The following is a 115,343-nucleotide window of genomic DNA, read 5'->3' on the forward strand; positions in this document are numbered from 1 at the left end:
TGCGGCCGTCTTTATCGAATTCGTTAAAGGCTTTGGGCACTGATGACTGATTCGGGATGGTGATCATGCGCATCCAACGACCCAGCACGCGCAACTGGTTGACCACATTGAAGGACTGAGAGCCGCCACAGACCTGCATGACCGCTAAGGTTTTGCCTTGGGTCGGGCGCACCGCGCCCAGTGACAGCGGTATCCAGTCAATCTGGCTTTTAAACACGCCGGTCATGGCACCATGGCGTTCGGGCGAGCACCAGACCTGACCTTCAGACCACTGCACCAGGTCGCGTAATTGCTGTACTTTGGGATGCTGCACACTGTCCTCATCCGGAAGCGGCAGGTTCTGAGGATCGAAAATACGCACCTCGGCGCCCATGTCGGTCAATAAACGGGCACATTCCTCAATCACCAAACGGCTGTAGGAACGCTTACGCAAAGAGCCATAGAGCAGCAGGAAGCGTGGCGGCTGCTCGGCATAGTCACGCTGAAAGAGGCTATGGTCGGGGCGTTTAAATTGCTCGCCGTCCAGGTTGGGCAGGCTCAGATCAGTGATGTTCATGTTGTGCTCCCAATGCAGTCAACATAGCCGGCCATAGCGATGAGTCCTGTTGTGCCAGTTCAATTAAGGCGTTCACCCGCTGCTCAATCGTTTGGATGGTAGCGCGGAAGGCGGCGGCCACTTCCGCTTCGGTGCCCTTGTGTTTGGACGGGTCATCCAGGCCCCAGTGCACCTTGAGTGTTCGGCCAAACCAGACCGGGCAGCTCTCGCCCGCGGCTGAATCACAGACGGTGATCACCAGGTCGGGCGCGAAATCCTCAAACTCATCCCAGGACTGGCTGGTCAGGTTCTGAGTGTCATAGCCGGCCTCGGCCAGGTATTTCAGCGATAGCGGATGCACGGCTCCGGCCGGTTGGCTGCCCGCACTGCGTGCTTCGATTAGGCCAGCAGCGCGGCTTCGGGTAATGGCTTCGCACAAAATGCTGCGGCAACGGTTGTGGGTGCAGATATAGAGAATCTTCATCAGCAGCACTCGGCGTTAAGGGTTGGATGGGTGGTGCTGTTACAACACCCTTCAGGCAGACGGGTCAGACAGTCATTGAGGTAGTCGGCATTGTTGGCCTCGGTCACGCTCAACACTTGCAGGGCCCAGTCCGGCAACTCAGGGTTGAGCCGGTAATGGACCCATTTGCCACGGCGCTCATCAGCGACCAGCTCGCACTTGCGCAGTTCAGCCAGGTGTCGCGAGACTTTGGGCTGACGGAGTTCCAGGGCCTCCTGGATATCACAGACACAGAGCTCCCCTGCCCGACTGATCAGCAGCAGCGTTTTCAGGCGAGTGTCATCGGCGAGACATTTGTAAAAGGCTAAGGGTGATTGCATGGTGCGCCTCCTGATATACGAAATAACATATATATGAAATTTCGAATGTCAAATACTTAGTGGGCGATCAGGATGTCACCGGCTGGTGTTTCAGAGCGCCGCCCAGAGCACCGAAATAGTCGCTAAACGCCTGCTTGATGCGCTCCCGCTCAGTGCCCTGCGGATAAAGCCCGGCGCGAGCTTCGGCCGAGTTACGGCTGCCACGCACCAGAAAGCTATTGTGAATGGCCGCATCTTCAACAAAGGCTTCAAAGGCCCGGGCGCAGAGTTCTTCCGGCTGACTGTAATAGAGCTGGCCGCGTTCACGATCGGCCTGGGCGGAAGCCTGGAACAGCGCGCTGGGTTGTTCCCCATCGGCATCCAGCAGCACCGCCTGATAGCAGCCAAACAAGCGTTCATTAAGGGCATGAGGTTGCATCGGCAGACTGTCCAGCCAGGCGCGCGAGCCCATCAGCCTCGATGGCGGATCGATAAAGGCCTTGGCGGCGATGTAATGGTCGAAGGCATGAAACCATTCATGAGCAATGCTGCCCGGCCCCGCGTTCTTGGCCAGCGCAAAAGCGCGACTGGCAGGCATATAGTGCGCCGCTACGCCTAACTGCCCGCCCAGGCCATATTCGAGCGATAAAGTGCCGCGCAGGCCGATCAGCAGTTCATTGCCACCGAGAATAAGCATCAGGTCGCACAGCGCATCGTAAAAGGCGGTCGCGGCACGGTCGCGTTCGTCCGGTTTTACCCAACGACCGAGGCGCACCGAGCGAAAATCGAAGCGGCGGCGAATGTCTGCAAAGCCGACTTTTTGCCCGCCGCGATGATCCGGGCCGCGTCGTTGCCACTGTCGGTTACTCATTCAATCAAGACTCCAGCAGCCGGTTACAAATTCTGACGTCTGTCGGCTGGCAAACTCTAACGCTCCAATTATACTGTATTTATATACAGTATTCGTGTGCAGTTTCATGTCTCTACTGACTACTTTAACCGAACGGGGAGATCTCTGGTCCGGCCAGCACTGGCGGCAAAATCAGATCGACTCCATCAGCACAGGTCTGCCGGAATTAGACGCCATTTTACCCGGCGGTGGCTGGCCCGCTGCCGCCATGACCGAGTTGTTTTACCACACCATAGGCCAAGGCGAATTACGCTTGCTGTTGCCGACACTGGCGCATCTGAGCCAGACCGATGTCCGTTGGCAGGTCTGGTGTAACGCCCCTTTTCGACCGCACGGCTCGGCGTTGGCGCACTGGGGGCTGCGCTTGGATCGTCTGCTGCTGTGCCAGGCTGGCAGTGAAGCCGAACTCAGCTGGACGCTGGAGCAGAGTCTGAGCAGTGGCGGCAGTCAGGCGGTGCTGGCCTGGGTTGAACAACTCGATTCCCGGCGTCTGCGGCGCCTGCAATTGGCGGCTGAAAAAAGCGCAGTACCGCTGTTTTTACTGCGTCCGGCGCGTTTGCAGCAGCAGGCATCGATGGCCGCCTTACGGCTGCTGATCGAACCGCAGCGCGATGAACGCCTGCATTGCCGCGTGCTCAAACGCCGTGGCGGCTGGCCGGGCGCCGATGTGCAGTTGTCGTTGCCTTTGGTTCGGGACCCTACCCTGACGCAGGATAATGACCATGGCTAAAACCACCCAGCCGCTGTGGCTCTATCTGCATTTTCCGCTGTTGGCTCTGGAAGCCCGCTTTGGCGAGGTTGCGCAGAAGCGCCCGGTCTTGCTGACCAGCAGCGATGGCCGCAGCGTCCAGCAATGCAATGCCCTGGCGCGAAGCGAAGGCGTTCAGCCTGGTATGAGCCTGCGCACCGCCTACTGTCTGATTGATCAGGTTGCTCAGGCGACCTATAGCGCGCAACTTGAAGCCAATCAATTGCGGCATCTGGCGGTGCTTTGTTACCAGCACTGTGCGGATATCCGGCTCTGTTCGCCGCTGGGTTTGAGCCTGGAAATCGGCTCCATGCTGCGTTGGCACGGCGGGCTCGAGACCTTCATCGAGGCCCTGGACAGTTCACTGCAGCACAGCGGCCATCGCTATCAATTGTCGCTCGGCCATACACCACTGGCGGCGCGTTTACTGGCGGAAAATCACCAGGATTGGCGGCATATTGATGCCGCCGCTGAGCAACAGCAGTTGGGCCAGCTGTCGATTGATCAGTTGGCGTTACCGCTGGACATGCGCGACCTTCGCGCGCTGGCCGCCATGGGGCTGAAAAATCTTCGGCAACTGCGCCAGGCGCCCCGCGCTGAGCTCGGCTATCGCTTTGGTCAGTCGCTGATCAATCATCTGACGGCCCTGGAGCGGCCGCGTGAACAGGGTGAACCTTTCCAGCTCCCTCCTTGTTACGACGAACGCCTTGAACTGTGGCACGAAGTGGATTCGGCCGAAGCGCTGATATTTCCCATTAAACGCTTACTGCATGGGCTGGCGGCCTATCTGAACGCTCGTCAGTTGAGCACGACCGAGCTTCACTTCAAGCTGGAACATCGTGACGCCCCCAGCACGGCCATGAGCATTCAGCTCAACACCGCCTCACGTGGCGCGGAAAACTGGCCAGTCTTGGTGGCGCTGGCCTTGGAGCGATTGACGTTGCCGGAAGCCGTCCTGGTTATCGGCTTACGCGCTGAGGCACTGACTGAGCGCGGTAATACCGCAGGTGACCTGCTCGGTGACAGCCGCCCTCACACAGACGCCCAGCACCTGCTATCACTACTGCAATCCAAGCTGGGCACAAAGGCTGTTCAGCAGCCCAGCGCCGGTGCCGATTGGCGCCCTAACCTGGCCAGCCGCCCGGCTGCTGTCGGTCAGCAGCCAGACAGGCTTTTTCCACGCGCTCAACCGACGCTGTTATTGGCGACTCCCGAGTCGATCAATCCTGCTGAATATCAGGCTTTGAGCGGTCCGCAACGCATTGCACTGCCAGCCTGGGTACAGCCGGACGGCTTTCAGCGTGACTATTATCGGGCCTGGCACCCGGCCAGCCGTAGTTATCACTGGATCAGCCGCCATAGCAACGGCGGTTGGTATCGTGAAGGCGTCTTTGCATGAGCACTGCTTTTGACTATGCCGAGCTGCATTGCCTCAGCAATCACAGCTTCCTACGTGGTGCTTCGCATCCGGATGAGCTGGTGCTACGCGCAGCCGAACTGGGCTACCGGGCGCTGGCACTGACTGACGAATGCTCGGTTGCCGGCGTGGTCAAAGCCTGGCGGCCGATTAAAGATAAGCGAGTCTCGCTGCAACTGATCATTGGCAGTGAGTTTCGCTTTGATGATCAGCTGGTGGTGCTGTTAGCACCTACTCGGCAAGCCTACGCTCAGCTCTGCCATCTGATCACTCGCGCCCGGCGGCGTTGCGATAAAGGTGACTACCGAGTCAGCCGCGCCGATTTTGCTCAAGGGCTCGATGACTGCCTCTGCCTGTGGCTGCCGTCTGGGCGTTCAGAGGATCTGAATTGTCTACACGGTTTCCGAAATGACTTTCCCGGACGTTGCTGGGTACTGGTCGAAAACCTGCTAGATGAAGGCGCTTTCGAAGGCGCCCGCCGCGCTCTTGCACTCAGTGAGGCGGCCGAGGTGCCAGCTGTCTGTGCCAATGCGGTGTTGATGCATCACCCCGAGCGTAAGGAGCTGCAGGATACTTTGACCGCTATTCGCCATCGCCAGCCACTCGACCAGGTCTGGCCGCAGCTCAAACCCAATGCCGAGAACCATCTGCGTTCCTTTAACAAACTCAGCTCGCTCTACTCACCTGCTCTGCTGGCTGAAACGATGCGCATCGCCGAACGTTGCCATTTTGATTTACGCGAGTTGAGCTACAGCTACCCCAGTGATCTGGTACCGGGGCAATTTACCGCGCCGGAGTATCTGCGCTTACTGGTGCGTCAGGGTGCCAAGCGACGTCATCCAAAAGGCATCAGTGCGGCCTTTGCAGAGCAGCTCGATAAGGAACTGGCGTTGATCCGGGAGAAAGGTTACGAGCACTACTTCCTGACCGTTTATGACATCGTCCGCTTTGCCCGCTCACAAAACATTCTCTGCCAGGGACGCGGCTCAGCCGCTAATTCGGCGGTGTGTTATTGCCTGGGCATCACAGAGGTGGATCCGGTGGCGGGCAAACTGGTGTTCGAGCGCTTTATCTCCAGCGGTCGCAATGAGCCGCCGGATATTGATGTCGACTTCGAGCACGAACGCCGCGAAGAAGTCATCCAGTACCTGTACCGCCGCTATGGCCGCAAACGAGCGGCGCTGGCGGCGACATTGATCACCTATCGACGCAAAAGCGCGGTGCGCGATGTCGGCCGGGCGCTGGGCATCGATCTGGCTCAGTTGGAACGCCGCCTGGCCAACTATGGCTGGCGCTATCGCTCCAAGAACTGGATCGACGAGTTGGTTCAGGACGAAGGCCTTGGGCTTTCGGCTCAGCAAATCAGCGTCTTCAAACGGCTACTGGCCAGTATTCTGGGGTTTCCGCGCCATCTTTCGCAGCATGTCGGCGGCTTTGTGCTGACCGACCAGCGCATTGCCGACTACGTGCCAATCGAGAATGCGGCCATGGCTGAGCGCACGGTGATCCAGTGGGATAAGGACGATCTGGAAGCGGTCGGCCTGATGAAGGTCGATGTGTTGGCGTTGGGCATGCTGACGGCGATCCGTAAGACGCTGGATCTGATCCGCCAACATCAGGGTGAAACCCTGCGTTTGCAGGATATTCCGCAAGACGACGCTGAGGTCTACGCCATGATTCAACGCGCCGATACCATCGGTGTGTTTCAGATCGAATCCCGCGCTCAGATGAGCATGTTGCCGCGACTCAAACCTAAGCAGTTTTATGACCTGGTGGTCCAGGTAGCGATCGTCCGGCCAGGCCCTATCCATGGCGATATGGTGCACCCTTATTTGCGCCGCCGTCTGGGCCAGGAAGCCGTGGATTACCCCAACGATGCTCTTAAGGAAGTGCTCGAGCGCACTCTGGGTGTGCCCATCTTTCAGGAGCAGGTGATCTCTCTGGCGCGGGTGGCGGCCGGTTTTAGCGCAGACGAAGCCAATACCCTGAGATCGTCCATGGCCAGTTGGAAAAAAACTGGTCATATCAGTGAGTTACGCGACAAACTTCAAAACAATATGCGCGCCAATGGTTACGCTGAAGACTTTATCCAGCGCATCAATCGGCAGATCGAAGGCTTTGGCGAGTATGGTTTTCCCGAGTCTCACGCCACCGGCTTCGCGATGATCGCCTACGTCTCTGCCTGGCTGAAACACCACCACCCTGCCGCTTTCTGCTGCGCGCTGCTAAACAGCTTGCCGATGGGGTTTTATTCGGCGTCGCAGTTGGTCCAGGACGTGCGCCGTCACGGTGTTGAGGTTCTTCCGGTCGATATTAACGCCAGCGCCTGGGATTCCACCTTGGAAGCCGGTGAGCAAGGTTGGGCCATTCGCCTGGGGCTGCGCCGGGTGAAGGGGCTGAACGAAACAGCCGCGCGCACGCTGATTGCCTACCGGCCCGGTGACGGTTTTCAGCATTTGCGGCAATTGGAAGGCGTCCCGGCGTTGAGCCGGCGTGATCTGGATGCGCTGGCGGCAGCCGATGCCTTCCGGGGTCTGGCCGAAAACCGTCATCAGGCGCGCTGGGAAAGCGCGGCGCTCAACTTACAGGCGCCGCTGCTGAAGGATGCTTTCGATCAATCGGTAGCATCTGGCTACCAGCTACCCGCGCCCGATGCATTGGATAACCTGGTTGAGGACTATCACAGCCAGGGCCTGACCTTGGGCCAGCATCCGGTGCAGTTACTCCGTGAACGCGGCCAACTGCCCGACAGTGCCCCTGCTGATCAGTTGCTGGTGCTGGCGGAAGCTGAGCAGGCGCGCTTGGAGCGCTTGGCCGAGCAACATGGCCTGCCATTGCCTGAGCGGGTGCGCATACCGGTTCAGGTGTTGGGGCTGGTGACCAATCGGCAGATGCCCAAGACATCAACGCGCATCACCTTTGTCACCCTGGAAGACGATACCGGCAATATCAATGTCATCGTGCGGCTATCGCTGGCGCAGGCGTCGCTGAAGGTGCTGACCACGCGCAGCCTGATTCGCGTCAGCGGTGTGCTGGAAAAAGCCTTCGATAACGATGTCATTCATGTGCTGGCCGACCGGCTGGAAGCGCTGGATGCCGAGCTTGAGCTGAAGGTCCGTTCGCGCGATTACCACTGAGCCATTCCCAATGGAATCAGGCTCACATCAGCGTGTTTCCGGCAATGCATCCACATCCAACAGCCCACTGGCCACCGCCTGCTGACGAACCCATTGGCGCAGCAGCCGGATGCCGGCTTCCTGGCGACGCGACGTCTTAAAGGCGAAATAGAAACGATCGCCGGTGACCAGGCTATGACAGGGTATGCGCACCAGCTCGGGGTCGTCGTCGATGTTGTGCATATAGTCGTTGGTCAATGCCAGACCTTGATGGTGACGCGCGGCTTCCAGCGCCATCAGCATATGGCTGAAATGCTGCACACGGGTGCTGTCCGGCAAGGTCAGATCGGCCTGGGCAAACCAACGGCGCCAGTCTTCGGTATGGATGTCGTAGATGCTGTAGGTTGAAAGCAAGGGATAGCGCAACAACCAGGCGGGATTGATCTGCTGTGGCTCATTGCTGTCAATCAGGCCGGCTTGCTGCCAGTCGGCACACATCGATTGCCAGAATGATCGGCTGGCAATGACGAACATGCGCTCGCAATACAGCAGATCGGCGGTGAAGCCCCGCTGTTCGTTCTGCAGGGTAATAAAACAATCGGCGACCCGATCCGACAATTGCGGCGATTCGTTCATCATTTCCAGGGCCAGATCCAACTGCGGATGCTGCCGTTGCAGCGTGGGAAGCCGGGGAATCAACCAGCGCACGGCAATGGAGCTGTACATGGCAATCCGCACCCGGGTATCTACGCGACCCTGCAATTGCTCGCTGGCACACTCCAACTGAAACAAGGCTGAACTGACCGCCTCCTGATACGCCCGTCCTTCGTTGGTCAAACTGAGGTGACGACCCTGGCGTTGAAACAGCGTCTCGCCAAGATAGGCCTCCAACTGATGAATTTGATGGCTGACCGCACTCTGACTGACGTTCAGCTCAACGGCAGCGCGTGAAAAGCTGTTCAGTCGGGCAACGGCTTCGAACACTGGCAAAGCTTTCAACGGCGGCAATTTCATCGCGCATCCTGTTATCTAAAAAACTAATAGATAAAAGAATAACTCATTTCTCAGTATGACTCCGCCCCTCTAAACTGCCCTCCTCTGGTGCATTTCGGCACCCTTATTGGTAACGGATCAGGAGTCAGTTATGTCGGGTAAGACGGTTCCCAGCGCCATCCTCTTGCTGGTGATCGGCAATGCCCTGGCGCTGTTGTCGGACATCATCATCAAACTTCAGGACGCCGACGCGCCCATTTTCCAGTTTATTCTGGTGCGCACGCTGTGTGTGCTGGTCATTCTGCTGCCGTTGATTCGTCAGGTAGACCGTCAGCAACTGTTAAGAGGTTGGAGAATCCATCTGCTGCGCGCCCATATCAGCATCTTTGGCATCGCCTGCATGGTGGTCGCACTGAAATCCCTGCCCTTGGCCACCGCCAATGCCGTCTTCTATGCCGCGCCTTTGCTGGTCATGCTGTTGGGACTGCTGTTTTTTGGCGAGCGCTTAACGGCGTCCAGTCTGATCGCCGTGGTCAGCGGCTTTATCGGTATCGTGGTCATCCTGCGCCCGGTTAATTTTGATTGGGGCAGCTTGAGCGCTGTAGGTGTGGCTTTTACGCTGGCGCTGGGCGTTTTGCTGGTGCGCAAGCTGCCAGCCGGTCAGTCTACGGTGCATTCGTTGGTGCTGGTGCACATCTTGATGCTGCCGACGCTGGTGCTGCTGGCGCTGATCGAAGGCGCCAGCTGGAAGACTGAGATCTTGCTGTCCGGCTTTGGTTCGGCCTTTTTTATCCTCTGCTACCAGGTAACGGTGCTGAAGGCCTATCGCTGGGTCGCCGCCAATCAGGTGACCAGTGCCGAGTACACCGGTTTGATCTGGGCATTGCTGGGCGGCTGGGTGTTCTTTGGTGAGCAGCCAGATCTATTCTTTATTCTCGGCTCGCTGATGATCATTGTGCCGCTGCTGTGGCTGGGACTGCGTGAACGGCGCCCTCGCCGTCGCGCAAAAAAACAGCTTCAGGCCTCGACAATCCAGTAAGGCAAGCCCGTTTCGGCGAGAAATTCACGCGCGTCAGCTCCGGCGAGCATGGCCAGACTGGCGACCAGACCACTCTGAATACAGCTGGGTGCTGCGACCGTAACCGATCGCGGCGCCTGTTCAATCGGCCAGCCGGTCTTGGGGTTGAGTAAATGGCTGTAACGATGGCCATCTTTGAAAAGAAAACGACGACTGTCGCCGGATGTTGCCAGTCCACCTTTGGACAACTTCAGCAGCATCGATGACTGACCATCGTGGTCCGGCGCTTCAATACCGACACGCCAGGGTGTCTGATCCGCCCGAGGGCCATTGCAGGCCAGATCCCCTCCTAGATTGATCACGATTCCCACCGACGCCCAGCCCGCCGGCAACGCCTGCAGACACTTGCCCAAGGCGCGGTCCGCGGCGTATTCCTTACCTATGCCACCAAAATCGAGTTCCATTCCGGCGGGCAAGGTCAGCCAGCCGCCGGCAATCTTGCCCTGCCTGTCGGCCGGATCGCTTTGCCAATCGACTTTGTGCCAGCCAATCCGTGTCAGCAGAGCCTCGACCGCCTGAGGTTCCGGTAGCCGATCACTGCCATCAAACTTCCACACCTGACGCAACAAGCCCGAGGTCAGATCGAAGCGACCCTCCGACAACTGCCAGGCCTGGTCGGCAAAATTCAGCAAGCGCGCGGTTTCGGCGTCGACGCGCTGAGCTTGATCGGGCTTGGCGTGCAAGGCGGTAAATAGATTGTCTTGGCGATAGCGGCTGTAGCGTTGCTCAATGCGCCACACCTCGTGCGCAGCGATGGTTGCCAGCCTCCGCGCCAGGGTTTGCTGCGCCTTGGGTAACGCAATAAGCACTTCACAGGGGCTGGCCATGGCGTCGAAACGCCCCAGCCAGGCCCCGTCGTGCCATTGCAGACGCAGCTTCTGCGACATCAGAAACGACTTCCGATGGTGAACATCACAGCGGTCATTTCCGGCAGATCGCCGGCATCGGCTGGCGTGCTATCTGAGCTGAAGTCACGTGGCATCTGTCGATAGGCCGCCAATCGGGTGTAGAGCTCGGCGCGCTCGTTGAAGCGATAACCATAGCGCACGCCGAGCGTCCAGGCGTCGAAATCGCCCAGCCGGTAATCGGCCGTCAGTGCGTCTGGATTATCGGCCAGTTGCGCCGAGGTGACGTAAGGCTGATAGGCGTCGATGGCCGATTGCGAATACCAGCGTGCCTGAGGCTCAAGATACTGATGGCCGAAACGCCAGCGGTAGCGCGCATCGACAGTATGAGAGGTCATGCCCCAGTCATCGAACAGGAAGCGGTAGCTGCCATCGACGATGTCGCCACTGTCGAACTGGTATTTGCCCTGCCAGAAAAGAGCCTGTTTTAAGCGGCTGTCCGGGCGTTGCTCATAGCGGTAATCCTGGACGGTGCCTCCGGCGGTATCGAACTCACTGATAATTTTATAGGGGTCGTTCAAGTAACCGTCGTTAAAACTGAGGCTGTAATTGAACTGCATCAGAGCGCGGCGATTGATGATCTGGCTGACGCCCAGTATCACATCGGTGACCTGCTTATCGGCCTCACTGCCGTCACGGCTGGCGGCGAAATCGGCGTTAAAGCTCGGGCTGCCCGGTTCGGCCATGGCGCTCAGCCCAACCGGAACCCCACCTTCGGGCGACAGGGTGTCCATCGACAGATTGGTCGCCAAGGTCACAGTGGTGTTCTTCTGGTTGAAAGTGCGCGACAGGCTGGCGTTGAGACCCCGGGATTCATAGTCGTGTTCGGTGGAGTAATGCACGCCGGTCGAGTAACTCCAGTCCCGCCCCCAGGGCGCGCTCCACTGGATATTACCGGTGTAGCGTGTGTCTCTGAAGGTATCATCGAGTGGTAATTGGCCGGATTCGACGGTGTAACTGCCCCGCCCCGACGGCCGGGTAAAGGTTTGTGGTTGATCGGTCGGCAGCGCGCCATTGGGTGATGCTCCGGTCAGCGTATCCAGCGTTAGTTTGAAACTGAGCTGGGTTTCACTGTCGAAATTACGCGCCGCACCCAAGATTGCTTCGGTGGCCTGAACGCGATCGTCGCTTTCTGAATACTGCATCACGGCCGCATCAAAGTCCCAACGCTCTAGCTCACCGGCCATCGCCTGATTGGGCAAGCCCTGTAAGACCGCACCGCCGATAGCCGCCAAACTGGCACTGAGCGCCACCGTCTGGCGCGACACTGGTTTATTCGTTTTCATGCGCATCTCCTGCGAATCAGTTACAGCCACAACCGCCGCCGCCGAAGCCGCGGCCACCACTGCTGCCTTCTTTACTGAAGTAGACGTGGTCGTCGAGCGACGCCTCAATCGGATCGCTGATTAATTCCATATCCTGCTGCGCCAGCAGGTCGCGCTCCCAGGGTTTGACACCCAGGTTGCCGCAACCGGTCAGTGCGAAAGCCAGAACCGTAAAAAGCGCCAGATAAGTCAGATTTTTCATGCTCATCACTCCGCAAGCAGTTGTTCGATGCTGGCTTCGTAGTCGGCAACGCGGCCGCTGTGAAAACCGGTGTGGGTGGCACGGACCCGACCCTGACGATCGATCAGGTAGCTCGATGGCATGCCGATCAGACCGTAGGCTTCGGGCCATTGCGCCTGGCTATCGAAGGCGATGGTGAAATCGGCCGGTACCGCTTCAAGAAAGGCACGAGCGGCCGCCGTGTCCTGGTCCAGATTGACGCCGACAATCACCAGACCGTCGTCGCCATAGCGTTGTTGCACCTGGTTCATCCAGGGGAAGGATTCGCGGCATGGACCGCACCAGGAGGCCCAGAAGTCGAGCAGTACGACCTGGCCGTGCAAGTTATTCAGCGTTAATTCGCCGCCATCGATGGTCGGCAATGGCTGATCGCTCATCGCCGCCAAAGGGGCAGCATCGGCGTCGGCGAGTTCATCGGCTTGAGCAGCGGACATCCAGACCATCAATAACAGTCCCAGCACGACCGCGTTTAGAGCCGCATTGAGAGAAAAGTTGCGCAGCATGATTGTCATAACACCAACCTTTTTTGTGGATTCGCAGGCCAGCTTGCCCGGCGCAACTTAAGGCAGTCTTAAGCGCTATTTAAGGTGGCCTTAAGGTTGCTCGATAAAGCTGGGCGGATGAAAAACGAGGAGGTCGTTATGAAATCCGCCAAAATCTATTATTACGTTGCTCTGTTGTTGGTTTGCTGTGTTTCCTGGGCACAAGCTGAGGACTTTCTGCCGCCGGACCAGGCCTTTGCCAGCCAGGTTCAGTTTGATGACGAACAATCCCAGCTGCAGGCGCAATGGGAAATTGCTCCGGGTTATTACCTCTATCGCAATAGAGTGCAGCTGAGCGTCAATGGACAAAGCCAGCCGATTAGCTTTGTTACCTCATCGCAGCTTAAAGATGATCCCTATTTCGGCCCCACTGAGGTTTTTCACGATCAGCTCACCATCACCTCGCCGGTACCTGCTGGCACGACCACGCCTTACGAAGTAACGCTGGTTTATCAAGGTTGCGCCGAAGCCGGGCTGTGTTATTCGCCCCAGACCAAGCGTCTGAGCTTTACGCCGACGAACACGCCGGCAGCCGTGTTCGCCACCGAGCTTGCTGCTGCGGACAACAGCGCTGCCATACGACCGGAAAACACGGCTAATGCCTCCGGTTTGGCGCAATGGATGGCCGATGCTAATCGTTTTTGGATGTTGGCAACCTTCTTCGTGCTGGGTCTGGGGCTGACTTTCACGCCCTGTGTATTACCGATGATTCCGATTTTGGCTGGCATCATCGCCGGACAGGGTGAAAACCTCAGCGTTCGCAAAGGCGTCAGCCTGTCGTTGGCCTATGTGCTGGGTATGGCAACGACCTACTCTCTGGCCGGGATTCTGGTGGGTTTCTTTGGCGCCCGCCTGAATCTGCAAAGCGCCTTACAGAACCCGATTGCGTTGTCGATTTTTGCGGCCATCTTTGTGGCGCTGGCCTTGGCCATGTTCGGTTTTTACGAGTTGCAGGCACCGGCCTTTATTCGTAATCGCCTGGGCCAGGTCGATACCGGCGGCGCCAAAGGTGGGCTCGCCCGCTATGGCAGCATTGCCCTGATGGGGCTGATTTCCGCCTTGGTCGTTTCTCCTTGTGTGTCGGCGCCGCTGGCCGGTGCCTTGGTGTATATCAGCACCACCGGTGATGCCTGGCTCGGCGGTGGTGCCCTCTTTATGCTCAGCCTGGGCATGGGTGCGCCCTTGTTACTGGTCGGTGCCGGTGGTGGTCGTTTGTTGCCCAAAGCGGGCATGTGGATGATTGCTGTTAAGCAGTTCTTTGGGGTGGTGTTGCTGGGCATTGCCATCAGCCTGGTGTCGCGTTTTACTCCCGCGGCTTTGAGCTTGGCGCTCTGGGGACTGTTGATCCTGATCTACGCAGCGCAACTGGGCTTAGGCGGTGAACTGAATACCGGCTGGCAGAAGACTCGCCGTGGTATTGCCGCTGCTATGGGACTCTATTCCGGCGCCTTGTTGATCGGCGCCCTCGCCGGCCATGGTGATCCTTTACAGCCTCTGGCGGGTTTGAATAGCTCTCAGGTCACCGCTCAAACCCAGACCGCGAAGGCGGCATTATTTGAGCGCACCGCGGATGTGGCTGCACTCAATCAACAATTGGCCGTGGCTCAGCGCAATGGTCAGGTGGTGGTGCTGGACTTGTACGCCGACTGGTGCACGGCCTGCAAAGACATGGAGAAAAGCGTTTTTGATCACGAAAGCGGCAATTACGATGGTCAGGTGCGTTTCCTGCAGCTCGACATAACCCGCAACAGCCCCGAACAGGTGGCCTTTCTCAATGATCACCACTTGTTTGGTCCGCCCGCTCTGCTTTACTTCAGCGCTGATGGTGAAGAAAACGATGCGTTGCGCACCCTGGGTGAAATTGATTTCCAGCAATGGCGCGCTCAGTTGAATCAGTTAATGTCGAACGGTAGCCAACCTCTGTAATGGACGATGCATGCGCCTACTGCTGATTGAAGACGACGCCGATCTGCGTGATGGCGTCCGCACTGCTTTGAAATCGGAAGGTTATACGCTCGACTGCCTGGCTGATGGACGTCAGGCACTGCATGCGCTGCGTCACGAAGTTTTCGATCTGGTGTTGTTGGACCTGGGTTTACCCGGCCTGGATGGCCTGACGGTGTTAAAGACGCTGCGCTCAGAAAGCCAACAAACGCCGGTGCTGATCCTCACCGCCCGCGATGCGGTAACCGACCGCATTGCCGGCCTCGACAGTGGCGCTGACGATTATCTGGTCAAACCCTTCGATATCACCGAGCTGAAGGCCCGCATCCGCGCGCTGCTGCGACGCAGCGCCGGTCGGGCCGACAGCAGCCTGACCATTGGCGAGCTGCGCATCGAACCACAAAGTCAGACGGTCTACTTACAGGACCGGGCGATCACCCTGACTCGCCGTGAATTCGCGCTGTTGCATGAATTGGCGAATCAGCCCGGTCATGTCTTTACCCGCGACCACCTGCAGCAACTGCTCTACGGCTGGGATGACGATGTTGAAAGCAATGCGCTGGAGGTTCATGTGCACCATCTGCGCAAGAAGCTGTTCCCGGGCCTGATTCGTACCTTGCGCGGTGTCGGTTATGCCCTGGATAAGGACGCCCGCTTGTGATTCCCAATGCCATCCGTACCCGAACCCTCGGTGCTGCGCTGTTGTTGCTGGTTGTAGTCAGTTCGCTGATCGCCTGGAGTAGCTTTAATGATGCAGCCCATGAAGTTGAAGAACTCTACGATGCCCATTTAGCGCAACAGGCGCGATTGCTGGGCAATCTGGTATCGGGGCTGAATCGAACCTCGCTCAGTCAGTTCGAGAAGTTGCGCCTGCTGAGCACCCTGGAGACGCTCAGCGCGCAAGCCGACCCACGTCAGGGACATCCTTACGAGAGCAAGGTGGTGTTTCAGGTCTGGTTGGATCAGCAGTTGATTCTGCGTTCGGTCAATGCCCCGTCGGAACGGCTGACCGATCTCACCGGTGGCTACGGTGAAGAACAGGTTGAAGGCCAGCGCTGGCGCGTTTTTGTATTGCCCGATACCCAGAGTGAAGAACGCATCATCATCGCTGAGAGGCAGGATGTCCGGGGTGAGCTGGTGGAAAACATCGCCTGGCGCAGCCTGATCCCCGAATTGATTGGTCTGCCCCTGCTGGGCCTGTTGCTGTGGTGGGCCATCGGTTATGGACTGAAGCCGCTGGCACAACTGGCTAATCAGATTCGCCAGCGTGACCGTCGTTCACTGGAGCCTTTGTCACAAAACCACCTGCCGGCCGAGCTGGAACTGATTCAGGACGCCATTAATCATCTGCTGCTGCAGTTAAAACAGCGGCTGGAGCGCGAACAGCGGTTTATCGCCGATGCCGCCCACGAACTGCGTACGCCTTTGTCGGTACTTAGTCTGCACACTCAGAATGCGCTGGGCAGTCAGGATGAAACGGATCGGCACAACGCTTTGCAGTCACTGCATACCGGCATAGAACGCACCACGCGCATTGTGTCGCAACTGCTGACACTGGCTCGGCTGGATCCGGATGACCGTCCGCCGAGCCAGCTAATTGATCCTTTAGCGGTCAGTCGCCAGGTGCTGGCCGACCTGGCGCCGCTGGCTTGGCGAGACGGTGTTGAGTTGCGTTTAACCAATGACGACGCAGGCGAACCCTGGCAACTGTCCGTTGAAGCCGGCAGCCTGGAAATACTGCTGCAGAACCTGATCAGCAATGCCATTTCCCATGCAGCAGCGGGACTGCGGATTGAGATTCAGTGGCGTGCACTGGGCAATGGACTCGAATTAAGCGTTCAGGACCATGGCCCTGGGGTGAGTGACGCTGAGAAGCCACAGCTGATGGAGCGTTTCTATCGAACGGGTGGCACGGCCGGTGCTGGCCTGGGGTTATCGATTGTGGCGCGGATTGTTGAGCGGCATCAGGGTGTGGTGCAGCTGGACGATACTCCCGGCGGGGGCTTAATCGTCCGTATTCTCTGGCCACAGCGTCGGGTAGTCGCGCACTAAACGGCCATAGTCGCCATTGTCTTTCAAATGCGCCAGACCGGTATTGAACTGTTCGATAATGGCTTCGCCGGCTGCGGTTTTGGCGGCAATCAGATAATGACGGCTGCGTTGAACCGGTGTTTTGGCCAGATGGAAAGCGTCGGGGTCCAACTCATTCACCTGCGCCTGAACTTCCCACTGCAGATTATTACTGAGCAGAAAATCGACTCTTCCGGCCAATAACATGCGAAAACAGGAGGTGTACTGCGGCGCATCGACGACCTGAATTATCCCTGCCGCTATGCCGTCGCGAATTACAGCAGGCAATCCCCAGCCCTGAGCACGGCACAAAGCCATGCCCCGTAACGACTCCACGGATTGGTACTCCAAGGGTTGAGACGCCCGGCTGATAATGACGGTATCCACGTTCATAAACGGATCGGAAAACAGCATTTCAGTTTCGCGCTGGTCGGTATGAACGTAAGGAAAGGTGGCGGCAAAGTCGCCATTGAGTGTGGCCCGATAACCACGCAGCCAGGGCTGAAACCGAATATCGACGGTCTCACCGGTGGCGGCAAAGGCGGCCTGAACCAGCCGTGAGCTGAGCCCGCCGTCGGGAAGGTTTTGATCGGTAAAGGGCGGATAGTCATTACCGGTTACCAGCCGGACTTCCGCCCGGGCTGTGACCGTAAAGGCCATCACCAGGATGGCCACAAGCGCGGTTTTTAACGTCAAGGTGTTACTCACTGCAGAGCAGAAACTCCAACAAGGCTTTTTGCGCGTGCAGACGATTGCCTGCCTGCTCCCAGACAACCGAACGTGGGTCATCCAGCATATCCAGGCTGACTTCTTCGCCACGGTGGGCTGGCAGACAGTGCAGGAAGATCGCAGCCGGATCGGCTTTATCCATCAAGGCAGGTGATACCTGGAAACCCTCGAAGGCTTTAAAACGCGCTTGTGCTTCTTCTTCCTGGCCCATGCTGGCCCAGACATCGGTAGTGATCAGATGCGCGCCTTCCACCGCTTCGGCCGGATCGCGCAGGATACGCACCCGATCACCGGCTTCGTCGAGCAGCGACTGCATTGGCTCATAACCTTCCGGGCAGGCGACGTTCAGTTGGAAGTCATATTGGCGAGCGGCATTGATATAGGAGTTGCACATGTTGTTGCCATCGCCGATCCAGGTAACTGTCTTACCCTGAATCGGGCCGCGGACTTCATGATAGGCCTGCATATCGGCCAGCAGCTGACAGGGATGGTAGTCATCGGTCAGCGCATTGATGACCGGAACCGAGGAATAGTCAGCAAAGGTGGTGACCTTGTCGTGCTCGAACGTCCGGATCATCACCGCATCGACCATTTGTGACAGCACTCTGGCACTGTCTTCGATCGGCTCACCACGCCCTAATTGAGTGTCTCGTGGCGACAGGAATATAGCGCCGCCGCCGAGTTGAATCATGCCCGCTTCGAAGGAAACCCGGGTTCGGGTCGAGGATTTCTCAAAGACCATGCCCAGCACGCGGTTTTTCAACGGTTCATAGCGCGTTCCGCGCTTGAACATACCTTTCAGTTCGATGGCGCGTTCGACCAGATGCCGAAGCTCGTCCGTGCTCAGGTCGTTTAAGGTAAGAAAATGCCGGACCGACATGCTGTTTTGCCTCTCACTTATCGTTATGGGTCGCGGCCGCTGATGCGGCCCGGAGCGGGAAAACCGTCCATGATACTTAAGCAGCTGAACAGCAGCAATGCACCCTTGCTTCTCTGCGATTCAGTGTTGCCATGGTATCCATTGAAAAGACTCTGCCCATCCCCATCTGCACGAAGACGGAATTGGCGTACAATAAACGCCATGCATTCCACTTCTCATTTCAATATGGACGCAGCAAGATGAGCGACGAGACCCTCAATACCATTAAAGACCAAATCGCCAGCAACCCCGTGCTGCTGTACATGAAAGGCAATCCCAATCAGCCCATGTGCGGCTTTTCTGCGCAAACCGTGCAGGCGGTAATGAACTGCGGTAAGCGTTTCGCTTATGTCGATATTCTGTCTAATCCGGATATCCGCGAAAAACTGAAAGAATACGCCAACTGGCCAACTTTCCCGCAGCTGTGGGTTCAGGGCGAGTTAATTGGCGGCTGTGATATCGTCACTGAAATGGCCGGCAACGGTGAGTTGCAACAGTTGATCAATGAAGCTGTGCCGGAAGACGAAACCAACTGAGCCAACAGGCCCGGTGTTATGCCGGGCCAATCCCCCTTCCCTGCCATGACCCAATTCCCCGACCTCACCGACGACGAACTGCTGCGCTACAGCCGTCATATTCTGCTGCCCCAAGTGGATATTGCCGGTCAGCAGCGACTTCGCAATGCCACTGTTTTGGTGGTGGGTGCTGGCGGTTTGGGCAGTCCTATTTTGCTGTATCTGGCGGCAGCCGGCATCGGTGAGCTGCGCATCGCCGATGGCGACACCGTCGACGAAACCAATTTGCAGCGCCAGATCGTCCATACGTCTGACCGCGTTGGCCAGGCTAAGACACACAGCGCCGCTGAGACCTTGCGCCGCTTAAACCCGCACTGTCGCTTGGTGGAAATTAACCAGTCGCTCGATAAAGACGGCCTGCGTCAGTGGGCGCAAGGTTGTGATCTGGTGGTGATCGGTACCGACAGTTTCGCCAGTCGTTATGACGCCAATGAGGTTTGCATCGAGCTGGGATTACCGTTGGTCAGTGGTGCTGCCCTGGGTATGAGCGGCCAGGCCACGAGCTTCGATGTTCGCCGCGCCGACAGTCCCTGTTTTCGCTGTCTCTATCCGGATGGTAAGGATGGTGAGCTGAGCTGTTCAACCTCGGGCGTACTGGGGCCCTTGGTGGGGTTGATCGGCTCCATTCAAGCCACCGAAGCGCTCAAGCTGTTAGCTGGTTTTGGTGAGCCGCTGGTCGGCCAACTGCTGACTGTTGATGCGCTCGACCTCAGCGTCCAGCGCTTCCAGTTCAAACGCAATCCCGACTGCCCGGCCTGCTCCAACCGCTTGACCTAAAACAACTTCACTGGCGTACTAAAGCCATCCATATCGCCGCTGGGAGCCCCTTCATGAGCACGCAACACAGTGATGGCAGCAGCCTCAGCAACCACTTCATCGTCGCCATGCCGGATATGGCCGATCCCTGGTTCAGCGGCACCGTCTCTTACCTGTTTCAGCACGATGGTGATGGCTGCATGGGCTTGGTCATCAACCGCTTAACGTCAATGAAACTGGGCGATGTGTTCGACTCCCTCGATATCGAATGCGACGACCCGGATTTGTGCGACACCCACGTCTACTCCGGTGGCCCGGTGATGCCCGAACATGGCTTTATCATCCATCACTCCAAGGAAGGTCCCTGGAGCAGTACGGTGAACAACGGCTATATCAGCATCACCACCAGTCCCGATATTCTGGAAGCGATCGCCCGAGGCGGCGGCCCCAGCGATTATCTGGTGTGCCTGGGCTGTTCCGGCTGGTCGCCGGGTCAGTTAGAGGGCGAACTGAAAGGCAACGCCTGGCTGACCGTGCCAGGTGATATGGGGCTGATTTTCGAAGAAGGCATCGAAACCCGCTATGACGCCGCGCTAAAACGGTTGGGCGTCGACAAGATGTTTCTCAGTGACAGCGGCGGCCGCGCTTAACGGCCACCCGCCGCTGGATCATCAAAGCTGTGCCAGACGCATCAGGTCGGCTGAAATTCTGTCGGTCGGCAACTCACTTTTGATCAACACCCGCGTTTTTCCTTCGGCGTCGAAGCCATAAACGGCTGAGCTGTGGGAGACATTGTAGAAGCCGTTCTCATCGGGCTCGCCATAACCGTAAGTCGCGCGCATACGCTTATTCAGATTCTCCAGTTGACGCTGGGTACCGGTCAGGCCGATAAACTGAGGGCCAAAGGCAGAGGTGTAGTCACGCAGGCGTTGGGGCGTATCGCGCTGAGGGTCGACGCTGACGAACAACACCTGATAATCATCCTGCTCATCGGCCTGCAGTCGGTCGATGGCGCGCGACAGACTGGCCAGCGTCCCCGGGCAGATATCCGGGCAATTGGTAAAGCCAAAGAACAGCAAGGTCGGCTGGCCGATGTAATCCGACTCACTGACCGCTTCACCGTCTTCGTTGATCAGATCGAATTCCAGGTCGGGCATGACCCCGGACAAATCCGTGCCCTCCCACTGGATTTTTTCATCGCCACAGGCGCTCAGTAGCCCAAAAGCCGTAACGATCAGTGCGACGGACTTCCACAATGGCTGCATTACATCGTTCTCCTTAAGTGGTTATCAGGCGGTGACTGGTCGACCGGACGCATGCAACAGGCGTCGCAACACAATCAACATAGTCAACACGGCCATCATGCCGGGCGGAATCCAGGTCAGGATGCCACCGAGTAACTGGTCGTTCATCGGGTCGATCGGCCAGGCGCGGCCACAGACATCATAGACATCGAACAGTGGTTCGCGACTGGTCGCTATATAAGCGCCTAACCAGAGTTGGGGAATGGTGACGAACCAGATCAACAGAATGCGTTTGCCAAAGCCCAGGGTGCGCGCTTGCTGCGGATGACGCGGATCGAGAATCAGCCACCAGAACAGCATGCCTTCCAGCCACATGCTCCAGTTCATTGCCAGATAGTACTGCTGATCCAACATGGCGCGGAAATGGATGCCTGGCTCAAGCCAGAAGAAAATCAGCCCGAAGAAGAGCACACCGGCGATCAGCGGATATTGAACGATGGCGTAGGCCCAGCGAACCGGTGCTGATTGCAGCAGATTACCCAGCAAGCGGCGGGAGCGACCTTCCGGGACGCCAGCGGCGAGCACACGCCAGGGATTGGCCAGACACAACAGAATTGGTGCCAGATGGTGCAGCACCAGATGCTGACCCCGATGAATAAAGAACATGAACTGGGCGTAATAATCGAAACGGGTATGCAGAACGGTATAGGCCAGCAGCAATCCCAGCCAGAACAACAGCTGACGTCCAGGATGCTCACCCTGCCCGGCTTTTTTCAGCGCCTGAGCGCCACGCACATAAAGCACGGCCGCGGTGCCAAAGAACACCACGGCCAACCAGGAAAATTCATAGGGAAGTACAAAGTTCAGGACGTCAGTAATCACAGTAACCGTTCCAGCGGGCCGAAGAGGCCACTCTAGCAGGCCCGCTGTTAAAAGATAAAACGTCTTTGCATGAGGCTCAGACGTTATCGCCCAATTTCAGTGCACGCAGACGCAACGCATTACTGATCACCGAGACTGACGATAGACTCATCGCCGCCGCCGCCAACATGGGTGATAACAGCGCACCAACGAAAGGATACAAAACCCCCGCCGCCACCGGCACACCGAGGCTGTTATAGACAAAGGCGAAGAACAGGTTCTGCTTGATGTTACGCAACGTTGAACGGGCCAGCTTACGCGCCCGCACCAGCCCAACCAGGTCGCCCTTGATTAAGGTAATACCGGCGCTTTCGACGGCCACATCGGCGCCCGTGCCCATGGCAATACCGACGTCAGCGGCGGCCAGAGCCGGCGCATCGTTAATGCCATCGCCGGCCATGGCGACTTTACGACCCTGAGCGCGCAGCTCTTCGATCAGTTGTTGTTTGCCTTCTGGCGTGACGCCAGCGCGAATCTCATCAATACCCAGTTCGCGAGCCACAGCCTGAGCGGTGGTTTCATTATCGCCGGTCGCCATCACTAGGTGTACGCCCTGCTTCGCCAGCTGTTGGATGGCGTCGGCGGTGGTTGCTTTGATGGGATCACGAACCGCCACCAGACCCGCCAATTGACCATCAACAGCGACAAACATCACCGTCTTGCCATGCTCACGCAGTGATTCCGCAGTTTGCTGCAACGGCGCCAGATCGACTTCGCGCTGCTTAAACAGCGCCGGATTGCCCAGCCACAGCTCGTGGCCTTCCACGTCACCGACCACACCCTGGCCGGTGATCGATTCAAAACGGGAGACATCAACCGGCTCTACACCTTCGTCCCTGGCGCCAGCCACCAAAGCGTCGGCCAGCGGATGCTCGGAGCCACGTTCCAGACTGGCCACCCAGCGCAATACTTGCTGGCGGTCCTGACCATCGATCAGTTCCACATCGGTCAGTTTGGGGCGGCCTTCAGTCAGGGTGCCGGTTTTATCAACCACCAGGGTGTCGATCGCCGCAAAGCGTTCCAGGGCTTCGGCGTCTTTGATCAGCACGCCGGCCTGAGCGCCACGACCGGTGGCGGTCATGATCGACATGGGTGTCGCCAACCCCAGCGCACAGGGGCAGGCAATGATCAGTACCGAAACGGCAGCCACAATGGCGTAGACAAAACCGGGCTCAGGCCCCACCAGCGACCAGACCACAAAGGCGATCAAGGCGATGGCGACTACGGTCGGTACAAACCAGGCGGCAACACGATCGGCCAGACCTTGAATTGGCGCCCGTGAACGTTGTGCCTTGGCAACCATCTCGACAATTTGCGACAGCACAGTGTCATCACCGACACGCTCAGCCGTCATCACCAGGCTGCCCTGCTTGTTGAAGGTGCCGCCGGTCAGCGCGTCGCCAACGGCTTTTTCCACCGGGACCGACTCACCGCTGATCATCGACTCATCAACCGCCGACTGCCCTTCGGCGACGACGCCATCGACCGGAATGCGATCGCCAGGCCGCACCCGCAGTTTGTCGCCGCTGCGCACCTCATCCAGGGGTACTTCTTCGTCCTGACCATCGGCCTTGATGCGTAGCGCAGTCTTTGGCGCCAGATCCATCAGCGCTTTGATCGCCGAGCCAGTGCGTGCGCGGGCTCGCAACTCCAGCAACTGGCCGAGGAAGATCAAGGCCACGATCACCGCCGAGGCCTCGAAATAGACCGCTACCTGGCCGCCGTGCTGGCGGAAACCAGCCGGAAAGGCGCCCGGTATCAGCGTTGCGATCACGCTGTAACCATAGGCAGCGCCGACACCGAGCATGATCAGTGTCCACATATTGGGACTGCGGTTAATAATCGAATGCCAGCCACGCACAAAGAACGGCTGGGCCGCCCAGAGCACCACGGGCGTGGCCAGTATCAACTCTATCCAAATGGCCAGGCGCTCGCCCAGCCAGTCACGGAATGGCAAACCGGCCATGGAGCCCATGGTCAGAATCAGCAACGGTACGGCCAAGGCAACACTGACCCAAAACCGGCGGGTGAAATCGATCAGTTCAGGATTGGGTCCGGTGTCGGCTGCGCCAGGGTTCATCGGCTCCAGCGCCATACCGCATTTAGGGCAGGTACCCGGTCCTTCCTGCACGATTTCCGGGTCCATCGGACAGGTGTAGAGCGTGCCTTCCGGCATGGGATCCGGCGCCGGCCGATCACCGAGGAAGCTTTCAGGTTCGACTTTAAAACGCTCAGCGCAGCGTTCGGAACAGAAGAAAAAGCGCTCGCCCTGATGGTGTTCAACGCCCGCAGCGCGAGCACGTTCGACGGTCATGCCGCAGACCGGGTCTGCCGCGGTCAGGTAATCTTCCGGGTTCTTCTGAAAACGGTCGCGACAGCCTGGACCGCAAAAACGGTAGGTCGTGCCCTGGTAATCGGCTTCAGGTTTGTCTGCTTCGGGATCGACCGTCATGCCGCAGACCGGGTCGCGGGTCATGACGGAGGAATGGTCGTGATGGCAACTCATGGAAACCTCCTCGATCGGGTTATCAACTGTGATCGAGGCTAAACCTTGACGCAACTGGAAGGTCAAGCGCCAGCGATGGCCTCGCGATAATGACGTCGACACATGGATACATAACGCTCGTTGCCGCCAATCACCACCTGATCGCCCTCGGCAATGGCGCGGCCGTTCTCATCCAGGCGCGCCACCATACTGGCCTTGCGGCCGCAAAAGCAGACGGTTTTCAGTTCGGTGAGTTTGTCGGCGATGGCCAGCAAGCGTTCAGAACCCGAGAACAACTGGCTGCGAAAGTCGGTGCGAATGCCGTAACAGAGCACCGGTACGTCATCGTCATCCGCCAGGATCGCCAACTGATCCACCTGTTCATGGGTCAGAAACTGGGCTTCATCGACCAAAATACAGTCGGCCGGTCCGGCTTTATGGCGGTACCAGTCGAGCAGATCGGTATTGGCATCAAAGCAATCGGCGGGTTGTTCCAGGCCGATGCGCGAATGGATCACGCCCTGGCCATAGCGGTTGTCGATACGGGCGGTCAGTAACAGCGCCTTCATACCGCGTTCGCGGTAGTTGTATTCCGACTGCAGCAAGGAGGTCGATTTACCGGCGTTCATCGCCGAATAGTAAAAATAAAGTTGAGCCATGGGCGGCGTGTCCGCAATGGGTGATTAGGAGCTTGCTGGTTTCAAAGCCGGCAGTGGTTCGCAATAATAGCCGCCACTGTCTGACTCGGGAAAGCCCTACCATGCGCATCATTTCGTTCAATATCAACGGCATACGTGCCCGCTTGCACCAACTCGAAGCCCTGCGTCAGTTGCAGGATCCCGATATTCTCTGTCTGCAAGAGATCAAAGTTCACGACGATATGTATCCGCATACCGATGTCGAACAGGCCAGCGGTTTGAGCTCGGTCACCTGGGGCCAGAAAGGTCACTTCGGCGTGGCGACACTCAGCCGCACCGCCCCGCAAAGCGTCGAGCGCGGTTTTCCCGATGACGAAGACGATGCCCATCGGCGCATGTTGATCAGCCGCCATGCGCTTGCCGACGGCCGCACGCTGACGGTGCTGAACGGCTATTTCCCCCAGGGCGAAAGTATTCACCACGAAACCAAATGGCCGGCCAAGCGACGCTTTTACGCCGACCTATTGGCTTGGTTGGAGAATAACCTTACCCCGGATGATCCGGTGATTATCCTCGGCGACTTCAATATTGCGCCAGTCGATGAAGATTTGGGTATTGGTGAGAAGAATGTCCAACGCTGGCTGCGCGAGGGCAAGTCCGCCTTCCAGCCGGAAGAACGCGCCTGGTTCGAGAAGCTGCGCGCCTGGGGTCTGACCGACAGCTACCGCCATCTTTACCCCGATAATAACGAATGGTTCAGTTGGTTCGACTACCGCTCCAAAGGCTTTGAAGACACCCCGAAACGCGGCCTGCGCATCGATCACCTGCTGGTCAGCGCCCCCCTGGTTCCGTTAATTCGCGGCGCCGGCATCGATTACGACATTCGCGGTATGGAGCGGCCTTCCGACCATGCCCCGGCCTGGCTGGATCTGGATTTGAAACTCGCATAATGTCTACCTCGTAGACATTACCATTCAAGGCGATGCGCTGAATGCAACTGAACACAGAACGCCTGCGGCTCCGACCCAGAAGCCTCGTTGATGCAGAGGATTGTTATCAGCTGGACCAACAGCCCGGCGTTCTGGATTACGTTTCTGGCCCCTGGCACGACCCTGACGCCCATCGTGCCTTTATCCATCAGCGCACGGTCCAGGATTATGGCGAAGGACTGGGCTATTGGGTGGTATCGCTGGCCGGCGAGCCCGATCAGTTTTTAGGTTGGGTATTGCTGATACCCGTCGATGGGATCGGTCCGGAAATTGAAATCGGCTGGCGAATGCTGCCTAGCAGTTGGGGGAAAGGCCTCGCCAGCGAAGCGGCAAGAGCGGTATTGAACCACGCCTTCGACCATCTACGACTTGAGCGCGTGATTGCCGAGATACATCCTGGTAACCAGCGCTCCAAGAGTGTGGCCCGTAAAATTGGCATGATCAGCACCTTGCAGCAGCCAGGCGACTATGAACGTTTTGAAATTGATCAAGTCCAATTCTTCAATCTATAACGTCTACACGGTAGTCATATAAAGCGATCTGTGCCCCTAGAATGCGCTCTCCAGCAGAGTTTCCAGGAAAAGGCTCCCGATGGAGCCTTTCAAATGTCTGAGATTTTAGCCCGCGACGCTGTCGGCAAATTCCTGTAATGCCTCGTTTTCGAACCGGTAGTATTGCTTGACCGTTAACAGGTGCGCACCGATAGCGTTATAGAACTCCCCTGCCTTGGGGTTGTCCGATTCCGCCGTCCAGTCCAGGCGCGAGCAACCTTGCTGCAGCGCAAGCCGGGCCAGATATTTCATCAGGCGCTGCCCCACTTTCTGGCCACGGGCACGGGCGGCGACATACAGATCCTTCATATACATTTGTCCCGACAGACGCATGACCGGATACATAACCGTAAAACTGGCAAAGCCGAGCATCTGGTTACCCTGGTAAGCCGCGACCACCCGAATACCGCTATAGTCAGAAAACATTCGCTGGCGAATATAGTCTTCCAACTGGTCCAGTGAGTAGGTTACCGGCTCTGTTGAGTAGTACTGATACTGCTCCAGCAACAGAGGCGCCAGCTGCGCAGCCTCTGTTGCAGTGACTGGTCGAATATCGAGCGCTTTGCTCATCCATCCATCATCCGTTTGGTTATCTTGTCTTCGCCAGCCGGCCCTTTGAGCAAAGCCGTTATTGGCCTCAGAGCGTTTCGACGCTGAATCCCTGTTCACTCAGGGCGGTGGCGTGTTCTTTATCGGTAACCACCGCTGTGGAAGCTTTCTCAGCGTCAAAATAGCCTTGAGCGACTCTGGCCACATCGGTTGGGGTGACCGACAGCAGCGCCTCACGATAGGCCTTGCGGTACGCATCTGTCCGGCCAAATAAGCGATTCTGGAACGCCTGCTTGGCTTCGCCGGCCGGAGAACCGGGCTTATCCATTGAGCTGACCACACCCAGAATGGCCGATTCCACCTGCTCGGCCGTCGCGCCCGTTTCGCGAACCCAATCGATACTGGCGCGGAAGTCGTTCAGCGTGCCGTCGATACGTGGATCGCGATAGGAGAAGAAACGGAAGGTGCCGGTATTGGAATCGTGGCTGGCACCGCCGCCATAAGCACCGCCCTGCTCACGAATGGTGCGATGCAGATAGTTATCGCGCAGCACGCCCGCCAAAACAGTCAGTGGCGCGGAATCCTCATGTTCCGGCAACACCGTCGGGTATGCCATGGAGCAGAAGTTAACCTGAGTATTTACCGCCCAGGCCAGGCGCTGCTCGGCGGCATTGACCTTGGCGGTCTGATCCGGTGCCGACAATTGCTCAGTACGTTGTGCCAAACCATAGCGTTCGCTCTGCTCTGCCAGACCATCCAGTTCGGCCGGTTCACCCACCAGAACCGCGAGTGCGCGTTGGTCAGAAAGCTTGGCATGCAACTCACTTAAGCCGGCCAGCCATTGGTCAAAGGCAGACTCATCGGCTTTGAACGCTTTCAGCCAGCTCTTCAGACGACGAATGGCCGGCAAGCCGCTCATGTCATAGGTCAGGCCATTAGCGTAGCTATGGAAGCTGCCCGCGGTCTGCATCGCCAAGCCATGGCCTTGACCGGTCACACTCTGCTCGCGGCGAGCGCTCAATTGGGTCAACAAATCGCGAATGCGGGTTTTCTCGTCGAACCTTGGTGAGGTCCAGTGCTGCGTCAGAATCTGCGTCAGTTCATCGAAATGGCGAACCAGAGCGCGGCCGGACAACACCAGATAACCAGCTACTTTATCAACGCTGTCGAGCGGACTGCGTAACTGGCTATAGACACTGACGCTGCCGGTACGGGCGGCCTGCCATTGCTGCATGCCCAGATAGTCTTTATCGCCGGCGCCGACTTCGGTCAGCAAGGCGGTGTATAGCGGCAGCAAGGCGAGTTCGTCTGAGGTCAGTTCTGGCAGCGGCAAATACCACTGCTGGTAACCGAGCCCATTGGTGCCTGCCGCATAACGAGTAATGGCGCCTTCGGAGTGCGGCGCAAGGCGTTTAACGTCCGGTTTGACATCGGCCAGGGTCACCTTGGGTAACTGGCCGGCGTCATCCGCTTCCTCCTGACGCGCTTTCAGCGCCAGCGCCTGGTCGACGATGGCCTGTTGATCGGCTTCGCTCAGGCTCTGCTGAATGCGGTCCAGTTTGGCGCGTTCGTTGTCGAGCTGGTGCTGATGCAGATCGGGGTCGGGACGCAGTGTTAAGCGAACCCGGTGTACGTTATCGAGCAGCAGACGGTGAATCAGGCTGGGAATGTAGTCCGGGTCTTTGGCCAGCTCGCGCAACCGCGCCAAGGCTGGATCGATATCCAGAGAGTCCATTACCGAACCGCCGTGAGTGGCGGCGCCGACCACGCTGAAAATCAGTTGCATGCCGTATGGCATGCCGTCGCCGGTCACTTCACGTTGCGACAATTCCAGCTGATGCAGCATGGCTTCGACGTCTTCGGTGGCAACGCCTTTATTGGCGACCTCGGTCAGCGTATCGACGACCAACTGCTCAAACTCAGCGGCTTTTTCCGGCTCACTGCCCTCCAGACCACAGACAAACATCATCTCGCGGTTAGAGTCTTCCAGGCCGCACATGGGCGATGGATTTGACCCCAGATCGGTATTTTCCAGCGCATGACGCAAGGGTGAGGCGCTGTTGTCGAGCAGGACGTCGCTGAGCAGGTGCGCTTCCAGTTGTGCAAACAAATCGGTTGATTCTCCGAGTAACCAACCATAGACGTGATGCGTCTTAGCACTGAGGTCATCGCCCTCGGCAGCATAGGCGTCTTCGACCCGCAAAATACGGTTGAATCGACGTTCCAGCGGCACCGACAGCTTGTGATCCAGCGCTTTGAAACGATGCAGCGCCTGCTCATGAATGCGTTCCTGGATATCGGCCGCGGGACGATCGCCAAAGGTGAAGAAGCTGGCATTGCTCGGGTGGTAATGCGTCTTGTAGAAGGCTTTGAGCTGGTCATAGCTCAAATCGGTAATCGCTTCGGGGTCACCACCGCTGTTGTAGTGGTAGGTGTTGTACGGAAAGAGGTAATGCTTGATCGCCTGATACAGCTGGCTGACCGGCGAACTCATGGCGCCTTTCATCTCGTTGAAGACGACGCCTTTGTAGATCAGCGGTGTGCTCGGATCGGTCGCTTCGGTGAACTCCAGACGATGGCCTTCCTGGCGGAAGTCCAGTTCGTTGAGGTTGGAAAAGAACACAGCATCCAGATAGACCGACAGCAGGTTCTCGTAATCCTGGCTGTTTTCGCTGGCGAACGGATAAGCGGTCCAGTCGCTGCTGGTCATGGCGTTCATAAAGGTATTCAGCGAGCGCCGCGTCATCATGAAAAACGGATCGCGTACTGGGTATTTTTCACTGCCACAGAGGGCGGTGTGTTCCAGAATATGAGCGACGCCAGTGGAGTCCGTCGGCATGGTGCGCAAGGCCACCATAAAGACGTTTTCCGGGTTATCGCTGGCGATATGGAAATGATCGGCGCCGGTCTGGCTGTGCCGATAGTGTTCCAGCGTGACGTTCAGTGAGTCGATACGACGGCTTTCTATGTGCTCAAAGGAGCGATGCGCGGTGGCGGTCATAAAAGAGTCAAACCTTGAATATTCAGCTACCCATAATGGGGTTCTGCAACGGTAGCGCAAGTCCCGGAAAACGGCATAGAGTGAACCAATTATCGGCAGTCCGCCCTGCTACGCTTTCATGCTCACGCAGATTCCGTAGAATACCGGCCCTTTTCGGGGATGTGAGGTCGAGATGTCTGAATTTATGCAAGGTCAACGCTGGCTGGCGGATGGCGAACCCGAGTTGGGCCTGGGCGTGGTACAAAGCGTTGACGCCCGTACCGTGACGCTGCACTTTCCCTCAGCCGAAGACGAGCGCTGCTACGCCTTGCGTGAACCGCCGCTGACCCGGATTCGCTTTGATGTTGGCGACAGCATCGAAAAACGCGGCCAGGGTGAAGTGGAAGTCGTCGCAGTACACGAGCTGAAGGGTTTGCTGGTCTATGAAACGGCCGATGGCATGGTGCCGGAAAGCGAACTGGCTGACCATATCGACCATGACAACCCGCTGACCCGCCTGTTAACCAGCCAGACCGACCACCCCAACTGGTTTGCCTTTCGTTCTGCATTGAGTAATGGCCATCAGGCGATCTGGAATCAACATCTGAACGGCTTGCTGGGTACTCGATCCAGCCTGTTGCCACACCAATTGTACGTCGCTTATCAGGCGACCCAGCAGACCCGGGTTCGGGCGCTGCTGTCTGACGAAGTGGGCCTGGGTAAAACCATTGAAGCCGGCCTGATTATCAACCGACTGCGTCAACAAGGTCGTGCCTCGCGTGTGCTGATCGCCGTGCCGGACGCCTTGCAGGCGCAATGGCTGGTTGAATTGGTGCGTCGTTTTGCCATCCAACCGGAGTTTTATCAGCACAGCGATCACGACTTTGGCCTCGGCCAGGTGCACCTGGTGCCCCATTCACTGCTAGCCAACGACGAAGAAATGACCTGGGTGACGGCCTCGGATTGGGACATGTTGGTGGTCGACGAAGCCCATCATTTGGATATGACGCCGCCCACTGAGGCTGCGGCCGAATCGTCCTGGCTGACCATTGCTCAGCGCTCCCCTCACCTGCTGTTGCTCACTGCCACGCCGGAACAACTGGGCCAGCAGGCGCACTTTGAGCGGTTGCAATTGCTCGATGCCTCGCGCTTTGCCAGCTTTGAGCAATATCAGGCCGATGAGAGCCACTTTTTAGCCTTGTCGGACCTGGCGTTAGCACTGGACCAAAACAAGATTGATGACGACCTCATCCAACAATTGCAGACGTTGGGCATTGAATGGCATGACGACCGCCAGCGCGCCTTAAATGAAGTGCTTGACCGTCATGGTCCGGGCCGAGTCGTGTACCGCAATACCCGCCGCGGCGTCAGTGGCTTCCACAGCCGTCAGGTGGAAGCCCACCCGGCCGATACTGACGCCCAGCGCCGCGCCTGGCTGGTCGACTGGCTGAAACAGCACCGCGATCAGAAAGTCCTGTTGATTGCCCAGGCGGCCGAGGTGGCGCAGGAGCTGGCTCATAGCTTGTGGCACGAACAGGGCATAGAGGCAACGGCCTTTCATGAAGGGCTGAATCTGATCGAGCGCGACCGGGCTGCGGCTCACTTTGCTTCCAGCGAAGACGGTGCTCAGGTACTGGTGTGTTCAGAAATCGGTGGCGAAGGCCGTAATTTCCAGTTCTGCCATCATCTGGTGTTGTGGGATTTGCCCGATCATCCAGATGTGCTGGAACAGCGCATCGGTCGTTTGGACCGCATCGGCCAAACCGACACCGTCCATATTCACCTGCCCTACCTGATCGGTAGCGATGAAGAGCACCGCTTCGAGTGGTTCCATGAGGTGCTCGACTGCGTCGAACAGCATCAGCCAGCAGCGGGCATGGTCCATGCTCAACACAGCGAAACCTGGCTCGCCGATCCGGACGACCTCATATTGACCGAGCAGATTCGCGACGATCTGGAACGTCTCAATGCCGAGCTGGAGCAAGGCCGCGATGTCATGCTCGAACTCAACTCCTGCCGTCAACCACAGGCAGATCAACTCACCGATGCCATTGCCGAGCTGGAGCAACACAGCGCTCTGGATGTGGTTGAACAGGCCGCCAACTTACTGAATCTGCACTTTGAAACCATCAGTGATGGCATTTTTGAGTTGATTCCGTCCGATAAAATGCTCATCCCCATTATTCCCGGCATTCCCGAAGGCGGCGCCCTGGTCTGTTTCGATCGCGATACCGCCCTGGCCCGTGAAGACGTGCATTTTGTTTCCTGGGAACACCCACTGGTGCTGGGTTTGCTGGATCTGGTCAGTGGTTCCCAGTTGGGTCAGGCCAGTGTTGCTTTGCTGGAAACCAAGCAGGTACCGGCTGGCCAACTGTTACTGGAAACCCAGTGGCGTCTGGCGATTCCTGAGCGCAGCGCACACGCACTGAAACCGCATCTCAACGAAGGTCTGCTGCGCACCTTGACGCTGGAGGGCGGTCAAACGGACTTGTCAAAAACCTTGGGACAGGAAGTCCTGCAGGCTCAGGTGAAAACGTTGCCGGTCAAAACTGTGCGCAAATTGATTCAGTCAGCCAAAGAGCGGATTACGCCGATCTTCGATGTTGCCCAGGGGCATGCTCAAAGCCAATTTGAGCAAACACTAAGCCAGGCAAGAAGCTCTCTGGCGGCGACCAATCAGGCGCGGGTGGAACGTTTGCAGTATCTGTCTGGCGTGAATCCACTGGTCACTGAGCAGGATGTTACCAAAGCCCAGATGCAAGCCGAGCTGCTGGATGCGGCCTGGGACAGCGTGGAACTGCAACCGGCAGGCGTGCGCTTGATTCTGTGCGCACCACCGGGAAGTATTTGAAAACGATTTCTCAACCTGCAACATTTACCGGTATTGGCGCTGGCAGCCAAGTGACATCTGGTTTAGGGTGAAACGGACCTTCGCCCAATAAAACAACAAGAAGAACGCCCATGAAGGAAACCGTACTGATCGAACGCCGGGATGCGGGACTGGTTCAGATTATTCTGAACAAGCCAGAAACTGGCAATGCATATGATGACGAACTGATCTGCACTCTGGTTACGGCCTTGGATGATCTGGCCGATGACGACAGCGTGCGGCTTATCTGGCTCAGCGGCCGTGGTGCACATTTTTGCACCGGACCGGATCGCACCTGGTTAACACGTCGTCAACACGCTGGCCGGGCAGAACACCAGCAGGATGCCGAGCAACTGGCTCGACTGCTGGCAACGCTTTATAACTTCCCCGTTCCTGTGCTGCTCACCGTGCGCGGTGATGTCAACGCTGCCGCTGTGGGTCTGGCCTGCTGCTGTGACCTGGTGTTGGCAACCGAACGCACCGCTTTTTGTATTACCGAATCTTTATTTGGCCAGGTGCCGGCACTGAGCAGTCCCTATCTGATAAAAGCGCTGGGCGAACGCGCGGCCAAATACTATGCACTGACCGGTGAGTCTATTGACGCTTACACCGCAACGCGTCTGGGGCTGGTGCACCGCTTGGTGCCTGCCGAGGAACTGGATTCTGTCGCCGAAGTGTTAGTCAGTGCAATGCTGGCGCGCAGCCTTGAATCGCTGCGCACGACCAAGTCGGTTCTGCATCTGGCAGCGAACGAGGTTTATGACGAGAGTCTGTTGGAAAGCCTGATCGATTGCTCAATTGAGGTTCGTAGTGATCTGACCGTTAACGGCCTGTCGTCGCCTTTGGCACGCGACTAGATCCGTTCCCCTTCCCTATCGAAAGCCTCGAACGGCACCCATTAACGCTCGAGTGCAGCTGCCAGGAAGTCGATCAATTGATTCATGACCTCATCAATAGCGGTATCTTCCCCGATATCGGCCTGAGACATATCCCGCAATACTTCGATGCTCGACATGGTGAAGACACAGGCACCGATAGCGAAATGAATGCGCCAGAATATCTCTCGCGGTGACAGTTCCGGGTGAGCATCACGCAGATAGCTGATAAAACGGTTATAGCTGTCGTTGTAATGGTCTTTCAAAAATCGCCGCAAATGCCCTTGAGCCTGGGTATAGGCAAGGCCAAGCAGGCGCATAAAGACGGATAACTTGTTGGAACTGCTGGATGAGTGCACACCAGTGAGCATGGTGCGAGCCAGGACGCCGAGGACATCATGCAGACTTGGTTGCGGCTTGGTGGCTATCAAAGCAGCCATCTCTTTATCGAGCTTGTTGCAAAACGGCGTCAGGAAACGCGCAAAAACTGCCTGGATCAGGTCCTTTTTCGAACCAAAGTGATAATTGACCGCGGCCAGATTCACCTTGGCTCGCGTGGTGATCATGCGCAATGAAGTTTCGGCGAAGCCTTTTTCAGCAAAGAGCTCTTCGGCTGAATCGAGAATGCGGGTAACAGTGTCGGCTTGGCTCATTGAATGTCGGCCTGATTTCTTGGATGTGTTTAAAACGATCGTTTAAAACAACAATATAACGCAGCACAGACCGGATTGCAGGCCTTTTTTGACGTGTTAAATCAAGGTGTTATGAAAGCGGATTGGCGCCTGTCTTAAAAGCGGCGAGACAGCGTTATCACTGAATGTCAGCGTTCCGTAAGGTGGCATCGCAGAACGAGCGATCTTTGTTGAAAAGCCAGGCAACACCTATATGATGACTGCAGAATAACTAACGGAGGCTAGTCTTATGGCCAACTATCAGAATACCGCCACTCGTTCAGAGTCGGCACTGGCAACGAACAAAGTTTTGCGTAATACCTACGCTTTGCTGTCAATGACCTTGGTCTTCAGTGCCGTCTGCGCCCTCGCCGCTATGGCTGTTGGTCTGCCGCGCGGTGCTTCTCTGCTGATGTCACTGGCTGCAATCGGCATTCTTTGGTTTGCCATCCCACGCAGTGTGAATTCCGGCATGGGCATCGTCTGGACCTTCGTATTCGCGGGCTTGCTGGGTGCTGGCCTGGGGCCGATCCTCAATGCCTACCTGGCCATGTCAAACGGCCCGGCCATCATCGCTCAGGCGTTGGGTGGTACCGCTATCGTGACATTCGGCCTGTCTGCTTATGCCGTCACCACTAAGAAGGACTTCAGCTTCCTGGGTGGTTTCGTCATGGTTGGTTTGATTGTCGTACTGGTTGCCATGCTGGCGAACCTGTTTTTTGCCATCCCGGCGGTCAGTCTGGCGATCTCAGCGGGCGTGGTGCTGTTGATGTCATTGCTGATCCTCTTTGACACCAGCCGGATCGTAAACGGTGGGGAAACCAACTACATCCGCGCGACCGTGTCGCTCTATTTGGATATCTATAACCTCTTTATCCATTTGCTGGCATTGGTTGGCGCTCTGTCCAACGACTGACCAGAGCGATACTGAAAAGGCCGCCTTGTGCGGCCTTTTTTGTGCCTGCTGGGGTATCATGCGCGCATGAAATATCAACTGAACATCTATTCGTCGCCCTGGAACAGCAGCGCTCAGGCTGATGCACTGGCTTTCGCGACAGCGCTGAGTTCAAGCGAACATCAGCTGGTGCGAATTTTCTTCTTTATGGATGGCGTTTATACCGGCCTGAGCAGTCAGGCTCCGGCGAGTGACGAGCCCGATTGGCGCCAGCTTTGGACAACCCTGCAGCAGCGTACTCAGTGCGAGTTGTTGTTGTGTATTGCCGCTTCAGCCAATCGCGGCCTGCTGAACGATAGCGAAGCCCAGCGTCAAGCAAAGCCAGTGACTACCGTTGAAGCTCCCTTCGAACTGGTTGGTTTAGGGCAATGGGCCGCGGGTTTTGGTGACTGCGATCGGGTGGTGAGTTTTCGATGAATACTTTTGAAACACTGATTCTGGTCACCGCACCACCTTATCAGCAGCGACGCAGTGAAGAGATTCTGGAAGCCATCATGAGTCTGGCGCTGTTTGATCGCGACCATGCGGTGATTTTCTGGGATCAGGGGTTGGCCTGGCTGACGCCAGAACAACAGCCGAGCGTGGGTAAATCACTGAGTCGTCAATTGGAGGCTTTACCGCTATACGGTAGCGACGCCCTGTTCTTTTGTCAGCAGCATCGCGCGACGGTACTGGGTGATCAACCGATCGCCGATACCATCGAGCCTATCAGCCTGACGGATATCGCCATGCTGATGCGTCAGTCCCATTACGTGGAGGTGTTCTAATGGCGCTGCTGACCTTGAGCCAAATACCCGACGCCAGGCAGCTGGAGTTATTTAACCTCTGGCTGACGGCGGATGACTGCGTTCTACTCAGCGGTGATGCCCGGCTGATGGTTTGGCAACCCAACCCGATGATTGCCCGGGGTTGCATTCGGCACCAGGACGCCCAATCCATGGCTGGCACAGCGCATCCAGACTGGCTACTGATCAACGATGATGACTGGGTCCAACTGAGCGCTGAGCACTCTCCTTTGGTTCACTGGTAATTAGATAACTCAAGATGACCACCTTCACCACCGATCACCTGGGCTTCCTCAAAGACGCCAACAGTTGGAGCGAAGACTGGAGCCACCAACAGGCTCAGCAACAGGGTCTCAATTTGACCGATGAAGACCTCAACATCATCAAGGCGCTGCGTGACTTCTATTTTCGCTACGACCTGTCTCCGGCTATGCGTCCATTGGTGAAGCATCTGAAAACTGAATTTGGCGCCGAAGTCGGCAATTCCATCTATCTGATGCAGCGCTTCGGCGAGAGTCCGGCACGTATGCTGGCGCTCTTGGCTGGCCTGCCCAAACCGAAGAATTGTCTATGAGTGAAACGCTGACCTTTGCTCAGTTGGTTCGTACCCTGGGGCGTGGCCGCAAAGGCAGCCGCTCGTTAACCCGCGAAGAAGCAAAGTTCGCCATGGAGGAGATCTGGGCAGGTCGGGAAACGCCGGCGCAATTAGGCGCCATGCTGATGCTGATGCGGGTTAAAGAAGAAACGCCGGATGAACTGGCGGGTATGCTGGATGCGGCCCGCTACAACTTGCCGGCCTGGCAAGGCAGGGACATTCGCATTAACTGGCCGGCCTATGCCGGCAAACGTCGTCAGCCGTCCTGGTATGTACTGGCCGCCTGGGCGTTGGCACGGGCGGGATATCCGGTGTTAATGCATGGCGGCGGCGAACATACCGCCGGACGGCAATACGCGCGCCAGGTCTGTGAGGCCTTGGGGATTCCGGTTGCTGACAATTGGCAGCAAGCTCAGCAACTCAGCCTGGACGAGCCATTGGTCTACTGCGCGTTGGAGAGTTTTGCGCCCAAGCTGTCACATATCGTCGATATGAAGGCAGAACTGGGGTTGCGTTCACCCATCAATACGCTGGTACGTCACCTCAACCCGACTGCCGCTGATGTCACTCTTCAAGGCATGTTTCATATGCCCTATCAGGCGATACACCATGAAACCGCTCGCGCTCTGGGAGATACCCGCAACGTAGTTCTCAAAGGCGACAGTGGCGAATTTGAAGTCCGTCCGGATACCGATCAAAGCGTTTTGATGCTAAGCCCACATCAGGCCGAAGAAGTGGCGGTACCTCGAGTACTGGCAAAGCGAGCCGTCCGTCCACCCGAGCCGGATCTGAGCAGTTTAGTCGATACCTGGTCCGGACAGATCAGGCCCGACTATGGTTTGGCCGCCGTCGAAGAAACCATGGCATTGATTCTGATGCTGACGGATGACCTGGACTTGGTTAAAGCTCGCGAACGCGCCCGGGACATCTGGCACGCTCGCTGACTCTGATCACTAAACTGCGTCCCACCCACCATCGGCGGCGATCACCGCACCGTTGATACGGCGTGATTCGTCGCTGGCCAGAAACAATGCCAGATCGGCGATGTCGCTGGCATCCAGAACGGCGGGAATCAAAGCAGCGAATTCCCCGGTTCTGGCGGCACCGACGGCGTCCAGTTTGTCCTGTGGCATGGAATCGGAGATATGGGTCGCTGTGGCTCCCGGCGCAATCAGGTTACAGCGCACCCCGTTTTTGGCATACATCCAGGCGGTGTTCTGACTCAAACCCAGCAATCCATGTTTGGACGCCGTATAAGCAGCACCGGCTGCAGCGCCGTGTTTACTGGCTGTTGAACCGACATTGACGATGCATCCCTGAACTCGCTGCAATTCCGGCATGGCTCGGCGCATGGTGTACATCGGGCCGTAGAGATTCACCCCCAGCACCCGATTCCAGACCTCATCGCCCAGCTCTCCAACACCTTGCATATAGTCCATGATGCCCGCGTTGTTGCAGAGAATATCCAGACGACCAAAGCGATCCAGCGCCGCTTGCACCAGCGCATCGGCTGTTGCCGGATTGGAAATATCACCGGCAACAGTCACCACAGACACGCCGCCGATCTCCATGACCACAGTATCCAATCGATCTGCAGCAATATCACCAATCACCAAGGCCGCACCTTCAGCAGCAAAACGCTGAGCAATGGCTTTGCCCATGCCAGAGCCAGCTCCCGTCACGATCGCCACTTTGTCGTTAAGTCTCATATTGACCTCCTCTTTGCTGTTAGAGGTCAGTATGAGATCACCGGCTTCCCAGCATGCTGATCCGCATCAGTGTTCGCGAGGCTATCTCGCCAAGAAGCTGGCACAGGTTTTGAGATAACAAAGTATCGCCGACACATTTATTGGAGTTGGTGTCCAAAAACGCACTCTTTAGGGGCATCACCACCTGAGCAGTGCGCCAAAACCGTGAAAGAGGAACAGACAATGACCGAGCCTGGAGCTATTGCATTAACTGCCAAGCAACAGCATCTGTTGATGGCGAGTGTGTTTTTTGTCGGAATCTTGTTGCTGCTGGTAGCATCGGCCGTCTTGGGCGCTGCGCTGCTCGGCATGGTTCCGGTAGAGGCGGCCAGCATGGGATTGATGCCACTGATCAGTGGTCTGGCGTCGATTGCAGCGGCGGTTTTTCTGTCGTCTTAAGCGGTATTACGGCCAGCAATCAGGCTGGCCGTTGCTCTTCTTTGTCGATTAATCGACCTTATCCTGCAACACCGTTCCCGCCCAGTTCAGCCGTTCATGCAATGAAACCACTTCACCGACGATCGTTAAAGTCGGCGCTTGAGGTGGGTCCTGTTCAATCATGGCCGGCATGGTGGCCAGCGTTCCAATCCACAGACGCTGTTCCGGCGTTGTCCCCTTTTGTACCAGTGCTACCGGAGTGTCCGGCGAACGACCATGCTGGATCAGCTTGTTACAGATTTTAGGCAGACCGAGCAACCCCATGTAGAAAACCACTGTCTGCTGTGCGGATGCCAGTTCAGTCCAGGGCAGATCCAGGCTGCCGTCTTTAAGATGGCCCGTGACAAAACGTACCGACTGAGCGTAGTCGCGGTGCGTTAATGGAATGCCGGTGTAGCTGGCGCAACCAGAGGCGGCAGTGATGCCCGGCACTACCTGGAACGGAATGCCGTTGGCAGCCAGCAAATCGATCTCTTCGCCGCCTCGCCCGAAGATAAAGGGATCGCCGCCTTTCAAACGCAGCACCCGCTTGCCTTGCTTGGCAAGATCGACCAGTAACTGATTGATGTCCTGCTGGGGTACAGCGTGTTCAGAGCGGCGTTTACCGACGTACAAGCGCTCGGCATCGCGACGTACCAGATCCAGGATCGCTTCGGGCACTAAGCGGTCGTGCAATACCACATCGGCTTGCTGCATCAGCCGAAGCGCTTTAAACGTCAGTAAGTCAGGGTCACCCGGCCCGGCACCGACCAGATAGACCTCGCCCAGTTGCGCTTGGTCCGGCTCATCCAGTTGTCGTTGCAGTTCTTGCTCGGCCTGGGTCAGACGGCCGGCATAGACGTGCTCGGCAACGGTACCGTTGAGGATCTTTTCCCAGAAATAACGACGATCATCGAGGCGCTTAAAACGAGCCTTAACGGCGCTTCGAAACCGCGCCGCCAGCTTGGCGAGCTGGCCATAACTGGCGGGTATGCTGCTCTCCAGCTTGGCCCGAATCGATCGGGCCAGGACCGGCGCCTGGCCACTGGAGGTGATGGCAATGATCAGCGGATCACGATCAACGATGGATGGGAATATGACGTCGCAGAGCTCAGGTGAATCGACAACATTGATCAATACCTTGCGCGCCCTGGCCTGTTCGCTGACGTGACGGTTCAGAGCATCGTCGTCGGTAGCGGCGACCGCCAAGGCCACATCATCAAGATCATCCGGCTGGAAAGGCCGCTCAATGCAGTGGCATTCCGGCCAGGCGCGAATGGCATCGAGGATATCCGGCGCAACGACTTTGAGCTGACAGCCGGCGCGACGCAGCAAGCCGATCTTGCGTAAGGCAATATCGCCACCGCCAATGACCAGAACGGTCTTGTCTTGCAGACGATGAAACAGCGGGAAATAGTGCACGGTCAGCCTCTTTACCAAATCGATAAAAACCCCGGACGAAACCGGGGCTATTTATCAAGCCGTTAAGCGTTCCAAACCGCCCATGTAAGGACGCAGCACCTCAGGTACGGTGACTGAACCATCGGCGTTCTGATAGTTCTCCAACACCGCGACCAGGGTACGACCGACGGCCAGACCCGAGCCGTTCAGCGTGTGCAGCAGCTCCGGCTTGTTGGTTTCCGGGTTACGGTAGCGCCCCTGCATACGACGGGCCTGATAATCGGTCATGTTGGAGCAAGAGGAAATTTCGCGGTAAGTATTCTGCGCCGGCAACCAGACTTCCAGATCGTAAGTCTTGGCGGCACTGAAACCGAGGTCACCACCACAGAGCAGCACCTTACGGTACGGCAGTTCCAGTTTCTGCAGAATGGTTTCGGCGTGGCCTACCAGGGCTTCCAACGCATCCATGGAGGTCTCCGGACGCACCAGATGCACCAGTTCCACCTTTTCAAACTGGTGCTGGCGAATCATACCGCGCACGTCCCGTCCATAGCTGCCCGCCTCACTGCGATAGCACAAGGTATGAGCCGCAAAGCGCAACGGCAAGCTTGCGGCGTCGAGAATTTCGTCCCGCGCCAGGTTGGTCAGCGGAACCTCAGCGGTTGGAATCAGGTAGTAGTCCTGGTCGACGTTGAGTTTGAACAGATCTTCTTCGAACTTGGGCAACTGACCAGTACCAACCAGTGAATCGCGATTGACGATGGTCGGAACATTGGCTTCCAGATAGCCGTGCTCATCGACATGCGTATTGAGCATAAACTGCGCCAGAGCACGATGCAGACGCGCCACCGGACCACTCATCACCGCAAAGCGGCTGCCGGTCAGCTTGGCAGCCTGTTCAAAATCAAGGCCACCGATAGCGGCACCGACGTCGACGTGATCCTTGACCTCAAAATCAAACTGACGAGGCTCACCCCAGCGGCTGACTTCGAGGTTATCGTTTTCATCCTTACCTTCCGGCACGGCTTCGTCCGGCACGTTGGGGATGTTCTGCATAAAGGCATCGAGGTCAGCCTGAACGTCTTTAAGTTCAGCTTCACGGGCGCCCAATTTGGCGGCGATGTCATCCAGTACTTTCTGTACTTCAGCCTTGGCATCGTCAACGCTCATGCCCTGGCCTACCAGCTGACCAATCTGTTTAGAGGCTTTCTTGCGCTCGGCCTGCAGCTGTTCGGTTTCAACCTGCAATCCCTTGCGTCGGGACTCCAGTGACTCAAACGCGGACACATCCAGAGAGAAGCCTTTAACCTTCAAGCGGGCAGCCAGAGGTTCAATGTCCTGTCGCAGGCGTTTGATGTCGAGCATGGAAAGCAGTTCCTGTTTAAGAGAGTCAGTAGAAAAGGGTTAACGAGCCCGAATAGGCCGACGTATTAGAATAACAGCTTGGCAACCCCTAAGCCCAGAGCGGCAGCGGCCAGACAGGCCAATACCGAGACCAAAACATAGAGTGCCGCTGAGACATAATGCTGCTGTTCAATGAGCACCAGACTTTCGATGGCAAAACTTGAGAAGGTGGTAAAGGCGCCGAGCATGCCGACGACAATCAACGAGCGCCCCACTCCGCTGGGATCGGTATGTTTCAGGGCAAAAAACACAAAGGCGATGCCGATAATGAAACTGCCGGTCACATTGGCGACGAGGGTGCCCCAGGGAAAGTGACCGCCATCATGACGATTTACCAGTTGCACGACGCCAAAACGTCCCATAGCGCCAAGCGCGCCGCCGATGGCCACCGCCAGCCAATGTGCCAATCCCAACATCGGTTCAGTCCCCTTTATGTTGTGCGTCGGCGTCCAGCTGGCGCAGAAAAATCAGCTTTTCGGCGATCTTTTTCTCTAATCCACGATCTACCGGTTGGTAAAAACGTTCATCGCCCAATTCGTCTGGCAGATAGCGTTCACCGGCGGCATAGGCATGAGGTTCATCGTGCGCATAGCGATAAGCCGCGCCATAACCCAGATCTTTCATCAAGCCAGTGGGCGCGTTGCGCAGGTGCACTGGCACTTCACGACTGCGATCCGAGCGCACCACCTCCATCATTCGATTAAAGGCGCTGTAGACAGCGTTGCTTTTGGGCGCGCACGCCAGGTAAACGCAGGCATGCGCCAAGGCCAATTCGCCTTCGGGTGTACCCAGACGTTCCTGAACCTGCCAGGCATCCATGGCGATGGTCAGAGCCCGTGGGTCGGCGTTACCGATGTCTTCACTGGCCATACGCACCAGGCGCCGGGCGATATAGAACGGATCGCAGCCGCCATCGATCATGCGACACAGCCAATACAGGGCGCCATCGGGTGATGAACCACGCACGCTCTTGTGCAGTGCCGAAATTTGGTCGTAAAAAGCATCGCCGCCTTTATCAAAGCGCCGTGTCTGGCCCTGAGTCATCTGACCCAGACGTTCGGCGGTCAAACCAAGCGGATCGTCAGCATAGAGGTCGGCAGCCAATTCCAGCAGGTTGTAGAGTCGACGGGCGTCACCATCGGCCAGACGAAACAGCGGCAACTGAGCTTCTTCGGCGATAACTAACTGACCCACCTTGGCATCGGCGGCCTGAGCTTGCTTAAGCAGCAGCGCCATATCGTCGTCTTCGAGCGACTTCAGCGGATAGACGCGCGCCCGCGACAGCAGCGCCGCATTCAGTTCGAAACTGGGGTTTTCCGTGGTTGCACCGACAAAGACGAAGGTACCGTCTTCGACATAGGGCAAGAAGGCATCTTGCTGGGCTTTATTGAAGCGATGGACTTCGTCGACAAACAGCAGAGTTCGCCTGCCCTCTACCGCGGCCTGTTTGGCTCGCTCTGCTGCGGCTTTGATGTCTTTGACGCCCGCCTGAACCGCAGACAAGGGTTCAAACCGACTGGAAGTACTGTGCGCCAGCAAACGAGCCAGGGTTGTTTTACCCACGCCCGGCGGGCCCCAGAAGATCATCGAATGGATTTGGTCGCGCTCTATGGCCTGACGCAGCGGCTGATCCGGACCCAAGACATGCTTCTGGCCGACATAATCGTCCAGTGACGTCGGCCGCAGGCGTTCAGCCAGCGGTTTGAAGGCATCATTGGCGTCGGCGGCGAAAAGATCCATCACATCTGCTCGAAAACGTCCGTGCCAGCGGGCGGCTCAAACTCGAAGGTACCGGCCGGGAAATTCATACCAGTATTTACCTTGTCGAAACGGATTCGGGTGTCCTGCCCCAGGTTATCGGTCAGGCGTAATTGGCTGATCACACCGTCAACAAAGACCAGGGTCAGCTCACTGAACATCGCATCTTTATCGGTGGGATAGAGCTGATAACTGGTCAATTCATCATTGGCCGCTTCGGTCACATTATAGGAAGTCGACAGCGTTGAGCGCGGCTGGGTCAGAATCATGGCTGGCGATTGCCGGACCTGGTCAGCAACGGGTTGGTAGGTTGCTTGCGCCAGGTCCGGATCGTAGACCCAGAGCGTTTCACCATCGGAGATAACACTCTGCTCATAAGGCTCGTTGACCTGCCAAACGAACTTCAACGGCCGGGCAATTTGCATCAGGCCGCTGGAGCGCTCGCCGCGCAACTCACCTTCGGCGTAGGTTTCCTGTTCAAACTCAGCACTCAGGTTTGAAGTGGCTTCCAAACGCTCAATCAAGCGCTCACGCGCCGCTTCATCGGCCAGCGCAGAGACGCTGGCGGTGGCCAACAACAGTGATAACAGAACTTTCATACTGAGACTCCTTAGCCTGCCGGTGGTGGTGGCGCGAGAACTTCGCGGGTGCCGTTATGGCCAGCAGAACTGACAATACCCGCCGCTTCCATCGCATCGACCAAGCGTGCCGCCCGGTTATAGCCGATGCGTAATTTGCGCTGTACCGAGGAAATCGATGCCTTGCGGCTTTGGGTCACAAAGGCAACAGCTTCATCAAATAGGACGTCGGCTTCGGGGTCTTCGCCGCCTTCTTCAAGACTGGGAACACCGGGAAGGTCAGCATCGCCACCGCTGAGGATTTCCTCGATGTAATCCGGAGCGCCACGCTTTTTCCACTCACTGACCACGCGATGCACTTCATCGTCATCGACAAAAGCGCCGTGGACACGTACCGGCAAACCAGTACCGGGCGGCAAATAAAGCATGTCACCATGGCCCAGCAACTGCTCTGCCCCGCCCTGGTCAAGAATGGTTCGGGAGTCGATTTTCGATGACACCTGAAAGGCAATGCGCGTCGGGATGTTGGCTTTGATCAGGCCGGTAATCACATCGACCGACGGACGCTGAGTCGCCAGAATCAAATGGATACCGGCAGCCCGGGCTTTCTGTGCCAGGCGGGCAATCAGCTCTTCCACCTTCTTGCCGACAATCATCATCATGTCGGCAAATTCATCGACCACAACCACAATAAACGGCATGGGTTCGAGTTCCGGCGCCGGTGCATGCGGGTCCAATTGCTGCGATGGGTCATACAGCGGATCACGGATCGGGTCGCCCGCCTTCTGAGCATCGGTCACCTTCTTGTTGAAGCCCGCCAGATTACGCACACCGACAGAGGCCATCAGCTTATAGCGACGCTCCATCTCGGCCACACACCAACGCAGACCATTGGCGGCATCCTTCATATCGGTGATGACCGGCGTCAGCAGATGTGGAATGCCTTCGTAAACCGACAGCTCAAGCATTTTCGGATCGACCAGGATTAGCCGGACTTCTTCCGGTGTGGCTTTAAACAAGATACTGCACAGCATGGCGTTAACACCGACCGATTTACCGGAACCAGTGGTACCGGCAACCAACAGGTGTGGCATCTTGCCGAGGTCGGCACAGACTGGCGTACCGGAGATATCGTCGCCCAACGCCAAGGTCAGCGGTGACTTGGCTTTATCGTAAACCGGCGAGCGCAACACATCGCTAAGCCGGACGATGTCGCGTTTTTCATTGGGAATTTCGATACCGACGGTCGTCTTGCCGGGAATGATTTCCACCACCCGTACGCTGACCAGCGCCATGGAGCGCGCCAGGTCTTTAGCCAGGTTGGCGATCTTGGAGACTTTTACACCGGCGGCCGGCTGGATTTCAAAGCGGGTAATCACCGGGCCCGGCGCTACTTCGGTGACTTCCGCTTCGACGCCGAAATCTTTGAGTTTAATTTCCAGCAACCGCGACATGGCTTCCAGCGCTTCTTCGCTGAAACCGCCAACGCTGTCGTGTTCGCTGGACTGCAACAGACTCAGCTCGGGCAGCGCCGTATTGGCACTGCTGCCTTCAAACAACGGCTGCTGACGCTCTTTTTCGACGCGTTCACTGGGTTTGGTCACCCGCGGTTGCAGCGGCTTGATCTGCGGTGGTTTACGTTTGGCCTGCTTTTGCATCTGCACTTCGAGATTGGCCTTACGTGAGTCAATCACCTGCTGGCGCTGAACGTCTTCTTCGTGGCGGCGTTTACGGGCGTGACGGCGATCGCGCAGGCGATCAAAGAGCCCCAGAAGACGACGGCCAACCGCTTCCATAACAGCCAGCCAGGAAACGTTCATCGCCACGGTCAGCGAAATAAACCAGAGCACTACCAACAGCAAGGTAGCGCCGGTCAGTCCAAGACTGGGGAAAATCAACTCCGACAGATGTCGACCTAACCATCCACCAGCGCTGGCATTGGCGGACGAAGCAATATGCACTGTCGCCAAGGTGCAACTGGTCGCCACAAAAAGCACCCAGCCCAGGCTGCGCACAGCAATCAGCACCGGATTCCAATGCAGACCGGCGCGGCGATCACGAAAAGTTGCCCAGGCACGATAGAAAAAGATGACCGGTAAGCCATAGGCCAAGCCACCGACCAGGCTGAACAGCAAAGAGGAGATCCAGGCGCCGGCGCGCCCTGCCAGGTTGCGGATACCTTCACCGGCACCGGAAAACGCCCAGCCTGGATCGGACGGGTGATAGCTCATCAGCGCTATCAGCAGGTAGACGCCGATAGCGAGTGACAATAACAAACTGCCCTCAAGCAACAGCCGTTGCTTGAGGTCGAGTACGCGGTCGTCGTCCCGCGCGCGTGCGGATTTCTGCGTCACCGATGTTCCTTTGCTAACCGAGACCGGACTTGGCCGATCGCATTCTACCCAAGGACAGACTCGCCACGCATTGGCAAGCACCGTCCACTGCCCCTAAGATACCACAGACACTGGGGCAACTTATTGATACATCAAGCATTTTTATGCCACAAATCGCCTGGCTGGACGCTGAACAGCCGCCTGACTTTCCGCCAACGAACACTGCTCTGAACTCGCCCAATGGCATTCTGGCAGCGGGCGGTGCGCTGCGCCCGGAATGGCTGTTAACCGCTTATCAGCGCGGCATCTTCCCTTGGTTCAATGAAGGTGAGCCCATTCTATGGTGGTCGCCTTCGCCGCGCATGGTTCTGCTGCCCGGTACCATGCAGCCGTCGCGCAGTCTGCGTAAAGCCTTTCGGCGATCGCCCGTTCAACTCGCGGTGAATCGTAACTTTGCGGCGGTCATCCAGGCTTGCCAGGAGCCCCGTGCAGCCCAAGCCGGCACCTGGATCACCGAGGAGATCATCGACGCCTATTGCGAATTGCATCGACTGGGCTGGGCACACAGCATCGAAGTTTACCAAGAGGGCAACCTGGTTGGCGGTCTCTACGGTCTGGGTATTGAAAAGGTCTTCTTTGGCGAAAGCATGTTTTCGCGCCAATCCAATGCCTCTAAATACGCCTTTCTGGCGTTGAGTGATTGGGCTGAACAGGCTCAGCTGCGACTCGTCGATTGTCAGGTCTACAATGATCATCTGGCCAGCCTGGGTGCCGTTGAGATAGACCGGGAGCATTTCGAGCAGGCCCTTCCAGTACAGCGAATTCAGCTCACTATGCCCGGATCAGATCGACTCAATGCCTTGTTAACCGAGCGCTTGGGTCATCCAACTTCTCGTCAGGATTCACCATGAATAATGCGGATGATGATCGAGACAACCAGAGCGATGACCAACAGCAAACCATCAAGCTGTTCCGTACCGGTGAGCACCGCTGCAGCTACCTGCCTGAGCAACAATCCCGAACGCTCTTCCTGGACCCAGAATTAACCTTCAATACAGCGCTCTATGAACAGTTGATGCACCTGGGCTTTCGGCGCTCGGGCCAGCACCTGTATCGGCCCGATTGCGAAAACTGTGGCGCCTGCCTGCCCTCACGAGTCCGGGTCGATGCTTTTGACTGGAAACGACGTTTTCGGCGTATCCTCAAACGTAACAATGATCTGACACTGAGACGCCTGCCTTGCCGCTTCAATGAAGAACATTATCAACTCTATGAGCGCTACCTGAGCGAGCGTCACTACGACGGCGATATGTACCCGCCCACGCGTGACAGCTATCGGGATTTTCTGATCAGCCGACCAGACCTGGGGTTCATTCTCGAGATTCGCCATGGCGAACAATTGCTGGCGGTTGCCTTTACCGACTTACTGCAAACCGGCCTATCAGCAACCTACACCTTTTTCGACTGCGATGAGGACAAACGCAGTCTGGGCACCTTTGCCATTCTCAGCCAGATTCAATTGTGTCGAGAACTGAAGTTACCTTTCCTCTATTTGGGATACTGGGTTCCAGGCTCTGCACAAATGCAATACAAGGCTGACTTCAGACCGCTGGATATTCTCATCAATCGCCAATGGCGCACGTTCAACGATCAACTGATTGAAACCCTAAACCCTATAACTGACTGATTTCGGCCCGATTTTTTTGATCATTGGCGCATTTTCAGGCAGAATGCCCGCCGGTTTGAACTTTCAAAAACGGGGCTGCGCGCCATCCCGCCCTGTTGCGACCCTCAGAGGACTGCAAAGAAATCTATGGCAAAAGAAGACGTCATTGAAATGGAAGGGGAGATTCTCGACACCCTTCCCAACACCATGTTTCGCGTTAAGCTGGAAAACGGCCATGTCATCACGGCTCATATCTCCGGCAAGATGCGCAAGAATTACATCCGCATTCTGACTGGCGATAAGGTCAAGGTGGAGTTGACGCCCTACGATCTGACCAAGGGTCGCATCGTCTATCGCGCCCGCTAAGCGTTCACTGCAATCTCGCATAAAAAAAGCACCTCGAGGGGTGCTTTTTTGTTTTTGGCCACCGTTGAAGGTGGCCAAAAAGCGACGGAGTAAATCAAGCCGTCGCCACTTCTTCCTCTTCCACATCCAAGGCCAACTCGTCATCGCGTACCCGCAATTTGACAGTACCGCCTTTGGTCAATGGACCGAACAGGATCAGGTCGGCTAACGGACGCTTGACCTTGTCTTGAATCAGACGGTTCATCGGACGCGCGCCCATATTCCGGTCGTAGCCTTTCTCAGCCAGCCATTCGCGTGCCTGCTCATCGACATCCAGCATGATGCCTTTGTCATCCAACTGAGCCTGCAGTTCGGTCAGGAACTTGTCGACGATGTTGACGACAACGTCCATCGGCAGGGCACCAAACTGAACAATGCCATCCAGACGGTTACGGAACTCTGGCGTAAAGCTGCGACGCAAGACTTCCATGCCATCGGTACTGTTGTCCTGAGTGGTGAAACCAACGGTGCGCTTGTTGAGCATTTCCGCACCGGCATTACTGGTCATAATCAAAATGACATTGCGGAAGTCTGCTTTGCGACCGTTATTATCGGTCAACGTACCGTGATCCATGACCTGCAACAGCAAGTTAAAGACATCTGGATGCGCCTTCTCAATTTCATCCAGCAACAAGACCGAATGCGGGTGCTTGGTGACACCGTCAGTCAGCAGGCCGCCCTGATCAAAACCAACATAGCCTGGAGGCGCACCGATCAAGCGTGATGCAGTGTGACGCTCCATGTACTCGGACATATCAAAGCGCAGCAATGGAATGCCCAGCGATTCTGACAGCTGCTTGCTGACTTCTGTTTTGCCGACACCCGTTGGGCCGGCAAACAGGAAGGAACCGATCGGCTTATCCGCCGATTTTAAACCGGCTCGTGCCAACTTGATCGCTGAAGCCAATTGCTCGATCGCGTTCTCTTGTCCGAAGACGGTCATCTTCAGGTTACGCTCCAAGCTTTCCAGCACTTCTTTATCGTTGCGGCTGACACTCTTCTCAGGAATGCGGGCGATAGACGCTATGACCTTTTCGACATCGGGCACACCAATTGATTTTTTACGGCGACTGACTGGCAGTAAGCGCTGTGCGGCCCCGGCTTCATCAATGACGTCGATGGCCTTGTCCGGCAGATGGCGGTCAGTGATGTATCGGGCCGATAATTCCGCCGCCGCTTTTAATGCCTTATCGGTGTATTTGAGATGGTGATGCTCCTCAAAGCGCGACTTCAGTCCTTTCAGAATCCGGTAGGTTTCGTCCACCGATGGTTCGGTGACATCGATTTTCTGGAAGCGACGGGTTAAAGCGCTGTCCTTCTCGAAAATGCCACGGAATTCCTGGAAAGTCGTTGACCCCATGCACCGCAACTCGCCAGAACTGAGCATCGGCTTAAGCAGGTTGGAGGCATCCATTACGCCACCCGAGGCTGCGCCGGCACCGATGATGGTGTGAATTTCATCGATAAAGAGAATGGCTTTCTCTTTTTTCTTCAGCTCTGCCAGCAAGGCTTTGAGGCGTTTTTCAAAGTCACCGCGGTATTTGGTGCCCGCCAGCAGCGCGCCCAGGTCTAGCGAAAATACCTGAGCGTTCTGAACGATGTCAGGGACGTCACCATCAACGATACGCTTGGCCAGGCCTTCAGCAATGGCCGTTTTACCGACGCCGGTTTCACCCACCAACAGCGGGTTGTTCTTGCGGCGACGCGAGAGAATTTGAATCACGCGCTCAACTTCATGCTCACGCCCTACCAGAGGATCGATACGGCCGCGACGCGCCTGATCGTTCAGGTTGGCGGCAAAGCTTTCCAGAGCACTGCCCTGAACACCGTCGCCACCGCCCTCTTCCTGCTGATCGCTGAAATCCTCATTGGGCTGAGCATTTTCGCTCTGCACTTTGGAAATGCCGTGAGCAATAAAATTGACCACGTCAATGCGAGAGATGCTTTGCTGTTTAAGGAAGAAAACCGCCTGACTCTCCTGTTCGGAGAAAATTGCCACCAACACATTGGCACCGGTGACTTCTTTCTTGCCAGAAGACTGCACATGGAAGACAGCACGCTGCAGCACGCGCTGGAAGCCCAAGGTCGGTTGGGTTTCACGCTCATCGTCTTCTTTGGGAATCAGTGGCGTGGTTGAGTCAATAAATTCGGTCAGGTCACGACGCAACTGGGAGATATCAGCGGCACAGGCGTTGAGCACCTCAGCGGCGGCATTGTTGTCGAGCAGCGCCAACAGCAAATGCTCGACTGTCATGAATTCGTGGCGCTTGGACCGGGCTTCTTTGAACGCATTATTCAGCGTTAGTTCGAGATCTTTACTTAACATGTCAACAGACCCTCTCGCAGATCATTCGTCATCGACTTCTTCGACCTCACACACCAGGGGGTGCTCATTATCCCTGGAGTACTGGTTGACCATGGCCGCCTTGGTCTCGGCAATGTCCTTAGTATAGACACCGCACACGCCTTTTCCTTGTGTATGCACCGTTAACATAATCTGGGTTGCTTTTTCCCGGGACATATAGAAGAACGCCTCCAGGATATGAATGACAAACTCCATGGGGGTGTAGTCGTCATTCAGCAAGACCACACGATACAGTGGCGGTTGCTTGAGCTCTGGCTTACTGGTTTCAAGCGCAACGCCCTGATCGTCGTCATAGTCCGGATCTTCCGGTCCCAGACGTGTCAAAAGCATCTTTCGGGCCAATACAGGAGTTAGTGAGTCGTTGATGTCTGGATACCTCAACTTCATATCAGACTGCCCGTTATCAGTGAATGCATAGCGGATGAATTTACGATCGGTGACTCCAGGCAGCTTGCCTTTGGTCGTTTTTTGCACGAGTGATGAACTGTGGTCGAACCCTGGATAGAGCCCGGATAACCCCGACCTGAACAGATTACCTAATGTGCGTCCGATCATAAGCTCCTTCAATGGGGGTTGACTTCATTGAATCAACGGCCAACCATTAGCCCGACGCCGAATCGTTTATTTTGTGATCAGCGAGCTCCAAATGAAGGTTTAGGGCCCACTGGATTAGGCTGTACCAGAGATCACAGGGCAAGCGATGATACGCCGCTGAACGTTAGCCAAGCTGTCTTCGGACCGCTCAAAGCCTCTTTCCCGGCTCTAAGCTAACGCATCAGCGACACGACGTCAGCGTCGGAAGTCATTTGGCTACCACAGTGACTTCCAGGCTCAGTCTAACGTGGTTGTAAGGAGTCCGTTATGCCGGTAGGGAAAGTAAAATGGTTCAACAACGCCAAGGGGTTCGGTTTTGTCGTTTGTGACGAACACGAAGAAGACCTCTTCGCCCATTACTCCTCCATCCAGATGGAAGGCTACAAAACGCTTAAAGCAGGTCAGGCCGTCGAGTTTGATACGGTCAAAGCCGAGCGAGGCATTCATGCCGTGAACATTCAAGTTCTGCCAGAGACGGCCGGTACTGAACGTTCAACATCTAACCGGAACGAAGCGAAGGAGCGCTCAACCAGTACCAGCGATCAAACCTAGAAAAATAATCATAAAACTCACCCCACTGCACACGGTTGCAGCACGCCTGATAAGTTCAGGCTAACGCAAAAAGCCCTCCCAGTTACTGGTGAGGGCTTTTTTGTATGTGTCCATCAACAAAAAACCGCGCCGAAGCGCGGTTTGAGGAAAGCTAAATCGATCAGGCGCGCATAGCGTCAACGATGGCGTTCAAGGTCGCGCTGGGGCGCATAACCTTAGCAGCCAGATCACCATCGAAACGATAGTAACCACCAATTTCGACGCTGTTGCCTTGGACATCAGCCAATTCTTTAACGATTGCAGCTTCGTTGTCGGCCATGGCCTTGTAGACAGACTGGAAGCTTGCCTTAAGGTCAGCATCTTCATCCTGACTGGTCAGAGCTTCCGCCCAGTACAGAGCCAGATAGAAGTGTGAACCGCGGTTATCAATACCACCCAGGCGACGTGTCGGTGACTTGTTTTCCACCAGGAACTTGGCCGTTGCGGTATCGAGCGTTTTACCCAGTACGGAGGCTTTCGGCAAACCAGCAACCGACGACAAATGCTCCAGCGAAGCGGCCAGCGCCAGGAACTCACCGAGAGAATCCCAACGCAGGTAGTTCTCGGACAGCAATTGTTCGACGTGCTTGGGGGCAGAACCGCCCGCACCGGTCTCAAACAATCCACCACCATTCATTAGTGGAACGACTGACAGCATTTTCGCTGAGGTGCCCAGTTCCAGAATCGGGAAAAGGTCAGTCAGGTAGTCACGCAGGACGTTACCGGTGACCGAGATGGTGTTTTCGCCTTTCTTGACCCGATCCAGGGTAAAGCGAGTGGCTTCTTCCGGTGACATGATGCGGATATCCAGACCATCGGTGTCGAATTCCGGCAGATAGGCATTCACCTTTTTGATCAGTTCAGCATCGTGGGCGCGCTCTGGGCTGAGCCAGAAGATCGCCGGCCAACCGGTAGCACGGGCACGACTAACCGCCAATTTAACCCAGTCTTTGATCGGTGCGTCTTTGGCCTGACACATACGCCAGATGTCGCCAGCTTCCACCTCATGCGACATCAATACATTGCCATCGGCATCGACAACACGCATCACGCCATCGCTCGGTACTTCGAAGGTTTTGTCGTGTGAGCCGTATTCTTCGGCTTTTTGAGCCATCAGGCCAACATTGGGAACGGTGCCCATAGTGCGCGGATCAAAGGCACCATTTTTCTTACAGAAGTCGATGGTTTCCTGATAGACACCGGCATAGCAGCGGTCCGGGATCATGGCCACGGTATCGTGCAGAGCGTTATCCGGGCCCCACATCTGACCGGAAGAACGGATCATCGCGGGCATCGACGCATCGATGATGACATCGTTCGGCACGTGCAGGTTGGTAATACCTTTATCGGAGTTAACCATGGCCAACTCAGGGCGCTGTTCGAATGTCGCTTTGATGTCCGCTTCGATGGCTGCGCGTTCATCAGCCGGCAGTTCGGCAATTTTGGTCAGCACATCGTTGAAACCGTTTTTAACGTTGACACCCAGTTTTTCAAAGGTCGCTGCGTGTTTTTCGAAGACATCTTTGAAGAAAACGGTCACGGCGTGGCCGAACATGATGGGATCGGACACTTTCATCATGGTGGCTTTCAGGTGCAGCGACAGCAAAACGCCCTCTTCTTTCGCTTCCTGGGCGGCCTTTTCATAGAAAGCGCGCAACTTGGCAACGCTCATACGCGACGAGTCGATCACTTCGCCGCTCAGAATTTTCAGCGATTTCAGAACCTGAACATCACCACCGGATACCAGCTCAATACGAACCTCACCGGCTTTATCCATGGTCACTGACTGTTCACTGCTGAAGAAGTCGCCATCGTCCATATGAGCAACCCGGCTCTTGGATGATGAGGACCACTCACCCATGGAGTGTGGATTCGCACGGGCGTAGGCTTTGACTGACTCCGGTGCACGGCGATCGGAGTTACCTTCGCGCAACACCGGGTTAACCGCACTGCCCTTGACGCGGTCATAACGCGCCTGAATGTCTTTCTCTTCGTCATTCGATGGATTTACCGGATAGTCCGGCAGCGCATAACCTTTGGCCTGCAGCTCTTTAATGGCAGCCGCCAACTGAGGGAAGGAGGCACTGATGTTAGGCAGCTTGATGATATTGGCTTCCGGCGTTTTCGCCAGTTCACCCAGATAAGCCAGGTCGTCGGACTGGCGTTGGTCTTCCGTCAGATAATCCGGAAACTGAGACAGGATGCGACCGGCCAGAGAGATATCACGAACTTCGAATTCAACCCCGGATTGAGCCGCGAATGCCCGGATAATGGGGAGCAAAGAATAGGTCGCCAACGCTGGGGCTTCATCGGTCTCGGTATATACAATGGTGGGATTCTTGGTAGCCATTCTTACTCCTGTAAAGGGTTTTGCTGAGGCGATAGCGCGAAAGTTGTCGGTGAGCCATGCAGATGCCGAATGCTCGCGAAACGTACAACTTCCGGGTGATGATTCAGTAACAAGGCGGCTTCAGTGTAGATACACTGCCGCAGAACACGATGGCTATATTGTGTCCAGCAGCGATCAGAGCCTCGCGTCGGGCGCATAATTTGTGGTTTTTCGTCAAAAATTGCAAGCTAGACCATTGGCCCAAAGCCCGCAAACTCACGTGACCGATCCCTTATGAGCACCGTTGTTCTACTGAACAAACCCTTCCAGGTTCTGTGCCAATTCACCGATACCGAGGGTCGTGAAACCCTGGCCAACCACGTCCCCATTGCCGGCATTTATGCCGCCGGTCGCCTGGACTATGACTCCGAAGGCCTGCTGTTACTGACCGATGACGGGGCTTTGATCCACAGTCTGGCCAATCCCCGCTTCAAGGTACCCAAGGTTTATTACGCTCAGGTTGAGGGACAACCCAGTGAGTCAAATTTGGAAAAGCTGCGCCAGGGAGTCACCTTAAAAGACGGCCTTGCGCGCCCGGCAATGGTCGACTGTGTGGACGAACCGTTCTGGCTGTGGGCCCGCCAACCCCCCATTCGTGAACGCAAAGCGATTCCCACCCAATGGTTACGCATTACCCTGACTGAAGGTCGTAATCGCCAGGTCCGTCGTATGACCGCTGCTATTGGCTTCCCCACCCTGCGCCTGATTCGTTGGTCACTGGGCGGTTTGTCGTTGGATGACCTATTACCCGGGCAATACCGTACCCTGGATATGAAAACCTTAATAGATAACGGTATAAATATTCAAACCAAAAAAAAGCGGCCCCAAGGTGGCGCCGCTTCTCGTGCTCAGAATGCGAAAGGCGTCAAACGATCGGGTTCACGTCCTGATCGTAATCGACCTGCTCATAACCGAAACCGAAAAGTTTAAAGAACTCTTTTTGGTATTCGGCAAAATCAGTCAGTTCATCAACATTGCTGCTGTCAACCTGATTCCAGATCGCTTCGACTTCAGCCTGAACCTCAGGTTCCAGCTCCTTCAGGTCCATACGGATACGACCTTCGTCATCCAGGGTCAGGTCACCGCCACTATAAAGCTGATCGGTCAACAGACCATGAACCTGTTCAATGCAGCCTTCGTTCGTGCCGCGCTCTTTCATTACGCGGATCAGAATCGACAGATACAACGGCATTACTGGAATAGCTGAGCTGCTCTGAGTAACAACCGCCTTCAACACAGACACATGAGCACTGCCGTTCAATTCGGCTTTCAGCTTGTTTTGAATAACGCCGCAAGCACGATCCACATCCTGCTTGGCGCGACCAATGGTAGCGCCGCCATAGATCGGCCAGGTCAGATCTTTGCCAATGTAACTGTAGGCCGTGGTCTGAACGCCTTCGGCCAGAACGCCGGCCGCTGCCAGCTGATCAATCCAGCGTTCCCAGTCTTCACCACCCATCACTTTGATGGTGTTGGCAATCTCTTCGTCCGTCGCCGGATCCAGAGTGAAGTCGGAAACCACCTTGGTGTCAGTGTTTAAGCTTTTACGCGTTACTGGCTCGCCAATGGCTTTCAGCGACGAGGAGTAAGTCACCCCGGTTTCCGGATCCGTGCGGCGCGGTGAGCCGAGGCTGTATACAACCAAGTCGACCTTGCCACCCATCTCATTTTTGATGACGTCGATCACCTGAGCCTTGGCCTCATCAGAAAAGGCATCGGCGTTCAATGATTTGGCGAACACGCCCTCAGCAGCCGCAGCCGCTTCAAATGCTTTGGTGTTGTACCAACCGGCAGAGGCCGGACGCTTCTCTGAAGGTTCTTTTTCAAACATCACACCCAGCGTGTTGGCGCTGTAACCGAAAGCTGCAGAAATACGAGACGCCAGGCCATAACCGTTGGAGCAGCCAATGACCAGAACGTTCTTGGGGCCTGTACCACTTGGCTTATGAGCTTTGACGTAGTCGATCTGTTCCTGAACATGCACCTTGCACCCTTCCGGATGAGCGGTGGTACAGATAAAACCACGAACCTTGGGTTTGATAATCATGCCTAGAGTTCCTTGATATGGTGTATTGCTTAACGGGCCAGACAACACAGACCGGCCGAATGATTCGAACTTTAGCGCCATTTTACTGCCAGGCGTAGCAATCGGCGTCGCCGGGAGCGCAAAAGACTTGTGAGCATCACGAACAGAGCCAGTATCCGATCTTGACCCCTACTGCCAGGGGTTTAAGCTCTGCGCCCCGCGAGGAGAAGCCAATGAATGACAGCGACTATCCCCATCTGACTGCCTCAGTGTTAATCCCAGACCAAAGCAATATATTAATGGTCAACGAAATAGATAACGGTATAAATGTCTGGAATCAACCCGCTGGGCATGTCGAGGTTGGTGAAGACATTCAGGCCGCCGCTGTTCGGGAAACACTGGAGGAAAGTCGCTATCAAGTTCAGCTAACGCACCTACTGGGCATCTACCAGAACGTCCATGCCGCCACGGGTGTGCATTATCTGCGCGCCTGTTTTATCGGTGAAGCCATCGCCCTGGTTGAAAACGCCGAACTTGATGCCGATATACTGCAAGCCGCCTGGCTGCCGCTCGATGAGTTGCTGGCAGGACAATACCCGCTGCGCAGCCCCATCGTGCACCAGTGCTTATTGGATTATCAGGCCGGCCAGCGCTTTCCGCTGAATTGCATACAACCCTTGCTGTCACCTTTCCCGTCCCAGGAGCTTTAATCGTCATGACCAACCCCGCCAACACCAAGGTCATCGTCGGCATGTCCGGCGGTGTCGATTCGTCGGTAACCGCCGCCTTGTTGCTGGAAGCGGGCTATCAGGTCGAAGGCCTGTTTATGAAAAACTGGGACGAAGACGACGGTACCGAATACTGCACTGCCAAAGAAGATCTGGCCGACGCCCAGGCCGTCAGCGACCGACTGGGTATCAAATTGCATAAAGCCAATTTTGCCGCCGAATACTGGGACAATGTCTTCGAGCATTTTCTGGAAGAATACAAGGCCGGCCGGACACCCAACCCCGACATCCTCTGCAACCGGGAAATCAAGTTTAAAGCGTTTCTTGAATATGCCTTGACCCTGGGCGCCGATCGTATTGCCACCGGTCATTATGCGCGCACGCGCACTGGCCCCAATGGTGCAGAGTTGTTGCGCGGTCTGGACAACAATAAAGACCAGTCTTATTTCCTGCATGCCGTCGGCCATGAACAGTTCGAGAAAACCCTGTTTCCGGTCGGCGAACTGGAAAAGCCTGAAGTCCGCCGCATTGCCGAAAAGTACCAACTGGCCACAGCGCGGAAAAAAGACAGCACCGGCATTTGCTTTATCGGTGAACGCCGCTTCAGCGATTTCCTGAAACAATACATCCCGGCTCAGCCGGGTGTGATTGAAACACTTGAAGGTGAGGTCATCGGCGAACATCAGGGCTTGATGTATTACACCATCGGGCAACGTCAGGGCCTGGGCATCGGCGGCACTCGCAATCATGGCGAAGCGCCCTGGTTTGTTGCTGCCAAAGACCTGGAGCGCAATGTGCTGACGGTGGTCCAGGGTACCGATCACCCGGCCCTGTTTACCAACCGGATGACGCTCAGTCATATCCATTGGGTCAGCGGTGTTGCCCCGACTCTGCCGGTTCAGTTGACCTGCAAGCATCGTTATCGCCAGCCCGACCAAAGTTGCACTATCTTAGCCAATGGCGACGGCTACAGCGTTATCTTTGACGAGTCTCAACGTGCCATCACGCCCGGACAATCGGCGGTGTTCTACGACGGCGAAGCCTGTCTGGGTGGCGGTGTTATTGAGCAAACCTGGCTGGCGGATGCTTGAATTCAGCTAACCGACCGTCACTAACCATGCAGTGCAATCGAACGTTAACCGACAGAACTCCCTGTTAAGGAATACGGATGTCGCAGACTGAACATCAGGTAATGGCTTTGGCTGGCGTTTTTCAGGCCTCTATCCTAGTCGAACAACTGGCCCGCAAAGGCCAGATCGACCGTGATGAACTGGCGCGCAGTATCCGTTCGGTATTAAACCTGAACCCGGCCAGTGTGGAAGATATCTATGAGGGTGTTAGCGGCATCCGCATCGGCTTACAGGGCGTTCGGGATGTGTTGTCGCGGCGCGGCGCCGGCATCTCAACAGAAGTGATGCGCTACGCCATGGGCATCCTCCATGCGCAGCGAAAACTATCACGCCGCGACGACCTGATGAACACCCTGGGCAAATCGCTGGAACGCGCTGTCGAACAGTTTCACTATTTTGATGATCCGCTGCACGACTCCGTCATCGGTGCCGCCGCCCACTGTTACCAGGAAAGCGTCAGTAAGCTGAGCTTCCGCATTCGGGTTATGGGTAATCCCAGCTATCTGCAGAATCCGCGCACAGCCGATCAGGTTCGCGCCCTGTTGCTGTTTGGCATTCGCAGCGCTCACCTGTGGCATCAGCAAGGCGGTCGCCGCTGGCATATTCTGTTCAAGCGCAATGCCCTCTACCGTAATGCCCAACAATTGCTGATGCGCAACACCCACTGAGCCTGCCTTGGCGCTGCGGGCTTCAGGCCGCTATAATCGCCAGCCTTTCGACCACCACCGACCGGATCCCGCCTGCTATGGAACTGACCGCCCTTACCGCTATTTCACCCATCGACGGCCGCTATGGCAGCAAGACTGAAGCGCTGCGCCAGCACTTCAGTGAATTTGGCCTGATTCACGCTCGGGTTCGGGTAGAAGTACGGTGGTTGCAACAGTTAGCAGCCCATCCGCAGATCAAAGAGTTACCGGCTTTCAGCAACGCCGCCCAGACCTTTCTCAATCACTTGGTTGATAATTTCTCAGTGGCCGATGCCGAAGCAATTAAAGCTATTGAACGCACCACCAACCACGACGTCAAAGCGGTTGAGTATTTTCTGAAAGACAAGTTGTCTGAATTCGACGAACTGGCTAGCGCCGGCGAATTCGTGCACTTCGCCTGCACCTCTGAAGACATCAATAACCTGTCTCATGCGCTGATGCTCAAAAGCGGCGTTAGCGACGTCCTGGTGCCGACGATGACCGAGGTCGCTGAGCAAATCACCAGGCTTGCTCATCAGCACGCCGACCTGCCCATGCTCAGCCGCACCCACGGACAGACTGCATCGCCTACCACTCTGGGCAAGGAAATGGCTAACGTTGCCTATCGCCTGCAGCGCCAATTGAAAGCACTGGAGCGCATCGAATATCTGGGCAAGATAAATGGCGCTGTCGGTAACTACAACGCTCACCTGGCGACCTATCCAGACATCGACTGGGAAGCCCATGCGCGCAGCTTTATTGAAGGCCTGGGGCTGGACTGGAACCCCTACACCACCCAGATCGAACCGCACGATTACATCGCCGAACTGTTCGATACCATCAGCCGCTTCAACACCATCCTGATCGATTTTGACCGCGATATCTGGAGCTACATCTCGCTGGGTTATTTCAAGCAGAAGACCATCGCTGGCGAAGTCGGCAGCTCAACAATGCCCCACAAGGTCAATCCCATCGACTTCGAGAACTCCGAAGGCAACCTCGGCATCGCCAATGCGGTTCTGGGACACCTGGGCGCCAAACTGCCGATCTCACGCTGGCAGCGCGATCTGACCGATTCCACCGTATTGCGCTCCATGGGCGTCGGCCTGGCGCACAGCCTGATCGCTTATCAAGCCAGCCTTAAAGGCATCAGTAAGCTGGAAGCCAATCCTGAACGACTGGCCGCCGACCTTAACCAGGCCTGGGAAGTCCTGGCCGAGGCCATTCAAACGGTGATGCGTCGCTACGGCATTGCAGAGCCCTATGAGAAGCTCAAAGCCTTTACTCGCGGCAAAGCCATCACCGAAACCATGATGCAGGATTTCGTGGCACAACTGGATTTACCGAAAGAGGCGCAACAGGCCTTGATGGCACTGACCCCGGCGGCTTATGTTGGTAATGCCAGCGAGCAGGCCAAGCGCCTCTGATCCAGGTTCGACAGGCACTCTTGGCCCTACGTTTTATCGCCGCTTCAGGAGCACGATTATGAAAGTCCTGGGAGGCCTGTCGGCCCCATCCTTTCTCAGCCAATACTGGCAAAAAGCCCCTTTACTAGTGCGCTCTGCACTGCCCGACCAAAGTGATTTAATCGATGGTGATGACCTGGCTGGCCTGGCCACCGAGGAGGCGGTCGAATCCCGTCTGGTCACTGCCAACGACTGGCAACTGCGGCACGGTCCGTTTTACGAAGACGACTTTGCCGCCCTGCCCGAACGAGACTGGACGTTGCTGGTGCAAGCTGTCGATCACTGGGTGCCGGATGTTGCCGCCCTGTTCGATCACTTCCGCTTTATTCCCAGTTGGCGACTCGACGACATCATGCTCTCCTACTCTGTCCCCGGCGGCGGTGTTGGACCGCATTTCGATCACTACGATGTCTTCTTGATTCAACTCAGTGGCCAGCGCGAATGGCGCATCGGTCAAAGCTGCAGCGAAGCGGATGACTGCCGGGACGATACCGAACTGAACATTCTGGCGCAGTTCGAAGAGCAGGAACGCTGGGTACTGGAACCGGGTGACATGCTGTATGTGCCGCCCGGAGTTGCGCATTGGGGCACGGCGATCAGCGCAGGCATCACCTGCTCAATCGGATTCAGGGCACCATCCAGAGCGCAGGTCTGGGGCGAGTTTGCGCACTTTATGGCTGAGCAGGACAGTGATTTTGAGCGCTATGCCGATCCGGATCTGCAAGCGCGCAACGATCCACACCGTCTGAGTGAAGCCGATATTGACCGGGTGCAGAGTTTACTGATGCAACTGACGTCGGATCGACAAGCCATAACCGAGTGGTTTGGTCGCTATATGACCGAGCCCAAATACGGCGAGTCCAGTGTTGATGAGCCCGGCTTTACTGAGGACGAAATAAAGCAGCAACTGCAACAACAGCCGCTACTGCGCAACCGTGCAGGCCGATTGGCCTATGTGCCAGGAAAACTATTTATACAGGGGCAGGCCTTCACGACCGATTTGAGTGAAGATCAACTGTTATGGTTGTGCGATCAGAGCGAATTGCGCGCTGCTGATCTACAGCAGAAACTGGCCGAGTTACCGGTGGATTTGCTGACTGAGTTGGTACAAAGGGACGTCTTTTATTTCGCCGACGCTGAAGAGCAATGGCTTTAATAGCGACGAAACCATGACCAGCCTTCGCTGAAGGGCTGCTTTGCGGACGGCTATTCAGTGCAGCGTTGCGCCTTCGGCTTCCATTTCCAATTCTTCGTCTTCATCCAGGCTTTCGATATCCGTCGCTACCTGTACGCCCGCGCTGATCATGGCTCGGGCTACATCCAGACGCTGGTCCTGCAGTCGGTCCTTGGCTTCATCGGAAAAGCGAATGGTCAGTAACGGCTCATCTTCGGAATCGACTTTGCGCAAGGCAATATCGCCGTTTCCCAGTTCAATGATTTCCCAGTACATAGTTGCCTTTTCTATGGGTGCATGGACAACAGCTCAGCTGTGGTCGCCGAGCTCACGAATGCGATCGACCCATTGTTGCAGGTCAGTCATCCAGTTGCGGTAATGATTTGTAGTGTCTTGGTCATCCGACAGCACCAGCTCAATTCTTTCCTGGCTGCTCGATTTTACAGCGCCCTGCCCCACTCTGCCGGCCCAATGTTCGCTGGCCTGATGCAAACGCGTCAACCAGTGTTCCGGCTGGGTTAAGGCATCTTTGATGGTGCGATATTCCCAGGCGTCAGGCCTATGCTCTCCCAGTTGCCGCAACAGTTCATGCAATGGCCGGTCCGGCGTCAACGCCAGGCCATAAGCATCCGCCGCTTCGGCGACAACCGAGCGAACCGCCCGGTGCATAAAGCTCACAGCGGCATCTTCACAGGCTTCAACCAACGCTGGAACACTCGCTGCCTGCGCCTGATCAAGCATCAGGCGCGCCTGGTACAGCAATAGATTAGTCTGAGCGCGACGGTTCATCTGACTCAGTAATTCATACGAAAGCCGAGGTGCAGGGCATTATCGACTTTCACGTTGCTGCTGCCTCGATAGGAGGAAACGTCGTGCCACCCCACCAGAACACGGGCCTGCGGCAACACCTTGTAAGTCAGTCTTGCCTGGATATCCTGAAAGCCATCCAGGCTGTTAAAGGCCAGAATCTGCGGCGAATAATACAGACTGCCCTCAGCACCCAGACCATTCATAAAGTCCGGATTCCAGCGTAGAAAGCCACCTACGGCGATAGCGCCACCGGCATCGACCCGATCTTCAAAGAAATAGCCTTTGAAACCAATGCCGCCGATCAGTTCGCGATTTTGCAAGGTCGCATCCACCGCATTGAAACCGGCACTGAAGGCGAAGGTGCTGTCGCTACTGCTGTAACGTTCGCTGTAGAGCACGCCGGTGGTGATATGAGCAGAAGTTCCGGTACGAACCGCTTCGTGTTCAAGGCGCACAGAGGTGTCGGACAAAGAGAAATCGATGGCACCGCCAGCGTTTGCCGCCAACGGAAGGACGGCGGCAACAAACAAAAGCCACCCGGTTTTGACAGACATGCAGGAACTCCAGAATAAATTTGGCGGAATTGTACTGAATTACCACTGCAGCGGCATCATCCGACAGTCACCTCTGTGAAAGATGACACGCTCGAATGACGCCGCCGTGGCTTCGATTGGAACAATCAGGCGGTTATCAGCCTGCCAGGTCCAGCAACAGCTTGTTGAGGCGCGTTACAAAAGCCGCGGAATCCTTGGGATGCGACCCTTCGGCCAGACGGGCCTGCTCCAGCAGGATATTGGCCAGGTCCGCAAACCGCTCTTCACTGGCTTCGGCTTCCAGACGACGCACCAGTGGGTGCTCCGGGTTCAGCTCGAAAATCGGCTTGGTTTCTGGAACCGGCTGCCCCGCCGCTTCCATGATACGACGCATCTGAGCGCCCATGTCGTTGTCACCAACGACGATACAGGCCGGAGATTCCACCAGACGGTGAGTCATGCGTACCGCTTCAACATCGTCTTCCAGCAGCGTCTGTAAGCGCTCCAGCAACGGTTTGTGCTCATCGTTAGCTTTTTGCTGAGCGGCTTTCTCTTCCTCTGTTTCGACACCAGAAAGGTCCAGTCCGCCACGGGCAACATCGACCAGTTGCTTGCCGTCGAATTCGCGCAGGTAACCCATCAGCCATTCATCAATGCGATCGCTCATCAGCAGCACTTCAATGCCTTTCTTGCGGAAGACTTCAAGGTGTGGGCTGTTCTTGGCGGTTTGATGACTGTCGGCGGCGACATAGTAGATCTTGTCCTGGCCTTCCTGCATCCGCGACACATAGGCGTCGAGCGACTGATCCTGTTTGGCCTCACCGCTATGGGTGGTGGCAAAGCGCAGCAGCTTGGCGATTTTCTCGTTATTCGAGGAATCTTCGGCCGGACCTTCTTTAAGTACCTGACCAAATTCATCCCAAAATGCCTGGTATTTCTCAGCGTCTTTCTTGGCGAGCTTGGTCAGCATATCGAGCACGCGTTTGGTCAGGGCGGCGCGCATCGCATCGATGGCGTCGTTGCTCTGCAGTATCTCGCGGCTGACGTTCAGCGGCAGATCGTTGGAGTCGACAATGCCCTTCACAAAACGCAGGTACATGGGCAAAAACTGCTCGACGTCGTCCATGATAAAGACGCGCTGCACGTACAATTTCAAGCCGCGCACACGCTCGCGGTTCCACAGATCAAAAGGCGCTTTGGCCGGAACATAGAGCAAGCTGGTGTACTCCATCTTGCCTTCGACTTTGTTGTGGCTCCAGGTCAGCGCATCGCCGTAATCGTGGGAGATGTGTTTGTACAGCTCTTGGTATTCTTCGTCCTTGATCTCGCTTTGCGAGCGCGTCCAGAGCGCCGTTGCGCTGTTGACGGTTTCCCATTCAGGCGCTGGTTGTTCGTCTTCGCCGTCGGCTTCTTTAAGCATCTGCACCGGAATGGAGATGTGATCCGAATACTTACGGATCAGGCTGCGCAAGCGCCAGCCATCGGCGAAGTCCGCGCTGTCGGATTTCAGATGCAGTACGATGCGAGTCCCCCGTTGCGGCAGTTCCACATCGGCCAAGGTGAATTCACCATCGCCAGCGCTTTGCCAGTGGACCCCCTCGCCAGCGGGCAGATCCGCGCGGCGGGTAAAGACGTCAACTTTGTCCGCCACAATAAAGGCCGAATAAAAACCGACACCAAACTGACCAATAAGCTGGCTATCTTTGCGTTCGTCACCGGTCAGGTTCTGCAGAAATTCAGCGGTGCCCGACTTGGCGATGGTGCCCAGGTTCGCTACCACATCGTCACGGCTCATACCGATGCCGTTATCCGAGAGGGTCAGCGTCTTGGCGTCAGCGTCAAATTCGATACGGATTTTCAGATCGCTGTCATCGGCCATCAGACTGTCGTCTTTCAGCGCCCGGAAACGCAGCTTATCGGCGGCGTCGGAGGCATTGGAGATCAACTCACGCAGGAAAATTTCCTTGTTCGAGTACAGCGAGTGGATCATCAGTTGCAACAGTTGTTTGACTTCCGTCTGAAAACTGTGAGTTTCTTGATGGGTTTCAGGCATAGAGCACCTCAAATCAATAACTTAGCGGTGGACACAATTTATGGGTCAGCGTTCTCATTTCAAGCGGTGGAGCCTACTTCCCTCACTTTCATGCCTCAGGCAAACTGAACGGCTGCGCCATCCCGGCGCATTACTGCACAAGGAAAACCTGCAATGACTTCATCGGATACATCCCTCAGTCCTGTCCAGGCCGTGCGTAAACGCGAAATCGTCGGCTGGGCGATGTATGACTTCGCTAATTCCAGCTACACCACCGTGGTGGTGTCCTTTATCTATTCGGCTTTTTTTGTTGCCTATATCGTGCCGCCCGAACTGGCGCATTTGAAAAACACCTTTTGGGCGGCCAGTGTCGCCATCTCTACCGGCCTGGCGATTTTACTGGCGCCCATTGTCGGCGTGCTCTGTGATTACAGCGGCCATAAGAAGCGCTATCTGGCCTGGTGCACCTGGGTATCGGTTCTGGCCACCGGCGGGCTGTTCTTTGTTGATCCGGGCAACATCGCTTTGGGCATGGCGTTTCTAATCTGCTCCAACACTGCCTGGATGCTGTCTGAGAGCTTTATTGCCAGCTTTCTGACCGAACTCGCCAACCGCGACAATATGGGGCGGATTTCCGGAATCGGCTGGGGCATCGGTTACATCGGCGGCTTATTAAGCCTGGTGATGATCATCGCCATTGTCACCACCCAGGCCAAAGATAACCTGGCACTCTACGTTGACCAAAACCAACTGGCGATGGTTGCTATCGCACTGTTTTATGCTTTGGGTGCCCTGCCCACCTTCCTGTTCGTCAAAGAAAGAGCCGTTCCAAGACCTGGCTTCGAACACGCCAATTTAGGCGTTTTACTGCGTGCGGCCGGAACCCGCCTGAAAGATATGCGCAGCCTGATCGGTGATTACCCCGTGCTGTTCCGCTTCTTTATTGCCTTTATGGTCTTTATGGCGGGCGTGTCGGTGGTGGTAAAATTTTTCGGTATCTATGCGCAGGAAGAAATCGGCATCACCGGTGCACAATTGCTGATCATCGGTGCCACCTTGCAAATCGCTTCCATGATCGGCGCCATCGCTTTCGGCTTTCTGGAAGACTCTCTGGGTTCAAAAAATACGCTGTTGCTATCGCTGCTGTGGTGGTTATGCGGACTGTTAGGCATCTATCTGCTGGAGCCGCTGCAAAGCCTGACAGGCCTGGGAACCGTGCCGCTTTTTGTGGTGATTTCCTTTATCGCCGGCAGCGCCATGGGCGCTACTCAAAGTGCCAGTCGCGCCGTGGTGGGCCTGCTGGCTCGCCCAGAAGACTCCGCGCTGCTGTTTGGCTTGTGGGGTACCTTTGGTCGTTTTGCCATCATCATCGGCATGACCTTCGGCCCGGTCTCCGACGCTATCGGTCGCCACAATGCCCTGCTGGTAATTATGGCTTACTTTATCGTTGGCGGTCTGCTGTTACGTCGCGTGCCGCTTAGTGAAGCCATCGCTCAAGGCCCAGCCCCTGAGTCAGTACGTTAAGCCGTGCTGTCTTCATTAGCACTTTGAATAGGCTGATTCGGGTCCAATCCACGGGCCCGGATCAACTTCTTTAACGTATTACTGCGAAATTCACGTCGATACAAAACCGCAATAATGACGGCCGTGCCGGCCACAAACCAGAACGGTCCGATAAACCAACCCACCACCGCCAGGCTGAAATAAAAGGCACGCAAGCCCAAATTGAATTGCTTGCCCGCCAAGTCCATCACCTCAGCGGTATGCAGGGCGAAGGTGTTTTTAACACCGTCATCAATGCTCTCGGTCGGCGTCGGCGCAGAGCCGATCATGACCGATAAAAAACCAAACTGACGCATGCTCCAGGTGAAACTGAGGAAGGCGTAGATATAAACGATGATCAGCATCCCTACCTTGGCTTCCCACATGGCCTTGGTGCCGTCCTGAACGAAGGAAATATCATTCAGCAGCGCCATCACCTGCTCCGATGCGGCCAGAACAGTAATCAAACCACCAACGGCAAACAAACAGGCCGACGCAAAAAAAGCAGAGTTACGCTCCAGATTCCCCACCGCCGACATATCAGCGACACGGTTTTCACGGCGCAACAATCGCCGCATCCAGTCGATGCGAAAATGATGCATGATCGAAGACAGGCTGTGGCGGCGCTTGCCTTCAATTGAGGCATAACGCGTATAGGCAATCCAACTCGAGATAAAAAGTATTAAGGCGAGCCAGTCAAAAAACGGCGGCATGGTTGCGTCCTTGTTGCTCCAGGCAGATAGAAGCATTGTAGATGAGACCGACGCCAAGTCAGAGCACCGACGTAAACAGACAGTCGTGAGTGCAACGCAAAAAAAGCCCGATAATAAACATCGGGCTTAGGCATTTGAGGGTAACGCTGCGTCAGACAGTTACCATCAGGCTGGCTGATTCACCAAGTTGCGTGAACGAATCAACCAACATTGCAGCGCGAATCCCGCAACAAATAACACCAGCCAGGCCAGTAACACCAGTTGAATAACCGGTGACGTCGGACCGTCCGCCAAGGGGTGCGACAGCGGTACTCGGGTCAGGGTTTCATTGGTGCCAGGCACCAGCGATAACAAAAAACTGAAGGACAGCCCGAAGGTAGCAAGGTAAGGCCGGCTGCGACCAAGAATATCCAGTCTGGTCGCCAGAACACCTCCGAAGGCGAACAACAGCACCACCACACCAAAAACATGACCTGCGTTAATACCACCGGTGCTGGATACAGCAAAGGAACTGAGCACCGCCAAGCTGGTCCCCAGCAGGTACAACTTGCCAGAGTGCTTTGAGACATCAATAAAGCGATAGCGCACAAAGCCATACAAACCAGCGGCGATGGGCACCAAACTTACTATGGTATGGATCGCTCCGAGGAGCGAAATGGAAAGAGACATGAATAACCTCATCATTCTGTTAAACACTGCACTCAGTGCGATTGAATAGCGCATCAAGGACTCACCTGATAACGCCTTTTCCTCTGATCCCGCTATCGGTCATCAGAAATTACAAATCGAACCTACTAGTTGGTAGGTACAATAAGAAAAAAATTTTTTGAACTCCTCCTGGTCAGTTAGTAACTGACGTCAAACGATCGATAGCCAGCGCGGCCAATTCCGGAAAGACCTGCGGGTCACCAAAGCCACGCGCTGCCACCATGGCGCCATGAATCTCGGCCATAAAAGCCTTTGCTTCGGTTTCAGCAGCACGAGTCAAATTGAACTGACCGGATTGCCGACCTGCTTCCAAAATGCGAGTCAGCCAGGTCGAGAGATCGTGGAAGTGCCCCTGCACTTCAACAGCAACAACGTCTGGAATGGATGGCAGCTCTGCAGCCAGCATGGCACAGACACAAAATGACGAAGTCTGGCCCACAATGCATTCAGACCAATAGTCCACATAGGCTTGGAGTGCGCTCAACGCATCAGGCTGATGCCGTTCTATCAATTCCAAACCTTGCAATGCTTGCTGGCGATAGCGGGAAACCACCACCCGCACTAGCTCTGCCTTGCTGGGGAAATGATGATGAATACTGGCTTTACTGATGTTCACCTGGGTCGCGATATTGGCGTAGCTAAAGCTGTTATAACCTCCAGCCTCCAATAAAGCCTGAGCGTAATTGGCGATTTCGGCCGCTTTGGGTGAAAGGTCAGTGGACATAACTACCCCGTCTCTATATCTGATTGGCCATTAATGATGGCCTCTGTTGAGATGTCAACCTACTAGTTGGTAGAGTGAAAAGCAAGCACTTTGTGACGCTCATGTTGTAATCCCCCACAAAACCACCGCCCATAAAAAAAGGCAGCCCAAGGCTGCCTTTTCGACACGAAGTTCACCGACTTACCAGCCAGTGAGTTCCTTCAGTGCTTCACCGATCTGGGCCAGTGAACGAACGGTTTTCACGCCCGCATCTTCCAGCGCAGCAAACTTCTCGTCTGCAGTACCTTTACCACCGGCAATGATGGCGCCAGCGTGGCCCATGCGCTTGCCCGGAGGTGCGGTAACACCGGCGATGTAAGAGACCACCGGCTTGGAAACGTTGGCTTTGATGTAAGCCGCCGCTTCTTCTTCAGCGGTACCACCGATTTCACCGATCATCACGATGGCTTCGGTTTGCGGATCTTTCTCGAACATCTCCAGGATGTCGATAAAGTTGGAACCCGGAATCGGGTCACCGCCGATGCCGACGCAAGAAGACTGACCGAAACCATGGTCAGTGGTCTGCTTAACGGCTTCATAAGTCAGGGTACCGGAACGAGACACAATGCCGACTTTACCCGGCTTGTGGATGTGACCCGGCATAATGCCGATTTTGCATTCTCCCGGAGTAATCACACCCGGGCAGTTCGGGCCAATCATACGCACGCCTTTACGGTCGACGTATTCTTTGGCCTTCAGCATGTCAAGAGTCGGGATGCCTTCGGTAATACAGACCACCAGCTCAACGCCGCTGTCAGCCGCTTCGATGATGGCGTCCAGACAGAAAGCGGCCGGTACGTAGATCACAGAGGCGGTCGCGCCAGTCGCTTCTACCGCTTCACGAGCGGTGTTGAAAACCGGCAGACCCAGGTGAGTAGTACCGCCTTTGCCCGGAGATACACCGCCGACCATCTGGGTTCCGTACTCAATAGCCTGTTCACTGTGGAAGGTGCCCTGCGAGCCAGTGAAGCCCTGGCAGATAACCTTGGTGTTCTTATCGATCAGTACGCTCATGCGGCACCTCCAGCTGCGCTAACCACTTTCTCGGCAGCATCGGTCAAGGAAGCGGCGGCAATGATATTCAGGCCACTCTCGGCCAATTTCTTAGAGCCCAGTTCGGCGTTGTTGCCTTCCAGACGAACCACGACAGGCACTTTCACACCGACTTCTTCAACGGCGCCGATGATGCCCTCTGCGATCATGTCGCAGCGCACGATGCCACCAAAGATGTTAACCAGTACGGCTTTAACCGAGGTGTCGGACAGGATGATCTTGAACGCTTCTGCAACGCGCTCTTTGGTCGCACCACCGCCAACGTCCAGGAAGTTAGCAGGCTGGCCGCCGTGCAGCTTAACGATGTCCATGGTGCCCATGGCCAGGCCTGCGCCGTTAACCATGCAACCGATGTTGCCATCCAGCGCCACGTAGTTCAGTTCCCAGGCAGCCGCCTGAGCTTCACGCTCGTCTTCCTGAGACGGATCGCGCATATCGGCGATCTGTTTCTGACGGAACAAGGCGTTACCATCGACGTTGATCTTGGCGTCCAGACAGTGCAGGTTGCCTTCGTCGGTGATGACCAGTGGGTTCACTTCGATCAGCGCCAGGTCTTTGTCTTCGAACAGCTTGGCCAGACCCAGGAAGATCTTGGTGAACTGCTTAACCTGCTCGCCTTTCAGGCCGAGCTGGAAAGCGATGTCACGCGCCTGGAACGGCTGAGCACCGACCAGCGGGTCGATCTGCGCGCGGAGGATTTTTTCCGGCGTTTCTTCGGCCACTTTCTCGATCTCTACACCGCCTTCAGTCGAGGCCATAAAGACCACGCGACGGCTGCCACGGTCGAGAACGGCACTCAGGTAGAGTTCCTGAGCGATGTCGGTGCAGGATTCCACCAGAATCTTGCTGACCGGTTGGCCGTTTTCATCCGTCTGGAAAGTCACCAGGTTTTGACCCAGCCACTTCTCAGAAAACTCGCGGATTTCGGCGTCGCTTTTGACCAGCTTCACACCACCGGCCTTACCGCGACCACCGGCGTGAACCTGGGCCTTAACGACCCACATGTCACCGCCGATTTTCTTGGCGGCAGCAACGGCTTCGTCCGGTGTATCACAGGCAAAGCCATCAGATACCGGCAGGCCGTACTCTTTGAACAGCTGCTTGGATTGATATTCGTGTAGGTTCATGGTTCTTTCCGTTTTTGAACGCGAGTGTTCAGGGAGAATTTTTTATTGTGGTCGGTTTCACCCGGGCTGCACTCTGATTAGCGAATAAGAAAACCGGAGGCGAACCTCCGGCTTCTTCATCTATCAACGTTTCTTGCGATTAACTTTGTGGATGGCGATGTTGTCGACCGCCAGCGCTGCTTCATGCACCGCTTCCGAATTGGTCGGGTGCGCGAAGCAGGTCAACTGCAGGTCTTCAGCGCTGGACGCAAATTCCAGAGCAATCACGCCCTGAGCGATCATTTCAGACGCTCCGGCTGCGAAGATGTGCATGCCCAACACCCGGTCAGTCTTGGCATCGGCAATGATCTTCACCTGGCCGTCAGTGGCGTTTTGCGCCATGGCGCGACCGATAGCTGCCATCGGGAAGGCACCGACTTTATATTCAACACCTTCGTTTTTCAGTTCTTCTTCGGTCTTACCCACCCAGGCAATTTCCGGGTGAGTATAGATAACGTTCGGAATGGCGTCGTAGTTCATCTGGGCTTTATGGCCAGCGATGATTTCAGCGACCATCAAGCCTTCTTCAGAACCTTTGTGCGCCAGCATCGGACCGCGTACCACGTCACCGATGGCGTAAACGCCCGGTACGGTAGTGGCGCACTGATCGTCTACCTGAATAAAACCACGCTCATCCAGATCGACACCGCAGCCTTTATCCAGGCAGCCTTCGGTGTAAGGACGACGGCCAACCGCAACGATCAGCTTGTCGAAGGTTTCTTTCTGCTCGCCGTCTGAGGTTTCGAACGTCACTTCAACTTTGTTCTTCTTCACCTCAGAACCGGTTACACGGGCACCCAAACGGATGTCCAGACCTTCTTTCTTGGTGAAGTATTTCAGCGCATCTTTGGCGATGCCCTGGTCAGCGGCTGCCAGGAACTTATCCATGGCTTCGAGAATGACCACTTCAGAGCCCAAACGCTTCCAGACGGAGCCCAGTTCCAGACCGATCACACCGGCGCCGATGACACCCAAACGCTTGGGCACAGCATCAAATTCCAGCGCGCCTTCCGAATCAACAATGATGTTATCCGTCAGCGGAGTGGGCGGAATCTCAACCGGTACCGAACCGGTCGCCAGGATAACGTTCTTGGCTTCAAGAGTTTCGGTTTTGCCGTCGTGCAAAGTCACTTCGACGACCTTGTTCGACTTGAGCATGCCCTTGCCTTCAAAGGCAGTCACACCGTTGCCTTTCAACAAACCGGCAACACCGCCAGTCAGTTGTTTAACGATGCCGGCTTTACGATCGAGCATGCCTTTAACGTCGATCTTCAGTTCCTTCAGGGAAATACCATGAGTATCGAATTCATGCTTGGCCTGATGAAACTTTTCGGACGATTCCAGCAGTGCTTTAGACGGAATGCAGCCAACGTTCAAGCAAGTACCGCCATAGGACGGTTTGTCTTCTTTATCGAGCCACTTCTCGACGATGGCGGTTTTCAAACCCAGCTGACCCGCTTTAATAGCGGCCACATACCCACCCGGGCCAGAACCGATCACTACCACATCAAACTGTTGTGCCATCTGATTTCTACCTTTAACTATGAGTTCCGGGCCGCGCCGGCGACAGCGCCGGCTTCAACCCCAAAATAATGTCGGTCCGCTGTTACAGTTCGAGCAGAATGCGGGCCGGGTCTTCCAGCATGTCTTTGATGGCGACCAGGAACTGTACTGCTTCCTTGCCGTCGATCAATCGGTGATCGTAAGACAGCGCCAGATACATCATCGGCAATACCTTCACTTCACCGTTCACCGCCATCGGACGCTCCTGGATCTTGTGCATACCCAGGATGGCCGTTTGTGGCGGGTTGAGGATAGGTGTGGACAGCAGCGAACCGAACACACCACCGTTGGTGATGGTAAAAGTACCGCCCTGCATGTCTTCCAGGCCCAGCTTGCCTTCCTGAGCACGCTTGCCGAAATCACGGATGGTGCTTTCCATAGTCGCCAGGCTCATCTGATCGGTATCGCGCAGTACCGGCACCACCAGGCCACGCTCACTGGATACCGCCACACCGATGTCGAAGTAGCCGTGGTACACGATATCGTCGCCATCAATAGAGGCATTCACTTCAGGGAAGCGCTTCAGTGCTTCAGACGCAGCCTTGGTGAAGAAGGACATAAAGCCCAGACGCGTACCGTTGTGTGCCTTCTCGAAGGTATCTTTATAGCGAGCCCGCAAATCCATGATCGGCTTCATGTTGACTTCGTTGAAGGTGGTCAACATGGCAGTGCTGTTCTTAGCTTCGAGCAGACGTTCAGCAACACGCTTACGCAGGCGCGTCATCGGCACACGCTTCTCAGTGCGCTGACCAGCCGGAATACCCGCACTGGCGGTCGCAGACTGACCCTGAGGGATCATGCCTGGCGTGCTTTCCGCCGGAGCGTTGCTGGATTTGCTGCTTGAGCCGGCATTTACGACGTCTTCTTTGGTGATACGTCCGCCTTTGCCAGTACCGGTAATGTCGGCAGCGGTCAGGCCTTTTTCATCGGCCAACTTGCGTGCCGCCGGGCTCATGGCCGCATCCGGATCACCACCGCCCTGCTCAGATGAGGATTGAGCTGACTCGGATTTTTCTGCTTTCTCTTCTTTCTTTTCGCTGGCTTTGTCGTCTGACTTGCCTGAGTCGTCACCGCCGTCGCTGCTGCCGGTCGCACCTTCTTCGAAGATGCCGATCACTTCCTGGCTCTCAACGGTTTCATCGACGTCTTTGATGATTTCCTTGATAACACCATCAGCCGGAGCCACGACTTCCAACACGACCTTGTCGGTTTCAATATCAACGATTAACTCATCGCGGGCGCAGGCTTCGCCGGGCTTTTTGTGCCAGGTGGCAATAGTGCCGTCAGCGACGGACTCTGGAAATTGTGGAGCTTTAATATCTGTGGCCATCTGTACGGATCCTTAGTCGTAGAGCGTCGATCACTGAGCAAGCAAAATTGCTTCGTTAAGGAATTTTTCAAGTTGTTCAAGGTGCAGCGACATATAACCGGCCGCCGGTGACGCCGAAGCATCACGACCGGCATACGTCAGGTACAGGTTGGAATTAACCCGCTGCAGTACCTTGCGCATATGGTGCTGACTGGAATACCAAGCGCCCTGGTTCATCGGTTCTTCCTGACACCAGACCACGTCTTTGAGGTTCTTGTAAGCCGACAGTGTCTCGTACAGCCGCTCTTCCGGGAACGGATACAACTGCTCGATACGCACGATGGCGACATTCTTAACCTCTTCGCGCTGGCGTTTTTCGATCAGATCGTAGTAGACCTTGCCGGAACACAGCACGACGCGCTCGACCTGTTTCGGATCGATATCGCTGTTGGTTTCATCAATCACCGTCTGGAAGCTGCCATTGGCCAGCTCTTCCAGGCTGGAGGTCGCATCTTTATGACGCAGCAGGCTCTTCGGTGACATCACTACCAGCGGCTTGCGCAGGTTACGACGCACCTGGCGACGCAACATGTGATAAACCTGCGCTGGCGTAGTCGGCATGCACACCTGGATGTTCTGCTCGGCGCACAGCTGCAGGAAACGCTCCAGACGCGCCGAGGAGTGCTCGGGACCCTGGCCTTCGTAGCCATGCGGCAGCAGCATCACCAGACCACAGAGACGACCCCACTTGTGCTCACCGGAGGTAATGAACTGGTCGATCACCACCTGGGCGCCGTTGGCGAAATCACCAAACTGCGCCTCCCAGATCACCAAGGCATTCGGCGTAGTAGTTGAATAGCCGTACTCAAAGGCAACCACCGCTTCCTCGGACAGGAAGGAGTCATATACTTCAAAGGTTGGCTGGTTCTCTTCCAGATGCGCCAGCGGCGTGTAAGTGCTGCCATCTTTTTGGTTATGCAAAACCGCATGGCGGTGACCGAAGGTGCCACGACCGGAGTCCTGGCCGGTCATCCGCACCGGATGACCTTCTTTGATCAACGTCGCATAGGCCAGCAATTCTGCCATACCCCAGTTCAGCGGCATGGCGCCTTTGGCCATTTTTTCGCGGTCGGAAATCACCTTGCCAACCTGACGCTGCAACGGGAAACCTTCAGGCATCTGGTTAATTTCGTCGGCCAGTGCTTGCAGCTCTTTTAACGGCCAGCTGGTGTCATACTCATCCACCACGGGCTGATTAAGGTAAGGCGTCCAGTCAACGAACAGCGACTTGTTCGGCTCCTTGACCAAAGACTTAACCACGTGCTCGCCTTTATCCAGCAGGTCGCGATATTCGTCAGCCATGGCTTTGACTTTGTCCTGACTGACCACGTTCTGCTCAACCAACTGATTGGCATACAATTCCAGCGTGCTCTTACGGGCACGAATGGCCTGATACATCAGCGGTTGGGTCATCGCCGGTTCATCAGCTTCGTTATGACCACGACGGCGATAGCACACCAGATCAATCACCACATCGCGCTTGAACTGCTGACGGTAATCGACGGCCAGCTGGGTCACGAAGATCACCGCTTCAGGATCGTCGCCGTTTACATGGAAGATCGGCGCCTGAACCATCTTGGCAATATCAGTGCAGTACTCGGTAGAGCGTGCATCGATACGCTTGGAGGTGGTAAAGCCAACCTGGTTATTGATGATGATGTGGATGGTGCCGCCCGTCGTGAAAGCGCGCGTTTGCGACGCCTGGAAGGTCTCCATCACGACGCCTTGACCAGCGAAAGCCGCATCACCATGAATATTGACGGGCACGACTTGGTTACCCTCGTGATCGCCACGACGATCCTGACGAGCGCGCACAGAACCCACGACCACCGGTGAAGCAATTTCCAGATGCGAGGGGTTAAACGCCAAGGCCAGGTGAACTTCACCACCAGAGGTCATCACATTGGATGAGAAACCCTGGTGGTATTTAACGTCACCAGAACCCTGATCCAGGAAGGACTTACCTTCGAATTCCTGGAACAGATCGGCCGGATTTTTACCGAGAATATTGACCAGCATGTTCAGACGGCCGCGGTGGGCCATGCCGATTACCAGTTCTTTGGCACCGTAGGAACCGCTGCGCTGAATCAGTTCATTCATCAGCGGAATCAGCGACTCACCGCCTTCCAGACCGAAACGCTTGGTACCCGGGTATTTGGAGCCGAGGAATTTTTCCAGACCCTCGGCGGCCGTCAGACGCTCAAGAATGCTCTGACGCGCTTCGTCGGAATAATCCGGACGCGAACGCACCGATTCCATGCGCTGCTCAACCCAGCGACGTTCGGCGGTATTCACGATATGGGTAAATTCTGCGCCGATGGAAGAGCAATAGGTTTGCTCCAAAGCGGCAACGATTTCTTTCAGCGGGGCTTCGCTCTTGCCAATGTAGATATTGCCACATTGGAAGACGGTGTCTTCATCGGCCTGGGTCAGGCCGTGGTATTGCATGTCCAGATCGGGGACCGGATCGCGTTCTGTCAGACCAAGCGGATCAAGCTGCGCTTTTTGATGGCCGCGAAAACGATAGGCCGTTACCAGCTGATGAACACGCACCTGTTTGCGCTCGTGTTCGCTGACGATACTCGGCGCCAACGTATCGGAGGCTACCTTGGGAGATTTGGCAAGCAGCAGAAAATGATCTCGGACCGGCGCGTGCGGGGTGTCGGTCGTCACCTGATCATTAATATTGGGAAGCTTGTCGAAGACCGCACGCCACTGTTCGGGAACGGAATTAGGATCAGCCAGATAGGCTTCGTACATCTCGTCAAGGTAGGTTTGGTTGCCGCCCGATAAATGGGACGTCGACCAAAGTTCCTCCATGGTGCCGTTTTGCATTGCTTGAACCCTGTTTGTTCAAAACCGCGGAAGAAATCATGATGCCCGCAGGCACCATCTCGAATTGTGCACTCTCTGTTCAGAAATCCCCAACAACATCACAGGCTGGGGTCGAACAAAACCCCGGGCGGGCCGGGGTTTCTGACCGCGAGAGACGCGGTTGTTCGTGTTTAGGTGGCGTTCGCCAACAGCATAGACCGAATGTGGCCAATTGCCCGCGTCGGATTCAGCCCTTTTGGGCAGACACTGACACAGTTCATGATGCCACGGCAACGGAACACACTGAACGGATCGTCCAGATCGGCCAGGCGTTCAGCCGTGGCGGTATCACGACTGTCCGCCAGGAAACGGTATGCCTGCAGCAAACCGGCTGGGCCAACGAACTTGTCCGGGTTCCACCAGAACGACGGGCAGGAAGTCGAACAGCAGGCGCACAGAATGCACTCATACAGACCATCCAGCTTGTCGCGGTCTTCCGGGCTTTGCAGACGTTCGATCGCCGGCGCCGGCTGATCGTTGATCAGATACGGTTTGATCTTCTCGTACTGCTTGTAGAAAACGCCCATGTCGACGACCAGGTCGCGGATCACCGGCAGACCGGGCAGCGGACGAATAACCAGCTTGTCACGACCGCCTTTCACGTCCGACAGGTGAGTAATGCAACCGAGGCCGTTCTTACCATTGATGTTCAGACCGTCCGAACCGCAAACGCCTTCGCGGCAGGAACGACGGTAAGAGACGGTGGTGTCCTGTTCCTTAACCAGGTTCAGAACGTCGAGGACCATCAGGTCCTTGCCTTCCGGAATTTCAACCTCGTAGTCCTGCATATAGGGCTTCTTGTCGGTTTCCGGATTGTAACGATAGATACTGACTTTCATAGCGTGCTCCGAAAAGGCAACCGTTAGTAGGTGCGGACCTTGGGTTGGAAGGTGCCGACCGTCTTCGGCGAGAAGTTAACCGCGCGCTTGGCGATCGACTTATCAGCCGGCTTGAAGATGGAATGGCACAACCAGTTCTCATCATCACGATCCTGATAGTCTTCACGAGCGTGAGCGCCGCGGCTTTCTGTGCGTTGTTCAGCAGCAACAGCCGTCGCTTCAGCCACTTCCAGCAGGTTCGCCAGCTCCAGTGCCTCGATGCGGGCGGTGTTGAACGCCTTACTCTTATCGTCGAGCTTAATCTTGCCAACGCGCTCGCGAATTTCCGCCAGTTTCTTCAGACCTTCAGCCATGCTCTTGCCTTCGCGGAATACACCGAAGTGCAACTGCATGGTGTTTTGCAGATCTTTCTTCACGGCAGCAACACTTTCGCCTTCGGTGGTATTTTCCAGAGCATTCAGTCGCGTCATGGCACGATCGATGTCTTCGGCGGTCGCCGCATCGGACTCATAACCTTCGCGGATGGTTTTCTCGATCTGCATACCCGCAGCACGACCGAAGACCACCAGGTCGAGCAGCGAGTTGCCGCCCAAACGGTTAGCACCGTGTACTGAGACGCAGGCCGCTTCGCCACAGGCGTACAGACCGTCGATGACTTTATCGTTGCCATCTTCGTCCATCATCAGCGCCTGACCACCGATATTGGTGGGAATACCACCCATCATATAGTGGCAGGTCGGCACCACCGGAATCGGCTCTTTGGCCGGATCGACGTGGGCAAAGGTCTTGGACAATTCAACAATACCCGGCAGACGGCTGTGCAGCAGTTCTTCACCCAGGTGATCGAGTTTCAGATAAACATGGTCGCCCTCTTCGCCGCCACCGCGACCTTCGAGGATCTCCAGTACCATGGAACGGGCAACCACATCGCGGCCGGCCAGGTCTTTGGCGTTGGGGGCGTAACGTTCCATAAAGCGCTCGCCATCTTTGTTGATCAGATAGCCACCTTCACCACGGCAACCCTCAGTCACCAGCGTGCCTGCACCGTAGATACCGGTCGGGTGGAACTGCCACATTTCCATGTCTTGAACATGGAAGCCAGCGCGCAACGCCATGCCGATACCGTCGCCGGTATTGATCAGAGCGTTGGTAGTAGAGGCATAAATACGACCTGCACCGCCGGTGGCCAGGACCGTCGCTTTAGATTGGATATGCACCACATCGCCAGTTTCGATTTCGATGGCGACGACGCCAGTGACCGCGCCTTTAGCGTTGGTAACCAGATCAACCGCATACCATTCATTAAGGAAAGAAGTACCGGCTTTCAGGTTGCCCTGATACAGAGTGTGCAACAGCGCATGACCGGTACGGTCAGCGGCGGCACAGGTACGAGCGGCCTGAGTGGGGTTATCCGGGCCTTTGGACTGGCCGCCAAACGGACGCTGATAGATGCGACCATTTTCGAAGCGAGAGAACGGCAGACCCATATGGTCCAGCTCGAATACCGCTTCCGGCCCCACTGAACACATGTACTCGATCGCGTCTTGGTCACCGATATAGTCGGAGCCTTTGACGGTGTCGTACATATGCCAGCGCCAATCGTCATCAGGATCCGCACTGGCAATGGCGCAGGTAATACCGCCCTGAGCGGATACGGTGTGAGAGCGGGTCGGAAACACCTTGGATACCACGGCGGTATTTAGACCAGACTCGGCCAATTGCAATGCAGCCCGCAGGCCGCTGCCGCCACCGCCGATCACAATGGCGTCGTAACTCATAGTCTTGATATTAGCCATACCTTATACACCCCACACAGCGGATACGCCGGCGACCAGATAGACAAAGGCGGTCACCGCGATCACAAACAACACGATAAAACGAACCCAGGCGTTTTTCAGATAGTCTGTCGCAACGGTCCACATACCCACCCAGATATGACCAACCAGCGCCAGCAAGGTGATCAGAGTGTAGATTTTGACCCAGAACTGAGAGAACAGATTACGCCACTCGGCATAGCCGAGATCAGGATTAGCGATAAAAACGCCCAGGATAAAGAGAGTGTAGGTAGCCAAAAGTACTGCGGAGATCCGCTGAATCATCCAGTCCGCCAGGCCGCTGCGAGACAGGTTCGTGATGCTTCTTACCATACCCAAATCCCCATCAGTACGATGCCAACGACAGCCAGAACCAGAGCAATGCGAGAAGCCCAGGTGCCACCATTCAACGTTTCAGCGTAGCCGGCATCCATAATCAGATGCTTGATGCCTGCAATAAAGTGATACACCACCAAAGAAAGAATGCCCCAGGTGATCAATTTGGCCAGCGGATGTGTCAGGACGGCAGCGACCTGATCAAACCCCTGACGGGATTCCAGGCTCAGACCCAGCGCCCAGACCAGAAAACCAACGGCGAAAAACAGGCCGACACCTGTTACACGGTGGATGATCGACGCGATGGCAGTGACAGGGAATCGTATCGTCCCTAAGTCAAGGTTCTTTGGTCGGTGATTGTTCACGGCAGTTCACTCTTATTGATGTGCAAGCCCTTAGGGGGCGGCTGGAACGGTCAAACCAACTACCAGGCACGGTTAAGGCAATTGGCCCGACCCCGAAATGCGCCGGAATTATAGTGACCGATTCCGACAATTACAAATGGATACAGGTCGGGAACGCAGTGTTTACGGGGGCCTCATAGGGTTCCACTATTGTATTCATCGATTTTCACTTGCCATTGATACTTTTGGTTTAGACCAACTTCGGTCAAATTGACAAACGATCGCAACTCTCTATAGTTGTGCGCGATTTCGCACTCTGCGTCATAACTCTATCAAGATAGATGCAAGACAGCGCTTTTCCTGCTACAAGCGCGACCGTCTGAGGTGCGCCGTTTCACCCCTTTTTGCGTCACCCTTTCCGACGCTTAACCCCGGCTTTACAGAGGAGGCCCTCATGACTGACAAGACTGCAAAGTTGGTCATCGAAGGACGCGACCCGATCGAACTACCCGTGCTGTCTGGCACACTGGGTCCTGATGTTGTGGACGTTCGTTCACTGACCGCAAACGGTCTGTTTACCTACGATCCCGGCTTCGTTTCCACCGCATCCTGCGAATCTGAAATCACCTACATCGATGGCGAACAAGGTGTGCTATTGCACCGCGGTTATCCCATCGACCAATTGGCCAACAAAGCCGATTATCTGGATGTCTGCTATCTGCTGTTGTACGGCAACCTGCCCAGCGCAGCGGAGAAAAAAGAGTTTCAGCATGTCATCAGTCACCACACCATGGTGCACGAGCAGATGCGGCAATTCTTCCAGGGTTTCCGTCGCGACTCGCATCCGATGGCGATCATGGTCGGCGTGGTCGGCGCACTCTCGGCCTTCTATCACGACTCGCTCGACATCACCAACGAGCGTCATCGTGAAGTCGCCGCACACCGGCTGATATCCAAGATGCCAACCCTGGCAGCCATGACCTATAAGTACTCCATCGGTCAGCCATTCGTGTATCCGCGGAACGATCTGTCCTATGGCGGGAACTTCCTGCACATGATGTTCTCCACCCCGGCGCAGGAATATCAGGTCAGCCCTACCCTGGCTCGCGCCATGGATAAAATCTTCACACTGCACGCTGATCACGAACAGAACGCCTCGACCTCGACGGTGCGTCTGGCAGGCTCTTCCGGCGCCAATCCGTTCGCCTGTATCGCTGCCGGCATTGCTGCGCTGTGGGGACCGGCCCACGGCGGTGCCAACGAAGCCGTGCTGACCATGCTCGAAGAAATTGGCGATGAATCGCGCATCGAAGAATTCATCGCTCGCGCCAAGGACAAGGACGATCCGTTCCGTCTGATGGGCTTTGGTCATCGGGTCTACAAAAACTACGACCCGCGCGCCAAGGTGATGAAAGAAACCTGCGACGAAGTGCTGTCTGAGCTCGGTGTCGGCAACGACCCGCTGTTGAAGATTGCTATGCGTCTGGAAAAAATCGCTTTGGAAGACGAGTACTTCGTTGAGAAGAAACTCTACCCCAACGTCGACTTCTATTCCGGCATCATCTTCAAAGCACTGGGCATTCCAACCGATATGTTCACCGTATTGTTTGCCGTTGGCCGTACTCCGGGCTGGATTGCGCACTGGAAAGAAATGATCAGCGGTGCTTACCGCATTGGTCGTCCGCGTCAGTTGTATAAAGGCCATACCCAGCGTGACGTACCGGGCAAGTAACTGTTGCCCCATTAAAAAAACCGGCTTCGGCCGGTTTTTTTATGTCGGTTTTAAAGACAAAAAAGCGAGGCATTTGCCTCGCTTTTTACGACCAAACTATAACGCTTCGTTAAATTACGCTGAGGCTTTCTTCTTGGCAGCGGCCTTAGCTTTAGGTTTCGCTTTGGCCTTTGATTTCGCCTTGGCTTTGGCCTTGGGTTTCGCCTTGGCTGGCGCATCCACCTGCCACTTGCCGTCACGATAAAACGCCTTCCAGCCTGTCGCCTTGCCGCTGTCATCCTCAGTCATGACGTACTGTTCCTGCGTCTTACGACTGTAACGAATGACCGTCGGACGACCGTCACCATCGGCCGCAGGTGCGTCCAGAATATAGTGATATTTCTCGGGCAATTCCGCCTTATGTGGCACCAGCTCCTGTACTTGCGGCGGTCGCGTTTCCCGGTTTTTCGGGAACTGACTGGCGGCTAAAAACAGACCGGACGCGCCGTCGCGCAGCACATAGGTGTCATCCACTTTCTGGCACTGCAGTTCCGGCATTTTAATCGGATCCATCTTCGGTGGCGCCGGCTCACCGCTGCGCAACAGTTTGCGCGTGTTCTTACAGTCTTCGTTGGTGCAACCGAAGTACTTGCCGAAGCGACCGCTCTTCAACTGCATCTCGCTGCCGCACTTATCACACTCCAGCGTCGGGCCATCATAGCCTTTAATCTTGAACTGGCCCTGCTCGACTTTGAACCCAGAGCAGTCAGGGTTATTACCACAGATATGCAGTTTGCGGTGCTCGTCGATCAGGTAAGAATCCATGGCTGTGCCGCAGATGTCGCAGCGTTCTTTATGACGCAGCGCCTGAGCTTCGGCTTCATCATCGTCATCATCGACCGACAGAGCTTCCTCGCCAGGAATCAGATTCAGTGTACCTTTGCAGCGTTCCTTCGGTGGCAGGTTATAGCCGGAACAGCCCAGAAACACGCCGGTGGTGCCGTTACGTACCATCATCGGCCGACCACAACGCGGGCATTCGATATCGGTCAGCGTCGGTTCGTTGGCGCGCATGCCGCCCTCGTCCGACTCAGCCTGTTCCAACTGACGGGTGAAGTCCTTATAAAAGGAGTTCAGCACTTCCTTCCAGGTACGTTCGCCGGTGGCGATCTCATCGAGATATTCTTCTAAGCGCGCGGTGAACTGATACTGCAGCAGATCGCTGAACGATTCGGTCAGCCGATCGGTCACAATGTCACCGATTTTTTCCGCGTAGAAACGCCGGTTCTGCAAGCGTACGTAGCCACGATCCTGAATGGTCGAGATGATCGAGGCGTAGGTCGAAGGACGACCAATACCCTGCTTTTCCAGCTCTTTAACCAGTGACGCTTCGGTATAGCGCGCCGGTGGTTTGGTGAAATGCTGCTTGGGTTCAAGCTGCTGCAGCGACATGGCGTCCTGTACTTTCAGGTCCGGCAGTTCAGTCGCATCGTCACCCTTAGCCGGCTGCGACATGACGCGGGTATAGCCGTCAAAGACAACAACACGGCCACGCGCTTTCAATTCATAATCGCCGGTTTTGATGGTCAGCAGCGTACTCTTGTATTTGGCTGGCACCATCTGACAGGCGACAAAGCGTTGCCAGATCAGCTCATAGAGCCGCTGAGCGTCGCGCTCCATGTCGCTGAGGTCTGCGCTGCGCCGATTGACGTAGGATGGCCGAATCGCTTCGTGCGCTTCCTGAGCGCCTTCCCGGCTACCATAGACCGCTGGCTTCTCCGGCAGATAGTTATCACCGTACTGTTCACCGATAAAATCACGCGCTGAACTCACCGCCTCGGCACTGAGGTTGGTCGAGTCGGTTCGCATATAGGTGATATGACCGGCTTCATAGAGTCGCTGAGCCATGGTCATGGTTTTCTTAACGCTGTATCCCAGGCGCGTACTGGCCGCCTGTTGCAACGTCGAGGTAATAAAGGGCGCTGATGGGCGCGACTGAGTCGGCTTGTCTTCGCGATCAGTAATGGTTAGCGGCAAATCACGCAGGCGTTCAACATGCGCCTGGCTTTGCTCAGCATTAACGGGACGGTATTTTTCGCCCTGGTAGTGGGTGACCTCAAAGCGCACCTGAGCGCCCGCGGGGCTCTCGGTCAAGGCATGAAGATCCCAGAATTCTTCAGGGGTAAAGGCACGAATTTCGCGTTCGCGCTCAACGATCAAGCGCACCGCCACCGACTGCACGCGACCGGCACTGAGACCGCGGGCGACCTTCGCCCACAACAGCGGCGACACCATATAGCCGACAACACGATCGAGAAAACGCCGCGCCTGCTGGGCATTCACTCGGTTCAGATCCAAATCGCCCGGCTGTTCAAAAGCGCCCTGAATGGCTTTCTTGGTGATCTCGTTAAAGACCACTCGGCGGTATTTCTCCGGCGCCTGACCGATGCTCTCCTGCAGGTGCCAGGCAATCGCCTCCCCTTCGCGGTCCAAATCCGTCGCGAGATAGATAGCATCGGCTGACTTGGCCAGACGACGCAGTTCATCGACAACTTTTTCTTTGCCCGGCAGCACTTCGTAATGGGCTTCCCAGTCGTTGTCCGGGTTGATGCCCATGCGCGCAATCAACTGTTCCCTGGCTTTGCGCTGCTTATGGCGTGCCTTTTGTTCCGGTGACATCTTGCGAGTCTCAGCCGCCTGGCGAGCCCGCGCCTTGGCATCCACCGGCTTGGACTGGCCGCTGGTCGGCAGGTCACGAATGTGGCCCACCGAGGACTTAACGATAAATTCGTTGCCCAGATAGCGGTTGATCGTCTTGGCTTTGGCCGGAGACTCGACAATGACCAGTGATTTACCCATGCGTTTAAATTCCGCCTATCGCTTCCTTTTATATACTTAGCTCACGACCTGCTGAAGGCGCAAGAGGCGCAGACGTATATACGCTTGAATCGGCAAGGTCAAGTTTTGGCAGCCATAACGCCTTCGCAAAAAGGCGCAATTAAAGCCCCATAAACACCGCTCTTAGCGCCATATCGCAAGCTTTTGCCGGACGATCCCCGACCTCCAGGTGACAGATCCGATATAACTTTCGCCTTGGACCAAGGCCTTTTATAGTGACTTCAGGCAATCTTAATTGCACTCGACAGTTAGGTGTTTGCCCGCAGCTTCAGAACCGGGTACCACCCGGTTGCCTCAATACTGATTAGACAAAGGAGTCCGCTGGCGTGTCGTTTTTTGCCATTATCGCCATCATTGCACTGATTGCCCTGATGTTCGGTGGTCTCTATATCAGCCGATTGGCGCACCAACGCGAAATTGAAGACAGCGAAATGCGCGAAGCCTTGCGAGTGCGTCGCTCACGCCAGCATAAGGTTGAAGAATTATTCGATACCTTGATGTCTTACGACCGTAACCCCGAACTATTGATGCATCTGCAATCCATGCTGATCGAAGACGCTCAAAGATTGCTGGAGTTGGCGCCTGACGATAAGCACTCACAAGATCGCCTGCAATATTATCAAGACCTGGAACGCACTATTGAGGCGCTGGGTGACAATGCCAACCAGCCATTGACGCCCACCACCGATCGTGAAATTTTGCTGATGAAACGTCACTTCAGTCGCACCGCCAAACTGATCAATCGTCGCATTACCGATGGCGCCTTAACCGAAGGCGAAGCCGATGTGCATCTGGAGCGGCTGCGTCGTCGCACCTTAGAACTGGAGGCGGAAGCCTATAAATTGCAGGCGGTTCAGGCTCGTGAAAATGGCGATCTGGCCATCGCAGCGGCGTACTATAAACACGCCAAAGACATGCTGATTAATTCAGATATTCACTACCAGGATAAGACCGAACAAATCCGCAAACTGTCACGGTTGATTGCTGGGCTTTATACTTCCGAGTTCGACGAGTCGGATAAAAAAGAAGACGCCAAGGCCTTACCCAACGCCAGCCAATCTGCCTCCGATAAAGGTTGAAGCCACGTAAATCGCTCAACCCTCTCCCCGTCCCGTTCGACACTGGATTGAAAGCTTTCCAAGGGACGCACCCATAGATCAAAGTTGCCGTATAAGCACTGATAAACCACCAAAGGCGCTTCCGTTTCACTGTGATGCGACAAGCCGATCACGCGATATTTCGGGCCTTTAAAATGTTGGTAGATGCCGGGTCGAACCACCGTCATTGTGCGCTCCAATTATTGCCATAAAAAAAACCAGCCGATGTTCGTTACATACAGCTGGTTTAGATTAACACTGAACGGAATTATGAACTTAAACAACTGCGTCTGAAGCTGTCATCCAAATCCAGCGGCAACACCAAAGTACTGAATTCCAGAGCATTCGAAGCAGTGCATAGATCGTTGACCGAACTATCAGTTAGGTTAGATGACAAATCATCATCCTCTTCTGGGTATTCAGCATTCAAAACCGGTTTTTCAGCATCGATAAAAGGGACCAGCATGTCGCATTCATCGTACTGGAAGCACTGCTCATTCACCGAAAAATCGTAGTAATCGACTAAATCTTCCACCTGATCCAGATCGTTTTTCAAGCCGACGGAGAGATTTCGCTTGTGCGCTTCATTGGCAATAAAACGGTTATAGGCCAATTGATCGCGAGCGGTAAAATTAAAACCGGGATTGTTCAAATAGCCGTCCATATTGTCCGGCTCGACGCCATCACAGCCCTTGTCTTTCGCCGTATCCAGACGCGCCTTCATAATGCGATGAACATTCGTCGAGCGTATATCGAGCCAGCGCTCGTCTTCCCAACCATCAAGCGTCTTGCCCAGTTCGTTGCCGTTAAATTCGCCTTCATCATCGCGCCAATCTTCGTATGAACCGGCGGAGAAGTAGCAAATCACATTGCGACCAGCGGCTTGCAGGTCAGAGATAGTACTTTCTGACGTATCAAAGAGGTCTACATCGTAGATTTCGACATTATAGGTATCATTTAACGACTCGCCGTCAGGCACCAGCAGTTGCCATTGCCAGGTGACTTCCGGGCTTGGTTTATACCAATCACCACCGGTAATTGGATCAACATCGACCGGCAACGGCATGGTCCGGTTTAGTACCGATGAACCCGAAACCTGACAACCAGCAAGAAAGATAACGACAGAACTGACCAGAAACCCAACTGCTCTCATGGGTACTCTCTCTAATCACCAAGGGAAATGTCGCCGTTAAACGACGACGAAACCGAATTTTAGCTCAGCAAATACAAAGCTAATCGATTATTTGTGCAACGCTTTGTTACACCGGTTTCGTCAAGTCATTGACTTCAAAGCAGAGCGCGCTCTTCTTCTCGCAACGTCAAAACTTCATAGCCGTCCTCGGTGACCGCTATAGTGTGCTCCCACTGCGCCGACAATTTTTTATCGGCAGTCACCACCGTCCAGCCGTCCGGCTTGGTTCTCACCTTGGCCTTACCCTGATTGATCATGGGTTCGATGGTGAAAGTCATGCCCGCTTCCAGCGGTAAGCCGGTCCCGGCACGACCGTAATGCAGTACCTGAGGAGCCTCATGCATCTCAGTGCCAATGCCATGGCCGCAATATTCACGGACCACGCTGTAGCCCTGACGTTCTGCATACTCCTGGATAGCGTGACCAATGTCGCCCAGCGTCGCGCCTGGTCGGATCAACTCTATGCCCTGCCACATGGCTTTATAGGCCTGATCAACCAAGCGCTGCGCTGGCGCTGAAATGACGCCAAGACAATACATTTTGCTGGAGTCGGCAATGTAACCGTTCTTCTCCAGGGTGATGTCGATATTGACGATATCGCCGTCTTTCAGGAACTGAGTTGCCGAGGGCACGCCATGGCAAACAACGCGATTAATCGACGAGTTGAGCACATACGCATACCCATACTGACCTTTACTGGCGGGCCTGGCGTGCAGTTCATCAACGATATAACGCTCTACCCAATCGTTGATTTGCATGGTCGAAACGCCAACCGTGATCTTAGTGTCCAAATAAGCAAAAACCGCTGCCAGTAGACGCCCGGATTCATGCATGCGAGCCAGTTGCTCGGCGTTTTTCAGACTAATGCTGCTCAAGGCTGACCTTCTCCAGATCAACCGCCGCCCGATTCATCTGTTCGCGAATAATCTCACTAAAGGTTAACTGAGGGTTGGCTTCTGCCAGCATGCCGATCTTCAGCCAGAACTCAGCCTGAGCATTAATGGAACGTACCATGGCGGCACTGGCTTTACGCACTTCATCGTGCATTTCATCGCTGATCTTAACGATTCCCATCTTGGCCTCGATATATGATTTATATACATATCATATATCGACCAGCCTATATCAACAAGCCGTACGGGTCATCAGCGCTAATGCCTGGCGGCAGACCAACGTTTTAGCTTCGGGATTTGTCGCGCTGCCAACCAGGCTAACAAGGCGGGAAAGTCCTGCTCTTTCATCTTGGCAATACAGAACTGCTGCATTTGTTCCACGTCGAAGTCCGGCTGGGTAAAGGCACCGCCCTGATAACAATAGTGGCAGTAGAGCGCGCTTTTTTGGCCATTGGCCTCGGTACCCGCCTTGGCAGGATCGCCTTTCATCGGCATACCACAGCTTTGACACTGCTTTTCCATGTTCTCTCCAGGCGGTCTGATTCGTGCCTACTACTTTAGGCAAGCATCACAAAAGCGAACACCTTTATTTGCTGCCCTTTGAAATACTGCTTTTATGCCCAAAGTACTAAGGGTCCTTCGCTTGAAAGGAGTTTTTCATGTTTGTGTTATCCGCTATTTATCTACTGATCGGGTTAGTGCTACTGGGAGGTGGCAGCTGGCTCTTGGTTCTGGGCGGCAGTTGGTACTACGCCCTCGCCGGTCTGGCTTTAATCGCTATTGCCATCACCACCGTCAAACACCGTCGCCTGGCACAATGGCTTTATGCCGCCTTACTGGCAGCAACGGCATTATGGTCCCTGGCCGAATCGGGTTTCTATTGGTGGCCACTGGCAACCCGCCTTGGCCTGCTCTTGTTACTCGCCATTCCGTTACTGTTTCCGTTTCGACCAAGATCGCCCGGCATTGCTGTTTTGCTTCCGGTCTGGGCCCTGGTCAGCCTTGGCCTGCTATCGAGTTTGGCCGTCGATCCGACCCAGACCGAAGGTCAGATCGATTCATCCACGCCACTGGCCAACGCATCTTTGGGTGGTAGTCCTGACGCCAGTTGGCCTGCCTACGGCCGTAATAACTACGGGCAACGCTATTCACCGCTGGAGCAAATCAATGTCGATAATGTCGGCGATCTGGAATTAGCCTGGCAATATCAGACGGGAGACCTCAAGGGGCCGAACGACGTCACCGAAACCACCTATGAAGCAACGCCATTAAAGATCGGCAATAGCCTCTATCTGTGTACACCGCACAACTGGCTCATTGCGCTGAATGCCGACAGCGGTGAAGAACAGTGGGTCTATGACGCCCAGGTGCCGCCGGAAAGTCAGCGTCAGCATCAAACCTGTCGCGGCGTTTCCTTTTTACCGCCCACCAATGGTGATGCTGAAGACCTGAGCGCCCAATCAAGCCCAACCTTGGCGCAAAATCTCGACAGTATGAATTGCGATGCGCAGCTGTTTATGCCGACTTCCGATGCGCGTCTTATCGCGGTTGATCCGGAAACCGGCGCCCGCTGCGCCAACTTCGCCAACGACGGTGTGCTTGATCTGATGCATAACATGCCGTTCCGACAAAATGGCTATTACTACTCCACCTCACCGCCGGTTGTTGCCGATGGCAAAGTCATCGTTGCCGGCTCGGTTAACGACAACTACGACACCCAGTCTCCTTCCGGTGTTATCCGCGCCTACGACGCTAAAAGTGGTGAGTTGGTATGGAACTGGGATCCGGCTCATCCGCAAGACACCGCTCCCATTGCCGAAGGTGAAACCTATTCGACCAGTTCACCGAACAGCTGGTCGGTTGCCAGCGCCGATGAAGAATTGGGTTTGATCTACTTCCCCATGGGCAATCGTACGCCCGATCAGCTGGGCATGTATCGCACCGAAAATGAAGAGCGCTTTGCGTCTTCCGTCGTAGCGCTGAGCCTGCAAAGCGGCCAGGTGGAATGGGTGCAGCAGTTTGTCCATCACGACCTCTGGGATATGGATACTCCGGCCCAGCCGGTACTGTTGGATCTGGAAACCGACAGCGGTCCCCAGCCGGCACTCGTGGTGCCGACCAAACAAGGGGATGTTTATGTGCTGAACCGGGCGACGGGTGAACCGATCATTCCGATCACCGAGCAACCCGCGCCTCAGGGTGCCATTGAAGGCGACTACACCGCGGAAACCCAACCGATTTCGGGTTTAACGTTCCGGCCGCCAACCATGCGCGAGGCCGATATGTGGGGGGCTACGCTGATCGACCAGATGATCTGTCGTATTCAATTCCAGTCGCTGGATTACCGGGGTCAGTACACCGCGCCATCGGAACAAGGCACCATCGTCTATCCAGGTAACTTTGGCGTGTTCAATTGGGGCAGCATTGCAGTTGATCCAGAACAGCAGGTGATGTTCGGCATGCCGCTCTACCTGGCGTTCACCTCTAAACTGGTGCCCAAAGAAGGCCAGGATCTGGGTGATACCAACCAGGGCGAGGCCGGTATCAACGAAAACGCCGGCGCACCTTATGCGGTGGAAATGAAGCCTTTCCTGTCACCGCTGGGCGTCCCTTGCCAGCAACCACCCTGGGGTTATGTTGCCAGTGCCGATTTGACTACCGGTGAGATTATTTATCGCCACAAAAACGGCACCATCTACGACATGACGCCATTGCCGTTGCCGATTGAGATGGGTGTTCCTGGTATTGGTGGCCCGATCATCACCGCTGGCGGCGTATCTTTCCTCGCCGCAACCGTTGATGATTATTTGCGTGCTTACGACTTGAGTACCGGTGAGCAACTGTGGCAAGCACGTCTGCCTGCAGGTGGTCAGGCAACGCCGATGACTTACCTCAACAGCCAGGGTGAACAGATGGTTGTTCTGGTGGCCGGTGGTCATGGTTCTATCGGCACCACCATTGGTGATTATGTCGTGGCTTATAAACTGCCCTAGGCGTCGCCAATCCCTGAATAAAAAACCCGGCCAAGTGCCGGGTTTTTTTCAATCATCTTCAAGTGCGAGCCCGATCTGGATTCAGTTTTTCACCAGTAGGTCCACCGTTTTAGATCGATGCAGTTGCACATCATTGATCAAGGTGACCAGAACAAAACTCAATAACATCAGCAAATACCAGGAACTTAATTTAGATAAAGACACCATTTGCCAGTGGCTCGACTGATTGGGATATATCCAGATGTTGGCGTAGGTCGCCAGATTTTCAGCCAGCCAGATAAACAACGCCACTAAAAACCAGCCTAGCAACAAAGGCATTTGTCGGTGCGTTTTTACTACGTTGAAGTAAATAGTAGTGCGGTAAAACATCACCGCCGTCGCCGCCAACAACAGCCAACGAAGGTCCCACCAATAATGATGTGTGAAAAAATTCAGGTAGATCAAAAGCACCAACAACAGCGTCGCCCACCGTGGAGGATAATAGGAAAAATGGAACTCAAAAATCCGCCAGATACGCGCAATATAACTACCCACCGCGCTATACATAAAACCCGTAAACAGTGGCACATTGCCAAGTTGAAACACAGCTTGTTCAGGGTACACCCAGGAGCCGATAGCATCGGAGGTTTTAAACAACTCCATAACAGTCGCAACCAAATGGAACACCAGTATCACCACCGATTCACGCCAGGTTTCCAGACCACTGACCAAGAGCACGACTTGAGCTGCAATAGCGGCAAGAAAAATAAAGTCATAACGATGCAGGCTTTCCAGCGGATACCAGAAATGGGTAATCAACATAACAGCCAGTAAAAAGCCGCCAAACAAACAGGCATAGGCCTGCTTCAAAGCAAAGATCCAGAATTCAAGCAGCCAACGCATAGCACAATTCCCTGTAAAACGGCCGGCAAGATAATCGATTTTTGTCAAAAAATCTCGGCAACCATCTCTAGCATCGGCTGCTCGCGAAACACACCCTGCTCAATGGGCTTAAAACCAGCCTCGGCATAGAGCCCGCCATCGAGATACAGGGTTCGCAAATACAGTTCGCGTACACCGACTTCTTTGGCGCGCTGCCTCGCCTGGTCCACCAACTGCACTGCCAGTCCTTGACCTCGGTACTCAGGAAGCACATAGACACCATCCAACCAAAATCTTGCGTCGTCATCCTCGGAGGTTGCATGGGTTTTAACTTCAGCGATGCCGATAAGGTTATCGCCATCCAATAGCAACACCATAAAAGGCGTTGGCTCTGGTTCTGTGCAGGCAAGCACCTTGGTCAAAACTTTTTGGTAACCCTTAGGATCTTGATCGATAACCCATTGGTTAAAAATCCATTCGGCAACCTGGGAGGCGTATTCTGGGCGCTTAGATAACAGGGTCCATTGATACATGCTGGTTTTACTACCTGGGTTCAGACGAAGGATTGGCGGCATTCATCAACACATCGATTAGCCATAAAACATGACGTTCTAAGTAGTCGATATCCGCCAGATATAGTTCCAGGTGACCGGCGCCAATATCGGCGTCGAATTTCTTATCGCCGACGATGGCTTGCTCACGCATAAAGGTAACCAACGCCTGCAAGCGCAGGATCATCAACTCGACTAAGTGCGCTCGCTGATCAAAGGCCAGACCATAGGCGTCGAGAAAACGGCGTGCCCGCTCAAGTGGTTTTTCGAGTTCGGGAAGGGAATGATTCGATAACGACTTTAGCGGCGCCCAGCAATACACCGCATAGGCTATATCCCACAGTCGAGGGCCAGGATGGGCAGTATCAAAGTCAAACACCCCAACCACCCGATCGCACTTCAGGACGACGTTATAAGGCGCATAGTCACCGTGGCAAATCACCTCTGCCGGCTGTTGTGGTGGCAGCATCCATTGGTCGTTAGCGATAGCCGAGTGCCGCAAAAAACTGACGCTAGAATCGTGCAATTGGCGTAACAATTGGGCGGCTGACGTTAATGCAGTTTCGGTAGCTACCGGCCCGGTCTCAACGTCATCGTAGGTGTCGCCCGCTAATAACGACAGTCGCTCATAAGAGTCATCTATGGCTATGACTTGAGGACTGCCGACAAAGCCAGACTGTTGTAAGTGATTCAACAACAGGTGGACAGCTCGATACCCTGCACCTAAAGGACGCACAATACTGGAATCTTCTATTCGAATACCGCTGCGCAACGTTGGTTCCACTCATCACTAAACCAGATCATCATTTAGAACTGTTGTGTTCAATGCAAGTCGAGTGGCCAGGAATAACGCGCAAAAAAAAAAACGCCGACAAATTGTCAGCGTTTTCATTTCCAAGTCAGCGATCAGACCCGCTCGATCACGGTACTGATACCCTGCCCCAGACCGATACACATGGTCGCAAGACCGAACTGGCCACTGTTCTGCTCCATAACGTTCAGCAAGGTGCCGGTAATGCGCGCACCGGAACAACCGAACGGATGACCCAGAGCGATGGCGCCGCCGTGCAGGTTGACCTTGTCGTCCATCTTATCGAGCAGTTTCAGATCCTTCAGCACCGGCAAGGCCTGGGCGGCGAAGGCTTCGTTCAGTTCGACGTAGTCGATGTCGTCGATGCTCATACCCAATTTCTTGAGCAGCTTTTTGCTTGCCGGTACCGGGCCGTAACCCATGATCGACGGATCGACACCGGCCAGTGCCATGCCGCGAACCACTGCGCGCGGTTTCAAACCCAAAGCTTTGGCGCGGCCATAGCTCATCACCAGCATAGCGGAAGCACCATCGGTGATCTGGCTGGAAGTACCGGCGGTTACTGTACCGGCTTTCGGATCGAAGGCCGGACGCAGCTGGCTCAGGCCTTCCACCGTGGTTTCCGGACGAATGGTTTCGTCGTGGATCATACGGTAGGGGTTGCCGTCGGCATCGTGCCCCTGGCGAGCGATGATTTCGTTATCGAAGTTGCCGGCCTGCGTCGCCTGGTGGGCGCGCATGTGCGAGCGGTAGCCAAATTCGTCCTGAGCTTCACGGCTGATGCCGTGCATCTTGGACAGCAGTTCTGCAGTCAGGCCCATCATGCCGGACGCCTTGGCGGCCTTCTGCGACAGCATGGGGTTCGGATCGACACCGTGCATCATGTCGACGTGGCCCATATGTTCAACGCCGCCGATGACAAATATGTCGCCGTTGCCGGACTGGATATTGGCGGTGGCGATGTGCAGCGCGCTCATTGAGGAACCACACAAACGGCTGACGGTCTGCGCCGTCACGGTGTGCGGAATATCGGTCAGCAACTGCATCATGCGGGCGATGTTCCAGCCCTGTTCTTTGGTCTGGTTCACGCAGCCCCAGATGATGTCGTCAATCTCGGCCGGGTCCAGCGCTTCGTTGCGCGCCAGCAGACCATTGACCAGATCGGCGCTGAGGTTTTCGGCGCGGGTGAAGCGGTAGCTGCCACCCTTGCTGCGGCCCATGGGGGTACGGCCGAAATCGATGATGACGGCGTCGTTATCGCGAATACTCATAGTGACTGTTCTCCCGTCTTAACCGTGAAACGTCTGGCCGTTTTTGGCCATGTCGCGCAGTTTGGCTGTCGGCTCGTACAGCTTGCCGAGGTCGGCATAGCGGTCGCACAGCGCTACGAATTCGGCGACACCGGTGTCGTCGATGTACTTGAGCGCACCACCACGGAACGGCGGGAAGCCGATGCCGTAGATCAGGCCCATATCGGCCTCGGCGGCGGTGTCGACGATGCCGTCTTCCAGGCAGCGAACGGTTTCCAGACACATCGGAATCATCAGGCGATTGATGATGTCTTCTTCGCTCAGCTCCTGCTGTTGCTCGCGCACACTGGCAACCAGTTCGTGCGCGGTTTCATCGGAGACTTTTTTCGGTTTGCCTTTCTTGTCGGTTTCATAACGATAGAAGCCATGGCTGTTTTTCTGGCCATAACGCTTCTCGTCGTACATCACCTGAATGGCGGATTTGAAATCTTGCTTCATGCGATCAGGGAAACCTTCGGCCATCACTTCCTGGGCGTGCACGCCGGTGTCGATACCGACCACGTCCATCAGGTAAGCCGGGCCCATCGGCCAGCCGAATTTTTCCATGATCTTGTCGACTTGCTCGAAGTCGGCGCCGTCGCGCATCAGCATGGCGAAGCCACCGAAATACGGGAACAGGATGCGGTTAACCAGGAAGCCCGGGCAGTCGTTGACGACGATCGGCGTCTTGCCCATCTTCTGCGCGTAGGAGACGACGGTGGCGACGGTTTCATCGCTAGTCTTTTCACCGCGAATCACTTCCACCAGCGGCATCCGATGCACCGGGTTAAAGAAGTGCATGCCGCAGAATTGTTCCGGCTTCTTCAGCGCCGTGGCCAGTTCAGTGATGGAAATGGTTGAGGTGTTCGAGGCCAGTACCGCATCATCACGCAACTGACCTTCGGCTTCGGCCAGCACGGCCTTCTTCACCTTGGTGTTTTCCACCACGGCTTCGACGACCACGTCGACGTTGCCGAAGTCACCGTAAGACAGCGTTGGGCGAATGCGGTTCAGCACATCGGCCATGCCACGCGCATCCAAACGGCCGCGATCGACCAGTTTGGAGAGCAGTTTTGCAGCTTCGTCGAGGCCGAGTTGAATGCCTTCCTCGGCGATGTCTTTCATCAAAATCGGCGTGCCTTTATAGGCGCTTTGGTAGGCGATGCCGCCGCCCATGATACCGGCGCCCAGCACAGCAGCCTGCTTAACGTCTTTAGCGACTTTGACGTGGCCCTTGGCGATCTTCTTGATCTTCTGATCGTTGAGGAACAGGCCGATCAGGTTTTCTGCGGTCAAGGTCTTGGCCATCTTGGCGAAGCCCTTGGCTTCAATCGCCAGTGCTTTATCACGCTCAAAACCGGCGTGTTTCTGGATGGTTTTTACCGCTTCAACCGGCGCCGGGTAATTGCGGCCGGCTTGACCGGCGACATAACCTTTGGCGGTTTCGAACACCATCATGCTTTCGATGTTGTTCAGCTGCAGCTTGCCTTTCTTCTGCTCGCGGCGGGCTTGGTAATCGACTTCGCCGGAGACCAGGCGACCCAGCAGACTCAGAGCGGTATCGCGCAGTTCATCCGGTTCGGCGATGGCATCGACCGCACCGATTTTAAAAGCATCATCCGGGCGGTTTTCTTTGCCCGAGGCAATCCACTCGATGGCGTTGTCAGCGCCGACCAGGCGCGACAGGCGCACGGTGCCGCCGAAGCCCGGGTAGATGCCCAGTTTGATTTCCGGCAGGCCGACCTTGGCTTTGGTCGACATCACCCGGTAGTCGGCCGACAACGCCATTTCGAAACCACCGCCGAGCGCCAGGCCGTTGATGGATACAACGGTCGGGAACGGCAGGTCTTCGAAGGCGCTGAACAGTTCGTTGACGGTCAGGATATCGGCGATGACGCCGTCCTCGTCCTTGGCGAACCAGGTGAGAAATTCGGTAATGTCGGCGCCGACGATAAAGCTGTCTTTGGCGCTGGAAACCAGCAGGCCTTTAACGTCGCTGGCAGCCAGCGCCTGAGTGGCTTCACCCAGTTCGTTCAAGGTGGCCTGGTTGAACTTGTTGACGGACTCGTCCTGCAGGTCGAACACCATCTCGGCCAGGCCGTTATCCAGTGCTTCGACGCGAATGCCCTTACCCTGATAGATCATCGATGCTCTCCGTTTGTATCGCTGTCCAGGTTGTCGTCGGGCCTGATTGGCCGCTTGTGAAGGCATGGATGGTGCCTGCTAGGCGGCTGAACAAGCCTGTTTGAACGGCCTTTACAGCGTCCGGTTATGTCTGAATCAAACACCAGTTTCAAACGATTGTTTGATTGTGGCGCCTACCATAGCCCCTGGCCGTTATAAGTCAACCAGGACTGCGCCTGGCACTGTCCGATTATGTCCATTACTAGGAAAGTATAGAGGCCAATCGCTGCAACGTTTCCCGAACTGCGGGTAATTGGTCAATGCCACTTTCATCCCAACTGACGCCGACACCGTCGGCCTGGGCGTCCACCACACTGTATTGCTGCGGCAAATCATTCAAAAAACCAACCAAGGCGCTCATCTGTGCATCGGTTGCGCGCTTGTCGTCCGCCCAGATCCAGCCATCGGGCAGGAAGGCGCTGGAGACACCCGTGGTGCGCAAGACCGTAAAGGATGGTGCCTGTGCCTTGGGGAAGGCATGCAATAAACGATAGAGGGTGCGCAGTTCATGTTTTTCGCCGACGCGACCTTCAACGCTGGTATCCGGTACTTTCAGGCTGTACAGCTTCATGCCCTGGCTCAACGCTGCGCTGCGCAATTGGCTGAGACGCCGATCGTGCGCACTGGGCTTGAGCCACATAAAAGCACCCGCGACGGTTAAAATGGCGAAGATAATAAAGAGATTGGCAAACATCAGTTTCTCCCGATAAGCGGTTGCATTCAGGCGCGCTCTTCCAATTCAGCCCAGCGTTCAAAGCAGACTTCCAGATCTTGCTGAGCCACATTTAACTGATCTAAAACCGCCTGGGTTTCAGTGTGATCACCCTGATAAAAGTCAGCAGCACCGACCTTGGCTTCCAATTTGGCAATCTGCTGTTCCAGGGTTTCGATCTGGCCCGGGAGCGCATCGTATTCGCGCTGCTCTTTATAGCTGAGCTTTTTAGCGGCCGGTTTCTTGGCTGCCGGTGCACGGTTTGCCGTTACACCACTTTGCCCGGGTGCCGACTTAGCCGAAGCCTTTTCCGTTCCGGCATCGGGCCAGCGGCCGCCTTGTGCCAGCCAGTCTTCATAACCACCGGCGTACTGACGAATCACACCCGCGCCTTCGAACGCCCAGGTGCGGGTCGCCAGTTGGTCGATAAAGTAACGATCGTGGCTGACCAGCAATAAAGTGCCGTCGAAATCTCCCAGCCGATCAATCAGCAGTTCGAGCGTTTCGATATCCAGATCGTTGGTCGGCTCATCGAGCACCAGAAAGTTGGCGGGCTGACTGAACAGTCTCGCCAGCAGCAGACGGTTGGTTTCACCGCCGGACAACTGCCGTACCTGCATGCGTGCCCGATCCGGGGTGAACAAAAAGTCTTCCAGATAGCTGATTACGTGACGCTTGCGGCCGCCCAGTTCGAGAAAATCGCGACCTTCAGCGACGGCATCAACCACGCGCAATTCCGGGTCGAGCCGGGCGCGGGCCTGATCAAAGTACGCCACTTCCAGCCGCGTGCCCTGCTCGACCGTGCCGTCAGTCGGCTCAAGATCCCCGAGGATTAATTGGATCAAGGTACTTTTGCCGATGCCGTTGGGGCCTAACAAAGCAATGCGATCGCCGCGCTGCACCAGAGCGGTAAAATCCTGCACCAGAGTTTTATCGTCGTAACCGAAGCTGGCGTGTTCCAGGCTGACCACCTGCTTACCGGAACGACTGGCGGCTTCGATCTCGAAATCACTTTGACCAACACGATCACGACGCGCTTTCACATCCTGACGTAACGCCTTAAGCGCCCGGACACGACCTTCATTACGGGTCCGACGTGCCTGGATGCCCTGACGAATCCAGGCTTCCTCTTCGGCCAGTTTGCGATCCTGGGACGCCCGATGCTTCGCCTCTTCGGCCAGTTGCGCATCCTTGGCATCCAGATAAGCACCGTAGGGCGCGGGAAAATCGCTCAGCTTGCCGCGATCGAGTTCAACAATGCGCGTCGCCACCTTATCGATAAAACGCCGGTCGTGGGACACGAACACCAGAGTGCCGGCGTAGTCGAGCAGGAAATCTTCCAGCCATTCCACCATGGCGATGTCCAGGTGGTTGGTCGGCTCGTCGAGGATCAGAATGCCGGGGCGGCTGATCAAGGCACGCGCTAACAAGACTCGGCGACGCCAGCCACCGGATAAGGTTTTAAAAGCCACGCTGCCGTCGAGCCGTAACCGACTCAGAATGGCGTCGAGTGTCGATTGCACCTGCCAGCCTTCCTGGCGCTCAATCTCATGCTGCAGTCGATCCAGGCGCGCCAGATCCGGTGCTTCTTTGGTGCTTTCCTGATCATAATCGCGCAGCACCTGCCCCAGATTACCCAATCCTTCGAGGACAACTTCACGCACCGGTCGATCATCGCCCGTGGGCAAATCCTGTTGCAGGTGCGCCAGGGTGGTGCCTTGTCGGCGACGAATTTCACCCTCATCGACCGTACGCCCCCCCAACAGCAGGCTCAGCAACGTCGATTTACCGGCACCGTTTTTGCCTACCAGACAAAGCCGGTCGCCGGCCTCCAGCGTCAGGTTGGCTTGGTCCAGCAAAGGGGCCGCGCCCAGAGAGAAACTGACGCGATCTAATACAACCAGGCTCATCTTGAGTCCTTACATGAATTCATCATTGAGATTATCGGAAAAGCCCGTATGAAGCGGCTCAGCCTTACTTTTGGCACTGTTGAGCCCAACCGGCTTCCCCTACTGTCTGCGATAATTTTCCCAGAGGTGATTTTCCGTGGCAAAAAAACTCCCTACAGGTCCCCTTATCGCCGTTGTTCTAGTCGTGCTGACTTTGCTCTGGCTATTAACCGGATCAAATGATGACGCCGTCGACGAACCGACATCCACAACCGACACTCAGCTGAGCCTGATTCCCGAGGTGCAGGTGCGCACTCTGGAAGCTCAAGGTGTGCGTCGCAGCCTAACCATCAACGGTGTCACCGAACCCGATCGCAGCGTCGCCATCGCCAGTGAAACCAGCGGCCGTGTACTCGAGCTGCTGAAAAGCGCCGGCGACCAGGTGGGCGACGGTGAACTGATCGCCCGCATTGATCCGCGCGATCTGAACGCCCAGTTGCGCACCGCTCGTGCCAATCTCGAACAGGCGCGTCTTGAATACGAAGGTGCGCAGCGTCTGGGCAACCAGGGTCTGCAAAACCGCTCGCAACTGGCTGCTGCCGAGGCGCAATTCCAAAGCGCTCAGGCACAACAGGAAGCACTCGAGCTGGCGTTGCGTGATACTCAGATTCGCGCGCCCTTCTCCGGTGTTCTGGAAAGTCTCGACATCGAAGTGGGTACCTTTGTCTCGCCCGGCCAAATCGTCGCGCAAGTGTACGACTACGACCCCATGCGTGTCGTGGGCGAAGTACCGGAAACCGATGTCAATTTCCTAAGCGCAGGTCAAAGTGCCACCGTTTCTCTGGTTACTGGTGAAGAATTGACCGGTGAACTGACCTTCGTGGGTACCGTGGCTAATCCTGCCACCCGTACTTTTAAAGTGGAAATTGCGGTTCCGTCCAGCCCTAAAAATCTGTCCGGCGCTACCGCCAAGGCGTCCATCATGCTCAATGAACAACAGGGTCACTATGTCAGTCCTGCGCTGTTGAACATCAATGACTCTGGCGATATGGGCTTGAAAACGGTCAACAGCAATAACCGGGTTGAATTCTCCCCTGTCACCATTGTGCGCTCCGACACCGGCGGTGTCTGGGTAACGGGGCTGCCGCGTGAAGCGACGCTGATCGTTGTTGGTCAGGGCTTTGTTAACGCCGGCGATGAAGTCAAGCCGATCGCTGTCAGTGGTAATAACCTGGCAGCCGGACAGTAACGGGAGAGCTTCATGATCGGTTTTATTCAAGCGGCACTCAGCCGCGTTCGGACGGTAATGTTGTTTTTCGGGTTACTGGTCATTAGCGGCATCGTCGCGCTGATCAATATCCCGAAAGAAGCCGACCCGGACATCACCATTCCTTACGTCTATGTCGGTACCGGCATTGATGGCATTTCGCCGGAAGACGCCGACCGCCTGTTGGTGAATCCGTTGCAGAAAGAACTCGAAGGCATTGAAGGCCTGAAAGAGCTGGTCAGTACCGCCAGTGAAGGTCGTGCCTCGTTCCAGCTGGAATTCGATATCGATGCTGATATCGATGAAGCGCTGGATGAAGTTCGTGAAGCCGTGGACCGCGCCAAGGGCGAACTGCCGGCCGATGCCGACGAACCCTCGGTTATGGAGATTAACCTCTCCCAGTTTCCGGTATTGAACGTATCGCTGTCGGGTCACGTTGATGATCGCGTGCTGTTCCATATCGCCGAAGATTTGCAGACCAATCTGGAATCGATCCAGGGCGTGCTGGAAACTCCGATTCAGGGTATTCGCGATGAAGTGGCTGAGATCATTATCGATCCGGCCAAGATGGCCAGCTATAACATCTCGCAAAGCCAGTTGGTGCAGTTGGTTTCCAACAACAACCAGTTGGTAACAGCAGGCAGCATGGATACTGGCGCGGGTCGTTTCTCCATCAAGATTCCGGGTCTGATCGAGACCGAAGACGACATCCTTGATCTGCCGGTCAAGGTGGATGGCGACACCGTGGTCCGTTTTCGCGACATAGCCGTTGGTCAGCGGACCTACAAAGACCCCGACTCGCTGTCGCGTGTGAACGGTCAACCAGCGGTAACACTGGAGATCGTCAAGCGTTCCGGCGCCAACATCATCGAAACCATTCAACAGGTGAAAGCCAAGGTCGAAGAAATTCGTCCGGAGTGGCCTGACGCGGTGGAAGTGACCTACACCCAGGACAACTCGGTGATGATCGAGCAGCAGTTGGATGACCTGTTCAACTCGGTTCTGCTGGCCACTTTGCTGGTGTTTATCGTTATTGTTTCAGCCTTGGGTGTGCGTTCGGCGTTCCTTGTCGGCCTGGCGATTCCGGCTTCCTTCCTGACCAGTATTCTGGTGCTGTCGATGCTCGATATTTCATTGAACATCGTGGTGCTGTTCTCGCTGATTCTCTGTGTCGGTATGTTGGTCGACGGTGCCATTGTGGTTACCGAATACGCTGATCGGCGCATGTCTGAAGGTGCCCACCGCAAGAGCGCTTACCGCGAAGCGGCCACCCGTATGGCCTGGCCGATTGCCGCCTCCACTGCCACGACTCTGGCGGTGTTTATGCCGCTGCTGTTCTGGCCGGGTATCGCCGGTGAGTTTATGGGCTTCCTGCCCAAAACCGTCATCATCACGCTCTGTGCCTCTCTGGTTATGGCACTGATTGCCGTACCGGCTTTCGGTACGATGTTTGGCAAAGCAGCGCGCGTCTCGGAAGAGAAAAAGCACGGTATGGATGCCATTGACCATGGCGATCTGAGCGAAGTTCGCGGCGGCCTGGGCGTTTATATCCGTTTGCTCAGTGTGTTGCTGAAGCGTCCGCTGATGGCACTGGGCCTGGTGTTCGGCGTGATCGTACTGATCATCGTGATGTTCTCTGTCCGTTCGACCAACGTCGAGTTTTTCCCGGCCGTTGATTCGGAGTTCGGCGGCATTGTGATCAAGGCACGTGGCAACCTGTCGCTGCAGGAACGCGATGTGCTGGTCAAGCAGGTGGAATCCCGCGTTCTGGGTATGGATTCGGTTAAGACCATCACCACCACGGTTTCCGCGGTTCCCGGTCGTACCGACTCTGAAGACACCATCGGTTCTTTGATGATGGAGTTTGTCGACTGGCAATACCGGCCTGATTCGGACACGGTATTGCGTAACGCCGTTGAACGCGCCTCGGGTATTCCTGGCCTGAAGGTGGAATCCCAGGTACCACAGATGGGTCCGACCACCGGTGTCGATATCCAGATGCAGTTCTTCGGCCCAACGCGCGAAACGCTCTATGCCACGGTCGATGCCATGGTGCAACGACTGACGCGCGACGAGCGCATTGAATCGGTCAACGACAACCGTCCGCTGGATGGCCTGGAGTGGCTGATTGATGTCGATCGCGAAGCCGCCAGCCGTTTCAACGTCAGCCTGAATGCCATTGGTTCTGCAGTACGCATGATCACCGATGGCGTTCAGCTGGGCTCTTATCGGCCTAACGATGCGGACGAAGAAGTCGACATCCTGATTCGCTACCCGTTCAACGGTCGCGACCTGGAACAGATCGATGAACTGACGGTGACTTCCAACGGTGACCAGGTTCCGATCAGCAACTTCATCACCCGTACAGCCCAGAACAAAGAGGGCGATGTCTACCGCACCGACGGCCGTATGACCGTCAACGTGGATATCAACCTGGCCGAAGGTGAACGTGTTGACCTGATGATTCAGGAGATCCAGCAAGCACTGACGCAGGCCCGCGCTGAAGGCGACCTGCCGTCGGGTGTTGATTTCCGCTTCACTGGCGACCAGGAAGAACAGGCTGAAACCATGGCCTTCCTCGGCGGTGCATTCCTGATCGCCCTCTTTGTCATGGTCATTATCCTGGTTACCCAGTTCAATTCCTTCTACCAGACCTTCCTGATCATGCTGGCGATCCTACTGTCCACGGTCGGGGTGATGGTCGGTATTATTCTGACCGGCGCGAGTTTTGTGGTGGTCATGAGCGGGGTTGGCATCATCGCCCTGGCGGGGATTGTGGTGAACAACAACATCGTTTTGATCGACACCTACAACGTCATCCGCAAACAGGGCGTACCGGCCATGGATGCGGCGCTGATCACCTGTGCCCAGCGTCTGCGCCCGGTGATTCTGACCACCGTCACGACTATTCTGGGTCTGTTGCCGATGGTGTATCAGTTGACCATCAACTTCTTCGAGCGCTCTGTCACCGTTGGCGCGCCGTCGTCTCAATGGTGGACGGCTCTGGCTACCACCATCGCCGGCGGCCTGCTGTTTGCCAGCCTGCTGACGCTGGTGTTCACACCCTGCATGTTGATCCTGGGCGAACGCGTCCAGGCCTTCATTGCTCGCAAACGCGGTCACACAGCCGAAGTCTGAGCTGACCCGCTGACCCGCCCTGTAAAGGGGCGGGTCTTTTCTTTTCAGTGCCCAATAAAGCAGCTAGTCTGACAATCTCTTTCTAACGCCCATCGAACATCTGCGTTACAGCGCAACGGTCGGGTTATTGTTTGTTGTGAGGCTTGTGGACATGAACGCACCGCTGCTGCGAATGCTGACTGTCTTCTGTCTGGCCGGCACCCTGCCCGTCCTGGCGGATGACGCATCGCTGTCGGAAGACTATAACCAGGCGTTACAAAGCCTGAATCAGAACGATTTGGACTTTGCCGACCTCAATCGCTGGAAACATCTGCCGCTCTACCCGCACCTGGTCACTCACTGGGCCATGCGTCATCCCGACGCTATCGATACCGACTGGTTCGCCAACCAACTGTTAAAGCCTGAATGGCAGGCCGCCGGCTGGGAGTTCCGTCAAACCTGGCTGGAAGAGCTGGCGCAGCGCGAACAATGGTATCGCTACGTTCTGTTTGACCAGGCCTGGGCCGGCGCTGGTCATCCCTGCCGACGCTTCCAGGCACAGCAAGCGCTGGGTGAGCCGCTGGTCGATGAACAATTGCGCCAACTGTGGTTAACCGCCGAGTCACTGCCCGATTATTGCAATCCCTTTCTGGAACGGCTTAAGCAGGCGGATGACTACAACGAACTGGTCTGGCAACGCCAGTTGCTGGCCTTTGAAGCCCGCAACAGTGCCATGTTGCGTTATCTGAATGATCAATATGACGAGCCACAATGGCGTCAACGCGGACAACGGCTACGCGCTATCTACCTCAGTCCGGCCGGCCTGTTCAATCAGCCCTACAACCCGGACGAGGCATGGCAACGTGACCTGGCGTTAGCCGCTATCGATCGGCTGGCGTTTCGCGCACCACAGATAGCATCCAACTTCTGGGTCGACCTGATCAAACGGACGCCCGACTTTAGCCAGGCCGACATTCAAGCGACCTCCGGCTATCTGGGCATTGCCATGGCCAAGCTGGCGCTGCCACAGGCCGACTATTGGCTGGGTATTGCCGACCCCAAACGCGGTAACGAAGAAATCCAGCACTGGCGCCTGCAGGTCGCCCTGGCGGACAACAATTGGATGCAGATCGCCAGCCTTTATCGGGCGCTGGATGAGTCACTCCAGGACAGCAGCCAATGGCGTTACTGGTCAGCCATCGCCGAACAACATCTGGATATGGGTGATACCTCCGAGCAGCAGTTAGCGAGCCTGGCCCAGGAACGCTCCTACTATGGTTTTCTGGCCGCTGCAGCGCTCGATCAGCCGGCCGAACTGAACCTCGATGAATACCCTCCGATCAAGACCCGTCGGCCTATCGCCGAACGTCCCAACTTGCAGCGCGCCCTGGCACTCTATGAGGCGGGCGACATTGTGCGCGCTCAGATCGAATGGAATCTGGCGCTGGATGCCTTCACGCCCGAACAAATGATGGAAGCCGCCCAGTTAGCGCAGAGTCGGAATTGGTACCATAAGGCATCCCAGACGGCGGGTATGAGTGGTCGTTATGGCGAATTAACGCTGCGCTACCCGACTCCCTTTGCCGATCTGGTTGGCGAGTTGACCGAAACAGCAGCCGTGCCGAGACACTGGTTATATGGTGTTATGCGCCAGGAAAGTCACTTTATGACTCAGGCACGATCGCCGGTGGGTGCGCGTGGGCTTATGCAGTTAATGCCTTATACCGCGCGCAGTATGGCGATCAAATCCGGATTGAATTATCACGGTGAGGACGACCTGAACGATCCGACGCTGAATATCACCCTGGGTCGTAATTACCTGGATCAGATGCAGCGCCGCTTTGGTCATCCGGTCTACGCGACGGCGGCTTACAATGCCGGCCCCACCAAAGTTACCAGTTGGTTGGACCGTTACCCGGCGGACCTGCGCGTCTGGATTGAATCCATTCCCTTCGATGAAACCCGCAACTACGTCAAATCAGTGCTGACCTACGCCCAGATCTACGCCATGCGCGACGGCCAGAACTGGACGCTCGCCAGTTGGCTCGACCAACCCAACCTGGCGTCGCTGGGTGATGATTCCTGAGCCGCTGAACTAGCTGACGGATTCGAGCTGCGCGCTATCACCCAGGCGCAGTTCACTGACGCCACGGGCAACCGCATTCATACCGAAGATGGTTTTGCCGTTAAAGCGGCTGTGGGTTTTTAACGCCGCCGCCACCTCTCGTTGATAGATGCCAGAATCCGGGTCCACCGCTGGAATGCTGCAACGTTCGCAGGGTTTGAGTAATTGCAGATGACCAGCGGCCAGCGTTAAACGTCCCAACTCCAGCTCCTGATCCATCGGCAAACCGTCCACCACTATGTTGGGACGAAAGCGACGCACGTCGAGCTGGACCCCCGCCCGTTCGTTAAGTCCATCCAGAGAACTCTGATTGCACAGCAACAGTGGATAGCCATCTGCAAAGCCAACGCGTTCGTGCTCCAGAGCAGCCGGGTCCGGTACGCGCCGTTGCGAATCTGTGCCGACATACACCAAGCGCACCGTCTTACCCACTTTGTCGCTGAACCAGGCCGACAGCTCGGCTGAGACTTCCCAGCCATCCAGCTCATCTTTCCAGACCGTTACCCGTATCGGCGCATTGCTGGCGACGCTCCTGGTGAGATCGCGATAATCGCCATCGGGCGCGCTGATGCGATAACCATCGCCCTGCACCTGCACACCAAAATTGGCCAGCTGTGGCATATCGCGCTGACTGACAAAACGGTTCTTGGCGTTGATCAGCATCCAGCGGCGATCGTCCACTGGACCGGCTGCATCGAATGGCAGCCGATCAACTGCAATACCGGCAAGTGATTTGATGGGGTAATGGAACAGAGCGGTAATCTGAGCGGTAAACGACATGACAGCAGGGTCCGCAAGGGGAAGAGGGCCGCTCATTCCAGCAAAGGCGAGCGGCTTATGCAAGCAACCTCAGGCTTCGCCTTCCACCCGTCTGCGCACCAGATCGGCCAGCTGTTCGGGCTGGAACTTGGAGAGAAAAGCATCGCAGCCGACCTTCTTGGTCATCGCCAGGTTGAAATCACCGGACAGCGACGTATGCAGTGCAACGAACAGGTTTTTCAAACGCCCATCGGCGCGCACTTCAGCCGTCAGTCGATAGCCATCCATTCGCGGCATTTCCGCATCGGTGACCAGCATCAGCACCCGCTCTTCCAGCGGGCCGTCAGTCTCTTCTGCCAGCCGACGCAGCAGTTCCAAACCCTGAGCGCCATCGGTGGCCTGATGCACCTTGAGCCCCATGGATTCAAAAGTCACCCGCGCCTGAGTTAGGGCGGTATGCGAATCATCAACCATAACAATTTCACGACCGCGAATGCGTTCCACCACCTCATCCGCCAGATAACCTTCACTGAGTAAAGCGTTCATCGGCACGATTTCCGACAAGACCTTCTCTACATCAATGATTTCGACAATCTGCTCTTCGTGATGGGTTATGGCCGTCAAATAGTGGGTATGGCCCGCGCCCGACGGCGGTGGCAACACCTCTTCCCAGTTCAGGTTAATAATACGATCCACTCCACCGACCAGGAACGCCTGAACAGTCGAGTTGTATTCGGTCACGATAATGGTGGAATTTTCATCGTGTTTGATAGGACTTAAGCCAATGGCCATGCTCAGGTCGATAACCGGTACCGAACGGCCACGCAGATAGACCACACCAATCACCGCCGGATTGCGCTGCGGCATCATGGTCAGTTTGGGCAGCCCCAATACCTCTTGAACTTTAAAGACGTTAATCGCATAGATTTGTCGTCCTTTGAGCCGGAACATCAGGATTTCCAGTCGATTCTGACCGACCAGATTGGTACGGCTATCGACATTTTTCAGCACACTCGACATCAGCTACTCCGGCTACTTCGACTCTTCCAACGATCCCGGCAAGCGCAGTCGCCCACCCACTCCGTCGTTATCGGCAAAGTTTAGTCGAGATTGAAGGAATATGCGCTAGTTCACATAAAGACAGTGTTAGTTCACACAAACGCAGGTCGTCGCATCCAGATTAACCACCGAGCCGGGACGCGACAGCGGCAACCAGTCATCCACCAGACTGTTGGATTGAGCGCAGGTCAGCCCACTGCTGTAAGCACCCAGATAGCGAATCTGTCCGTCGGTGCCGGTCAATACGATCAGAGGGCCTGGCGAGGCTGGCGGCGTACCATCCATTGACCCCGCCAGCGCCTGATTGATAAAGGGCGTTCCCAATTGCACCGGGTGGTAGCCCAGCTCACTCCCGGTTTCGCTCAGCGATGAAGCATGGCCGGACGCCATAAAACGGCACAAACAGCCCGGCGGCATCCAATGAATCATGGCTGGATGCGTCAGCTCGCTGCGGGTATCGATCCAGTCCTGCCATTGATCGCTCCAGGCCGACACATCTGAAACACTGCGACCCAACCAATCCAGGTGACTTTGTCGGAACCAAAGACCTGCAGCCAGAGCAAGCAACAAGGGCAACAGCCACCACACTAAGCCGCGATATCGAATCACAATGAACCTTTTGCTAAGGGAGAATCAGGCATGATTGGCACGGAGGTAACGACGCACCTCGTCCAGCGTAAAAGGCCAGCCAAGATCGTCACTTGCGCCATCGCAGAGCAGAACCGGAATACGTATGGCGTATCGGTCCATCAATGCATCACTCTCGACAATATCAACCACCTGCCATTGCAGCGGTTCGGACAGCGCCAACTCTTGCAGCAAAGCCTGCGCCTGCTCACAGAGATGACAACCGAGGGTACTGTAGAGAATGAGATTCGGGGTCGTTGAGGAGGAAGCCACGGGCCGTTCCTATTGGAAAAACGGCCCTATTGTAGAAATCTGCCAGCGCTTTACCAGCGCTCGCTATCAGGCGTCTTTTTTATCGGTTGATGGGTCAGCAAAGAGCGAATCCAGGAAGCTGCTCAAGCGGCCATCGTTACGCGGATGGTTGACCAATGAGTCGACTAGACCCCGCTCCGAGTTCAGTTTATCCACCCAACGCTGCTGGGCATCGACCAGTTCACGAGCGTATTCGCGCAACGGATCCAGACCGCGCGGCAAGCTCTGAGCCTCACCACCAGCCTGTTGATAGGCAGATACAGCCTTGGTTTGAACCGAACGCATGCTCAGATCCAGAGACGCCAAACTGGTGCCACTGATACTCAGCGCCTGAGCCTGCTCGAAGGCCACACCCAGGTCGCCGTCGTAAAATTCGTCAGCCAGCTCACCCACTTCTTTCAGCAAAGCGGTCAGATCGGATCGTTCTTGATCGTTCAGATCACCTTCGATGCTCAAATCGAACTGACCCGATTCCACCTTGCCCCAGCTCACCGACGACCAGCCATCACCGGAAGACTTTTCCGCCGAAGCTTCGTTACGACGATCCACACGGATGGTGACCTTATCGCCTTCAGCAGTAGTGACATCCAGAGCAAAGGTGCGCTGTTCGTACTGATAAATACCGATATTGCGATTGCCCTGGCGTGACACCTGCTTGGAATCGTCAGCACTCACCGAGGCGTCGATATCACGATTGGCCAGAACGTCTTCAAGCCGGCCGTAAGCGTCATCGATTTTACCTTTGAGCGCATCATCCAGCTTGCCCATCGACTCAAGCACATCACGCGCTTCACCAAACCCCTGCTTGATGCCTTTTTCCGCGGCGGCCCAAAGCTTCTCCATCTCAGCTTCGGAGGCGCCATTAGCCTGGGCCTGAGACAGACGGCCGCGCATAAAGCTCCACAGATTATCGACCAGTTCTTCGACATTAAAATTGCTCGCCGCCGATTGCGACGCGCCAGCTTGTTCGGTTTTTGCAGGTGCGTTGACCGAACCCGCCCCAGCGGACTGAGCAGCCTGGCCCGAACCGGGGCGCTGGTAACCAGCGATGGATGGCGTTAACGCGGACAAATTGGACAGCATGTTATTCATAGGGCGTCCCCTTCCGGCGCAAACCGGTACTTATCGAATAGGCGGTGCATTCAATCTACTAGCGGCGGTATAGCGCACAACTTGAGTGATGTTTTGTAAAGGCCGGGATTATCAAAAAACAATCATCAATAGCGTTGGATTGTTGATTAATACGTCGTATGATCGCCGTGCTTCAGGTACCACTCGACTGACAGAGGCCCGTCATGGCGAGACTCGATTCGCTGATCATCTTCACCACCGTCGTTAAAGCCAATAATTTTACCAACGCGGCTCATCAACTGGGTCTGACGCCTTCGGCTGTCAGCAAGCAGATCAGCCTGCTGGAAGATCGCCTTGGCGTGCGCTTGCTCAACCGCACCACCCGCTCGGTCAGCCCGACCGAAGCCGGCCAGCTGTTCTTTAACCGCTGCAGTCGCATCCTCGAAGACCTCGAGGAAGCCGAGCATATGGTCAAAGACCTGGAAACCTCGCCGCGAGGCACGCTGCGCATCACCGCCACGCCGACCTTCGGCCGCTCCATGCTGATGAAGATATTCTCCAAGTTTTTAGAGCAATATCCGGACGTGAATTTCGACCTGATCCTGGCCGATAAAGGCCTCGACCTGGTGCGCGAAGGCATCGACCTGGCGATTCATCTGGGTTCGCTGCAGGACAGTCGTCTGGTCGCCCGACCGGTTGCCAAGCAAAAGGTCATCCTGACCGCAACCAAAGATTACCTCGACAAGCATGGCATGCCACAGCAACTGGCCGATCTGTACGATCACCATATGCTGATGGCGTCCGGTATCGATTTCGCCGAGCCACGTTGGATCAAACGTTTTCTGAAAGAAGCCGGTCTGCAGAATAAAGACCGCCGCTTCACGGTCAACGATCTGGACACCCTGGCCGAGGCCACCACCAATCATATGGGCATCACGGCGCTGCCGTACTATATGGTGCGCGAAGAACTGACCAGTGGACGCATGTTGCATGTGCTACCGGACATCACCTTCCCCAGCCGAACCATCCATGTGGTTTATCCGGAAAACCGCTATCTGTCCGCCAAGAGCCGGGCCTTTGTCGATTTTATGGCGGCCTATTTCGAAGAACACGATCTCGATAAAGCGGGCTAAAAATCGGACTGCCAGAAACAAAAAAGCGGCCAATTGGCCGCTTTTTTAATGGCTGAATTACTCAGCGCAGAAAACGATTCAACCCAGCATCATTGAACATCCGCTCAATGGCAGCATCGAATGTCTCAGTCAGCATGGTTTCGTTTTCCGCTTCATCCGGATAGCGGAAAAACTCGGCAGAACGCTGTGAACGGAAACTGTTGGAGTAGCTGGAGTTGGCTTTGACGATTTCCACCGATACTTCCGCAGCCACCTTGGCTTCTTTACGTGCTGCGTCGATATCGACCAGTTCGTAACTCAGCTCTTCCAGCGTCACGGTCCACTCAAAATCGGCATTCATTTCTACCGCTTCAAAACCGGCCACTTCCAAAGCGCCGATCACCTGATCGCGCAGTTGTTTGGTCAAATCACCAGAGGCGGTAATAGCAGAACTGTTTTCATAAACCCCGCCGCGCTGACCAATAACGGTGCTGCTGCGACCATCTTCAATATCCACCCAGAAGGTACGGCCGTTACCGGCCGGCAAACTGTCCGGTGAAACAACGGGTTCGAAGGCAATTTGCTGGGGTGACAGCTGGGCGCAACCGGCCAGCACCGTTGCCACCAATGAAAGCATCAGTACCGGCTTAAACACAGATTTCATAGCGTTCTCCTTGTGTTAACAAAAAGTCTGAATAAACAGACTCGTTAAGTGCGTTGCAAGTTTTCAGTTTTAAGCCGCCTTAACGGAACGGCTCTGGTCGCGCAAAAACTGCCAGTGTGAATCGGTCGAGCGACTGGCATCAAAACGGTAACCATCCAGATCGAACCCCTTGAGGTCTTCCACCCGGCGGATATCGTTCTCCAGCATATAGCGCACCATCAGACCGCGAGCTTTTTTGGCAAAGAAAGAAATCATCTTGTACTGACCATTTTTCCAGTCACGGAATTCCGGCACGATCACTGGTACCGGTAACCGCTTCGGCTGGATCGCCTTAAAGTATTCGTTCGACGCCAGATTGACCAGTGCTTGTGTCTCATTGCTGCGGATATCCGCCGCCAGTGTATCGGTCAACTGATTCCCCCACCATTGATAGAGGTTTGTGCCGCGTTCGGTCGGCAGACGCGTGCCCATTTCCAGGCGGTACGGCAGGATGCGGTCCAGCGGCCGCAACACACCATATAAACCCGACAAGATACGCAGCCGGTCCTGAACTTTGCCAAACGCCTTCTTGCTGAGCGTCGCAGCATCAAGACCGGTATAGACGTCGCCCTGAAAGGCCAAAAGCGCCTGTTTGCTGCGCTGCGAATCGAATGGCCACTGCCACTGACTGAAGCGTTCGACGTTCAAATTGGCCAGCTTCTCACTCAGCGACATCAGTTCGCGCAGATCGCTGACGCTGTATGTGCGCAGCACATCGACCAGCTCCGCGGCCTCGTCGGCAAAACGAAACTCGGTGCTTTGGTCGGTGATCGCCGGGCTTTCGAAATCCAGCGTTTTGGCCGGTGAAATCACCGCCATCAAGGGAGCTGTTGCCAAGTCTTCCTCCTGTCTCTAGGGTACGACTCACACCTTTATTGTGGGCCGAAAAAATGCAGATTCTGAGAACCTATGTGCCGGACTCTTTTCAGAATTACAACCATCTGGTCTATTGCGAACAGCAACGCCAGGCGGCAGCGGTTGATCCTTATGACGCCGAGCACCTGATACAGCTGGCCCGGCAACAGGATTTATCTATCAGCGCCATCTGGATTACTCATGAACATGGCGACCACATTCGGCACGTCAATGAACTGAAAGCCGCCACCGGTGCCCGCGTCTTTGCACCGGCCGGCTGCATCGGCAAGCTGGCGGCTGATATCTGGCTTGAAGACAACGACAAGCTAAGCGTCGGTGACGGCCAGGCAAGCTTCTGGTTCACGCCTGGCCATACCCCGGCGCATGGCGTCTTTTACATCGACCAGGACGAACCGGCGCTGATCTGCGGCGACACTCTGTTCAATGCCGGCGTCGGCAACACCCGTTCAGGCAGCACCGATGTGTTGTTTGACAGCATCGAACGGCTGCGTCGCGATACGGCCAGGCAGGCACGCATTTACCCAGGTCACGATTACCTGCCCAATAACCTTGCCTTTGCGTTAAGCATCCAGCCAGACCTGACCGCGGCACTCGATCTCAAAACCGAGGCCGACGCCCAGACGCCCGACACCCGCACCGTCACGACGTTCGAGCAGGAACTGAGCTTCAATCTGTTTTTGCGTCTGGACGACCCTGAACTGGCCGACGCGCTGGCCGAACGGGATTATCCGACCAGCAGTGCACTTGAGCGCTTCCGCGCCTTGCGCAGCTTACGCGACCAGTGGTGATCAGGGACACGGATAGGGATAACGACGGTGCACCGCCTCAATGTCGGCCAGCACCGCTGAGCTGAGCACCAGCTCGTGACTGTCGATATTGCTCTTAAGCTGCGCCATAGTGGTCGCGCCGATGATATTTGAGGTCAAGAATGGCCGGTCATTGATGTAAGACAGCGCCATCTGCGCCGGGTCCAGACCATGGTCGCGCGCCACCTGGACATACTCATCCACGGCAGCCTTGCCATTTTCCGTGCTGTAACGCTGGAATCGATCGAACAAGGTAAGACGCGCGCCTTCTGGCTTGGCGCCACCGGCGTATTTACCGCTCAGAGTGCCCATCGCCAGCGGCGAATAAGCCAGTAAACCGACGTCTTCACGGTAAGCCATTTCCGCCAGACCCACTTCAAAGCTGCGGTTAAGCAGGTTGTAAGGGTTCTGAATGGAGTCGATACGCGCCAGCCCTTCTTCACGCGACAGACGCAGATACTCCGATACGCCCCAGGCCGTTTCGTTAGATACACCAATGCGACGCACCTTGCCCTCGCGAACCAGTTCATCGCAGGCACGCAGAGTCTCTTCAATGGTAACGACATCTTCTTCGTCGACAACGCTGTAGCCCAGCTTACCGAAGGTATTAGTGCTGCGATCCGGCCAATGCAACTGGTACAGATCGATATAATCCGTCTGTAAGCGCTTCAGGCTGGCTTCGGCGGCCTGTTTGATCTGCTCACGCGACAGCCGCGGACCACCGCGAACATCCTTACGGTCACTGCGCCCAAACACCTTGGTCGCCAGTATCACTTCCTCACGCCGACCGGTTTTTGCAAACCAGCTACCGATATACTCTTCAGTGCGACCGTAGGTTTCCGGGCGCGGTGGCACAGGGTACATCTCAGCGGCGTCAAAGAAATTGATGTTACGCTCACGGGCGTAATTCATCTGCTCGTGGGCGTCTGCTTCGCTGTTTTGCTCACCCCAGGTCATAGTACCCAGGCAAATTCGGGAAACTTCGAGGTCGGATCGACCCAAACGACGATATTCCATCAATTCAAACCCTGCCAACTTGAATGCGAACCTCTATAATACGGGCAGATTCTACTTAATTCGACGGGGCACTATGTCACGCAGCAAGAAGAGCCGGTCCTTAAAAGGCACACTCAACGTCAAAACCGGTTCCAAGAAAGACTTCATCGGTCAGGGCGAGAAAGGTCAGATTCCTTCTCATAATCGCCTGGCCAAACACAAAAAGCGGCAGAAGTCGGCTTACCAGAAATACCTGGAAGCCAACAATCTGAATGACAGCACCGCAGGCACCCAGTCCAAGCCGGCGTTGCCGCGCTATCGCCAGATTGAAACTGAAGAAGCACCGATTGAGGCCGATAGCGAAGAGACCAATAAAGGCTTTGATGAATTGAGTGGCGATGAGCTGCTCGATCGTTTCGATAGGTCCTGAAGATGCGTTTGCTTTGCTCACTGTTATTAGTCGCCCTGCCCGCTTTAGCAGCGGCGGAAGATTTTGGTCAGGCGCTGTGGGGCGCCAGCATCGATGACGTGCGTCAGGCGGAAACCCGCACTAACCGCACGCCCTTTGGCGAAACCGGCTATCTGATTTATGAAGCCAGTTTGCCAGACATCCATGTCACCCGTCTGGTGTACCAGTTCACCGGCGGACAGCTGTCACAAGGACGCTTCCTGTTTAAACCGGCACCGGATGCGCCCATCCAATCCTGGATCGACCAGTTCGAACAGGTACGACACCTGATCAGCCGTCAATACGGCGAGCCAGGCAGCGAAGAGGTGTTGACACCGACCGCTGGCAACGCCCCGGAACAAATGGATTGGGCAACGGCGCTGAGCGAAGACCGACTGATTCTTAAAACCCGCTGGCAAACAGAGCGAACCGAACTGATCCAACAACTGGCCTGGGCGGGCGATCGGCCCTATCACCAGGTGATCTATCGTCCGCTGACCCCGGTCAGTCCTGCCGACGGTCTGTTTTGACCGCAGCCGTCAGCCACCAGGCGATGCCACGCCTGACCAGTGTCGATCAGATCCGTGGTATCGCCCTGGTGCTGATGGCGCTGTTTCACTTCAGTTACGATCTTAGCCTCTATGGCTATCTGTCCTTCGATTCCAAAGCGCCGTTCTGGGCCATTTTCCGCGGCATCATCGTCGTGCTGTTCTTTGCCACGGTTGGCATCAGCCTGGTGCTGGCCAACCGTGACGGCATGCGCTGGCCGGCTTTCTGGAAACGCGAGGCGAAAATCGTCGCTGGCGCGGCTGCAATCAGCCTGGCGACCTGGCTGGCTTATCCTCACGCCTGGGTCTGGTTCGGCGTGTTGCATTTTATTGCTGTTGCCAGTTTGTTGGCCGTGCCAGTTATTTTTTATCCGCGCCTTGCCCTG

General features: G+C 55.8%; 109 protein-coding genes (2 of these 109 running past the window's edge). 43 read left to right on the top strand and 66 right to left on the bottom strand.

What is annotated here, in order from left to right; all coding sequences use genetic code 11:
- The 4 genes from arsH to ACXAE6_RS14700 all read right to left on the bottom strand — a co-directional run.
- Positions 1–556, bottom strand: partial view of an arsenical resistance protein ArsH gene (gene arsH / locus ACXAE6_RS14685; RefSeq protein ID WP_475149920.1) — the 5' portion only. 170 nt of this gene lie to the left of the window's left edge; only the first 556 of its 726 coding nucleotides appear in the window; its start codon is at positions 554–556; the stop codon falls past the left edge of the window.
- Positions 543–1,019 (bottom strand): arsenate reductase ArsC, encoded by a 477-nt coding sequence (locus ACXAE6_RS14690; protein WP_475149924.1) that lies wholly within the window; start codon positions 1,017–1,019, stop codon positions 543–545. The genes arsH and ACXAE6_RS14690 overlap by 14 nt, the downstream gene beginning before the upstream one ends.
- Positions 1,019–1,378, bottom strand: a complete 360-nt coding sequence (locus ACXAE6_RS14695; protein ID WP_475149928.1) for a metalloregulator ArsR/SmtB family transcription factor — start codon at positions 1,376–1,378, stop codon at positions 1,019–1,021. The genes ACXAE6_RS14690 and ACXAE6_RS14695 overlap by 1 nt, the downstream gene beginning before the upstream one ends.
- Before the next feature lie 67 nt (positions 1,379–1,445).
- Positions 1,446–2,228, bottom strand: coding sequence for a CLCA_X family protein (locus ACXAE6_RS14700; protein WP_475149931.1), 783 nt, complete (start codon positions 2,226–2,228; stop codon positions 1,446–1,448).
- Positions 2,229–2,334: 106 nt separating this feature from the next.
- Between ACXAE6_RS14700 and imuA the strand changes: the two genes are divergently transcribed.
- From imuA to ACXAE6_RS14715, 3 genes are read left to right on the top strand one after another with little or no spacing between them, the layout of a single operon-like run.
- Positions 2,335–2,997: a translesion DNA synthesis-associated protein ImuA gene (imuA, locus tag ACXAE6_RS14705; RefSeq protein ID WP_475149933.1), complete on the top strand. Its 663-nt coding sequence runs from the start codon at positions 2,335–2,337 to the stop codon at positions 2,995–2,997.
- Complete coding sequence (locus ACXAE6_RS14710) at positions 2,990–4,414, top strand: Y-family DNA polymerase (RefSeq protein ID WP_475149938.1); 1,425 nt, start codon at positions 2,990–2,992, stop codon at positions 4,412–4,414. Before imuA ends, ACXAE6_RS14710 begins: the two co-directional genes overlap by 8 nt.
- On the top strand, positions 4,411–7,569 hold the full coding sequence (locus ACXAE6_RS14715) for an error-prone DNA polymerase (protein ID WP_475149940.1): 3,159 nt from the start codon (positions 4,411–4,413) through the stop codon (positions 7,567–7,569). The genes ACXAE6_RS14710 and ACXAE6_RS14715 overlap by 4 nt, the downstream gene beginning before the upstream one ends.
- A 27-nt stretch (positions 7,570–7,596) precedes the next feature.
- On the opposite strand, the gene ACXAE6_RS14720 is transcribed toward ACXAE6_RS14715, so the two are convergent.
- The gene (locus ACXAE6_RS14720; RefSeq protein WP_475149945.1) at positions 7,597–8,562 is read right to left on the bottom strand and encodes a LysR family transcriptional regulator; all 966 of its coding nucleotides are present in this window, start codon (positions 8,560–8,562) and stop codon (positions 7,597–7,599) included.
- 130 nt (positions 8,563–8,692) lie between these two features.
- Here ACXAE6_RS14720 and ACXAE6_RS14725 point away from each other — a divergent pair, with 130 nt between their 5' ends.
- A complete protein-coding gene (locus ACXAE6_RS14725; protein ID WP_475149949.1) occupies positions 8,693–9,580 on the top strand; it encodes a DMT family transporter in 888 nt (295 codons plus the stop codon).
- Here the strand turns inward: ACXAE6_RS14725 and ACXAE6_RS14730 are convergent.
- From ACXAE6_RS14730 to ACXAE6_RS14745, 4 genes are read right to left on the bottom strand one after another with little or no spacing between them, the layout of a single operon-like run.
- Positions 9,559–10,506: an FAD:protein FMN transferase gene (locus ACXAE6_RS14730; protein WP_475149956.1), complete on the bottom strand. Its 948-nt coding sequence runs from the start codon at positions 10,504–10,506 to the stop codon at positions 9,559–9,561. The two genes, ACXAE6_RS14725 and ACXAE6_RS14730, sit on opposite strands and share 22 nt — an antisense overlap.
- Positions 10,506–11,810: a DUF3570 domain-containing protein gene (locus ACXAE6_RS14735; protein ID WP_475149963.1), complete on the bottom strand. Its 1,305-nt coding sequence runs from the start codon at positions 11,808–11,810 to the stop codon at positions 10,506–10,508. Before ACXAE6_RS14735 ends, ACXAE6_RS14730 begins: the two co-directional genes overlap by 1 nt.
- A 16-nt stretch (positions 11,811–11,826) precedes the next feature.
- The gene (locus ACXAE6_RS14740; RefSeq protein WP_475149967.1) at positions 11,827–12,051 is read right to left on the bottom strand and encodes a DUF4266 domain-containing protein; all 225 of its coding nucleotides are present in this window, start codon (positions 12,049–12,051) and stop codon (positions 11,827–11,829) included.
- 5 nt (positions 12,052–12,056) lie between these two features.
- Entirely contained in the window at positions 12,057–12,602 is a 546-nt protein-coding gene (locus ACXAE6_RS14745) for a TlpA family protein disulfide reductase (protein ID WP_475149969.1), read from the bottom strand.
- A 129-nt stretch (positions 12,603–12,731) separates the two neighbouring features.
- Here ACXAE6_RS14745 and dsbD point away from each other — a divergent pair, with 129 nt between their 5' ends.
- From dsbD to ACXAE6_RS14760, 3 genes are read left to right on the top strand one after another with little or no spacing between them, the layout of a single operon-like run.
- Positions 12,732–14,558 carry a protein-disulfide reductase DsbD gene (dsbD, locus tag ACXAE6_RS14750; protein WP_475149973.1) on the top strand — a complete coding sequence of 609 codons (1,827 nt, stop codon included), beginning with the start codon at positions 12,732–12,734 and terminating at the stop codon, positions 14,556–14,558.
- 10 nt (positions 14,559–14,568) lie between these two features.
- The gene (locus ACXAE6_RS14755) at positions 14,569–15,237 is read left to right on the top strand and encodes a response regulator (protein WP_475149976.1); all 669 of its coding nucleotides are present in this window, start codon (positions 14,569–14,571) and stop codon (positions 15,235–15,237) included.
- Positions 15,234–16,628, top strand: a complete 1,395-nt coding sequence (locus ACXAE6_RS14760) for an ATP-binding protein (protein WP_475149980.1) — start codon at positions 15,234–15,236, stop codon at positions 16,626–16,628. Before ACXAE6_RS14755 ends, ACXAE6_RS14760 begins: the two co-directional genes overlap by 4 nt.
- On the opposite strand, the gene ACXAE6_RS14765 is transcribed toward ACXAE6_RS14760, so the two are convergent.
- A complete protein-coding gene (locus ACXAE6_RS14765; protein ID WP_475149983.1) occupies positions 16,581–17,354 on the bottom strand; it encodes a substrate-binding periplasmic protein in 774 nt (257 codons plus the stop codon). The genes ACXAE6_RS14760 and ACXAE6_RS14765 overlap by 48 nt on opposite strands.
- Positions 17,347–18,255, bottom strand: a complete 909-nt coding sequence (argF, locus tag ACXAE6_RS14770) for an ornithine carbamoyltransferase (RefSeq protein WP_392801077.1) — start codon at positions 18,253–18,255, stop codon at positions 17,347–17,349. The genes ACXAE6_RS14765 and argF overlap by 8 nt, the downstream gene beginning before the upstream one ends.
- A gap of 239 nt (positions 18,256–18,494) precedes the next feature.
- Here argF and grxD point away from each other — a divergent pair, with 239 nt between their 5' ends.
- The 3 genes from grxD to ACXAE6_RS14785 are packed head-to-tail and all read left to right on the top strand — an operon-like array spanning position 18,495 to position 20,275.
- Entirely contained in the window at positions 18,495–18,830 is a 336-nt protein-coding gene (gene grxD, locus ACXAE6_RS14775) for a Grx4 family monothiol glutaredoxin (protein ID WP_392801074.1), read from the top strand.
- Between the two features lie 18 nt (positions 18,831–18,848).
- Positions 18,849–19,646, top strand: coding sequence for a HesA/MoeB/ThiF family protein (locus ACXAE6_RS14780; RefSeq protein ID WP_475149994.1), 798 nt, complete (start codon positions 18,849–18,851; stop codon positions 19,644–19,646).
- A 53-nt stretch (positions 19,647–19,699) separates the two neighbouring features.
- Positions 19,700–20,275, top strand: coding sequence for a YqgE/AlgH family protein (locus tag ACXAE6_RS14785; protein ID WP_475149999.1), 576 nt, complete (start codon positions 19,700–19,702; stop codon positions 20,273–20,275).
- Between the two features lie 21 nt (positions 20,276–20,296).
- Here the strand turns inward: ACXAE6_RS14785 and ACXAE6_RS14790 are convergent, their stop codons facing one another.
- The 4 genes from ACXAE6_RS14790 to ACXAE6_RS14805 form a co-directional block, all read right to left on the bottom strand.
- Positions 20,297–20,890 (bottom strand): SCO family protein, encoded by a 594-nt coding sequence (locus tag ACXAE6_RS14790; RefSeq protein WP_475150005.1) that lies wholly within the window; start codon positions 20,888–20,890, stop codon positions 20,297–20,299.
- A 24-nt stretch (positions 20,891–20,914) separates the two neighbouring features.
- Complete coding sequence (locus tag ACXAE6_RS14795; protein WP_475150009.1) at positions 20,915–21,751, bottom strand: cytochrome c oxidase assembly protein; 837 nt, start codon at positions 21,749–21,751, stop codon at positions 20,915–20,917.
- A 76-nt stretch (positions 21,752–21,827) separates the two neighbouring features.
- Positions 21,828–24,296 carry a heavy metal translocating P-type ATPase gene (locus ACXAE6_RS14800; RefSeq protein ID WP_475150014.1) on the bottom strand — a complete coding sequence of 823 codons (2,469 nt, stop codon included), beginning with the start codon at positions 24,294–24,296 and terminating at the stop codon, positions 21,828–21,830.
- A gap of 62 nt (positions 24,297–24,358) precedes the next feature.
- Positions 24,359–24,934, bottom strand: a complete 576-nt coding sequence (locus ACXAE6_RS14805) for a thymidine kinase (RefSeq protein WP_475150017.1) — start codon at positions 24,932–24,934, stop codon at positions 24,359–24,361.
- A gap of 101 nt (positions 24,935–25,035) precedes the next feature.
- Between ACXAE6_RS14805 and xthA the strand changes: the two genes are divergently transcribed.
- The gene (gene xthA, locus ACXAE6_RS14810; protein ID WP_475150020.1) at positions 25,036–25,863 is read left to right on the top strand and encodes an exodeoxyribonuclease III; all 828 of its coding nucleotides are present in this window, start codon (positions 25,036–25,038) and stop codon (positions 25,861–25,863) included.
- Between the two features lie 41 nt (positions 25,864–25,904).
- Positions 25,905–26,414 (top strand): GNAT family N-acetyltransferase, encoded by a 510-nt coding sequence (locus ACXAE6_RS14815; RefSeq protein ID WP_475150024.1) that lies wholly within the window; start codon positions 25,905–25,907, stop codon positions 26,412–26,414.
- Between the two features lie 105 nt (positions 26,415–26,519).
- On the opposite strand, the gene ACXAE6_RS14820 is transcribed toward ACXAE6_RS14815, so the two are convergent.
- Both ACXAE6_RS14820 and ACXAE6_RS14825 read right to left on the bottom strand, forming a co-directional pair.
- Positions 26,520–27,023 carry a GNAT family N-acetyltransferase gene (locus ACXAE6_RS14820; protein ID WP_475150028.1) on the bottom strand — a complete coding sequence of 168 codons (504 nt, stop codon included), beginning with the start codon at positions 27,021–27,023 and terminating at the stop codon, positions 26,520–26,522.
- Positions 27,024–27,090: 67 nt separating this feature from the next.
- Positions 27,091–30,003 carry an insulinase family protein gene (locus tag ACXAE6_RS14825; RefSeq protein WP_475150033.1) on the bottom strand — a complete coding sequence of 971 codons (2,913 nt, stop codon included), beginning with the start codon at positions 30,001–30,003 and terminating at the stop codon, positions 27,091–27,093.
- Between the two features lie 172 nt (positions 30,004–30,175).
- Here ACXAE6_RS14825 and ACXAE6_RS14830 point away from each other — a divergent pair, with 172 nt between their 5' ends.
- Positions 30,176–32,833, top strand: a complete 2,658-nt coding sequence (locus ACXAE6_RS14830; RefSeq protein WP_475150037.1) for a helicase-related protein — start codon at positions 30,176–30,178, stop codon at positions 32,831–32,833.
- A gap of 110 nt (positions 32,834–32,943) precedes the next feature.
- Positions 32,944–33,708 carry an enoyl-CoA hydratase-related protein gene (locus ACXAE6_RS14835; protein WP_475150039.1) on the top strand — a complete coding sequence of 255 codons (765 nt, stop codon included), beginning with the start codon at positions 32,944–32,946 and terminating at the stop codon, positions 33,706–33,708.
- A gap of 41 nt (positions 33,709–33,749) precedes the next feature.
- Here the strand turns inward: ACXAE6_RS14835 and ACXAE6_RS14840 are convergent, their stop codons facing one another.
- Positions 33,750–34,379 (bottom strand): TetR/AcrR family transcriptional regulator, encoded by a 630-nt coding sequence (locus tag ACXAE6_RS14840; RefSeq protein WP_475150042.1) that lies wholly within the window; start codon positions 34,377–34,379, stop codon positions 33,750–33,752.
- 268 nt (positions 34,380–34,647) lie between these two features.
- Here ACXAE6_RS14840 and ACXAE6_RS14845 point away from each other — a divergent pair, with 268 nt between their 5' ends.
- From ACXAE6_RS14845 to ACXAE6_RS14870, 6 genes are all read left to right on the top strand, one after another.
- On the top strand, positions 34,648–35,313 hold the full coding sequence (locus tag ACXAE6_RS14845) for a Bax inhibitor-1/YccA family protein (RefSeq protein ID WP_475150045.1): 666 nt from the start codon (positions 34,648–34,650) through the stop codon (positions 35,311–35,313).
- 66 nt (positions 35,314–35,379) lie between these two features.
- Entirely contained in the window at positions 35,380–35,769 is a 390-nt protein-coding gene (gene tusD, locus ACXAE6_RS14850) for a sulfurtransferase complex subunit TusD (protein WP_475150048.1), read from the top strand.
- Positions 35,766–36,119 (top strand): DsrE family protein, encoded by a 354-nt coding sequence (locus ACXAE6_RS14855; protein ID WP_475150051.1) that lies wholly within the window; start codon positions 35,766–35,768, stop codon positions 36,117–36,119. Before tusD ends, ACXAE6_RS14855 begins: the two co-directional genes overlap by 4 nt.
- A complete protein-coding gene (locus tag ACXAE6_RS14860; protein ID WP_475150053.1) occupies positions 36,119–36,382 on the top strand; it encodes a hypothetical protein in 264 nt (87 codons plus the stop codon). Before ACXAE6_RS14855 ends, ACXAE6_RS14860 begins: the two co-directional genes overlap by 1 nt.
- Positions 36,383–36,396: 14 nt before the next feature.
- Positions 36,397–36,711 (top strand): TusE/DsrC/DsvC family sulfur relay protein, encoded by a 315-nt coding sequence (locus tag ACXAE6_RS14865; RefSeq protein WP_475150055.1) that lies wholly within the window; start codon positions 36,397–36,399, stop codon positions 36,709–36,711.
- Complete coding sequence (locus tag ACXAE6_RS14870; RefSeq protein ID WP_475150061.1) at positions 36,708–37,676, top strand: glycosyl transferase family protein; 969 nt, start codon at positions 36,708–36,710, stop codon at positions 37,674–37,676. The genes ACXAE6_RS14865 and ACXAE6_RS14870 overlap by 4 nt, the downstream gene beginning before the upstream one ends.
- A gap of 9 nt (positions 37,677–37,685) precedes the next feature.
- Here the strand turns inward: ACXAE6_RS14870 and ACXAE6_RS14875 are convergent, their stop codons facing one another.
- On the bottom strand, positions 37,686–38,441 hold the full coding sequence (locus tag ACXAE6_RS14875) for an SDR family oxidoreductase (protein ID WP_475150064.1): 756 nt from the start codon (positions 38,439–38,441) through the stop codon (positions 37,686–37,688).
- Positions 38,442–38,663: 222 nt separating this feature from the next.
- Between ACXAE6_RS14875 and ACXAE6_RS14880 the strand changes: the two genes are divergently transcribed.
- Positions 38,664–38,879, top strand: coding sequence for a hypothetical protein (locus ACXAE6_RS14880; protein WP_392801013.1), 216 nt, complete (start codon positions 38,664–38,666; stop codon positions 38,877–38,879).
- Positions 38,880–38,927: 48 nt separating this feature from the next.
- Here the strand turns inward: ACXAE6_RS14880 and cysG are convergent, their stop codons facing one another.
- From cysG to ACXAE6_RS14910, 6 genes are all read right to left on the bottom strand, one after another.
- Complete coding sequence (cysG, locus tag ACXAE6_RS14885) at positions 38,928–40,319, bottom strand: siroheme synthase CysG (protein WP_475150069.1); 1,392 nt, start codon at positions 40,317–40,319, stop codon at positions 38,928–38,930.
- 54 nt (positions 40,320–40,373) lie between these two features.
- On the bottom strand, positions 40,374–41,663 hold the full coding sequence (gene serS / locus ACXAE6_RS14890; protein WP_475150072.1) for a serine--tRNA ligase: 1,290 nt from the start codon (positions 41,661–41,663) through the stop codon (positions 40,374–40,376).
- Between the two features lie 65 nt (positions 41,664–41,728).
- Complete coding sequence (gene crcB, locus ACXAE6_RS14895) at positions 41,729–42,118, bottom strand: fluoride efflux transporter CrcB (protein ID WP_475150077.1); 390 nt, start codon at positions 42,116–42,118, stop codon at positions 41,729–41,731.
- A gap of 4 nt (positions 42,119–42,122) precedes the next feature.
- Positions 42,123–43,445: a replication-associated recombination protein A gene (locus tag ACXAE6_RS14900; RefSeq protein ID WP_475150087.1), complete on the bottom strand. Its 1,323-nt coding sequence runs from the start codon at positions 43,443–43,445 to the stop codon at positions 42,123–42,125.
- Positions 43,442–44,059, bottom strand: coding sequence for an outer membrane lipoprotein periplasmic chaperone LolA (gene lolA / locus ACXAE6_RS14905; RefSeq protein ID WP_475150093.1), 618 nt, complete (start codon positions 44,057–44,059; stop codon positions 43,442–43,444). Before lolA ends, ACXAE6_RS14900 begins: the two co-directional genes overlap by 4 nt.
- 11 nt (positions 44,060–44,070) lie before the next feature.
- A complete protein-coding gene (locus tag ACXAE6_RS14910; RefSeq protein ID WP_475150096.1) occupies positions 44,071–46,392 on the bottom strand; it encodes a DNA translocase FtsK in 2,322 nt (773 codons plus the stop codon).
- 143 nt (positions 46,393–46,535) lie between these two features.
- Here ACXAE6_RS14910 and aat point away from each other — a divergent pair, with 143 nt between their 5' ends.
- The 3 genes from aat (at position 46,536) to infA (ending at position 48,403) form a co-directional block, all read left to right on the top strand.
- On the top strand, positions 46,536–47,282 hold the full coding sequence (aat, locus tag ACXAE6_RS14915) for a leucyl/phenylalanyl-tRNA--protein transferase (RefSeq protein WP_475150101.1): 747 nt from the start codon (positions 46,536–46,538) through the stop codon (positions 47,280–47,282).
- Positions 47,279–48,058 carry an arginyltransferase gene (locus tag ACXAE6_RS14920; protein ID WP_475150105.1) on the top strand — a complete coding sequence of 260 codons (780 nt, stop codon included), beginning with the start codon at positions 47,279–47,281 and terminating at the stop codon, positions 48,056–48,058. Before aat ends, ACXAE6_RS14920 begins: the two co-directional genes overlap by 4 nt.
- 126 nt (positions 48,059–48,184) lie before the next feature.
- A complete protein-coding gene (infA, locus tag ACXAE6_RS14925) occupies positions 48,185–48,403 on the top strand; it encodes a translation initiation factor IF-1 (RefSeq protein WP_008043370.1) in 219 nt (72 codons plus the stop codon).
- 94 nt (positions 48,404–48,497) lie between these two features.
- On the opposite strand, the gene clpA is transcribed toward infA, so the two are convergent.
- Together clpA and clpS are read right to left on the bottom strand one after the other, a co-directional pair.
- Positions 48,498–50,768, bottom strand: coding sequence for an ATP-dependent Clp protease ATP-binding subunit ClpA (gene clpA / locus ACXAE6_RS14930; RefSeq protein ID WP_475150111.1), 2,271 nt, complete (start codon positions 50,766–50,768; stop codon positions 48,498–48,500).
- Between the two features lie 21 nt (positions 50,769–50,789).
- Positions 50,790–51,137 (bottom strand): ATP-dependent Clp protease adapter ClpS, encoded by a 348-nt coding sequence (clpS, locus tag ACXAE6_RS14935; RefSeq protein ID WP_475151766.1) that lies wholly within the window; start codon positions 51,135–51,137, stop codon positions 50,790–50,792.
- Between the two features lie 531 nt (positions 51,138–51,668).
- Here clpS and ACXAE6_RS14940 point away from each other — a divergent pair.
- Entirely contained in the window at positions 51,669–51,953 is a 285-nt protein-coding gene (locus ACXAE6_RS14940) for a cold shock domain-containing protein (RefSeq protein ID WP_475150115.1), read from the top strand.
- Between the two features lie 160 nt (positions 51,954–52,113).
- Here the strand turns inward: ACXAE6_RS14940 and ACXAE6_RS14945 are convergent, their stop codons facing one another.
- Positions 52,114–54,342 (bottom strand): NADP-dependent isocitrate dehydrogenase, encoded by a 2,229-nt coding sequence (locus ACXAE6_RS14945; RefSeq protein ID WP_475150116.1) that lies wholly within the window; start codon positions 54,340–54,342, stop codon positions 52,114–52,116.
- A gap of 273 nt (positions 54,343–54,615) precedes the next feature.
- Between ACXAE6_RS14945 and ACXAE6_RS14950 the strand changes: the two genes are divergently transcribed.
- The gene (locus ACXAE6_RS14950) at positions 54,616–55,311 is read left to right on the top strand and encodes a pseudouridine synthase (protein ID WP_475150119.1); all 696 of its coding nucleotides are present in this window, start codon (positions 54,616–54,618) and stop codon (positions 55,309–55,311) included.
- Here ACXAE6_RS14950 and fabV read toward each other — a convergent pair.
- Positions 55,247–56,428 (bottom strand): enoyl-ACP reductase FabV, encoded by a 1,182-nt coding sequence (gene fabV / locus ACXAE6_RS14955; protein ID WP_475150122.1) that lies wholly within the window; start codon positions 56,426–56,428, stop codon positions 55,247–55,249. The genes ACXAE6_RS14950 and fabV overlap by 65 nt on opposite strands.
- A 212-nt stretch (positions 56,429–56,640) precedes the next feature.
- On the opposite strand from fabV, the gene ACXAE6_RS14960 reads away from it, so the two are divergent.
- The 5 genes from ACXAE6_RS14960 to ACXAE6_RS14980 all read left to right on the top strand — a co-directional run bounded on the left by ACXAE6_RS14960 (position 56,641) and on the right by ACXAE6_RS14980 (position 61,573).
- A complete protein-coding gene (locus tag ACXAE6_RS14960; protein WP_475150125.1) occupies positions 56,641–57,117 on the top strand; it encodes an NUDIX domain-containing protein in 477 nt (158 codons plus the stop codon).
- Positions 57,118–57,122: 5 nt separating this feature from the next.
- A complete protein-coding gene (gene mnmA, locus ACXAE6_RS14965; RefSeq protein WP_475150130.1) occupies positions 57,123–58,226 on the top strand; it encodes a tRNA 2-thiouridine(34) synthase MnmA in 1,104 nt (367 codons plus the stop codon).
- Positions 58,227–58,303: 77 nt separating this feature from the next.
- Complete coding sequence (hflD, locus tag ACXAE6_RS14970; protein ID WP_475150134.1) at positions 58,304–58,933, top strand: high frequency lysogenization protein HflD; 630 nt, start codon at positions 58,304–58,306, stop codon at positions 58,931–58,933.
- 77 nt (positions 58,934–59,010) lie between these two features.
- Positions 59,011–60,378, top strand: coding sequence for an adenylosuccinate lyase (gene purB / locus ACXAE6_RS14975; RefSeq protein ID WP_475150138.1), 1,368 nt, complete (start codon positions 59,011–59,013; stop codon positions 60,376–60,378).
- Between the two features lie 58 nt (positions 60,379–60,436).
- Positions 60,437–61,573: a JmjC domain-containing protein gene (locus tag ACXAE6_RS14980; protein WP_475150143.1), complete on the top strand. Its 1,137-nt coding sequence runs from the start codon at positions 60,437–60,439 to the stop codon at positions 61,571–61,573.
- A gap of 54 nt (positions 61,574–61,627) precedes the next feature.
- Here ACXAE6_RS14980 and ACXAE6_RS14985 read toward each other — a convergent pair whose 3' ends face one another.
- The 4 genes from ACXAE6_RS14985 to htpG all read right to left on the bottom strand — a co-directional run bounded on the left by ACXAE6_RS14985 (position 61,628) and on the right by htpG (position 64,987).
- The gene (locus ACXAE6_RS14985; RefSeq protein WP_392800957.1) at positions 61,628–61,867 is read right to left on the bottom strand and encodes a hypothetical protein; all 240 of its coding nucleotides are present in this window, start codon (positions 61,865–61,867) and stop codon (positions 61,628–61,630) included.
- Between the two features lie 33 nt (positions 61,868–61,900).
- Complete coding sequence (locus ACXAE6_RS14990; protein ID WP_475150152.1) at positions 61,901–62,380, bottom strand: DUF6586 family protein; 480 nt, start codon at positions 62,378–62,380, stop codon at positions 61,901–61,903.
- 5 nt (positions 62,381–62,385) lie between these two features.
- The gene (locus ACXAE6_RS14995; protein ID WP_475150155.1) at positions 62,386–62,955 is read right to left on the bottom strand and encodes a YfaZ family outer membrane protein; all 570 of its coding nucleotides are present in this window, start codon (positions 62,953–62,955) and stop codon (positions 62,386–62,388) included.
- Between the two features lie 136 nt (positions 62,956–63,091).
- Entirely contained in the window at positions 63,092–64,987 is a 1,896-nt protein-coding gene (htpG, locus tag ACXAE6_RS15000) for a molecular chaperone HtpG (protein ID WP_475150157.1), read from the bottom strand.
- Between the two features lie 153 nt (positions 64,988–65,140).
- Here htpG and ACXAE6_RS15005 point away from each other — a divergent pair, with 153 nt between their 5' ends.
- Complete coding sequence (locus ACXAE6_RS15005; protein WP_475150161.1) at positions 65,141–66,490, top strand: MFS transporter; 1,350 nt, start codon at positions 65,141–65,143, stop codon at positions 66,488–66,490.
- Here ACXAE6_RS15005 and ACXAE6_RS15010 read toward each other — a convergent pair.
- The 12 genes from ACXAE6_RS15010 to sdhC all read right to left on the bottom strand — a co-directional run bounded on the left by ACXAE6_RS15010 (position 66,487) and on the right by sdhC (position 80,071).
- Complete coding sequence (locus tag ACXAE6_RS15010) at positions 66,487–67,221, bottom strand: DUF599 domain-containing protein (RefSeq protein ID WP_475150164.1); 735 nt, start codon at positions 67,219–67,221, stop codon at positions 66,487–66,489. The two genes, ACXAE6_RS15005 and ACXAE6_RS15010, sit on opposite strands and share 4 nt — an antisense overlap.
- 165 nt (positions 67,222–67,386) lie before the next feature.
- Positions 67,387–67,890 carry a hypothetical protein gene (locus ACXAE6_RS15015; protein ID WP_475150168.1) on the bottom strand — a complete coding sequence of 168 codons (504 nt, stop codon included), beginning with the start codon at positions 67,888–67,890 and terminating at the stop codon, positions 67,387–67,389.
- A gap of 172 nt (positions 67,891–68,062) precedes the next feature.
- Positions 68,063–68,653 (bottom strand): TetR/AcrR family transcriptional regulator, encoded by a 591-nt coding sequence (locus ACXAE6_RS15020; protein WP_475150171.1) that lies wholly within the window; start codon positions 68,651–68,653, stop codon positions 68,063–68,065.
- A gap of 180 nt (positions 68,654–68,833) precedes the next feature.
- Complete coding sequence (sucD, locus tag ACXAE6_RS15025) at positions 68,834–69,706, bottom strand: succinate--CoA ligase subunit alpha (RefSeq protein ID WP_108165223.1); 873 nt, start codon at positions 69,704–69,706, stop codon at positions 68,834–68,836.
- Complete coding sequence (gene sucC, locus ACXAE6_RS15030) at positions 69,703–70,872, bottom strand: ADP-forming succinate--CoA ligase subunit beta (protein ID WP_475150175.1); 1,170 nt, start codon at positions 70,870–70,872, stop codon at positions 69,703–69,705. Before sucC ends, sucD begins: the two co-directional genes overlap by 4 nt.
- Before the next feature lie 123 nt (positions 70,873–70,995).
- On the bottom strand, positions 70,996–72,435 hold the full coding sequence (gene lpdA / locus ACXAE6_RS15035) for a dihydrolipoyl dehydrogenase (protein ID WP_475150179.1): 1,440 nt from the start codon (positions 72,433–72,435) through the stop codon (positions 70,996–70,998).
- Between the two features lie 82 nt (positions 72,436–72,517).
- Positions 72,518–73,804: a 2-oxoglutarate dehydrogenase complex dihydrolipoyllysine-residue succinyltransferase gene (gene odhB, locus ACXAE6_RS15040; RefSeq protein WP_475150182.1), complete on the bottom strand. Its 1,287-nt coding sequence runs from the start codon at positions 73,802–73,804 to the stop codon at positions 72,518–72,520.
- 30 nt (positions 73,805–73,834) lie between these two features.
- On the bottom strand, positions 73,835–76,678 hold the full coding sequence (locus ACXAE6_RS15045) for a 2-oxoglutarate dehydrogenase E1 component (protein WP_475150186.1): 2,844 nt from the start codon (positions 76,676–76,678) through the stop codon (positions 73,835–73,837).
- Between the two features lie 170 nt (positions 76,679–76,848).
- Entirely contained in the window at positions 76,849–77,556 is a 708-nt protein-coding gene (locus ACXAE6_RS15050; protein ID WP_392800923.1) for a succinate dehydrogenase iron-sulfur subunit, read from the bottom strand.
- 23 nt (positions 77,557–77,579) lie between these two features.
- Entirely contained in the window at positions 77,580–79,352 is a 1,773-nt protein-coding gene (gene sdhA, locus ACXAE6_RS15055; RefSeq protein ID WP_475150192.1) for a succinate dehydrogenase flavoprotein subunit, read from the bottom strand.
- A 3-nt stretch (positions 79,353–79,355) separates the two neighbouring features.
- Positions 79,356–79,703 (bottom strand): succinate dehydrogenase, hydrophobic membrane anchor protein, encoded by a 348-nt coding sequence (gene sdhD, locus ACXAE6_RS15060; protein WP_475150198.1) that lies wholly within the window; start codon positions 79,701–79,703, stop codon positions 79,356–79,358.
- Entirely contained in the window at positions 79,697–80,071 is a 375-nt protein-coding gene (gene sdhC / locus ACXAE6_RS15065; RefSeq protein WP_392800915.1) for a succinate dehydrogenase, cytochrome b556 subunit, read from the bottom strand. The genes sdhD and sdhC overlap by 7 nt, the downstream gene beginning before the upstream one ends.
- A gap of 433 nt (positions 80,072–80,504) precedes the next feature.
- Here sdhC and gltA point away from each other — a divergent pair, with 433 nt between their 5' ends.
- Positions 80,505–81,782, top strand: a complete 1,278-nt coding sequence (gene gltA, locus ACXAE6_RS15070) for a citrate synthase (RefSeq protein ID WP_392800912.1) — start codon at positions 80,505–80,507, stop codon at positions 81,780–81,782.
- Positions 81,783–81,896: 114 nt separating this feature from the next.
- Here gltA and topA read toward each other — a convergent pair whose 3' ends face one another.
- On the bottom strand, positions 81,897–84,620 hold the full coding sequence (gene topA, locus ACXAE6_RS15075; RefSeq protein ID WP_475150205.1) for a type I DNA topoisomerase: 2,724 nt from the start codon (positions 84,618–84,620) through the stop codon (positions 81,897–81,899).
- 365 nt (positions 84,621–84,985) lie between these two features.
- Between topA and ACXAE6_RS15080 the strand changes: the two genes are divergently transcribed.
- On the top strand, positions 84,986–85,738 hold the full coding sequence (locus ACXAE6_RS15080; RefSeq protein ID WP_475150211.1) for a hypothetical protein: 753 nt from the start codon (positions 84,986–84,988) through the stop codon (positions 85,736–85,738).
- Here the strand turns inward: ACXAE6_RS15080 and ACXAE6_RS15085 are convergent.
- The 5 genes from ACXAE6_RS15085 to ACXAE6_RS15105 form a co-directional block, all read right to left on the bottom strand.
- The gene (locus tag ACXAE6_RS15085; protein WP_475150214.1) at positions 85,651–85,944 is read right to left on the bottom strand and encodes a DUF1653 domain-containing protein; all 294 of its coding nucleotides are present in this window, start codon (positions 85,942–85,944) and stop codon (positions 85,651–85,653) included. The genes ACXAE6_RS15080 and ACXAE6_RS15085 overlap by 88 nt on opposite strands.
- Before the next feature lie 80 nt (positions 85,945–86,024).
- On the bottom strand, positions 86,025–86,822 hold the full coding sequence (locus tag ACXAE6_RS15090; RefSeq protein ID WP_475150217.1) for an endo alpha-1,4 polygalactosaminidase: 798 nt from the start codon (positions 86,820–86,822) through the stop codon (positions 86,025–86,027).
- Positions 86,823–87,043: 221 nt separating this feature from the next.
- Complete coding sequence (map, locus tag ACXAE6_RS15095; RefSeq protein ID WP_475150222.1) at positions 87,044–87,823, bottom strand: type I methionyl aminopeptidase; 780 nt, start codon at positions 87,821–87,823, stop codon at positions 87,044–87,046.
- Positions 87,810–88,022 (bottom strand): ParD-like family protein, encoded by a 213-nt coding sequence (locus ACXAE6_RS15100; RefSeq protein ID WP_392800900.1) that lies wholly within the window; start codon positions 88,020–88,022, stop codon positions 87,810–87,812. Before ACXAE6_RS15100 ends, map begins: the two co-directional genes overlap by 14 nt.
- A 77-nt stretch (positions 88,023–88,099) precedes the next feature.
- Positions 88,100–88,363 carry a zinc ribbon domain-containing protein gene (locus tag ACXAE6_RS15105; RefSeq protein WP_475150227.1) on the bottom strand — a complete coding sequence of 88 codons (264 nt, stop codon included), beginning with the start codon at positions 88,361–88,363 and terminating at the stop codon, positions 88,100–88,102.
- 137 nt (positions 88,364–88,500) lie between these two features.
- On the opposite strand from ACXAE6_RS15105, the gene ACXAE6_RS15110 reads away from it, so the two are divergent.
- Positions 88,501–90,834 (top strand): membrane-bound PQQ-dependent dehydrogenase, glucose/quinate/shikimate family, encoded by a 2,334-nt coding sequence (locus ACXAE6_RS15110; protein ID WP_475150232.1) that lies wholly within the window; start codon positions 88,501–88,503, stop codon positions 90,832–90,834.
- 81 nt (positions 90,835–90,915) lie between these two features.
- On the opposite strand, the gene ACXAE6_RS15115 is transcribed toward ACXAE6_RS15110, so the two are convergent.
- The 7 genes from ACXAE6_RS15115 to ACXAE6_RS15145 form a co-directional block, all read right to left on the bottom strand.
- Entirely contained in the window at positions 90,916–91,716 is an 801-nt protein-coding gene (locus tag ACXAE6_RS15115) for a DUF817 domain-containing protein (protein ID WP_475150234.1), read from the bottom strand.
- Positions 91,717–91,760: 44 nt separating this feature from the next.
- Positions 91,761–92,270 carry a GNAT family N-acetyltransferase gene (locus ACXAE6_RS15120; protein ID WP_475150237.1) on the bottom strand — a complete coding sequence of 170 codons (510 nt, stop codon included), beginning with the start codon at positions 92,268–92,270 and terminating at the stop codon, positions 91,761–91,763.
- Positions 92,239–93,030 carry a phosphotransferase gene (locus ACXAE6_RS15125; RefSeq protein ID WP_475150243.1) on the bottom strand — a complete coding sequence of 264 codons (792 nt, stop codon included), beginning with the start codon at positions 93,028–93,030 and terminating at the stop codon, positions 92,239–92,241. The genes ACXAE6_RS15120 and ACXAE6_RS15125 overlap by 32 nt, the downstream gene beginning before the upstream one ends.
- Before the next feature lie 122 nt (positions 93,031–93,152).
- Positions 93,153–94,328, bottom strand: coding sequence for an acetyl-CoA C-acyltransferase FadA (fadA, locus tag ACXAE6_RS15130; RefSeq protein WP_392800882.1), 1,176 nt, complete (start codon positions 94,326–94,328; stop codon positions 93,153–93,155).
- Between the two features lie 18 nt (positions 94,329–94,346).
- Positions 94,347–96,491 (bottom strand): fatty acid oxidation complex subunit alpha FadB, encoded by a 2,145-nt coding sequence (fadB, locus tag ACXAE6_RS15135; RefSeq protein WP_475150252.1) that lies wholly within the window; start codon positions 96,489–96,491, stop codon positions 94,347–94,349.
- Between the two features lie 241 nt (positions 96,492–96,732).
- A complete protein-coding gene (locus tag ACXAE6_RS15140; RefSeq protein ID WP_475150254.1) occupies positions 96,733–97,224 on the bottom strand; it encodes a hypothetical protein in 492 nt (163 codons plus the stop codon).
- Positions 97,225–97,250: 26 nt separating this feature from the next.
- Positions 97,251–99,152, bottom strand: a complete 1,902-nt coding sequence (locus tag ACXAE6_RS15145) for an ATP-binding cassette domain-containing protein (protein ID WP_475150258.1) — start codon at positions 99,150–99,152, stop codon at positions 97,251–97,253.
- Between the two features lie 184 nt (positions 99,153–99,336).
- Here ACXAE6_RS15145 and ACXAE6_RS15150 point away from each other — a divergent pair, with 184 nt between their 5' ends.
- The 3 genes from ACXAE6_RS15150 to ACXAE6_RS15160 all read left to right on the top strand — a co-directional run bounded on the left by ACXAE6_RS15150 (position 99,337) and on the right by ACXAE6_RS15160 (position 105,601).
- A complete protein-coding gene (locus tag ACXAE6_RS15150; RefSeq protein WP_475150264.1) occupies positions 99,337–100,380 on the top strand; it encodes an efflux RND transporter periplasmic adaptor subunit in 1,044 nt (347 codons plus the stop codon).
- Positions 100,381–100,392: 12 nt separating this feature from the next.
- Positions 100,393–103,536 carry an efflux RND transporter permease subunit gene (locus ACXAE6_RS15155; protein WP_475150266.1) on the top strand — a complete coding sequence of 1,048 codons (3,144 nt, stop codon included), beginning with the start codon at positions 100,393–100,395 and terminating at the stop codon, positions 103,534–103,536.
- Between the two features lie 151 nt (positions 103,537–103,687).
- Positions 103,688–105,601, top strand: coding sequence for a lytic transglycosylase domain-containing protein (locus tag ACXAE6_RS15160; protein WP_475150272.1), 1,914 nt, complete (start codon positions 103,688–103,690; stop codon positions 105,599–105,601).
- A gap of 9 nt (positions 105,602–105,610) precedes the next feature.
- On the opposite strand, the gene ACXAE6_RS15165 is transcribed toward ACXAE6_RS15160, so the two are convergent.
- The 5 genes from ACXAE6_RS15165 to ACXAE6_RS15185 all read right to left on the bottom strand — a co-directional run bounded on the left by ACXAE6_RS15165 (position 105,611) and on the right by ACXAE6_RS15185 (position 109,489).
- Entirely contained in the window at positions 105,611–106,420 is an 810-nt protein-coding gene (locus ACXAE6_RS15165; RefSeq protein ID WP_475150277.1) for an MOSC domain-containing protein, read from the bottom strand.
- A 69-nt stretch (positions 106,421–106,489) separates the two neighbouring features.
- The gene (locus tag ACXAE6_RS15170) at positions 106,490–107,419 is read right to left on the bottom strand and encodes a chemotaxis protein (RefSeq protein WP_392800861.1); all 930 of its coding nucleotides are present in this window, start codon (positions 107,417–107,419) and stop codon (positions 106,490–106,492) included.
- 126 nt (positions 107,420–107,545) lie between these two features.
- Positions 107,546–108,067, bottom strand: coding sequence for a DUF6436 domain-containing protein (locus ACXAE6_RS15175; protein WP_475150282.1), 522 nt, complete (start codon positions 108,065–108,067; stop codon positions 107,546–107,548).
- Positions 108,068–108,091: 24 nt separating this feature from the next.
- The gene (locus ACXAE6_RS15180) at positions 108,092–108,358 is read right to left on the bottom strand and encodes a glutaredoxin family protein (RefSeq protein WP_475150289.1); all 267 of its coding nucleotides are present in this window, start codon (positions 108,356–108,358) and stop codon (positions 108,092–108,094) included.
- Positions 108,359–108,424: 66 nt separating this feature from the next.
- Positions 108,425–109,489, bottom strand: a complete 1,065-nt coding sequence (locus ACXAE6_RS15185; protein WP_475150296.1) for a DUF5610 domain-containing protein — start codon at positions 109,487–109,489, stop codon at positions 108,425–108,427.
- A gap of 203 nt (positions 109,490–109,692) precedes the next feature.
- Here ACXAE6_RS15185 and ACXAE6_RS15190 point away from each other — a divergent pair, with 203 nt between their 5' ends.
- On the top strand, positions 109,693–110,601 hold the full coding sequence (locus ACXAE6_RS15190; RefSeq protein ID WP_108165183.1) for a LysR family transcriptional regulator: 909 nt from the start codon (positions 109,693–109,695) through the stop codon (positions 110,599–110,601).
- A 61-nt stretch (positions 110,602–110,662) separates the two neighbouring features.
- On the opposite strand, the gene ACXAE6_RS15195 is transcribed toward ACXAE6_RS15190, so the two are convergent.
- Entirely contained in the window at positions 110,663–111,244 is a 582-nt protein-coding gene (locus tag ACXAE6_RS15195) for a YajG family lipoprotein (RefSeq protein ID WP_475150300.1), read from the bottom strand.
- A gap of 69 nt (positions 111,245–111,313) precedes the next feature.
- On the bottom strand, positions 111,314–112,120 hold the full coding sequence (gene yaaA / locus ACXAE6_RS15200) for a peroxide stress protein YaaA (RefSeq protein WP_475150304.1): 807 nt from the start codon (positions 112,118–112,120) through the stop codon (positions 111,314–111,316).
- A gap of 53 nt (positions 112,121–112,173) precedes the next feature.
- On the opposite strand from yaaA, the gene ACXAE6_RS15205 reads away from it, so the two are divergent.
- On the top strand, positions 112,174–112,947 hold the full coding sequence (locus ACXAE6_RS15205; protein WP_475150308.1) for an MBL fold metallo-hydrolase: 774 nt from the start codon (positions 112,174–112,176) through the stop codon (positions 112,945–112,947).
- On the opposite strand, the gene ACXAE6_RS15210 is transcribed toward ACXAE6_RS15205, so the two are convergent.
- Positions 112,948–113,982, bottom strand: a complete 1,035-nt coding sequence (locus ACXAE6_RS15210) for an NADP(H)-dependent aldo-keto reductase (protein ID WP_475150312.1) — start codon at positions 113,980–113,982, stop codon at positions 112,948–112,950. It lies immediately after the preceding gene.
- A 73-nt stretch (positions 113,983–114,055) separates the two neighbouring features.
- Between ACXAE6_RS15210 and ACXAE6_RS15215 the strand changes: the two genes are divergently transcribed.
- The 3 genes in view from ACXAE6_RS15215 to ACXAE6_RS15225 are tightly spaced (at most 2 nt apart) and all read left to right on the top strand, a layout consistent with a single transcriptional unit that may run on beyond the window.
- Positions 114,056–114,391 (top strand): hypothetical protein, encoded by a 336-nt coding sequence (locus tag ACXAE6_RS15215; protein ID WP_475150314.1) that lies wholly within the window; start codon positions 114,056–114,058, stop codon positions 114,389–114,391.
- Positions 114,392–114,393: 2 nt separating this feature from the next.
- Positions 114,394–114,939, top strand: coding sequence for a hypothetical protein (locus ACXAE6_RS15220; protein WP_475150318.1), 546 nt, complete (start codon positions 114,394–114,396; stop codon positions 114,937–114,939).
- Positions 114,936–115,343, top strand: partial view of a heparan-alpha-glucosaminide N-acetyltransferase gene (locus ACXAE6_RS15225; RefSeq protein ID WP_475150322.1) — the 5' portion only. The gene runs 324 nt beyond the window's last position; only the first 408 of its 732 coding nucleotides appear in the window; it begins with the start codon at positions 114,936–114,938; its stop codon lies beyond the right edge, outside the window. Before ACXAE6_RS15220 ends, ACXAE6_RS15225 begins: the two co-directional genes overlap by 4 nt.

The sequence above is a fragment of the Saccharospirillum sp. ABV4_185 genome (assembly GCF_056159245.1).

Coding starts and splice junctions, on each gene's coding strand:
- sdhD (WP_475150198.1), bottom strand. CDS start 79,703: ATGGTAAGAAGCATCACGAACCTGTCTCGCAGCGGCCTGGCGGACTGG.
- dsbD (WP_475149973.1), top strand. CDS start 12,732: ATGAAATCCGCCAAAATCTATTATTACGTTGCTCTGTTGTTGGTTTGC.
- ACXAE6_RS14860 (WP_475150053.1), top strand. CDS start 36,119: ATGGCGCTGCTGACCTTGAGCCAAATACCCGACGCCAGGCAGCTGGAG.
- ACXAE6_RS14720 (WP_475149945.1), bottom strand. CDS start 8,562: ATGAAATTGCCGCCGTTGAAAGCTTTGCCAGTGTTCGAAGCCGTTGCC.
- ACXAE6_RS14815 (WP_475150024.1), top strand. CDS start 25,905: ATGCAACTGAACACAGAACGCCTGCGGCTCCGACCCAGAAGCCTCGTT.
- ACXAE6_RS14700 (WP_475149931.1), bottom strand. CDS start 2,228: ATGAGTAACCGACAGTGGCAACGACGCGGCCCGGATCATCGCGGCGGG.
- ACXAE6_RS15110 (WP_475150232.1), top strand. CDS start 88,501: ATGTTTGTGTTATCCGCTATTTATCTACTGATCGGGTTAGTGCTACTG.
- ACXAE6_RS14845 (WP_475150045.1), top strand. CDS start 34,648: ATGGCCAACTATCAGAATACCGCCACTCGTTCAGAGTCGGCACTGGCA.
- argF (WP_392801077.1), bottom strand. CDS start 18,255: ATGTCGGTCCGGCATTTTCTTACCTTAAACGACCTGAGCACGGACGAG.
- ACXAE6_RS14785 (WP_475149999.1), top strand. CDS start 19,700: ATGAGCACGCAACACAGTGATGGCAGCAGCCTCAGCAACCACTTCATC.
- ACXAE6_RS14825 (WP_475150033.1), bottom strand. CDS start 30,003: ATGACCGCCACCGCGCATCGCTCCTTTGAGCACATAGAAAGCCGTCGT.
- ACXAE6_RS14800 (WP_475150014.1), bottom strand. CDS start 24,296: ATGAGTTGCCATCACGACCATTCCTCCGTCATGACCCGCGACCCGGTC.
- ACXAE6_RS14870 (WP_475150061.1), top strand. CDS start 36,708: ATGAGTGAAACGCTGACCTTTGCTCAGTTGGTTCGTACCCTGGGGCGT.
- imuA (WP_475149933.1), top strand. CDS start 2,335: ATGTCTCTACTGACTACTTTAACCGAACGGGGAGATCTCTGGTCCGGC.
- ACXAE6_RS14830 (WP_475150037.1), top strand. CDS start 30,176: ATGTCTGAATTTATGCAAGGTCAACGCTGGCTGGCGGATGGCGAACCC.
- ACXAE6_RS14725 (WP_475149949.1), top strand. CDS start 8,693: ATGTCGGGTAAGACGGTTCCCAGCGCCATCCTCTTGCTGGTGATCGGC.
- ACXAE6_RS15050 (WP_392800923.1), bottom strand. CDS start 77,556: ATGAAAGTCAGTATCTATCGTTACAATCCGGAAACCGACAAGAAGCCC.
- ACXAE6_RS15190 (WP_108165183.1), top strand. CDS start 109,693: ATGGCGAGACTCGATTCGCTGATCATCTTCACCACCGTCGTTAAAGCC.
- ACXAE6_RS14780 (WP_475149994.1), top strand. CDS start 18,849: ATGCCGGGCCAATCCCCCTTCCCTGCCATGACCCAATTCCCCGACCTC.
- ACXAE6_RS14995 (WP_475150155.1), bottom strand. CDS start 62,955: ATGTCTGTCAAAACCGGGTGGCTTTTGTTTGTTGCCGCCGTCCTTCCG.
- topA (WP_475150205.1), bottom strand. CDS start 84,620: ATGGGTAAATCACTGGTCATTGTCGAGTCTCCGGCCAAAGCCAAGACG.
- ACXAE6_RS15185 (WP_475150296.1), bottom strand. CDS start 109,489: ATGAATAACATGCTGTCCAATTTGTCCGCGTTAACGCCATCCATCGCT.
- ACXAE6_RS14945 (WP_475150116.1), bottom strand. CDS start 54,342: ATGGCTACCAAGAATCCCACCATTGTATATACCGAGACCGATGAAGCC.
- htpG (WP_475150157.1), bottom strand. CDS start 64,987: ATGCCTGAAACCCATCAAGAAACTCACAGTTTTCAGACGGAAGTCAAA.
- tusD (WP_475150048.1), top strand. CDS start 35,380: ATGAAATATCAACTGAACATCTATTCGTCGCCCTGGAACAGCAGCGCT.
- ACXAE6_RS15010 (WP_475150164.1), bottom strand. CDS start 67,221: ATGCCGCCGTTTTTTGACTGGCTCGCCTTAATACTTTTTATCTCGAGT.
- ACXAE6_RS14695 (WP_475149928.1), bottom strand. CDS start 1,378: ATGCAATCACCCTTAGCCTTTTACAAATGTCTCGCCGATGACACTCGC.
- ACXAE6_RS14855 (WP_475150051.1), top strand. CDS start 35,766: ATGAATACTTTTGAAACACTGATTCTGGTCACCGCACCACCTTATCAG.
- ACXAE6_RS15155 (WP_475150266.1), top strand. CDS start 100,393: ATGATCGGTTTTATTCAAGCGGCACTCAGCCGCGTTCGGACGGTAATG.
- ACXAE6_RS15045 (WP_475150186.1), bottom strand. CDS start 76,678: ATGCAAAACGGCACCATGGAGGAACTTTGGTCGACGTCCCATTTATCG.
- ACXAE6_RS14735 (WP_475149963.1), bottom strand. CDS start 11,810: ATGAAAACGAATAAACCAGTGTCGCGCCAGACGGTGGCGCTCAGTGCC.
- sucD (WP_108165223.1), bottom strand. CDS start 69,706: ATGAGCGTACTGATCGATAAGAACACCAAGGTTATCTGCCAGGGCTTC.
- ACXAE6_RS15215 (WP_475150314.1), top strand. CDS start 114,056: ATGTCACGCAGCAAGAAGAGCCGGTCCTTAAAAGGCACACTCAACGTC.
- ACXAE6_RS15160 (WP_475150272.1), top strand. CDS start 103,688: ATGAACGCACCGCTGCTGCGAATGCTGACTGTCTTCTGTCTGGCCGGC.
- odhB (WP_475150182.1), bottom strand. CDS start 73,804: ATGGCCACAGATATTAAAGCTCCACAATTTCCAGAGTCCGTCGCTGAC.
- ACXAE6_RS15115 (WP_475150234.1), bottom strand. CDS start 91,716: ATGCGTTGGCTGCTTGAATTCTGGATCTTTGCTTTGAAGCAGGCCTAT.
- ACXAE6_RS14875 (WP_475150064.1), bottom strand. CDS start 38,441: ATGAGACTTAACGACAAAGTGGCGATCGTGACGGGAGCTGGCTCTGGC.
- fabV (WP_475150122.1), bottom strand. CDS start 56,428: ATGATTATCAAACCCAAGGTTCGTGGTTTTATCTGTACCACCGCTCAT.
- ACXAE6_RS14715 (WP_475149940.1), top strand. CDS start 4,411: ATGAGCACTGCTTTTGACTATGCCGAGCTGCATTGCCTCAGCAATCAC.
- ACXAE6_RS15020 (WP_475150171.1), bottom strand. CDS start 68,653: ATGTCCACTGACCTTTCACCCAAAGCGGCCGAAATCGCCAATTACGCT.
- ACXAE6_RS15120 (WP_475150237.1), bottom strand. CDS start 92,270: ATGCCGCCAATCCTTCGTCTGAACCCAGGTAGTAAAACCAGCATGTAT.
- ACXAE6_RS15170 (WP_392800861.1), bottom strand. CDS start 107,419: ATGTCGAGTGTGCTGAAAAATGTCGATAGCCGTACCAATCTGGTCGGT.
- sdhA (WP_475150192.1), bottom strand. CDS start 79,352: ATGGCTAATATCAAGACTATGAGTTACGACGCCATTGTGATCGGCGGT.
- sucC (WP_475150175.1), bottom strand. CDS start 70,872: ATGAACCTACACGAATATCAATCCAAGCAGCTGTTCAAAGAGTACGGC.
- clpS (WP_475151766.1), bottom strand. CDS start 51,137: ATGCTTTTGACACGTCTGGGACCGGAAGATCCGGACTATGACGACGAT.
- ACXAE6_RS14865 (WP_475150055.1), top strand. CDS start 36,397: ATGACCACCTTCACCACCGATCACCTGGGCTTCCTCAAAGACGCCAAC.
- ACXAE6_RS14835 (WP_475150039.1), top strand. CDS start 32,944: ATGAAGGAAACCGTACTGATCGAACGCCGGGATGCGGGACTGGTTCAG.
- purB (WP_475150138.1), top strand. CDS start 59,011: ATGGAACTGACCGCCCTTACCGCTATTTCACCCATCGACGGCCGCTAT.
- ACXAE6_RS15205 (WP_475150308.1), top strand. CDS start 112,174: ATGCAGATTCTGAGAACCTATGTGCCGGACTCTTTTCAGAATTACAAC.
- ACXAE6_RS15085 (WP_475150214.1), bottom strand. CDS start 85,944: ATGACGGTGGTTCGACCCGGCATCTACCAACATTTTAAAGGCCCGAAA.
- ACXAE6_RS14985 (WP_392800957.1), bottom strand. CDS start 61,867: ATGTACTGGGAAATCATTGAACTGGGAAACGGCGATATTGCCTTGCGC.
- grxD (WP_392801074.1), top strand. CDS start 18,495: ATGAGCGACGAGACCCTCAATACCATTAAAGACCAAATCGCCAGCAAC.
- ACXAE6_RS14920 (WP_475150105.1), top strand. CDS start 47,279: ATGAATAATGCGGATGATGATCGAGACAACCAGAGCGATGACCAACAG.
- ACXAE6_RS15100 (WP_392800900.1), bottom strand. CDS start 88,022: ATGGGAATCGTTAAGATCAGCGATGAAATGCACGATGAAGTGCGTAAA.
- ACXAE6_RS14980 (WP_475150143.1), top strand. CDS start 60,437: ATGAAAGTCCTGGGAGGCCTGTCGGCCCCATCCTTTCTCAGCCAATAC.
- ACXAE6_RS15210 (WP_475150312.1), bottom strand. CDS start 113,982: ATGGAATATCGTCGTTTGGGTCGATCCGACCTCGAAGTTTCCCGAATT.
- ACXAE6_RS15145 (WP_475150258.1), bottom strand. CDS start 99,152: ATGAGCCTGGTTGTATTAGATCGCGTCAGTTTCTCTCTGGGCGCGGCC.
- infA (WP_008043370.1), top strand. CDS start 48,185: ATGGCAAAAGAAGACGTCATTGAAATGGAAGGGGAGATTCTCGACACC.
- ACXAE6_RS14710 (WP_475149938.1), top strand. CDS start 2,990: ATGGCTAAAACCACCCAGCCGCTGTGGCTCTATCTGCATTTTCCGCTG.
- serS (WP_475150072.1), bottom strand. CDS start 41,663: ATGCTCGACATCAAACGCCTGCGACAGGACATTGAACCTCTGGCTGCC.
- lolA (WP_475150093.1), bottom strand. CDS start 44,059: ATGAAAGTTCTGTTATCACTGTTGTTGGCCACCGCCAGCGTCTCTGCG.
- ACXAE6_RS14755 (WP_475149976.1), top strand. CDS start 14,569: ATGCGCCTACTGCTGATTGAAGACGACGCCGATCTGCGTGATGGCGTC.
- ACXAE6_RS14690 (WP_475149924.1), bottom strand. CDS start 1,019: ATGAAGATTCTCTATATCTGCACCCACAACCGTTGCCGCAGCATTTTG.
- xthA (WP_475150020.1), top strand. CDS start 25,036: ATGCGCATCATTTCGTTCAATATCAACGGCATACGTGCCCGCTTGCAC.
- clpA (WP_475150111.1), bottom strand. CDS start 50,768: ATGTTAAGTAAAGATCTCGAACTAACGCTGAATAATGCGTTCAAAGAA.
- ACXAE6_RS14960 (WP_475150125.1), top strand. CDS start 56,641: ATGAATGACAGCGACTATCCCCATCTGACTGCCTCAGTGTTAATCCCA.
- ACXAE6_RS15165 (WP_475150277.1), bottom strand. CDS start 106,420: ATGTCGTTTACCGCTCAGATTACCGCTCTGTTCCATTACCCCATCAAA.
- ACXAE6_RS14990 (WP_475150152.1), bottom strand. CDS start 62,380: ATGAACCGTCGCGCTCAGACTAATCTATTGCTGTACCAGGCGCGCCTG.
- ACXAE6_RS14730 (WP_475149956.1), bottom strand. CDS start 10,506: ATGTCGCAGAAGCTGCGTCTGCAATGGCACGACGGGGCCTGGCTGGGG.
- ACXAE6_RS14805 (WP_475150017.1), bottom strand. CDS start 24,934: ATGGCTCAACTTTATTTTTACTATTCGGCGATGAACGCCGGTAAATCG.
- lpdA (WP_475150179.1), bottom strand. CDS start 72,435: ATGGCACAACAGTTTGATGTGGTAGTGATCGGTTCTGGCCCGGGTGGG.
- gltA (WP_392800912.1), top strand. CDS start 80,505: ATGACTGACAAGACTGCAAAGTTGGTCATCGAAGGACGCGACCCGATC.
- ACXAE6_RS15015 (WP_475150168.1), bottom strand. CDS start 67,890: ATGTCTCTTTCCATTTCGCTCCTCGGAGCGATCCATACCATAGTAAGT.
- ACXAE6_RS15090 (WP_475150217.1), bottom strand. CDS start 86,822: ATGCCGTTGCCGGTCGATGTTGATCCAATTACCGGTGGTGATTGGTAT.
- mnmA (WP_475150130.1), top strand. CDS start 57,123: ATGACCAACCCCGCCAACACCAAGGTCATCGTCGGCATGTCCGGCGGT.
- ACXAE6_RS14950 (WP_475150119.1), top strand. CDS start 54,616: ATGAGCACCGTTGTTCTACTGAACAAACCCTTCCAGGTTCTGTGCCAA.
- fadA (WP_392800882.1), bottom strand. CDS start 94,328: ATGAGTATTCGCGATAACGACGCCGTCATCATCGATTTCGGCCGTACC.
- ACXAE6_RS14740 (WP_475149967.1), bottom strand. CDS start 12,051: ATGAAAAATCTGACTTATCTGGCGCTTTTTACGGTTCTGGCTTTCGCA.
- aat (WP_475150101.1), top strand. CDS start 46,536: ATGCCACAAATCGCCTGGCTGGACGCTGAACAGCCGCCTGACTTTCCG.
- ACXAE6_RS15105 (WP_475150227.1), bottom strand. CDS start 88,363: ATGGAAAAGCAGTGTCAAAGCTGTGGTATGCCGATGAAAGGCGATCCT.
- ACXAE6_RS14940 (WP_475150115.1), top strand. CDS start 51,669: ATGCCGGTAGGGAAAGTAAAATGGTTCAACAACGCCAAGGGGTTCGGT.
- ACXAE6_RS15220 (WP_475150318.1), top strand. CDS start 114,394: ATGCGTTTGCTTTGCTCACTGTTATTAGTCGCCCTGCCCGCTTTAGCA.
- ACXAE6_RS14745 (WP_475149969.1), bottom strand. CDS start 12,602: ATGACAATCATGCTGCGCAACTTTTCTCTCAATGCGGCTCTAAACGCG.
- crcB (WP_475150077.1), bottom strand. CDS start 42,118: ATGTTGGGATTGGCACATTGGCTGGCGGTGGCCATCGGCGGCGCGCTT.
- hflD (WP_475150134.1), top strand. CDS start 58,304: ATGTCGCAGACTGAACATCAGGTAATGGCTTTGGCTGGCGTTTTTCAG.
- ACXAE6_RS14820 (WP_475150028.1), bottom strand. CDS start 27,023: ATGAGCAAAGCGCTCGATATTCGACCAGTCACTGCAACAGAGGCTGCG.
- ACXAE6_RS15195 (WP_475150300.1), bottom strand. CDS start 111,244: ATGAAATCTGTGTTTAAGCCGGTACTGATGCTTTCATTGGTGGCAACG.
- ACXAE6_RS14790 (WP_475150005.1), bottom strand. CDS start 20,890: ATGCAGCCATTGTGGAAGTCCGTCGCACTGATCGTTACGGCTTTTGGG.
- ACXAE6_RS15140 (WP_475150254.1), bottom strand. CDS start 97,224: ATGTTTGCCAATCTCTTTATTATCTTCGCCATTTTAACCGTCGCGGGT.
- ACXAE6_RS14840 (WP_475150042.1), bottom strand. CDS start 34,379: ATGAGCCAAGCCGACACTGTTACCCGCATTCTCGATTCAGCCGAAGAG.
- ACXAE6_RS14880 (WP_392801013.1), top strand. CDS start 38,664: ATGACCGAGCCTGGAGCTATTGCATTAACTGCCAAGCAACAGCATCTG.
- fadB (WP_475150252.1), bottom strand. CDS start 96,491: ATGATCTATCAGGGTAAGGGCATTCGCGTCGAAGCACTGGATAACGGC.
- ACXAE6_RS15005 (WP_475150161.1), top strand. CDS start 65,141: ATGACTTCATCGGATACATCCCTCAGTCCTGTCCAGGCCGTGCGTAAA.